Raw genomic sequence first — 113006 nt, 5'->3', positions numbered from 1 at the left:
TCACGATCGGCGAAACAAAAGGAAGAGTAGTATCGCAGGCAAGATACTGGTCCGGTAAAACTGCAGTCATCTGGCACTGTTGGATAGGCCAGCCTTGCCCTAAACGGAGGTGATGAACCTGCCACAGGAATAGGGGAAGTTGTCATGAGCAACGAAACTGCTCACGTGAACACGGAAATCGCGGGCGATGCGCCTGTCTACAAGACCTGGATGTGTGCGCTGTGCGGGCTCATTTACAACGAGCGAGACGGATGGCCTGACGAGGGCATTCCGCCCGGCACCCGCTGGGAGGACGTGCCCGCAGATTGGATCTGCCCAGATGACCGAGGTCTGAACCAAGCCTGTTGATGCTGCGCGACCTAAGGGTGCACAGCGTCCTGCAATAGCCAAGGAGTTGTCATGTACGTCCCTCCGCACTTCGTTGAGGCTCGCGCCGAGGTGCTTCACGATCTCATTGAAAATAATCCGCTCGGCATCCTCTTTACGAACGGGAAGAGTGGACTCGACGCGAATCATATTCCGTTCGAACTGCATGCGCACGAAGGTCAGCAGGGCGTGCTTCATTCGCATGTAGCTCGTGCGAACCCTGTTTGGCAGGATCTCGCCACCGGTGATGAGGTTCTGATCGTCTTCCGCGCCGCGGATGCCTACATCGCGCCGAACTGGTATCCGAGCAAGGTCGAGTTCAAGAAGCAGGTCCCGTCGTGGAACTACATGGTTGCGCATGTGTACGGACGTGTCACGATCCGCGATGATGAGCGTTACGTCCGCGGCATGGTCGCGCGCCTGACGCGCATTCATGAGGCGAAACAGGCCAATCCTTGGAAGATGACCGACAGCCCCAAGGACTACATCGACACGATGCTCAAGATGATCGTCGGCATCGAGATCGAGATCACACGCCTGGTCGGCAAGTCGAAGCTCAGCCAGAACAAAGAGGTCCGGGATATCGTCGGCGCCGGCAATACCCTGAAGGCACAGGGCAACATGATCGGCGACGCGATGCTGGCCGTTGCCGCCGTCAAGGCGGAGCAGGCCTCATAGCCAGAGATCCCCAAAAAAGAGCATCGCGGCGACGCCGATCGTCGATACCGCAACGATCTCCGATCGAAACACCTCGGTTGACCTGCTCATTTTGGCGGCCTTGCGCTCCAACTGCAAAGCAGAGTGCAGCTCTTAGCAGGCAATCAGTTAAGGGCTAGCGAATCTCTCAGCGGCCCTCGCATCGAATAGAGCGAGCGGAAGTGATCGGGTTGTCGACCCAGTTCGATATAGGTCTCCATGACACGCCGCAGCTGGGCCTCGCTGTTGGAATGTCGCGCGCGCAAGCCAGTCAATGGCGGGCTCTCCCTGAGTCGTCCTTTAGCTTCCGTGGTCATTCTCGCTGCAATTGTCTGCTCGTCCCTATCCTGCCGCAGCGGCCAGGGCGGCATTCGGTCGATTGGGCTACGGCCGTGTAGCTCAACTTCATACGGGAGGTCGCCTGTTCCCCGTTCTTGGACATCGGGCAGCGATCGCGTCACGAGCTGACCTGCTAATGCACGGCTTCTGACGGTTGCCCTGGCCAGACCGTCTATTCCGGCACGTCAGCTCTCGGCCGCGGATGCACCCTCGCGTCAACCAAGACCTCGGTGATAGCGTCGCGGAGGCCGTCGCGATCCAGGATGCGGTGCAGCCAATCGACCGTGGTCTGCGCGTCGTCCTCGCGTGTCAGGTAGTTGGCCAGTGCGTTCATGGCGTCGTCATAGCTCTGCTCGAGGCGGCGGCCAGGGGCGCCATGCTCACACAGCTCCGCGCAGTGGAAGTGCCAGTTGGACAGCAAACGGCCGGGTAGCATTCGCTTCGATGAAGGCGCGCAGGGCTGGCGTGATCTCGGCGTTGCCCGCGGCGCGCTCACCAAGCTCATCTGCGACCTCGCTGGTGGCGTCGCGCGACCAGCCATCAACGGCGTTGAAAGCCACGATCCGGACCGGATAGGCGTACTGGCCCGTGATGAGGTCGCGGATGATCGTCTCGAAGTCGGTGTCCTGCTCGTCGGTCTCGCGCCATGAGCAGCCGGCCCGGGCACCGAAATCCTCCAGGACGAGGTAGATGTCCCGGTCGAGCCGATCCAGCGGCACGATGGACGGCGCATGACGCATGACGCAACTCCTACTGCGAGAAAGGCAATCCTGCTGACGGTCGTTCGTTCCGGGATCGGCTCGGCCCTGAGGGTGGCATTGCTGCGAGTTGCAGCGTCAAGCCGACTATCTCGACTCGACCGCTGACGAGCAGCCGTTCGACAACCGCGTCGCTGATCACCTTGGTGCCGAAGCGCCAGCCACCGCGCGGGCGACGTTCAAATGGGCCATGTTTGCGCATTTCGCTGATGGTGAGCGGCGATTTCAGGCGATCGTGAGCAGCTGTTTCGCGCGATGGTGAGCAGCGGCTTTGACCGACATGGGTGATTGGTTCAGGGGTTTGAGTTGGCGTCAAGAGTTTGATTGCGGGCGTTCTGCTTTCGCATGCTTTCTCCGGAGAGTTGCAGACGGTGAGCGTTGTGAACGAGGCGATCCAGGATGGCGTCGCCGAGGGTTGGGTCGCCGATAACGTCGTGCCAATGTTCAACAGGGACCTGACTGGTGACGATGGTGGAGGCGCGACCGTGGCGATCATCGAGGATCTCCAGAAGGTCGCGCCGTTCGGGCGGATTTAGAACTGACAGGCCCCAATCATCGAGGATCAGAAGTTGAACGCGGCCGATGGTTTTGAGCAGCCGGCCATATCGGCCGTCGCCGCGAGCCAGGGCGAGCGCCTCGAACAGGCGCGGGACGCGGTGATACTGGACCGAACGATTGTCGCGGCAGGCCTTGTGGCCGAGGGCGCAGGCAATCCAGCTTTTGCCGAGCCCGGTTGCCCCTGTGATGAGCAGGTTCTCGTTGCGGTCGATCCAGTCGCCGCCGACGAGTCTGGCGAAGACGCTGCGGTCGATGCCGCGTGGCGTGCGCAAATCGACGTCTTCCACGCATGCGCTCTGGCGTAGCGCGGCGAACTTGAGACGGGTCGTGACACGTTTGGTGTCGCGCTCGGCGGCTTCGCGATCGACGAGAAGCCCGATGCGCTCCTCGAACGGCAGGGCGTCGAGGTCCGGTGATCGTCGCTGCTCCTCGAAGGCTTTGGCCATTCCGGTCAAGCCAAGCGTGATCAGCCGTTCATGGGTGGGGTGTGTCAGCATTGGAGTCTCCCTGGTTCAGTGGAAATAGCCCTGACCGCGGATGTTGCCGTGGCGCAGGGGCTGGTGGTCGGACGTCTCGTCGAGGAAAGCGCGATCGAGGCCGCTCTTGAGGATCGAACGGATCGAGGCGACGGAGCGAGCCTTGATCAGGATGCCGCGTCGGCAGGCGGCATCGACGCGCGCATGGTCGTAGCTCCTGGCCAGCGACAGAATACCGAGGCAGGTGCGAAAGCCTTGCTCGGGGTGCGGCCGGGCTTCGATGACGACCTGGAAGAACGCCGCCGTCGATGGACCGATCTTCTCGCCGGCGGCGATCAGCCCTCCCGGTGTCCATTTGCCGTAGCGGCGGTGGGCGCTGGGCATATGATCGGCAATCGTGGTGTGGCCGCGCCGGTTGGGCGCACGGGCGTGGCTGGCGATCCTCTGTCCCTTGTGGAAGACCTCGACGGTCTTGTCGGCGATACGGACATCGACGAGTTCACGGATCAGGCGGTAAGGGGTGGAATACCAATGGCCGTCGATCTCGACGTGATAATCTGGGGCGACACGGCAACGCTTCCAGCGCGCAAAGACGTAGGGCTGGTCCGGCAGTTCTCTCAACCTGGGGCGATCAATCTCGGCGAACAGTTCGGTCCGGCTGGAGCCGAAGCCGCGCATCTGGCGGGCGTTGAGTTCGACGACGAGCCCGCGGATGGCGGTATTGAGCTCCGCCAGGGAAAAGAAGCGCTGGTTGCGCAGGCGGGCCAGGATCCAGCGCTGGGCGATCTGGACTGCGACCTCAACCTTGGCCTTGTCCTTTGGTCGCCTCGGCCGGGCCGCCAGGATCGCGGTGCCGTAATGGCCGGCCATCTCAGCATAGGTGCGGTTGATCCCGGGATCGTAGCGATCGGGGTTGGTCACGGCGGCCTTGAGATTATCGCAGACCACGAACTTCGGCACGCCGCCGAGATACCTGAACAGGCTGGCATGCACGCCGATCCAGTCGGACAGGCTCTCGCTTGGGCAGGCCTCGGCATAGGTGTAGTTCGAGGCCCCCATCGCCGCGACGAACAGCTTCATGGCGCGCACTTCGCCGGTGATGGGATCGAAGATATCGATGGTGTCGCCGGCGAAATCGACGAATACCTTCTCCCCACCGGCGTGGGTCTGACGCATGCTTGGCCGGGCCCGCTGCTTCCAGGCCTCGAACGTCGTGCAAAACCAGGTATAGCCAAAGCCGTCCGGATTGGCGGCGCGATACTCTTCCCACAACAGCAGGCGCGTCACGCTGCGGCGGCGCAGCTCCTTCTCGACATAAGCCCAATCCGGTGTCGGGCGCCGGTCGCTTTGCGAGGCTGCCGTCGGCGCCGGAAACAGCAGCAGTTCAAGGTTCTCGTCGTCCAGGCCCTCCGGCAGCGGCCAGGTCAGCCCCGCAAGGCGGGCGCGACGCACATAACCGTGTACGACCCCATTGCTCACTCCCAACGTCCGCGCGATGACGCGCTCGGTCAGGCCCTGGTGCCTCAAACGTAGAACTTCTCGGATCCGGCGCATCGACAATCTCTCGGTAGGCATCAGGCTTCCTCATTGGTTGAATGAGAAATCCGTAGCCCGGTTGAGTTGTCGGTCGAAGCGTCCGGCACCGCCAAACGTTGCTCACGATCGCCTGAAATCGCTGCTCACGATCCTCTGAAATCGTTGCTCACGATGCGCTGAAATCCGTGCTCACGATCCCGCGAAACGCGCACCATGTTCAAGCAGACGCAGAAGATAGCGCAGGTTCGTCCGATCCATCATTGAGTAGCCTCGCCCCATTGCCGGCGGCGGGGATCGTCCTTTGACACGCGCCCAGAGTCAATCGTGGGCGGCACGATCATGGAGGTTGCAGCCGGAGTTTTGTCGCGGGCAGGCAAAACGTAGGTCTGCCATGTCACTGCGCGAACGGCCTCAAGAAGCCGCTTAACATTCAGGTGCTTGATCGGCATCAAGGTCAGCCCTGCCGATCCTGTACGGTGCGGCCTTGTAGCCGAACAACTCCTTTCCGGCTGCTCAGCGATCGGCCCGTCCTCCAGGGTACACCGGGCCCGTTCTTTAAGGCCACATGGAACCTCTGGTTCCTCTGGAACTTGTCCTACCCCGGACGCCTTACCGCCGATTATTGTCCGGGATGGAATGGCGGCCCCAGCCTGCAGCCCCCCGCTGGGGCCGTTTTGTTGCCCGCTGGGCGGGCGGAGGGCACCGCAAGCTCCACGAACGCCGTAAGAAAACGCCGCCCGCTTGAAATGAAGCGCAGGCGGCGTTCCAGCCCCGAGAGGGATTAGCAAAATCCCGGACATTCATTCGTCTGAACGGTCAGCGTAAAGGTTCAGGTGGCGGAGCGCTGGCCAGCGCGGGACCACAGCTAGGGCGGCAACGCCATTTGGCCGGCTCTTAGCAAGCTCCGGCTTGCTATCCTGGGCATGCCCATAGCTGCTCTTGTACTGGGCTCAGCCAGTCTTGCAGATTAGCAGCAGACACGGGCTGGAGGCCGCTGGGGCAATGAGACAGGCACGCTACCCCTGGTGAGACGGGCGGCTCGATGAACCCCGGGAAGGGCGCGTTGCCGCCGATGGTGTTCTCCTCGCGCGACGACTGGACAACTTCTCGCCGATCACTGCAGCAGCGCGGTGCGCGCACTCCGGCGACGCTCAATGGCTGGGCCTGCGCAGCTGCAGCACGTCGAGAGCGCAAGCGTACATATGGTGCGACGATCAAGGACGCGATGACGGCGCTGTGGGAGGCGTGGGATTGGGCGTGCGGCAAGCGGCTCAAGGCGATGATCCCGACCTTGCTGCCCGCGAGCAATATGGCCGAGCAGCTTGGCCAGGCGGACCGTGATCGTGTTCTGGCCATCAACGCCGCGACCGTCATCGCCTGCTCATCGAGGTGAAGATCGCGGCGAGCGGCGGCAGGCGGCGGCGTGCCCGACGCGTTCATTTCTTCAGCCTCAGATAGGTCTCGGTGTTGGACAGCCGAATGAAGCTGTGAGCCACATCCGGTTGCCCGATGAGGCCTGCGAGAACGGTCGCCAAGACCCTTTCGGCCCCGGGCCGCCCGGTAAGCGGAGGACGCCGAGCGGCCCTTTGGGCCGAGCCCGCGGCCGGCGAGCTTGGCGGGGCAAGCCTAATGCTTCGGTCTTGGCATTTGCAAGGTCGGTGCTGAGCGGGAGGAAGGCCCAGAATGCGGGTTCTCTTGCCAATTCGTTCTGGACAGCCGCATGGTCCGATGTAGGCTCATTATCATATTTTAATGATTTCGTTGCGGAGTGTGGCGTTGAGTTTTCAGCTCACTATCCTCAAGGTTCTGGACGGCCATCCCAGCGGCCGGGCGACGCTCGAAGAGCTGAAGCGCTATCTTGCCGTGCTCATGACCAGCGGGCCGGAATGGACGGCGCGGATGAAGCGCATGGAGACCCGTGCCGGCGGCAGCGTGGACATCTTCGGCAAGAAGCTGATTGTGCGCGAGCCTGGCGAGTGGCGCATAACCGACGCGGGCAGGGCCTTTCTCGCCGCGCTGGAGCGTCCACCAGCCGAGCACGAGCCGACACTTGATGACTTGATCGATGACGCGCCGTCGAGGGGTCCCCCGCCGCTTTCCAATACGCCGCAACGTCGCGTCAATGATCGCAAGGGGCGTCCCGGGAGGAGGGGGCGGACGCCACGAGAGCGCCGGTCGGCGTAGACCAGGAGGAGTGACGATGACCAACGTGCTTCCTTGGTACGCGGGACTTGTTGTCTGGATCATCATCATGGGCGTGGCAGTCGGTATTCTGGCAGGGGCCATGCATGATCGCCGTGTCAGGCGGTAAAAACGGAGACAGGGTTGACGCGATCGACGCAAACCACGGATCGTGTTGGGCGACATTGGCAAGGCTCGCCACGACGACGACCTGGCTGACAATTACCTCCGCGCCGGCGGCGTCGCGGCGATCTGGATCGACGGAGGCCGGGCCCATCGGCGCGGCGGACGATGCGACCGTCGACGACCAGCCGGCCGCATCGTCTATTGCTGCATCCGCGGCGATCACTTCCGCCTCAGCTATCACCTGTACGATTGGAAGCACTCCGTCCAGGCAAGCCCCTTGTCATCGCGCGTAAGCTCGAGGAGATGGTGGCCAGGCTCTCTAGAGGGCGCTCGCGCCGCGGTGGCGGCCTTCCACGCCGCCATCGAGAAGATGGAGGCCGTGCGGCGAACTATTCGACTTCAAGGCCGCGTTCAAGGCCGCCCGGAACGTGGACCCAACCATCCGCTACTAGGATTACCTGCGCGCCCGAAGGCGGCTATGCTGGATGGCCACCGAGGCGCAGCGGTAAGGCTGCCGTCAGGTTTTGCGCCTAATCACATACTAGGGTTCAGACTCAATTGATCCAATAAGCGACGAGAGCGGCGAGGTGGACGGCGGCCAAGAAGTTTCTGGCAAGTTTGTCGTAGCGAGTAGCAACACGCCTGAAATCCTTGAGCCGGCAGAAACAGCGCTCGATAACATTGCGCCCTTTATAGAGGCGCTTGCTGAAGCTGTGGAGGGTTACCCGGTTGGATTTGTTTGGAATGACGGGTTTCGCGCCGCGATTGACGATTTCGGCGCGAAAGCCGTCGCCATCATAGCCTTTGTCCCCAATGAGGGAAGACATGGGCGGCGCGAGCTTCAAAAGGGCCGGCCCTGCGGCAATGTCTGCGGCTTGTCCCGGAGTGAGATGAAATGCGCAAGGTTTGCAATCAGGGTCGCTCAGCGCGTGGATTTTCGTGGTCCGCCCACCGCGCGAGCGGCCGATCGCCTGCTCACACTCCCCCCTTTTCCGCCGCTCGCCGAGCGATGCGCTTTGATCGAGGTGGAGTCGATCGACAAAGCCACTCGGTCCTTGCCGCAGCGGGCGAGCGCTTCAAAGATCGCCTGCCAATGTCCGCGCTTAGCCCAGCGATTGAACCGATTGTAGATCGTCGTGTAAGGGCCATAGTCGGACGGGCAATCGCGCCAGCGTGCGCCGCACTGGAGCATGTGAATGATACCGCTGATAATGCGTCGATCGTCTTCGCGCGCCGGGCCGGTCTGGTTCGTTGGCAGATGCGGCTCTATCTGAGCCCACTGCTTGTCGTTGAGCCAGAACAGTCCTTTGCGCATCGAAGTCCCCCGTGCCGAATCAACTTGGCACCAGGGAATCAGAACTCGCTAATTAGGTACAGACCCTAGCATTACAGTTGCTTTTTTGATTTGAAGTGGGCGCGTTGAGCGGCAGCCTGGTGAGCTCTGCGCCAGAAGGACCATGCGATGATGTGTGCGGGTTGAATCCGCTTCCGCGCAAGTCTGATAGCAATGCGGCGGATTTCCTGGATTGACCAACGGATCAGTGGTGGGGTGGTTATGTTTTGGCTTTTGCCGGGGGGCGCCGTTTCGTTTTTTTGGGCGGTGGCGGATTAGCGCGATGTCGGATCGCGGCCATCATGGCGAAGGCGAGCATCACCAAGGACACATGACGGTGCCAGCCATGCCAGGATCTGCTCTCGTTGTGATCGAGCCCGAACTCGTTTTTCGCCGTTTCAAAGCTGTCCTCGATCGCCCATCGATGGCCTTCGACCGCGACCAGCGTTTCAATGGCTGTTCCCGCTGGGCACCAGGTGGTGAAGAAGGCGAGGTCATCATCGGCAATGCGACGACGGATCAGTAGACCGCGTGTCCACAAACCGTCATTTGCACTGTTGGACTGCTCGGCCTCGAGATCCGCCAATTCGAGATAACACCAATCGTGCAGCCGCGGTCCTTTGGTTCCGGCTCCCGCCGACAGGCGCTTCCAGTCGGATGAGCGCCGCGTCCGGGCGAGGTCTGCAGCCGTACCGGCGACCGGCGGTCGCTTGCCCCAGGATCGAAACACATGAGCGCTGCTGACCCCAAGCACGTAGCCTTTGCCTGCCCGACGTAGTTGCTGTTCGATGTTGCCAACACCGTAGACGGTATCACCGGCAACCCACTTGAATGGTACAGACCCGGCTATCGCGCGTGCGATCATTCTCGTCGCAAGCTTTGGTTTGGTCGCAAAGCCGACATCGGCAGGCACATATGTGGCTTCCAGACGATCTGGATCGTCGGTCCATTCCTTCGGAAGATACAACGCGCGATCGATGAACGCATGGCCATGACGCGAAACGTAGGCAGCGAAGACGCCGATCTGGCAGTTCGTGATCTTTCCTGCCGAACCAGTGTATTGCCGCGCCACTCCGCATGACGCTTTGCCCTGTTTGAGAAAACCGGTCTCGTCGATCACGAGCACCGCATCGTCATCCGCCAAATGCTCGATGACATAGTCGTGCACGATATCGCGCAGGGCATCAGCGTCCCAGTCTCCACGACCCAGAATCGCCTGCTGCCGCCATGGGCCGGGATCGCCAGCCGCCTCCGCGCGCATCCAACCGGTCTTGCGCTGCTCATCTCCGAGCAGACCTTCCAGGAACAGACCTGCATTCGTCGCAACACGCTCTTGCGTGAACAACGGACGTATCCGTTGCTTGATCTCTCGAAGCGACGCCGCCCACAACGCAAGCGTCGCCTCAACCGACGCGGCCCGCGCCCACGACATTCGAATCATGGTTGCCCATGGATTCAGAAGCCCGCAACAAAAGCAACTGTAATGCTAGCCGTCTTCTTCACCAAACCCCGTTGTGCCCATTCACTTTTCAGACGAAGCCCCTCTTGATCAAATTGAGTTGCCGTCCCGTCTTCGCAATGCGCTCGAGATCGAGGGCGTCAAGACTGTCGGCGAGGTCCGGAACATGGCCGATGCCGATCTGCTGAGCTTCCAGAACCTCGGCGCCGCCTCCGTTCGCCATCTGCGTCAACTATTCGGAGCTTCGCGAAGCGACCCACCTCGAAAAGGACGTGGCGGCGGCTGACCCGGGAGCGGCGCGCGAGGCGAACGCCGGGCCGCTCTTTCAGTGTCCTCGCCGAGAAGGCTGCGGCAGCCCACGCGCATATTGGCGCCTGGCCCTCGGGTTGCATGGCGGCGAGGGCGTCGAGCTCGGCTCCCTTGTCCGGCGACGTCCCGGCGACGCGGTCAAGGTCAGGCCCGAGTGCCTTGGCGCGGGTCGCGCCGCGAGCGAGGGCTGTCCGAGATCGTTCGCTTTTTGCGACGTATCGTCGAAAGGCTTTCGATTTCGAACACGAACTTGGGATTTAGATCGGCGGTCGCCACCCCTCTTTGTCTCCGAATGGATCTTTGTAAGCCGCCTTCCGTTCACGATCAGCTTCGCCCGCTGCTTGGGTGTCAGGTACCTTCGCCAAGATCATCCGCGCGCTGTTTCATCTCGGTCTTTGCCACCTCGAAGACGTGATCGGCGGCTTCCTTGACGCCGGTAATCGCATTCGAAGCCGTGGTCGACCGCGCCGGCATAGATGAACTCGTCGCCCTTCTGCCGGCCGACATAGATGCCGTCCCAGCGGCTGCCGTCCAGGGCGAACCCAGCGACCTTTCATGAACTCCTTCATCAGCATCTCCGAGGCCCAACGTCACCCTCCAACTTTCCGTCGGCGCGACCGTCAGCACCGTGGTCGCCGCGCATGCGCCCGTTGCTATCGTGGCCGCCAGCAGGCATCGCGACATCTTTCTCCATGCCCGAACTCCTCGATCGCCATTGTGCCCCCGAAGGGGAAAGACCGGCAAATGTTCCGAGCATGGAACGTCGCCGCTCGCTGCGCAGTTGAAGAATCAGGAGCTGCTCATGAGCCTTAAACGACGGGTCGAAAATCTTGGACCCTACCAATCGCTATTTCTGTTGGCGGTGCCGACGGCGACCGTAGAGCCGTTGAAATTGGTCGCGGTCGCCGTTGCCGGGGAAGGTCACTGGATCGCCGGGACGGCGATGATCGCAACGTGCTATCTTCTCAGTCTGGTCGTGGTCGAACGGCTCTTCGTCATCGTCAAGCCAAAACTGCTCACCATCCCGTGGTTTGCCAAGCTTTGGACTGCAATCCTCGCGGTGCGCACATGGTTCGTCGCGGCGTTCCGAAGGATGCGTGCAAGGATGAGTTGAGTTGCCGCTTCGTCGGTGCATGTCGATCTCGAGGTGCCCCAAGGCGGCGTCGGTCCGGGCGATCCGCAGGAGCGGAACGCTACGGAGGTGATTTTCACGTCAACGATCCGCCCATTCTGCTCGGGCACGTCCGGTACGCCTGGATCAACAAGGGCGATCCGGACCTGACAGGCCAATCAAGTTCGGAGGCTGGCGGCACTTCGCCTCGTCAGCGGCGGGCTCGAACTGCGTATCGTTTGCCGTCCTGCCAAACGGCGCGAGCCCCTGCTAATGTCGCGCGATCTCGGCAGCCGGGCGGCCTTCAAGCAGCAGATCGATCCCGTCCCGCAAACGATGACCGCGGGATCGCCAGGGTTGCCGGCGGCGGCGCCGACCGCAATGCTATCGATCTCTACGCCGGGCCTCGAGCTCGTCGGTTTGCGCGCTTACCATCCTGACGACAAGTTGCATCGCAGCCGGTACGCTCACGTCTCAAAGCGGGCGCAGGCACTCGATTTGGGCTATCGGGGAGCCCGGGTTGATCCAAATTGGCCGCGTGCGAAGCTTTGAACGACTTCCGGCCGCGCTCTATTAAATTAAAATTAAGGACGCCTGGACCGTTCAGCCCAATTTCCAATACACCGTCCATCCCGACGGCGGTGCCACGCTTCCGGGGCCGCTCGCTGTAAGGCCCTGAGGAACGGCTCGGCGTTCGGTCTCAGGACCACCTTGGATTTTTGAGACGACGGGAAACTGCGCTAAGTTGAGCCTCGCCGCTGCTGAAGAGCTTGCAGTTGCAAGCAAGCCATTAAGCCGCGGGATACCAAACGGCTTTACCCGTCGTTCGTCTCTCCCGCCTAAGTTCTGAAGGGGGTAGGACAATCTCGATGGATTTATTCGCGCGACTACGTGCCGCGTTCGCCGTGGGCGATACAACGGATCCGCTCGGTCGTTCGCTGGTCGTCGAGCAATTCCGGATTTTGCGAAAGCAGGTTCCAGTTCTCTACGCTGTGCTGCTGGTCGATAGTATCAGTGTAGGCCTGGTCCTCCCCCTAACTGTATCGGCCTGGCTCAGATTCGGCCTGCCAACCGCTCTCCTCGCGCTGTGCCTGCTCCGGTTGGTTCAGTGGCTCCGCTTGAAAACGGTCGATGTCACGCCGGAGCAGGCGCACCGTGAGCTCAGGCGAACTCGCGTTGTCGCGGTGCTACTCAATGCGGGCTTTGTTGTCTGGATTCTGGCCCTGTTCGCGACCGTAGATCCCGGCCTTCGCGCGCCGATCGCCTTGCTCGTCTTCATGGGGTGCATCGGCACGGCCTACTGCCTCGGCAGCTTTCCAGCGGCGTCCCTGCTGACCATGCTGATTGCCGGCACCCCAATCGCGACCGTGCTGCTCGCTTCGGGTGACGGGATCATGATCTCGCTCGGGATCAATTTGCTGTTGTTGCTCGTGCTGCTCGGCCGGATGATCAACACCAACTTTCGCTCGTTTGTCCAACTGATCCAAGCTCATAGCAGCCTGATCCAGGAAGGGGAGCGCGCAAGAGCCGCGGAGCAGACCGCGACCGCCCTGGCTGAACGGTTCGATCGGGCCCTTAACAACATGTCCCAGGGCCTATGCTTCTTCGACGATGATCAGCGTCTGATCGTCTGTAATCGGAGGTATCTGAAGATTTACGATCTGGATCCAGAAGTCGTGCGGCCCGGGATGAAGCTGAATGACATCGTCGATCTCAGGTACTCGGCCGGCAGCGCACCGAAGATCTCGAAGGAGGAGTATCTGGTCTGGCGCAATAGTGACCCGGTGATCGCCCAAGACTCAGATACGACCGTCGAGCTGACGAATGGACGGATTGTGCGCATCCGGCACCGCCCCATGGAGGGCAGAGGCTGGGTTGCCACGCACGAGGACATCACGGAGCGGCATCGAACCGAGATGGCTCTTGCCCAAGCCTCGGCTGCGGCCGAACAGGCCGAGGCTGCCGCCCGCGCCGCTCACACCCATCTCACCGAGGCGCTCGAGGTCGTTCCTGAAGGCCTCGCCGTCTTTGACAAGGATGATCGACTGGTCCTTTGGAATAGCCAATACGCGGAATTCTATGCTGCCAGCCACGAAGCGCTTGCGGCGGGCGCACCGTTCGAAAGCATCCTCCGGGCTGGACTGGCGCGGCAGCAATATCCGGAGGCGATTGGCCGAGAGGATGAATGGCTCACTGAACGCTTGGCACACCATGCTCTGCCAAGATACTCGCACGAGCAGCATCTGCCCGACGATCGCTGGATCCGAGTGGAGGAGCGACGCACGGCTGATGGAGGCAGCATCGGGGTCCGGATCGATATCACCGACCTGAAGCGTCGGGAGGCCTCGTTCCGGCTCCTTTTCGAGGAGAATCCACTGCCCATGTGGGTGGTCGATACAGCAACCCGGCAATTGCTCGCGGTGAACGCAGCGATGTGCCGGCACTACGGCTATCGGCGCGAGGATCTACTTCTGATGTCCGAGCAGCAGCTGGAGTGCGGAGCATCCGATGACCTTGTGGACTTTGAACTGCACAGAACCGCTGGCGGGGATCTCATACAGGTCGCGATCGAGTCTCGTCCGCTCCAGTACGAGGGACGTTTAGCCCATGTTTGCGTGGCGTTCGACATTACCGAGCGCAACCGCGCCCAGGAGAGGATCAGCTATCTGGCCTCCCATGATGTTCTCACCGAGCTGCCCAATCGGACAGCCTTAAATCAGCACCTCTCGGCTGCGCTCGAGCGGGCCGAGGTCACCGGATCCGGCTTCGCCGTGCTGTGTATCGACCTCGATCACTTCAAGGAGATCAACGACCTATTCGGGCATGCGGTCGGAGATGCCGTGCTGCGCGAAGCCTCACGGCGCCTTCAGGAAGCCGCGCAAGGCTGCTACGTAGCGCGGGTGGGCGGCGACGAGTTCATCGGCATTACGGAAGAAGAGCCGATGTCGGGAAGCGCGGAACTCCTCGCGACCAAGATGCGGGCTGCATTCGAGGATCCGATCGTAGTCGATGGTCATGGTCTGAAGCTGGACCTCTGCGTCGGCGCGGCGCTGTTTCCCAGAGATGCGGATAACGTCGTTTCTCTGCTCGCGAACGCAGATGCAGCGCTCTATCGCGCCAAGCACGAGGGCAGGGGCGCGATCCGGCTGTTCACGAGCGCGATGGACCAGCAGCTCCGCGAGCGCCGTGCGCTCGAGCATGACCTGCGGTTCGCCGTCGAACGCGGGGAGCTCTATTTGGATTATCAGCCTCAGCAACACCGCGATGGGCACACTACCGGCTACGAGGCCCTCGTTCGCTGGCGGCATCCCGATCGCGGAATCATCCCTCCCGGAGAATTCATCCCAGTCGCGGAGCGGAGTGGCTCGATTGCCCAGATCGACGACTGGGTGCTGATGGAGGCCTGCCGTGAGGCCGCATCGTGGGACCAGCCCTTCAGGATCGCGGTCAACGTCTCGGCCGCGCAGTTCCGCAGGGAAAACCTCGATGCACAGGTCCGCAGGGCGCTGCGTGAAAGCGGGCTCGCGCCTGCGCGCCTGGAGGTCGAGATCACCGAAGGCGTCCTGATCGAGGACGTCTCGCGCGCCAAGAGGACGATGCAATCGCTCAAGAGTCTGGGGATCCTGATCGCGCTCGACGACTTCGGGACCGGGTATTCCTCGCTGTCCTATGTTGAGGCATTCCCTCTCGACAGGATCAAGGTCGACCGCTCCTTCGTCGCCTCGTTGGGACAGAGCGAGCGATCATTGGCTATCGTTCGCGCGATCATCGGGCTCGCCCATGGGCTGGGTGTGCCGGTCCTGGCGGAAGGGATCGAAACAAAGGACCAGATGTCATTGCTCATTAAGGAGGGCTGCGACGAGTTGCAAGGCTACTTGATCGGACGCCCGCAACGATTTGCGGCCGAGAAAGCTCGTTCATGGCAGAACTCCAAGTCGCTCATTGTGTCGGCGTCATAGAACCTTGCGACATCGCTGCGGCGCCTTATCAAGCGACAATCTCGGTGCCGCTGCATTCGGTTTGCTTAGCGTGCCGGGATCGGCGCAGCGCTGCCCGACAGTTCAAACGTAAGGGCAGTTCAGCGGCCACCTACCGGATGACGGTGTGATCTGCGAGTCTGCGGTTCGGTTTCGGCCGTTAGACTTAGAATGGACGCAGTGCATACTGCCATCACGGAGCTGGTGCGGCGGCTTGAAGTCTTCACCGGAGCCGTCGGATTGTCGCCGCAGCAGCTGTTTGGCTGGCGAAGTCAGTTGCGAGAAGCAGCAGGCGGTCATTCCGAAGCTGACGAAGTACAGTTTGTGCCGGCGGCGGTGGACGCAGTGGTACCGACGCCAAGTGCTCACCGGTGCGAAGCGGCCCCCAACATTGCCCGCAGAATCAAAGTCAATCAGTTGGTTATGATGCCGATCCCGCACGGCCCAACGCCGATTCATGTAGATGTCCATCAATCGGGATGCGCTTAGCGCGCGCGATTAGCGTCGGCAGGTACTCGAAACCAGCGCGGCGAGACAGCCGAACAACAAGACAGCGCCCGCTGCCAACGGCGTATCAGGCATCAGCACTGCTAGCGTACCTGCAAGACTGACGACCGCCAGAATCGCGAGCGCGAGCGCCCCGTCGTCGACGAACAGCCCGGCCAGTTCCCGCAGCAGAATCATCATGACAAGGCCCCCGTTTTCGGCCGGCGGGCGAGCACGACGGCTGCGCTGCTGGCAGCCAGAAACATCGCCGCAAATCCGACGATCGCGAAATCGCCGCCGGGCCAAGCCACTCCGAGTCCCTCACCGGTCCAGAACACGCCGAACGCGGACAGCATAATGCCGACGGCGAATTTGAGCGTGTTTTCCGGAACCCGCGCCAGCGGCCGATGGACGGCAAGGCCGACAACCGCAACGCCGAGACACGCCGCACTAGCGCCGGCGCTCGCGGGAAGGACCATTCCGCGACCGGCACCCACTGCAATTACGATGAACACGACTTCAAGCCCTTCGAGGAGAACCGCCTTGAAGGTCGTGATGGCCGCGAGCCAATCGAGGCGCGCCTCGTTGCGGCGAGCCTGCTCGCGCAATTCTGCCGTCTCGGTCGCGAACGCCGCCGCTTCATCGTGGAACGGGATAACGCCAGCCGCGCGCAGGATGGCCTTTCGCAGCCAGCGCATGCCGAACAGCAGGAGCAGGACCCCGATCACGAACTGGAGCAGGTGCAGCGGAACATGATCCAGCAGCGGCCCGAGCGCCACGACAATGAGCGCCAGCACCGCAAGACCGGCGAGCGCGCCGAGCCCGGCCGGTCGCCAGCCGCGCACGGTCGCCACAGCCAGCACGATCGTCAGAGCTTCGACCGCCTCGACCAGCGAGGCCAGGAACGCCGCCGTCATGGCCGGCCAGATCAGTCCCCAATTGGCGATCATGCGAGTTCTCCAATTCGAACCGGCGAAGAAAGCGCGCGATCCCGTTCCTTTGACCGCGTCCCGCAATAGGCGACTGCTGTCATCAGCGATATTCCGATCACGCCAACGGCAATTTGTATCCACAACGCGTTCAGGCTCAGTTCGATCGCGGCATGGGCGCAAAACGACAGGACGATGCCAGTGCAAAAGACCTGGAGCGACTTTCGGCCACACTGGGCCAGCGGCGCCAACGCGCGCCACTGCAGGATTGGCGAATCCAGAGGCAGGAACCAGGTCACCACCACAGCGAGCGCGATGAAGTGAAGGACACGGTAAGGCGCGAGGTTGGTCTTATCGTTGGGATCGAATGGCTGCAGCATCCAATGCGGAACAAGGCCGCCGATATCTGGAGACCGAATGGCCGTCGTCACGACAAAAGCGAATAAAAGGTAGCCGATCGCGAGCCGGAACGCCGCCCCCGTTCCGAGGATCGACTGCAGGGCCCGGGCGCCGCCAAGGGCTGTCCATGCGCCCAGAACAAAAAGCAGTTGCCAGGCGAATGGGTTGAAATACCAGGAGCCCGACGGAGAAGCGGCCAGATTCCAGCCAAAATGCCTGCCGGCAAAATATATGACGATCGAGCCAGCCAATATCCAGTTCGGCTTGCGAACCATCAGCCACAGCGCCGGCGCGAACACGCTCAACAACAAAATATAAAGCGGAAGCACGTCGAGATTGACGGGTTTGTATCGCAATGCCAGCGCCTGGATGGATTCCCGGAACGGCATGTTCAGGAAAATAGCGACGTTGAACTGGTTCAGGTCGTCTGGATCAAGAAATTCGCGGGAGGCGCACGCAATCACCGCGATATAGATGGCGACCACCACGATGTGGGCGGCATAGAGTTCGAAAGCGCGCTTTGACAGCCGCGACGCTGCGGCCAGATAGCCGCGCTCGACCATGATTCGTCCAAACGCGAGGGCTGCCGTGTAGCCCGAGATGAATACAAAGAGATCGGCGGCATCGCTGAAGCCGTAATTCCTGCTCGTGGTCCAATTCAGCACTTCATGAGGAATGTGGTCCAGAAAGATCGCCCAGTTCGCCAGCCCGCGAAACAAATCCAGCCTGACGTCGCGCGTGCCGAAGGGGATAGCTGCATGAGTCCGCATGACATGCGCCTCATTGCTTGGACGATGGCGGCGGCGGTGCCGGAGCGGCGGCCTGCGATGTCGCTTGCGCCACCCGAACCGCGTCGCCCGCAGCCAGCGTCTCCGGCGGGTTGTTGATGATCCGATCGGCCGGCGACAATCCGGCCACCACCTCCACGCTGTCACCGAGATCGCGACCGAGTTGCACGCTTCTGAGGACGACCTTGTCATTGCTGTCGAGAGTCGCGATGTGCGTGCCCTGGTTGCCGGTGATCAGCGCGGTCGACGGAACCTTGACCAAATTGGCGTCGGTCGGAATCTCGAAATGCACGTTGCAATAGCTGCCACCGAAGAATTTGCCGGCGGCATTGTCGGCCTGCAGCTCGACCTGCATGCTGTGCGAGTTTTGATTTATCGACTTCGAGACATGCGACAGCGTCGCCTCGAATTGCGCGCCCGGGTATTGCGGCATTTCGAACGTTGCTTTCATGCCAACGGTCAGCCCTGCCGTGAACGATTGCGGCACCTGCACGTAGATGCGAACGCGATGCAGGTCGGACACCTCGAACAGCGGCTGTCCGGAGCCGCCCGAGTTGATCAGCATCCCGAGCTCGACGTTGCGGGCGGTCACGACGCCGTCGAATGGGGCGGCCAGGGTCTTGAACGATTGCATGGCCTCAAGTTGCCTGACATTGGCCTCGTTGGCGTCGACAACGGCCTCCTTCGCCTTGGCGTCGGCGTCGGTCTGGTCCGCCAGCTGTTGGGCGACGATCTGCTTTTGCAACAGAATGTTATTGCGGTTGGCGGTCAGCGATGCGATTTGATGATTGGCCCTGACGCTTGCCAGTGTCGCCTTGGCCTGGCCGAGCTGCTGATCGAGATCGGGCGCATCGATGGTGGCCAGCACCTGGCCTGCCCTGACCGGCGATCCGATATCGTGGTCCCAGTTCTTCACGTAACCGTTGACGCGCGCGAAGATCGCCGCCCGGTTGAACGGCTGGATGTTGCCCGGCAACGTGAGCGTCTGATGCGAGCTGCCGGGGATCAGTCCGGCGAGCGCAACGGTGGGGATCGCATGGGTGTTGGTCCAGTCCACCACCTCCTGCTTGCTCTGCGCGCGGCCGATGAAACCATAGCTGAGCACGATGCCGGCAATCAGGACCGCGGCAGCCGCAGCCGTCAAAAGGCTTTTCCGACCCGGCGCTTTGATGTCTTCCGAGGGCATTTTCACTTGTCTCCACTCAATGCGATTGTATCGTTGCGCCGTCTGGCTCACTTGCCGCGCGGGGCTTTCCGGCCATGCACCAGGCTGAAGATCGTGGGCACCAGAAACAGCGTCGCGCAGGTGGCAAAGATCAGCCCGCCGATCACGGCCCGCCCCAGCGGCTGGTTCTGTCCGGGCTCGATCGCCATCGGCAGCATGCCGATCACCATGGCGAGCGCCGTCATCAGCACCGGACGAAACCGCGAACCGCCCGCCTCGAACGCCGCTGCCATCGCTTTCGCACCGGCAGCCATCTGCTCGCGGGCAAAACTGATCACCAGAATGCTGTTGGCCGTCGCCACCCCCATGCACATGATGGCGCCGGTCAGCGCGGGAACCGAAAGCGTCGTGCCGGTGCCGAACAGCATCCAGACGATCCCGGCCAGTGCGGTCGGCAGCGCCATGACGATGACGAACGGATCGACCCAGGACTGGAAGTTGATGACGATCAGCAAATAGATCAGCACGATCGCCGCCGCGAGGCCGACGAACAGCTGCTGATAGGCGCTTGTCATCGTGCTCACCTGGCCACGCAGTGCGAAGCTTGCGCCCTTGGGGAGATCCTTTGCGGTGTCGTGGATGGCGGTCCGGATATCCGATGCCAGTGCGCCGAGATCGCGTCCCTGCGGCGTTGCATAGATGTCGATCACAGGCGCAACGTTGTAGTGCGACACCACCGCATTGCTGTTGGCGCGCTGGACCTGCGCCAGGCCGCCGAGCAGCTGGGTATTGGCGGCCGCGGCCGACGTCACCGGAATGTTTTGCAGGCCGGTCATGCTGTCGATATCCCGCTGCGGGGTCTGCACCGATACCGCGTACGACACGCCGTTGGCCGGATTGAGCCAATAGGTCGGAGCGGACTGCGAGCTTCCCGACAGCGTCGTCAGCATCGCGGTGGCGACGTCTTTTTCGGTCAGGCCCACCAGCGAGGTCAGCGAGCGGTCGACATTGACGTCCAGCGTCGGCTGCTGAAACGCCTGCTGGATGCGCGCATCCGCGATCCCCGGAATCGCCCTGATTTTCGTCAGCAGCGCATTGGCATATTTGCGATTGGCCGCAAGGTCGCTGCCGGCGACCTGCAGGTCGATCGGCGCCGGCACGCCGAAGTTGAGCACTTGGCTGACGATATCAGCCGGAAGGAAGGCGAAACTGGTACCCGGAAATTGCTGCGGCAGTTTTTCCCGCATGGTCTTGATGTAGTCGTCGGTCGGCGCATGGTTGGGCTTGAGGCTGATCAGGATGTCGGCGTCGCCGACGCCGATGGTGCCGGAATTGTTGTAGGCCATGTTGATGCCGGAGACCGAAAGCCCGATATTGCTCACGATGCCGCCGAGTTCGTTGGACGGAATGATGCCGTGAATGGCCGCGCCGATCCGATCGGTCAGGCTGGTCGTCTCTTCGATCCGCGTTCCCGTCGGGGCCCGGATATGCAGCTTGATCTGGCCGCCGTCGACGGTCGGGAAGAAGTCCTGGCCGAGTGAGGGTGCGAGGCCGAACGACAGGATGCTGAAAGCCATGAATCCGGCGATCACCTTGATCCGGTTCCCCAGGCAGAGCTGCAGCAGGCCGAGATAGACTTTTCGCACGTTTTCGAACATGTGCTCAAAACCGCGCTGGAAGCGCGCGAGCGGATTGCGGCTGGCCTTTGCGTGGGCAGCCTCATCGGACGAGCCGTGGACGTGTTGATTGCGCAACAGATAGTTCGCCAGCGTCGGGACCAGCGTGCGTGACAGGACGTAGGAAGCGGCCAGCGCCAGCATCACCGCTTCGGCAAGCGGCCGAAACAAATAACCGGCGACGCCGCCAAGCCCGAACATCGGCACGAAGGCGATGCAAATGCAAAGCAGCGAGACGGTCGCCGGCACCACGATCTGCTGGGCGCCATCGAGAATGGCGGGCTCGATCTCCTTGCCCTGCTCAAGATGCCAGTTGATGTTCTCGATGGTGACGGTGGCGTCGTCGACCAGAATACCGACCGCGAGCGCCAGGCCGCCGAGCGTCATGACGTTGATGGTTTCGCCCAACAGCGAAAGGCCGGTCAACGCCGCCAGGATCGCCAGCGGGATCGAGAGCGTGATGATCAACGTCGAGCGCCAGCTACCAAGGAACAGCAGGATCATCGCGCCCGTCAGTGCCGCCGCGATCACGCCTTCTCTGACCACGCTGGATACCGCATCGGTCACGAAAACCGACTGATCGCCCACCGCGGTCAACTTCAGGCTGCTTGGCAACGTCTGCGACACCGATGGCAGCAGGCGCTTGACGCCGTTGATGATGTCGAGCGTTGAGCTGGCGCCCGACTTCATGATCGTCAGCAGAACGGCGCTGGCACCGTTGACGTGAACGGCATTGGTCTGCGGCGGACTGCCATCATGCACATAGGCGACGTCCCGCATATAGATGACGGTGCCGTTGACGGTCTTGACCGGAAGGTCGTTGAAAGCCTGCACCGCCTTCGGCGAGTCGTTCAAATTGACGGTATATTCGTAGGAGCCGATTTTCTGCGTTCCCACCGGCGTGATCAGGTTCTGCAGCGAAAGCGCGTTGATCACATCGTTGGCGGAAACGCCGTACTGATGCAGCGCCTGCTGATTGAGATCGGCCTGGACCTGGCGCACCTTGCCGCCAAAGGGAAGCGGCAACGCGGCGCCTGGAACCGGCGCCAGCGCTGGGCGGATGAAATTGAGTGCCGAGTCGAAAATCTGGGTCTCCGACATCTTGTCGCTTGAAAGCGCGAGCTGCAGGATCGGCACGCTCGAGGCGTTGAAGCTCAGGATCAACGGCGGCGTAATGCCGGGCGGCATCTGCTTCAGCACGGTCTGCGACATGCCGTTGACCTGCGCCAGCGCGGCATTGATGTTTACGGTCGGCTGAAAGAAGATCTTGATGATCCCGTAGTTTACGATTGACTGGGATTCGATGTGCTCGATATCGTTGACGCTGTTGGGCAGCGACCGCTCGTAGAACGTGACGATGCGGCCGGCCATGTCGTCGGCAGGCAGGCCGGTATAGCTGAACACCACGCTGATGACGGGAATGTTGATGTTCGGAAAGATGTCGGTCGGGGTCCGCAGCGCCGACGCCGTACCAAAAATCAGGATCAGCACCGCCATGACGACGAATGTATAGGGCCGCCGCAAGGCGAGCCGAACGATTCCAATCATGAGCTTCTCCCGTGTAAAACGATGTGCCGCCGCTGTAGCGCCCGATCGTTCGGGCGGCCCGGCCCACCTGCCGTTTCTCAGCCTCGCCAAACGCAATTGTCCAATCGACAATCACGAATCTAGGGTTGAGTTTCGCATTCGCACAATGCATTCTCTTCATCTTCACATGCGCGCTTTGAATTGTGTTGGAGTTCCAGTCGCTTGAGCAAGACAGCGCCCAGGTTAGCAGCGCTTGATCTAAATCTACTGGTGGTGTTCGACGCCATCATGCGGGACCGATCCGTCACGCGGGCGGGGCAACGACTGGGACTGAGCCAGCCTGCGATGAGCCATGCCCTGACGAGATTGCGTCACATGCTGAAAGATGAGCTCTTTATCCGCAGTCCTAACGGAATGGTGCCGACCCCGCGGGCCGACGAACTCGCCACGCCCATCAGAATCGCACTCGATGGGCTGCAGCAATCGCTTGAACCGGTGCAGTTCGATGCGTCAACGGCGACGGCATCATTCCGCATTGCCGTCGACAATTATGCTGCGATCGTTCTGGTCGCACCGATCGCGGCGCATGTTGCCCGAATTGCTCCCGGGGTGAAGCTGGATTTTCGGCCAAGCGGTACGCTGGACGTTCTCGATCAGCTTGATCGAAGCGAACTGCATCTGGCGATGGGGCCATCCGCCGCGACGGGCGAGCGCTTCTCGCGCAGGCGATTGCTGCAGGATCAGTTCGTCGTGGTACATCGCAAGGGTCATCCGAGCGCAAGGGCGCAGGAACTATCGGCCGAGAAACTGGCCGCGCTCCCCCAGCTAGAAATCTCGTCGGCTCAATTCGGCACCGATCTCGTCGAGAACGGGCCTGGACGATTAAAGCCTGGCCCAAGACCTGCGATGCGTGCGCCATTTCTGTCTGCCGCGCAGATTCTGGCGATGTCGGATTTGGTGTCTGTCCTTCCGCTCAACGTCGCCAAGAACATGACAAGGTCTCACCCCCTTGTTTTCCGTCGGCTGTCGCGTTCGCCCAAGCCGATCGAAGCTGCGATGATTTGGCTGCGACGGCTCGATAACCAGCCGGCACATGCTTGGCTGCGAGATGTCATCAGCAGCGTGACGAGCGAGCTTCGGGGTTGATAGACATTTTCCGGCGGAAACCCGGTTGCCATAGCGCGCGTGCGAAGAATGGGTGGGCCCCGGTTCGGCGCGATGCCCGCCTCGCTCTGCCGAATGTCTGCTTTTGCGCGCCACGTCGTCAAGCCGGATGGCCCGAGCGCTGCGGCACGAGCACGATCAACAGAACCATGATGGCAGCCAGCGAGGCCGACGCGGTGTATCGGCTGAGCGCCAGACCGCCGTGGTCGAGCGGCTTGTCGAGGAAGTCGCCAACAGTAGCCCCAAGCGGCCGGGTGAGCACGAACGCGACCCAGAACAGAACGGTCCGCGAAATTTTGGTCCAGAAGTAGGTCCCGATTACGACTGCGAGCCCGGCGGCAAACAGCAGCGCGCCGCCAGCATAGCCGAGCCCGGTCGAGTCGGCCATCCAGTCGCCCAGCGCGGTGCCCAAAGTCTGCGAGAACAGGATCGTCACCCAGTAGTAGCTCTCGGCCGACTTGGAGTTGATCGACCCGATCGAAACAGTTCCCATCGATCGATGCCAGAGCGCAAGCCAAACGACAAGCAGCGCGGCCAGGAGTGAGGAGCCGCCGAGATAGCCGATTCCAAGCGAGCGATCGACGAAATCGGCGAGCGTGGTGCCGACGGTGGTGGTCGCGACGATCACCGTCCAGTAAAGCAGCGGGTGAAATCGCTTCGCGCTCATCTGTGCGGTGACACCGGCGGCGAAGACCGCCGCAAAGATCGCCGTTCCAGCCAAATAGCCGAGATTCATCGACATCGTCACGGCGTCGCCGCCGGTCTCGCCGAGCGTCGTCGCGAGTATCTTGATGATCCAAAATCCCAGGGTGACTTCTGGAACCTTGCTCGCTCGCTCAGTGTCGACTGCGCTTTTGTAGTATTGATCCATGCTTATTCACTTCCGCTGGATGTCGACGGCGGGCGCGTGGCGCCGCCGTCGGCCATCTTCGATACGTGTCAACAATGCAACGCGGCCGAGCGTCAGGATTTCCCGACTGAATCCATGATGGACAGCAACTCAGCAACGGATTGCTTGCATTTAGTGGCCTCGGGGGTGCTGGCGCGTAGCGCTTCGAGCGCACGGTCGACGGTGTGCCAGTCGGCGGCGGCGCGCGGCTTCAAGGCGGCCTCTGCCTCATCCCATTGGGTCTCGAGATCCTTGATCCGCGTCTTGGCTTCCGCGAGGTCGCCCTTGTCGACCAGCGCTGAGACGTCGACGACAATGGTGCGGAACGGCGTCAGGTCGCCGAGCTTCGATGACATTGCCGCTTCGGCATGCGGTACGAACGAAATGTGCCCGTTGGCGTGCACGTTCGGCTCGCTTGTCGACACCGTCAGAAGGCCGACGGCCAGCGCCAGAATTGTCTTGTTCATGCGTGCTCTCCTCTTGGTCTTGCCCGCACGCGGTTGCGCGGGTTTCTAATGGACACTGAGATTGGAATCACCGCACCGGATCGGTCTTGCCGGTTCGCTCGCCTTCAAAGCTCACCCAGGCGACCAGTGCGACGATGACGGTGAGAAACCCAATGCTGGTGTAGATGGTGCCGAGGCCGAGGCCGCCGTATGTTCTGGACTGCGAAAGCAGGTCACCGAGCGAAGCGCCCAGCGGACGCGTGAGGACGTAGCCCAGCCAGAAGGTGAGAACCGGGTTGGCTCCGAGATGATAGGTAAGGGCGATGACCGCGATCAGCGCGCCAAATGCGACGACGCCGAGCTGAAAGCCGAGGCCGAGGGCTTCGGTCGCCAGATCCCCGGCAGCTGTCCCCAGTGCAAATGTGAAGAGGATCGCCCCCCAGTAGAATAGCTCGCGCCGCCTGGTGACGATGGTGTGAATTGAAAGCGTCCGCTCGACGCCGTACCAGATCGCGAAAGTCGCGGCCAAAGTGGCTGCGAAGACGGCCGTGCTGAAATAGAGGCTGACTTCGAGCTTGTCGGTGAGCAGGTCGGTGATCTGCGTGCCGACGACGCTGACGAGAACCACCGTCAGCCAATAAATCCAGGGAACGTACCTTCGCGCGCGGAGCTGCACGGCCAGCGCCGCGACGAGAAAGCCGACCGTGATCACGGTCGTCGTGCTTGCCTCAAGGCCGACATGCACGGTGAGATAGTCGGCCCCGGTCTCGCCAACCGTCGTCGATAGAATCTTGATGGTCCAGAAGATCGCCGTAACTTCTGGGACCTTGTTAGGCAGCAGTGGCAGATGGGGGTTCACCGCGGCGGGCACGTGATCTCTCTTCTCCAAGGAATGCATGTTCTAAGCCGATGCGGCACGATGACGACGCCAACTTAGGAGCGACTTAGGAGGAGATTGTGGGCCGATCGGACGCGCGTGTTGACCGCGCAATGCAATTGACGAGGCCCACTCTAAGTCTCCGCTAAGTCGGGATGGGGAGAACGATACCGGTTCCAAGCCGGAGCATTTGGCCGTGCGCGACGAGAAGCACGGCATCCCAGGGTGCAATGTCCCATGAGGAAGTAACTGCGCATCAAAACAGAGGCGTCGAAATGCGGGTTTTGCTGATTGAGGACGACAAGATGGTAGGCGCGGCCGTTGAGCAGGCGCTTAGGGATGCTGCCTATGCGGTGGATTGGGTGACCGATGGCGAGACCGCCATCCACGTTGCGGAGAGTGAGGCTTACGAGGTAGCGCTGCTCGATCTAGGGCTCCCGCTGGCTGATGGCCGAGAGGTGCTGCGCCGGCTTCGCGCGCTCGGCCGCAAGCTTCCGGTCATCATTGTGACCGCGCGGGACGGCGTTGACGACCGCATCGATGGCCTCGATCTCGGCGCGGACGACTATCTGGTAAAGCCGTTCGAGATTCGCGAATTGCTGGCGCGCATGCGCGCGGTGCTTCGCCGCGAAGGCAGTGGTTCACCGGCGCTGCTCAGCAATGGCACGCTTCATTTGGATCCTGCGACGCGCGAAGCTTCGTTCCACGGCGAGGCATCGCTGCTTACCGCCCGCGAGTTCGCGCTGCTTTCGGCGCTGTTGGCGCGGCCGGGTACGATCCTGTCGCGCAGCGAGATAGAGCGGCAAATCTACGGCTGGAACGAGGAAGTCGAGAGCAATGCGATCGAATTCCTGATCCATACCATCCGTAAGAAACTGGGCGCCACAGTGATCCGCAACGTGCGCGGTGTCGGCTGGATGGTGGACCGCTCGTTATGACAAAGTCCCTGCGCGCTCGTCTTTTCGTCGGCTTGACGGCGGTTATCTTGCTTGCAGGGTGCATCGGTGGCGCGTTCACCTACCTCTGGGCGTTCGACGAGGCGATCGAGATGCAGGATTCGACCCTGATCCAGATCGGCAGCCTGTTGCAGAACGGCAGCGTCAAGAGCGACCAGTCACTCGGCGGCGTTGATGCGGACGCGGAGGTTGATGTCACAGAATTGGGGATGGCGCCGCATGGCTCGGCCGAGGAGCGGCTACTCTGGAGCCACCAGGACGGACTGCACGTGGTGTCGCGCATCGGTCAGTCGGTGCGGGTGCTACTGCGGACCCGGCCTGACGGAAGCCGATTTGCCGTGACACAGCTGACCGACGTCAGAGATGACATAGCGAGCAGCATGGCGATCCGCACGCTGCTCCCGATCGCCGCGTTGATTCCCTGCTTGCTGCTGGTCGCGGCGTTGGTCGTCGCGGGATCGCTGCGCCCGATGGTCCGATTGGCCGGTGATCTCGACTTAAGACATGCGGATGACATGACCCCGCTCCCGCTAGCGGACACGCCAAAGGAACTTCATCCGTTCATCGCATTCATCAATGGGCTATTGGAGCGAATGAAACTGATGATGGATCAGCAGCGGCGTTTTGTCGCCGATGCTGCGCATGAACTGCGGACGCCCATCACCGCGCTTAGTTTGCAGGCAGAGAATCTCGATCCGGCCGATCTTCCCGAGCAAGCGCGCGAACGCCTCGGCGCGCTCAAGCAGGGCATACGCCGCACCAAGCATCTTCTTGAGCAACTGCTCGCGCTGGCGCGACATGAGGCCGGCCCGAACGGTGAAGCCACCGTGGTCCCGCTAGACCGCACCGTGAAGGATTTGGTGGCGGATCTGGTGCCAGAGGCGGCGCGCAAGGGAATAGATCTTGGCTTCCAGTTGATTGAACCGATCGCGATCAAGGGCGAGCCCATGATGGTCGCGACGATGGTACGGAACCTGCTCGACAATGCCGTGCGCTTCACGCCGCAAGGCGGACGGGTCGACATTGGGGTCTACCGCGAGGGCAAGGAAGCGGTGGTGCAGATCGAAGATACCGGACCAGGTATCCCGTCCGGCGACATCGATCGGATATTCGAGCCGTTCTTCCGCGGCAGCCGACCGGCTGAAGATGGTATCGGGCTGGGCCTCTCGATCGTAAAACGCATCGTTGACCGCCTCGGGGGGATAATTGTGCTGGAGAATATTTCGGACGGCCGTCCGAAAGGTCTTCGAGCAACCGTCCGCCTCCCGGCCATGTACCGAAGTGATCCTAGGGAGGAAAGTCCCCTCTCTATATCGTAGCTAAGTCGTTCCACTTAAGGACTCTCCCGTCGCTTTTTCGAATGACGCCAAATCCAACGACGTCTAAAGACGGGAGAATCGCAATGATCATGCAGACAAACGTCGACCGAGTTCTTCGGCACGAAGCAGTGGTTGGAAATCCCGAGATCGGCTTCGAGACTTTTGTGCCCGTATTTATGATGTCGTCTATCGGGCTAACGCTTAGTCTCTTGATAGTAGCTCTGGTCGCGCGTTAGCCGGCGAAGTTCTCCGCGCCCCCAAAGCGTTATCAGCGACAGAGATTGAACGCTTGGGCCGTGCTGAGGGCGGCCTGGGTCGTTCGCGTCGGTTTTGGCATGTCCGCGACATGTCCGGTTGTTCGCGCTCCGTAATTCTTCGATTCGGCCTCGTCCTTTCCGCGACGCAGGTCCGAGATTGAACCAGACCACCGTTGGATACCGAGCACGAGAAATCAATCCACAAATTCAATCCACAAACGTCTTTCGATCGCCGCCGCCATCGCGAACTTCCACTTCAAGCTATGTTGTATTTTGTTCGAAAGGTCTCGTTTTCTTGCCTCAGCCCCTTGGCCCCAAATGGCAGGGAGCAGGCGCCTGGAGTGTGGTGCCTCAAGAGGTTGTCCTTGGTCAAACCGAGCCGTGGCTGGCGGGGTTTGGCTCGGCGATGAATGGGGCCTGGAGGAGCGATCACGCAACCCCTCCACACCTTCTGCGAGGAACCGCTTGACCCATTTGGCGACGGTCTTCGGCGTCTTGTTGAACTGGAAAGCGGCGTCGGCTTTGCTCAGCCCGCCCTCGACCACGCTTCGGACCAGTCCCGAAGCGCGGTCTGGATGAAGCGCTCGGCCTTGCCGTTTGTTCTGGGCGTGTAAGGCTTGGTGCGGATGTGCTTGATGCCTAGGTCACGGCAAGCGTCGCGGAAGGCGAAGGACTGGTAGCAACCGCCATTGTCGGTCATGACGCGCGTTACGGTGACGCCGAGGCTCTTGTAATAAGCCACAGCCGCCTTGAGAAAGGGAACAGCGCCGTCCGCCGTCTCGTCGGGCATGATCTCGGAGAAGGCCACGCGGGAATGGTCGTCAATGCGGACGTGGACGAAATCCCAATCAGCGCCACGGCTCTTGTTCGGGCCACTCGGATCGCCGGTGATGCGGTGGCCGACACGCTCGAACCGCCCAAGCGGTCGATGTGGAGCATCTCACCTGGGGTCTCGCGCTCGTAGCGCCGCTCCGGCTCGGCCGGCTCCAGGTCGCCTATCCGGTTTAATCCCAAACGGCGCAGGACGCGGCTGACGGTGGCCGTTGACACCTAGATCTCGGCTGCGATCTGCTTGCCGGTGTGGCGCTGCCGTCGCAACGTCTCGATGACTGTGCACGACCTTTGGACGTCAAAGGCGCATTCTTGTAGACGTTCATCTGGTCTTGGAACACTGAAGCTTCTCAGCCTCAGCTTCCTCGGTTCAGACCTCGCGGCCGGAGGCCGTCGAAACCGATCGACATACGCGAGGAATGAAGCTGCCTCATCACTCCGACCGCTCATGGCATTTACAGAGCTTCCCGAAGCGCAAAGAGGAAGGCCAAGGCCAGAGCCCATGGCTTCGCTGGACAAGCTTGAATCAGGCGGCGCTACCCCTTTCAGGCGTGTTGGCCGGACTGGCGCACCCTCTGAGATGCCATGACCGCGGACACGCGGTTCGTGGCGCCGCACTTGTGCATGATGCTGCTCATGTAGTGCTTGACGGTCTTTTCGCTGATCTTGAGTTTCTCGGCGACCATCCTGTTGGTGGCGCCGTTCTCGACCTCCGCGATGATCTGCAGTTCGCGATGGCTGAGACCCAGGTCGATCGACCCCACCTCCTTGTGCTGAACCGCCGAAAGCAGCCGCGCCGGAAACTCCGGCGAGACGAACGAGGACTCATTCTTGAAGACGGCCCAGATTGCGGCCTTCAATTCAATCGCGCTGACCCCCTTCAGGATGTAGCCGTGGGCGCCCGCGTTCAGGGCGGCGATGCCAGTCTGCGGATCGTCGCAGGCGGTAAGTATCACGCAGTGCGTTCCGGGGAATTCCACGCACAACTGCTTGAGCCTCTCCAGGCTGTCGCCGGGAATCCCGAGATCGAGAATCATGATGTTCGGGCGATGTGCCTTCGCTACATCCAGAGCGTCTGCGGATGAGACACCTTCGGCTACGACCTGGCGCGAGGTGCGTGAACGGGCGCGGGCGGACGCTTCCCACTCCGCGTCAGAAAGCTCCGAAATTCAAGTCGAAGCTGATGACAGCGACGAGTGAGAGCAGCAGCCCCAGGACGCAGAAGATCGCGACCGTCTTGAACTCTTGGCTGACCGTATTTGAGCCGGCCGCGCCAACTAGCGTTCTTGCCTCTGCGTCCATTGTTAGGGTCCTTCGACGAAATGGGAGATAAGATCATAGCAGACGCCCAATACGAGACGTGTGAACTGGTTCTCACGGGTCCGGTCGAGGGCAGAACGAACTCCTCGCAATCTACGCGATCGCAGGGGTACCCCTGCCGCGACGAAGATCGCTGGAATGAACTAAATGGATCAGGCGGAGGATACCTGCTGAACAAGGTAGATGGTGTGAATCGGCATCGACATAGCGAATGAGCTTGCAATCGCGCGGCTGCCGTGGTGATCGGATTGTGTTGTGCGATGTCGCTTTTTGGCCCGCGGGAGAAGGGACCAGGAAGCGGAATAGGTCGGCTGTATCGAATAGACCGGATGGGCGGCGCAGCCCTCGACCGACGCGGTTGACCCTGACCGGACATGGACGCCGCCCCTCGAAGCCACCCGTTGGGAAGGACAGTAACTTTGCTATATCGCGAAGTCGCAGCTCAGGCCGGTAGTTCTCTTGACCTAGCGTAAGTTGAGATGATCATATTGACGTGAGACGCCCGACCTTCGGAGCGAAACGCTCCTGTGGTCCCGCGCCTTCTGTTTATGGCCTCGAGTTGGCAGAACGGGGAGGTAGCAAATGGCTGTCGATTATACCTCAACCTCAATCGTGCTATCAGAAGCAGGCCCCCAGGGGCCTCGACGGCAGTTTTTCTGCGACGAGATTGGACGGCGAGAATTTGTCTGCAGCGGAGGCGCCAGTGTCTTAAGCGTGATACTTGCTACGCTCCTCGCTGGCTCGAAGTCGGTCCGGGCGCCGAGGCCGTCGCCGGACCGTTGCCTGAGCTCGACCGCATAGCTGTTCGGATAGTGATCGACAGCTATCAGTTCGCTGTCGCACCGAGCAGGAAGCTACCCAACCTTGACGTCCAGCACTTTGGCTGGAGTCTCAGCGACAAGCCGCCCCGCAGAACGTTGGTCAGCGAATTCGGCCTTGCGACGCATGTCGAGTCGACGCGGCAACGAGACGCGCAACGTCCTAGTTGATTTCGGTTTCACGCCGGAAGCCCTTCTCAACAACACGAGCTTGCTTGGTATTGACCCGGCGGCCATCGACGCACTTGTGCTCAGCCACGGACACCAGGACCACTTTGGCGGTCTCGTCGGTTTCTTGCAGGCGCATAGTGGCAAGCTAAAGCCCAAACTGCCGTTGTTTGTCGGCGGCGAAGGATGTTTCTGCGCGCGCGAGTGGGCTGCACCTCCGGTGCGGGGCAGCTTCGGCGTCATCGACCGCAAAGCACTCGAGGAGGTAGACCTCGCCGTAACAGTCGCAGCCAGACCTGCCCTGGTTGCGGATCACGCCGTCGCCACGGGGCAGATCAGTCAGAAGACCTTCGAGAAGGTACTGTCACCGAGCGCAATGACCATTGGTTTCGACCGCGGCATCGGCTGTTATCCCGAGCGCCTCAGCGAGGCGGAACGTACTGCGCCCGTCGTACCGGATCAGTTTCAGCACGAGATCGCGACGGCGTTTAATTTGAAAGGACGGGGGCTTGTCGTCCTAACTTCATGCAGCCATCGCGGCGTGGTCAACGCGATCAAGGAAGCTCAAGCCGCCTCCGGCGTGGAAAAAATTCATGCGGTGATAGGGGGCTTTCATCTCGCGCCCTATCAAGAGGACTACGTTCGAGATACGGTCAAGGCACTTCAGGAAATCGATCCGACTTACGTGATTCCGCTGCATTGTACGGGGAGCCATTTTACGAAGCCGCGCGGGCTGCGATGCCGACAAAGCTCTTAGGCGCGTACACGGGAACGCGATTGGTTTTCGAGCCGTGAGATCGGACCTGATAGGTCTAGCTGACGATGCCCCTAGTTGAGGGCAAAGCGGACTTTCCAGTTGCCACTCAGACTTTTGAGTTTGACCACAGGCGACGTCGCCCGGTTCTGCCAGACGGCAAGTGGCCCCTTTGAGACTTGCCCGCCTGTCCGGAGAATGTCCGTTCACCGGCAGGGGTAGACCGGAAGTCGCCGTAATCCGGTCAAACCTACGCGAATGACCCATCCCGGACCTCCGCGGTTGGCGGGCCGGCTTGCTCAATTGAATCGGAGCAATGTGTATCTTCCGTACCCATCGGGGGACGGGTATGAGACGGCGCGATTTCAAGACGTTGGTCAGCGGAGCGGCATTGGCATGCCCGCTGATGGCTGGCGTGCAACAGCAGAAGCAGGTCTTTCGGATCGGATTTCTTGAAACTGATGGCGGCACGCCATTTTCCAGAATTCGTCAGTCTCCTGAATTGGCTCCCTGAGTATTTCGTTCTACCTTCCTTAGAAATCACATCCGGCTGATCGTTGCTGTTCGAGCTCCTGGCATGTCCGATCCGCACGGGACGGGTACAAGCGATCCTCCTGTCTCGTGCCGTCCACGGCATCGCTGTATTAACTGCCTAGCGCGCCCAATTTGGCGAAATTCCGAGCTTGCATCAGTTCGTTCCAAATCCGGAACGCCATGACGCAAAATTCGCGGGCGTTGCAGATTTACAACCCGCACAGCCGTTCGAGATACTAAGCTCGTCCATTGAGACGACCAAACATATTTCATTCTTAGTTCAAGATGAGCAGCGGGGTCGAAAGGTGTTTGATGTCTATCGCAATGACAAGCGCGACTTGCTCGTTCTAAGTACGGGCTCTGGCGTACCCGTGCTTTACTCTGCACATAAGTGGCGCAAGAGCAGAAAAAGAGTTCTCAAGGTCAGCGACGAAATCAAGTCAGCCGTTCGGGCACAAGGCTACTATCTCCGCAGCCTGCGGGCCGCCAAGGAGCGAAGGATCGAGGTCGAGTAGGTCGGGGGCCGGTGATCTCCACCTGCAAGCCTTGTTGGCGTCGAGCGTCTTGAAGCTAAGCTTCTGTTCGGCGGCGAACGGCTTGGCTGCGATCTGATCGAGATTGTATGCCTGCCGGGTCAGGGCGATGTTGCGTTCGATATAGGGCCTTTCCAGCTCTAATTCGCTTGGCTTGACGAAGAACTGCAGGAACAGCAGGGGAATCACGCCCGACAGCACGAAAGACCCGATCACGACAAGCAGGAACGCGGCTGCAGGAAGCTGGCAGGTGCGCACCCGCACGTTTGCCCATGCGGCGAACGCCGCGACGACCGAAAGTCCGATCATCAACCACAAGACCGGTAGCCCCACGTGGACATCGGTGTAGCTTGCGCCGACGACCACGCCGTTATCGCCGTAGAGCAGCAGATAGCGATCGAGACCATAGGACCAGGCCTTCACCGCGAAGAGAAGACCGAGCAGCGCCGAGCCGTGGGCAATCACCGTCGATGGCATTGATCGGCGATGAGAGTCGTATTCGATATCGCCGTGCACCCAGTAGATCACCGCGGCGAAGAGCGCGCTCAGAACGAGCGCGAGCATCGTCCAGTTCTTGATGAGGATGTAGGCGGGCAGCGAGAATAGATAAAAGCCGATGTCCTTGTTGTAGAGCGGATCGTCTGCGCCATATGGCACCTGATAAACAAACCGCAGCAAGACGCCCCAATTGCCAACTTCTGCAGCGGCGACAAGCAGGGCGAGCAAAGCTGCCCGCCTGCGATCAACCGGGGCCACGGCAGTCGATCGCGTACAAGCGCAAGCAGATCTGGCGGCGCGTTGTCCGCGCGTTCCACGCCGGACCGGTGACAAGCTGTGTCGACTGTCGTCGGGCAAAGCAGTGCGAACCATCCGTTCAGCCAAAGTATGACAGCGGTTCCGGTCCAGACCGCAAGAAAGACGGCAGCTTTGGCGCCGATTGTTGTCCAGAAAACCTGCAGATAACCGATCGAGGAAAACCACAGCCAGTCGACCAAGAAGTCGCTCGCGAGCCAGAGCAGGAACAGGCAAACCCCAATGACGACGGCCGCAATGATGAGCCCGACCACGGCACTTTGCCTTGGTACCTTCCGTTCGGGTCCGGTAATCCCGATCGTCATGGTTTGATCGTAGCAGAAATGAGGGATGTCCGCCGTTTGATTCGTGGTGGGGATTGCGCCTCAAGGCGGGCGGCGCAAGCGCTCGAAACTGCGTCGCCGGGGCCCCGGAGCAGTGCAAAGTGGCAAATTGAAATGGCCCAGGCCGGCTGGCTGAGGCTAAAGGCCGGCCCCCGACACCAGCAGGAGGGCACCGATTGCCATAAGGATAATGCCTGGCCAGTTCGCTCCGACCCCCAGGAATCCCAGGCCGCGCCGTGTCGGCTCCAGAGTATCGCCAGCCGGCCGACTAAGCGATCCCCGCCAAATAGTAGCGCGTACCATGTACAAGAATCCGCCTAGAACGAGCAGAGCGCCAAGTCCCATCAGCACCATTCTCGCCTCCACAATTCATCGCTGCCATGCACAACGAGTCGGGATTCAAGCGCCGGGAGGTACAATTCGTTCCGGGTACCTAAAGGGTGTTTCGCCCCGTCGCAGCAACGATCCCTGCGATCGCAAGGCCGTTTCCGCGCATGGAAGCTTTGGCGAGCTTCAAGGGCGAGGACGATCCCGGGCACTTCGGCCTGAAGGTGTTCGCGGTGGAGAAAATCCACGTGCTGACCGATCAAGCGGAGGCAGAGCAAGAAACCGCAATGCTAGTGGGCAAGTTGGACGCACGCTGCGCGGGTGGGCGGACTACTTCAAGGTAGGCACCGTCAGCCGTCGAAGCGGATTAGCCGCGGAGCCTCTTTCATCCTCGATGCGATGATATCCTCTGGAGGATTTCCTCGATCGAATGTGGCGAAATGCCTAGGTCGGCAAATCCAGGCATCTCCGGTGATGGCACGGAGTCGATCCGCATCAGCTCCACCTGGTTACGCGTAAGGGGCAGGCCAGGGAGTATCTCGGAGGCCCAGGCCAGCGCGTGCCAAATGGCAAACGGCATTGGAATCAGGAGAGGCGCGAGGCCAGCTTGATGCGCGATCGCTCCGAGCAGTTGCTCGTAGGAGTAGGAGGTCGGGCCGCCGAATTCAAAGACCGACGGGCAAGTCTCCGTTCGCTCCATGATTCGGGCAACCGCCTCCGCAACATCTTCGACATAGGCCGGTTGCAATCTGGTCCGACCGCGGCCGAACATCGGATAGATCGGAAGCCGACGAAGAAGCTTGAGGATGGTGTTGAGAAACGCGTCGTCCGGTCCGAACATCACAGCGGGGCGGACGATAAATGCATCGGCGAATTCCGCGCTGACCGCGCGTTCACCTTCGCCGCGCTTTCGGATGTAGTGGGATAGCGAGGCGGCATCGGCACCGATCCCCGAAACGTGAACAAGCCGTTCGACTCCGGCCCGGCGAGCCTGGGCTGCTACAAGTTGAGCCGCCTCGACGTGAATGGAGTAAAAAGTCTCCCGTCCACGCTCGCGATAAAGGCTGACTGCGTTGACGGCGCCGTAGGCGCCAGCCAGCGCATTCGCGACGGATCGCTCGTCGTGAATGTTGGCCGCTATGGATTGAAGCTGCACGTCCGGATGCCGTGACGCGATCCGGACGGGAAATTCGTGATCGCACAAATGGCGAACGATGCGGTTGCCGAGAAACCCGGTTCCGCCGAACACAATGATGGTGCGCCCGTTCGTTGCTGCCTCCGGCTAGCGTTCGTGGCTCCATGGGAAGAGTGAGGCCGGGAAATCCGCCGCATAGCGGTGACCTATCGGCGGGCGCGGCTGTTCTTCGGGCGGATTCGGGTCAGGCTCGACCACCTTCCGATAAAGATGCCAGGTGGCATGACCGAGCACCGGCAGAACGACAGCGAGACCGACGAAGAACGGTAGCGAGCCGATCGCCAGCAATACCGCAACAACCAGACCCCATGCCGCCATCGGAACTGGATTTTCCCTCACGGCCCGCAGCGACGTCCGGATTGCGTCGATTGCAGTCGCATGCCGGTCGAGCATCAGCGGAAACGACACAACACTGACGCACAGGGCCACGACGGCGAACAGAAATCCGACGCCGCAGCCGACGATGATGAGCGACCATCCTTCCGGCGTCGTCAAAATACGCATCGCGAAGTCAGGGATGCGTGCAGCCGGAGCGTGGCCGAAGGTTGCAATGTAGATCGCGTCCGCGGCGGCGATCCAGACCCCGAACAGAACCAGCAGGAGGGTGCCGAGTTCGAGCATGGCGCCGAAAGACGGTGCGCGCAACACGTGCATGGCATCCCATGCTGCTGCTTCCTCTCCGCGCTCCCGGCGCCGGCTGAGTTCGTAGAGGCCGAGCGCGGCAAAAGGACCGATCAGGGTAAAGCCGGCGGCGAGCGGAAAGAGCAGCGGCAGCACCGAATAGCCGATCACAAGTCTGAACAGGACAATTCCGAGGACGGGATAAATCACGCACAGGACGACGGCGTGAGTTGGGATCGCCTTGAAGTCCTCCCAACCCAGGCGCAACGCGTTGCCCAAATCGGAAAGGCTGATCTTGCGAACGACAAAGGCGGTAGAGACGCCAAATACGTCTAGCTTGGATCTTGCGAATACTGTGGTCATGGCTCCGGGCTCCTTGCCTGTGGTCGCAGGGGAACGGAGCGCTCTCAAAACGCGCGCAACCGTCTCATCCGCGAAAATCGCGATCGAGCCCGGCAAATCAGGTTCAACGTGAAGGAGCCTTGCCGGACGACATCTGTCGCGACCGGTAAAGTGAAATTAGTCCGATATACGATAGAAGCAAGACATAGCGATCGCGGTTGGGTGATTTGTGCGTCTGCACACATCGATTATTGCGCTGCATCATCAAATGCCGGTGCCAATGGATTGCGCGTCAGACTCGCAAAGCAAGGGCGTGACAGGACCTTCCATTGAGCTATTGACGGTAGGCTCAACGGGGGCCATCTTAAAGTTCTGAACGCCACCAGCTCCCGTGAAATGAGCGGTCGTGACGTGCAGTTCGTGTCAACCCTTTACGTCGCGACCGGTCGAATGGGCGAGGCAATAGGCACGATGATGGCGCATATGAAATTCGCCATCGCGACAGACGTGAGCTCCGCCCTTTAACTCGTATCCGCAGCCCTCGGTGGCAAGGATGCATAAAGGATGGCTGTAGCGATCATACTGCTTTTGGTAGCGATCGCCTCGGTGCTGTTTCACATTTTCAGCCCGTGGTGGTGGACCCCGCTTGCCTCAAACTGGCGCTACATCGACGACACCATAACCCTGACATTCTGGATCACTGGGGCGGTTTTCTTCGCGGTCGTCGCATTCATGGCCTATTGCGTCTTCCGCTTTCGACACACGGAGGGAAGGCGGGCAGACTACAATCCCGAGAACAAGAAGCTCGAATGGTGGCTCAGCGTCGGGACTGCAATCGGCGTCGCAGCCATGCTGGCACCCGGCCTGGTTGTCTGGCACCAGTTCGTCACAGTTCCAGCCGATGCGACCGAGGTCGAGGTCATGGGACAGCAGTGGCAATGGAGCTATCGGCTTCCCGGAAAGGACGGCCGGCTCGGGACTTCCGATGCCCGCAATGTCAGTTCCGACAATCCCATGGGGTTGAGTCCCGACGATCCCGCCGGACAAGACGATGTCGTCATTCAAAATGACGAGTTGCACCTGCCGCTTGGGAAACCGGTGAAGCTATTGCTCCGCTCGATTGACGTCCTGCATGATTTCTATGTGCCGGAGTTTCGCGCGAAGATGGATATGATACCGGGCTCGGTCACATATTACTGGTTCACGCCCACGCGCACCGGAACATTCGAGGTTCTCTGCGCGGAACTCTGCGGTGCCGCGCACGCGCAGATGCGGAGCAAGGTCATCGTAGACGAAGAGAAAGACTATCACGCGTGGCTGGAGAAGCAGCGGACGTTCGCCGAGTTATCGCAACAGCGCAACGTCGCGAAAGCTGCCTACAAGCCAGGAAGCGAATGAAAATACCGACGAGGAGTGCCGCATAGCGAACGGCGAACTCTTCGTTGAAGAGAGAGACCAAGGAGGGAATTCCGATGGTCGATGTCCCGTTTGACACCGTGGCAGGCGTCCCGCCCGCCGAAGTGGGCGAGGTCGAGCTCTATCATCCGAGAAGCTGGTGGACGAGGTACGTCTTTTCGCAGGACGCCAAGGTCATCGCCGTCCAGTACTCGATCACGGCGATGTCCATTGGAATGGTTGCGCTGGTGCTGTCATGGCTGATGCGGCTGCAACTCGGATTCCCCGGCACGTTTTCGTTCATCGATCCGAACCAGTATCTCCAGTTTATCACCATGCACGGCATGATCATGGTGATCTATCTTCTCACCGCGCTGTTCCTCGGCGGCTTCGGCAACTACCTTATCCCGCTGATGGTCGGCGCCCGGGACATGGTGTTCCCCTATGTGAACATGCTGAGCTACTGGGTCTACCTGCTCGCGGTCGTGGTGCTGGCCTCGACCTTTTTCGTGCCCGGCGGGCCCACCGGCGCCGGCTGGACGCTGTACCCGCCGCAGGCGATTCTCTCCGGTACTCCCGGGCAGGATTGGGGCATCGTTCTCATGCTGGCCTCCCTGATCCTGTTCATCATCGGCTTCACCATGGGCGGGCTGAATTACGTGGTGACCGTGCTGCAGGCGCGCACGCGCGGCATGACGTTGATGCGTTTACCCTTGACGGTGTGGGGCATCTTCACGGCCACCGTCATGGCGCTGCTGGCCTTCCCGGCGCTGTTCGTCGCTTCGGTGATGTTGCTGCTCGACCGCCTGCTGGGAACCAGCTTCTTCATGCCGACGCTGGTCGAGATGGGCACGCTGACGAAATACGGGGGTGGCAGCCCGATCCTGTTCCAGCATCTGTTCTGGTTCTTCGGTCATCCCGAGGTCTACATCGTCGCCTTGCCGGCCTTCGGCATCATTTCCGATCTGATCAGCGTCCATGCCCGGAAGAACATCTTCGGCTATCGCATGATGGTCTGGGCGATCGTCGCGATCGGCGCGCTCAGCTTCGTCGTGTGGGCGCACCACATGTATGTGAGCGGCATGCACCCGTATTTCGGGTTCTTCTTCGCCACCACGACGCTCATCATCGCGATCCCGACCGCGATCAAGGTTTACAATTGGGTGCTGACCCTTTGGCGAGGCGACATTCATCTCACCATCCCGATGCTGTTCGCGCTGGCGTTCATCATCACCTTCGTAAACGGCGGCTTGACCGGCCTGTTTCTCGGCAACGTGGTCGTAGACGTTCCGTTGTCCGACACGATGTTCGTTGTCGCTCATTTTCACATGGTGATGGGTATTGCGCCGATCATGGCGGTGTTCGGCGGAATCTATCATTGGTACCCGAAAGTCACCGGACGAATGCTCAATGAGGCGCTTGGACGATTCCACTTCTGGGTCTCGTTCCTCGGCGCCTATGCGATTTTCTTCCCCATGCACTATCTGGGCCTGTTGGGTATGCCCCGCCGCTATCACGACATCGGCGAAACGGCCTTCGTTCCGGCATCCGCCCATGACCTCAATGCGTTCATGAGCGTCGCGGCCCTGATCGTCGGCTTCGCCCAGCTCGTGTTCCTGTTCAATCTGATCTGGAGCCTGTTCAAAGGAAAAGAGGCCGGCGGCAATCCCTGGGGCGCCGCGTCGCTGGAATGGCAAACGCCAGAGACCCCGCCGGGGCATGGCAACTGGGGCAAGGAGCTCCCGATCGTCCATCGCTGGGCCTACGATTACAGCGTCCCCGGCGCCGCCATGGATTTCGTGCCGCAAAATGAACCGCCGGCCGGATTGTCGGCGCAAGGGCCCCACGCATGAGCGCCATCATCCTGTTCATGGCTGGAATAGCCGCAATTGCGGGATGGTGGCTCTCGCAACAGCGGCTGGCAGCCAAGCCATGGCTGGAGGAAGGCGTGATGGTCGATCTTCGCGAGGAGAGTACCTCGTCCCTGCCGGCGGCGAAGCTCGGATTGGGCGTATTTCTCGCGGTCGTCGGCTCGCTATTCGCACTCTTCATCAGCGCCTACTCGATGCGCATGAACATGGTGGACTGGCGGACGCTGCCAGTGCCAGCGCTGTTGTGGTTCAACACCGGCGTCCTGGTCTTGAGCAGTGTGGCACTGCAATGGGCGTATATGGCCGCGCGCCGCGACGACATCGACGGCATAAGCATCGGCCTGTGCGCCGGTGGAGCGTCCGCCATTACATTCCTTGTCGGGCAACTGCTGGCGTGGCGCCAGCTGAGTGGCGCCGGGTACTTCCTGGCGTCCAATCCAGCCAATTCGTTCTTCTACCTGATCACCGCTGTGCACGGGCTGCATCTGATGGGCGGTCTGGTGGCGCTCGGTAGAACGACTGCCAAGGTATTGCGTGGCGCCGAGGCGAGCCAAATTCGTCTGAGCGTGGAACTCTGCACTATCTACTGGCACTTCCTGCTGTTGGTCTGGCTAGTCCTGGTCGGCCTGCTGACGGGCTGGACAGACAATTTCGTCGACATCTGTCGCCAGTTGCTGAGCTAGGGAGGCAAGGGACCAGATGGCAGAAACGGCGCTGATAAACAACGTAGAACCGCCGGCGCGGCCTGCAGGTTGGCGTGGCATCGCCGCCGATTGGTCCTCGGATCAGCGCGCCTTCAAGAACGTTTCCTGGGGGAAGGCCATGATGTGGATCTTCCTCCTCAGCGACACCTTCATCTTCAGTTGTTTCCTGTTGTCGTACATGACGGCGCGAATGTCCACGACCGTGCCGTGGCCCAATCCCAGCGAGGTCTTCGCCCTCACGATCGGGGAAAAGAAAATCCCGCTCATCCTGATTGCGATCATGACCTTCATCCTGATCAGCAGCAGCGGGACGATGGCGATGGCCGTCAACTTCGGTTATCGCCGCGACCGCGTGAAGACGGCGGCCTTGATGTTGGCCACAGCAGCATTCGGCGCAACGTTCGTCGGAATGCAAGCCTTTGAATGGACCAAGCTGATCATGGAAGGCGTCCGGCCCTGGGGCAATCCCTGGGGTGCGGCGCAGTTTGGTTCGAGCTTCTTCATGATCACTGGCTTCCACGGCACCCATGTAACGATCGGCGTGATTTTCCTGATCGCCATTGCGCGAAAGGTTTTGCGGGGAGACTTCGATGTCGAAAGGCGCGGCTTTTTCACAAGTCGGAAAGGGCATTACGAGATCGTCGAGATCACCGGTCTGTACTGGCACTTCGTCGATCTCGTGTGGGTGTTCATCTTTGCGCTTTTTTATCTCTGGTGAGGTCGCAGCATGACAAACGTTGGGGTACATCTGGAAGCGCAGCAACACTCGCTGCAAGCCCCCGTGCATGACGCATCTGCATCAGGAGCCACCCACACAAAGGGCCAGCAGCATCCGATCAAGCTTTATCTCGTGGTCTGGGGATGGTTGTTCGTTCTGAGCACCTGCTCCTATCTCGTCGACTATTTTGGCCTCCACGGCCATCTCCGATGGTCGCTCATCCTGCTATTCATGATGTTGAAGGCTGGCCTGATTGTTGCGGTCTTCATGCACATGGCCTGGGAGCGGCTGGCTTTGGCCTACGCGATCCTGCTGCCGCCGGTCCTAGTGTTGGTATTCGTGGCGATCATGGTGTTCGAATCCGACTACACGCATCTGCTCCGGGTCTTGTTTTTCGCCCCGACGGCGTAGCCTTGCTTTCGTGCCAGAAGGAGGACGGCAATGACCACCTATGTCATGCTTGCAAATTGGACCGAGCAAGGCATCCAGAAGGCGAAGGACTCGCCACGCCGTCTGGACGCTGCGAAGAAGGCTGTCAAGGATATGAGCGGCGAGATCAAATCATTCTACCTGACCATGGGTGACTTTGACATGGTCGTGATCCTCGAAGCTCCGGACGACGCTGTTGCGGCTCGCTTTAGCCTGCAACTGGGGATGCTGGGAAACGTCCGGACGCGCACGTTGAAGGCGTTTCCCGAAGCCGCCTATCGGGAAATCATCAACTCGCTGGGCTAGAGCATGATCCGAAAAGCTGCGAAGCGGCTTTCCGAAAAGATAATGCTCAAACAAGAAGCTGAAGCGCGATGATGATTCATCATCTCATCGCGCTTTAGTCGGCTCGGGACTAAGTCGGCCGGAAGAAAGTTCGCTAAACAGGCAGTGCACCGAAGCACTATGATCGTGCGACGAATGCACATGACCCCGCTTCCGCTAGCGGACACGCCAAAGGAACTTCATCCGTTCATCGCATTCATCAATGGGCTATTGGAGCGAATGAAACTGATGATGGATCAGCAGCGGCGTTTTGTCGCCGATGCTGCGCATGAACTGCGGACGCCCATCACCGCGCTTAGTTTGCAGGCAGACAATCTCGATCCGGCCGATCTTCCCGAGCAAGCGCGCGCGAACGCCTCGGCGCGCTCAAGCAGGGCATACGCCGCAGCAAGCATCTTCTTGAGCAACTGCTCGCGCTGGCGCGACATGAGGCCGGCCCGAACGGTTGTGTTTCGGCATGGAATAAGGGCTCTGACGCAATTTTGGTGCAGCACTGGTCATGTGGCACCGATTAGTCGAGCCTGCAGCAAGTCGAGCTTGGCGCGTCCGTACATTTGGCGCTTCACCAGTTTAAGCTTGGTGATCTGGCCCTCGGTCTGTCCGTTGGACCAGGACGTTGTGATCGCTGCGCTGACGGCGGCCTTGTCCTTGATGACGCCGTTGGCGAAAGACATGACGAGGCTTGCGCGTGCCCGTTCCAACCATGGTTCAAGCTCTATGGGAGCCTTCTTGCGGATCATCGCATGGAAAGCGGCTATGATCTCTCGAGCTTCCACCAGAAGAGGAACGCCTTGCTCGATCGCCGCAATGGTGACGGTCTCTGACCTTGATAGTGTATCGCGGCCATTGGTCATCAGGCGGGCGATAGTTCTCGCGGACGGTACGCGCTGCAGGCTCTGAGCATCGGGCATTTCGGCACGCCGACGGCGTGTCGCCCATTCGGTAACGACTCGCACCGAGCCTCTAAATCCCTGCGCCTTGAGGCAACGCCACAGGTCGGCGCCATTACAATGACCAGCGGCCCACTGAACATCGAGCCATGGCAGGTAGTGCTCGAGCGAGCTTTCGCGCACCCTGAACACGTCGGATCGCTGACCTCGCAATACCCTGCGGATGAGGCCCCGGCTATGGCCGGTGAGCCGTACGATCTCCTTTATGGAGACGCCCGTCTCAGCCTGTTTGAGGATTGCCGCGTTGGTGTCTTCTCGCCGAAGATAACCCTCATATTGAATGCGCTCGCCGGCGGTCAATAAGTTGGGATTTATGGTGGCGGAGCCGACCGCGATGCGGACCTGGCGCATGGATTTGCGAACCGCATCCAGGAAGGCGTGGCTGGCGTTCTCCATGAGGTGCCAACGGTCGGCGACCTGGGTGGCGTGCGGGAGTGCCTTGGCCGCAGCAAGGGCGTAACCGCCGCCGCGGTCGCGCGCGACCACAGCGATCTGTGGTTGCCCCGCGAGCCAGGCCTGCGCAGTGGCTGGCTCTCTGTCGGGTAAGAGAGTGATCGGTCGTCGCCGCTCGAGGTCGCAGATGATAGTTCCATACCGCTGATTGCGCCGCCAGGCCCAATCGTCGATGCCGATAACGCTCGGCGCAGCAAAGGGTGGACACCCGCGCCTTCTAACCACCCGAAGCAACGTGTCGTTGCTCACGGGCAGCATAAGTCGACGGGCAAAACTCGCCGCTGGGCGGCCACCCAAGGCGAGGCCAAGGTGATGGACGATCAGATCGAGCCGGGTCGTTCGCCGCGCCCACGGTGCTAGAGCGCCGTCATCGAAGCGCTCGGTGAAAATACGCCGACCGCAGAGAGCAGTAACGCAGCGGAAGCGGCGCGCCACGACCACCAAGCGAACCTGCCGCCCCGCAAGCGGCAGATCGGTTAGGCGCCGCTGATATCGGCTATGGATCCGCCCAGAACTGGTCCCGCATCCGGGACAGAGACTCGTCCCGCTCGTGGGACGCACGGTGATCACGGTCGTAGCGCCATCACAAAAGGCGCTTTCCACGTCAAACCCGTGAGGGACCAGAGCCGACGGACGTAGGGCTCGCTGCATCATATTGATTCCTTTGTGAAACCAACACGAGCCGGCGCTTGAACTTCATCAAAAGTGATGGTGTGGAACGGCCCTTCGAACCGGCATCAAAAGTGCCTAACGTGGTCGCGTAGAGAGGCGCCACAAAGGAAGGACCGTTCCATGGAGAAGATTATCACGGTGGGTTTGGATTTGGCCAAGTCGATCTTTCTTCACGGCATCGCCGAAAACGGGAAAGTCTTGGTTCGCCGCACATTGCGGCGATCGCAGATTCTGCCCTTCTTTCGGAGCCTTCCAGCTTGCATGGTAGGTATGGAGGCCTGTGCGAGTGCCCATCACTGGGCACGCGAGATCGCGGCGCTGGGCCACGCTGTCCGCATGATGCCGCCAGCCTACGTGAAGCCTTACGTCAAACGAAACAAGACCGACGTGGCGGATGCTGAAGCCATTTGTGAGGCGGTCACCCGCCCGACAATGCGGTTCGTACCGGTGAAGACTGCCGAACAACAAGCGGCCAGCATGATTTTGCGAACGCGAGAGCTGCTGATGAGGCAGCGCAGCCAGACTGCAAACGCCCTACGTGCTCATATGGCCGAATTGGGCATTATCGCCGGCACAGGCATGGCAAGCATCGCAAAACTCCTGGTGCTTCTCCGGGACGAAAAAGACAATAGGATCCCCGGCGCCGCCCGCTTTGCCCTGATCCTATTCGCTGAACAGATTGAGCTGCTTACAACCCGCATAGAGAAGCTCGACAGAGAGATTTTGGTTGCCGTCAGAAAGGACCCCGATGCAAGGATTCCGGGTGTCGGTCCTCTCATCGCCGCTACCGTTCGGACATCGGTTTTGGACGCTCGCAATTTTGCGACTGCACGAGATTTTGCGGCTTGGACGGGGCTCACACCGAGGGCACAGTCGAGCGGCGGAAAAGAAAGGCTCGGCGCGATATCAAAGCGTGGAAATCGGCAACTACGGACGCTTTGATCGTTGGTGCGACCTCTATCATCAAGCTTGCTAAACGAGGCTTGAAAGTCCCACTCTGGATTCGGACCATGCTGCAAAGACGACCGGTCAAGGTCGCATCGGTCGCGCTCGCCAATAAGATTGCGCGCACGATCTGGGCCTTGCTGGTCAGAGGCGGCATCTATCAGGCGCCGGCCGCAATGCTGAAATCCTAATCTTAAGAGCTCTCCGGCGGAAGAAGAAAGCTGCCGAGGAGGCAAGGTGCAAATCTGGATGAACCCCGAATGACGTCATTCCCGGTAGCAATCAGACCGCCTGACTCACTGCGCTTCGAGCGCGAGAAATTGATTGGGCGATTGCTTCCGCGGATATCATCGTGGCCAGCGGCCAGGCGCCGCGTTCACAGGCCGAACATATGACCGCACCGTCATCCCTTGTTCAACCAGAGAAAGATCTTGCAGCCCGGGCCGTTCCACATATGAGTCAGAGCCCTTATTCCATGCCGAAACACACCCCTCGCACTGGTTTGGGCGTGCTCGCCCGCGCTCTGCCTGAGTCCGACGACATTATCGCTAAGTTACGCGCCTCGCGCTACTCGCAGATCCAGGAGCTACCAGCCGGCAAGATCAAGACCTACAAGGCCGTCAAGGAGGGCACGGGGCCTCGCTAGTCGTCGACAGCACGGTCCACGTTGCAGACGTTGCGAGCTATTTAGACGGGCAGCCGAAGCCAAAGGTCGTTGCTGGACAACGTACCGGCCGGCGTGGCTATCTCGATATCGACGACGCGAAATGAGCCGGGCTGGTCATCATACAATTAGCGAAGATGCCAGACAGGGCCGAGTTCTGGTGTAATGGCGAAGTCATCTAAGGCAGTCGCGACGTATCGAACGGCATCGCGATGTGCTATCGGCGCGGAGAACATCGTTTCCATCAGCGTGGCAAGGCTCATACCTTCCTGGAGCAAGGTTCGCGCGACTTCGTCACCGTGGACGAGCCTGAGGGCGGATACGAGGGCCGCGATAGCGTCAGGGTTCTTTAGAGACACGGCACATTGGTTTCTTGCCAAAAGCCGGACTGTTGACGCAAGGGCGCGTGGGCGGCGGTTGCGTGTTTTCTCGGGGCAATGGACGTCTGCTACAACACCTCAGCACGAACCTGAGCCACGCCACGTTTCGTAATCCCCAAGCTGTGCGCAGCGGCCAGCGAGAGGTCGAGGACACGGCCACGGACCCAGGGTCCGCGGTCGGTGATACGAACCACCACCGACTTATTCGTCTCAAGATCAATGACGCGGACTCTCGTGCCGAACGGCAGACGGCGGTGCGCCGCGGTTAGTAGATTCCGATCAAATGATGAACCGCTCGCTGTCTTCCCTTTGGCATACGAATAGTACGAGGCTTTTCCGGAAATGGCTCGATTGAAAGATTGACCGCCTGAACGATCTTTCGAGGACTCTTCTCCGTTCGGAGGTTGCGTTTGCGGCTCATCCTTCTTTATCTGATCGAGCCCTTCAGGAGCGGGCTCCGCTTGAGCCTTTGGGATGATAGACCATCTGTCATTGAATGTTTGCCCGACAGCAGGGGTCGCGTGAAGCCCCGTCAAAGTCGAGACCGTTGCAATCACGATCATTCCAGAAAGCGGACGCATGATCGACCTCGCCACAACTCACAAAACAGAGAAACAATGCAAACTCGTAAGGCGCGTTCCGGGACATCCGGGATTCATATGCGGAGAGGTGATTTCATACCGATGTTTCTGCAATGTCTCGCACGGCGGAACCTAGACGCAGCGCAGCAAGCAGATAGCCAGCTAGAAGCGCGACCGGTAGCCGCTGATGATGCACCGCCGGAGGCTCAGGTCATGAAACAAGGGCCCGCCGGGTTAGCGCTATGTTGGCGACTCTGCTAACCCAATCCAGTGATCGGTGCCCGCCGATTGCCAACAATCTCAATTAAACTCCGCCGGCTGATAAGGTCGGCGGGTTTTTCTTTTTGCGCGCCAGCAACGCCGGTTCCCACTGGCGGGTGCAATTAGGTGACTGTGCGTGATGGCGTATCTACTGGGGCCTGCGCACTTCCCTCTGGGGCTGCGGGCGTAATCGGACCTGCCACTACGGTAGCAGGCGGCTTTTGTTTCCGTTGCCGAAGGGACCAACCATCCAGCTTCTTCTTCCATCGCTTGTTCAAGTCTGGCATCGAAATATAGGCGGAAAGGTCATCCGGATCAGTGCGACTGAAATCAATAATCTTGCTGGCGTCCTTACAATGCCCGACGAGAGCGCCGGACCAGTAATGGTAGGCAACCTTCTCGTCGAACACCTTGTTGGCGATTCCAACTGCAATGAGCTCATGAATGTTCAGGCACGCATGCACTGTCTTATATTCATCGCCCTTTACAACTTCCTTGAGAGCTTCCCCCCGTTGATCTGTTTGCTTACAGCTTCCACATGATCATCGAATGCTTGGAACAGTTTCACGATCGAGCTATCCGCCTCAGTCTTGAGAAAGAAGTCGATCGTAGCTCTCCTGCGTGCAATCGTCCTCGTGACATGTATCGAATAGAACGCTATGCCCCCAACAACGATGGCAACACATGGCGTGATCAGAGGCGCATACGGCAGAAGCTTGTTCGCTGCGAAGTGGGCAGTATCGTATATTGCCCAACCCCATGACGCGATGCCTTGACCGCTCATTGATAGCTGCGATCAGTAACGCGGTGTCCGATGACCGGTGGCGCCGGTGTAGGGATTCGCGTTTCCGCTGGTGCCGAAGTTGTCCCGCTGCGTGCCGTTCGGATTGGTGGCGACGTACGGAGCCACATAGGTGCCGATGCTACGGGTGTAGCCCGACGAAGTGTGCGTGCTCGGGTTCGAGCCAGTGCCGCTGAGATATTGCGCGTGTGCTGTGGTTGCGGCGAGCGTTACTGCGACGGTCAGAACGAGTCGTTTCATTCCCAGTCCCCCAAATGGTTTTATAAAGCGCCGCACGCAACCACAGCTAGACCGCGGCGTCGAGTCCCGACTAAGGAATGGGCCGGCTACTGTCGCCTTGGGAATTTACGGGGTCGCCGGCTCACGCTAGCGGGGCCCCAATCTTTCCGGGAAATCTTGGCAATGGCGCGGGCCCACTTGCATCCCAAAAGCCCCCCGACCGCCTTGGGGCTGAACTGATCGTGCGGAACAGAGCAGCGCCGACCGCAGGCGCCGCAGCGATGCGGAAGCCTGCGGATTCCCCCTTGAAACGCCCCGGGGCCTCCCTAGACCTCCTGGTATTGAACGCCGAGGTTCTCGCACGCGGTCTCAAAAGTCTTCTTTGCCTCCGAATCTTCAAAGCAAAAGCGCGCCCCAATGTCCGCGCGATCGATCCACCAGTCGATTTTTTGTCCTTCTGCAATGCGCGACGCTTCTCCGCGGAGCAGATCAAGTTGTCTCCCGGCGGCACGAACGATCAGGCAATTTTCCTTGGCCATCAAATGCTGTCCTCAAATGGTGATGCAGTATGGATAATTGATGCCGACAAAAGATGAAAATCATGTGGCCGAGGGCGGGAACAAGCGGCAATCGAGGCGGAATCCCCCGCGGAGATCATTGATCCCTTTTCAGCTTGCGCCGGTCCCAATGCGGTTCTTTCCCCTTCGGGTTGAACTCCGGGACATGTTGTCGCTTCAGTGCCCTCATGATCCCGATCCGGGCAAACATCGTCGGTCCGCCGCCTTCCGCTACCAGGATCAGCGCTTGCATCGCCGCTTGCCATTCCGGTGCCGCGTGCTCTTTCTTCGGCAAGGGGCAATGTACTCGCCGGCGTCGAGTTAGCGTCAGCAGAGAGCGATCGTCAATCCTGACCGGATCCTCGAAGGGGCGCCGCCAGCCTTTGGTCATTTCGTCTTTCGATAGCGGGCGAGCTCCGCTCTTGCGAGTGCCCGGGCCTGCTCAAGCGCTTCTGCCCCGGTCAACAGGTTCGGCGCGAGCCGCCGTCCCGGCATATCGTCCCAGTAGAAATAGACGCTCGCCCGACCATCGGCGAAGCAGACTTCGTAGCTGCCGGTCTGGGGCACAGCCTCGTGCTTGCGGATGCGGACGGGGGTGGGCGCCATCGGTCTAAGCAATTGCCTTTTCGGCCTCGGGTTCATCCTGAGGCCGCTTTTTAGGTCGGCGCCGGTTCACCGGGCCATTCTTCTTGGAAAGAAGCGACGATAAGCGCCTGGACAGCTTGGGCTCGCCCCCGGATGATGTAAGTTTCCGTGCAAATCCCTAACGATTGGGGGCTGCCGTGGGTACTTTCTTACTCCTGCTCGCGGCGTGCGTTGTTGGTGTTCTTCTCCTACAGGCCTTCCGCCGATAGGGCCGACTGCGGACGCAAGAGTTGCCATTAATCCTCAGCCCAGCGCCGAATTAAGCTTTTTGGCCGGTTGTTTTTGACTGTGCACGGTTGAGCGCGTTCAACTCCATCAGTGGAGACGAACGTGATCACTTGGCTGCTCGTAATCGTAATCGCGGTCAGCGTTGCAATCCTGATTGCCCACGCGATTGACGCGATACGTTCCTGAAGCTCAGCGCTGCGGCGCGCCCTTCTGCTTGTCGTGCGTGTGGCACGCTCGCGTCAGGCGGCCGGTTCACGCTGGCGGGCCCGCTGTTCTCCGGGCGAGAACAGATTGTGATTCTAATAAATCTTCGTTTGTTCCTTGCGCGTGTATTTATAAGCGGAACACCTAGAAGTAAGGCCGCCTCAGTTAGCGGCCTTCTTGCTGTAGTTCTCTGCGATCTCGTGCAGCGCGGCGCGCTCGAGGGGATCGGTCGTCGCCTGGGCCAGCTCGCGGCAGATAGCTTCCATATCCTACCGGTGTCTTCGCAAGCGACGCAGTTCATCGCTTAGCCTTCGCGGCTCCGTTCTCGGCCTCGGCTGCACCCGCGCGTCGACCAAAACCTCGGTGATCGCCTCGCGCAGGCTGTCCCGATCGAGGATGCGGATGAGCGGGTCGATGGTCTCGGCCGCGTCTCACTCGCGCGTGAGGTAGTCGGCGATACCATCATGGCGAGGTCGTAGCTCTGCTGATCCGCTTGGCGGGGGCGAGGCGCGCCATGCTCAAGCAGCTCCGGGTAATGGAAGCGCGAGTTGGACGGCAAAGGGCTTGGTAGCATTCGCTTCGATGAAGGCCCGCAAGGCGGGCGTGATCTCGGCGGCGGCGGCGCGTTCCGCCAGCTCATCTGCGACCTCGCTGGTCGCGTCGCGGGGCCACCCCTCAATGCGGCTGAAAGCCACGGTACTGGCCTAAGAGCGGGTCGCGGATGATCGTTCCGAACTCGGTGTGCTCCTCGTCGGTCTCGCGCCTACCGCAGCCCGCCCTGGCGCCGAGATCATCCAGGAAAGATTCCGGTTCACGCTGGCGGGCCCAAGCGGCGCGTTCCGGTGGACGCTAGCCTTAATTGCCCCGCATTGCTGGTCGAACGAGCCCCATGCGTGCCGCATATGGTTGGAAGAATTGCAGGTTGATTGCTGCGGTTGCCGCGTTGCTTGCATCCGGCGTCGGGCTAGGAGGGTGCGCCACTTCGAGTACCGGCTCTTCATTGATGGACGCACGAGCGCAGGCACCGGCCCAGGGTGAGAGCACTACAACTGCCAAGCCCTGAATGGTCCGCCACTGTTCCTACTGCGGTTGACGGTGGAGCGCCGGACTACGGGCGCCCGGAGGGCTCTGCGTTTCCACTACGCAAGATCGGAACCTTATGAGGTTCCGCCGACTTGGGGAACTTAAGTGGTTAATTTACATGACCTATTCCATTCCGATATTCACTGAGTGTTGCAGGCTAGCTACAGCAATAAGCAAGGGAAAAAGTAACGTCTGCGCGGCAGTGGGTGAACAAGTCGTGCTTTCAACTTCTTCCTGGGGAGACACTCGTGAGAAAACTTCTACTGACTGCGGCCGGGGCACTGGCTCTCGGCCTATCGGCTCCCGCCAGCGCGGCGGATATGGCAGCGCGTCCCTATACCAAGGCGCCTCCGATGGTCGCCGCTATTTACGACTGGAGCGGCTTCTACATCGGCGCCAACGGCGGTTGGGGCTCAAGCCGCAACAGCTGGGATTCGGTTGCGCCCTTCCTGGTTGGCCCCGAGGGTTCGCACGATGCAACCGGCGGTGTTGCGGGTGGTCAGGTTGGCTATCGCTGGCAGACCGGCACCTGGGTGTTCGGCCTGGAAGCGCAGGGCGACTGGGCGGACCTGCGCGGCAACAACCTGAGCACCCTGTTCGGACCGGGCTTCCGCAACGATTCACGGATCAATGCGTTTGGTCTGTTCACGGGTCAGCTCGGCTGGGCCACCAACAACGTCCTGTTCTACGTCAAGGGCGGTGCTGCCGTGACCGATAATCGCAACCGGATCTATTCGACTGCGACTGGCGCTGTGCTTGCCACCACCGGCGATGACACCCGTTGGGGCGGCACGGTTGGGGTGGGCCTGGAATACGGCTTTGCCCCCGGCTGGTCGGCTGGTGTCGAATACGATCATCTGTTCATGCAGGATCGTACCCTCACTTTCACGGGCCCCGCGGGCCTAGCATTCGGTGCGGATCGCATTCGTCAGGACGTCGATCTCGTCACGGTTCGCGTCAACTACAAGTTCGGCGGCCCTTCCATCGGACGGTACTAAACCGTTCAGCTCTCCCGTTCCAGTAAACTGGCCCGGCCGCAACAACGGTCGGGCTTTTTCTTGATAATCCGCTCTTTCTGATTGCGCCTGAGTTCTTGAACAGGCTGAACGGGACGGTGTGAGTACTCCCACGTCAAGCCGAGTTTGATTGTAAGGGGCTGCCTGGTTCAGCCTAAGTGCGCGGGCAGGGCCTTCCTCGCCGCCCTGGAGCATCCGCCAGCCGAGCACGAGCCGATGCTTGACGAGCTGATCGAGCACCCGTCGGCGAGCGTTCTCCCGCGCCTTGCCAACACGCCGCAACGTCGCATCAATGATCGCAAGGGGCGTCGCGGGAGTAGGGGACGGAGGGCGCGGGAGCGCTGGTCGGCGTAGACCAGGAGGAGTGACGATGACCGACGTGCTTCTTTGGGACGCGGGGCCTGGATCATCATCATGGTCGGAGCTGTCGGTATTCTGGCAGCGGCCATGCATGCTCGCCGCATTAGGCGGGAAAAAACGCCGAGGCGGGCTTGAAGCGATCGACGCAAATCACGGATCCTATTGCGCGACATGGGCAAGGCTCGCCACGACGACGATCTGGCTGACTATCACCTTCGCGCCGCCGGCGTCGCGGCGATCTGGATCGAGGGGCCGGGCATATCGGCGCGGCGACCGTCGCGACCGTCGAGGACCAGCCGGGCCGCATCGTCGATTGCTGCATCCGCGGCGTCACTTCCGCCGCAGCTATCACTGTACGATTGAAGCAGTCCGTCCAGGCAAGCCCGAAGCCATCCCGCGCAAGCTCGAGGATGGCGGCCGGGCTCTGCGTCGGCCTCACCAAGCACCACACGGACGTGGAGTGCGGCGCGGCAATCAGGATGGAAGTGCAGCGTCAATCAGGATGAGAGAGCTTCGCCGGGCTCGTGACGCAGGGAGGGCGTAGCCCGACCGGAGTTACGAGCCCGGCGACGGCGCGATCCGAGCGGACCGCGCCGTCTGGTGATCGCGGCTGGCCGGTGATGGATGGTTCTTCTCGCCAAAGAGGAATCACCCGTTGCCAGGCTGCCATGTCACCGATCACCAGATGAGGCTCTACATGAAGTTCCGTCAAACCAATTCGCCGCCAGAGGCGGCCGCGAAGGCGTCGTTCAGTTCGTCGACCGCTTATCGGCTCGAGAAGGATCTGCGCCTTCCGTCGCAAAAGAAGACACCGCGGCAAAGGCGGCGGCCGGATCCCTTGGCCAACGTCTTCGGCCTGGAGGTCGTGCCGATGCTGAAGGCGGCTCCCGGCGTGCGGCCCGTGGCCATCTTCGAGGAGATGCTCCGACGCCATCCTGAGCTGGGGGCTGGAATCCGCCGCACGCTCGAGCGCCGGATCCGCGCCTGGCGGGCGATCCACGGCGAGGAGCAGGAGGTCATCTTCCGCCAGACCCACGAAGTGGGCCAGGTCGGCCTGTCCGACTTCACCGATATGGGCGAGCTTGGGGTCGCCATCGCTGGCGTGCCGCTCGATCATCGCCTGTATCACTTCCGGTTGGCCTATTGCGGGTTTGAACACGCCGATGTCGTGCTCGGTGGCGAGAGCTTCGTCGCATTGGCCGAAGGGCTGCAGAATGCCCTGTGGTCGCTCGGTGGGGCACCGCGGGAGCATCGGACCGACAGCCTGTCGGCCGCCTTCTGCAATCTCGATCGCAATGCGAGGGACGATCTGACCAGGCGGTACGAGGACCTCTGCGCCCACTACGGCATGCGGCCTTCCCGCAACAATCGCGGCATCGCCCACGAGAACGGGGCGATCGAAAGCTCGCATGGCCATCTCAAGCGCACGATCGCCGATGCGCTGCTGTTGCGCGGCACTGCCGACTTCGATGATCTCGCCGCCTATCGCGGCTTCATCGACGAGATCGTCAGCCGCCGTAATGCCCGCAACTCCAAGCGGATCGACCACGAGCGCGCCACCCTGCAGGCGTTGCCAGATCGCCGCACCTCGGACTACGAGGAGGTGATTGTCCGCGTGACGTCAAGCGGCGGCTTCACCTTGCGCAAGGTGTTCTACACCGTGCCGTCGCGTTTGATCGGGCACCAACTGCGGGTGCGCCTTTACGACGATCGTCTCGACGTGTTCGTCGGCGGCACCCATCTCGTCACCCTGCCGCGTGGGCGGCCGCATTCCAACGGCAAGCACGACCAGGTCGTCGATTATCGGCACGTGATCCATTCCTTGCGGCGCAAGCCAATGGCGCTGCTCAATCTCGTCTACCGTGATCGGCTGTTCCCGCGCGATGCCTATTGCCGAACCTTCGATTGCTTGCGCGAACGGCTGCCGGACAGGAAAGCCTGCCGGATCATGGTCGATCTGCTCGCACTGGCCCATGAGCGCGGCTGCGAGGCCGAACTCGCCGATCAGCTCGCGACCGAGCTTGATGCCGGCCGACTGCCCGACCTCAACCGGCTGCGCGCTTACTTCTCTCCCGATCCGGCCTGCGTGCCGCACGTCGTGGTGCAGCTCGCACCGCTCGCCACCTATGAGTGCCTCATCGGTGCCGGCGAGATCGGAGGTGCCGCATGAGCACGGCCAATACCATTGACACCGCGCGCCTCAATCTATTGCTCAACGAGTTGCGGCTGCCAGCCATCAAGGTGCTGTGGCCGCAATTTGCCGAGCAGTCCGACAAGGAAGGCTGGCCGGCGGCCCGCTTCCTCGCCACCATTGCCGAGCACGAGATCGCCGAACGCGGCCGCCGCCGCGTCGAGCGCCATCTCGTCGAGGCGCGGCTGCCCGCTGGAAAGACCTTCGACAACTTCGACTTCGAGGCTGTGCCGATGATCTCCAAGGCACAGGTGACCGCGCTCGCCGCCGGCGATGGTTGGCTCGGCAAGGGCGCCAATCTGCTGCTGTTCGGCCCGCCCGGCGGCGGCAAGAGTCACTTGGCGGCAGCCATCGGCCTGGCCCTTATCGAGAACGGATGGCGCGTCCTCTTCACCCGCACCACCGATCTCGTCCAGAAGCTCCAGGTGGCGCGGCGCGAGCTCAATCTCGAGGCCGCCATTAACCGCCTCGACCGCTTCGACCTCCTGATCTGCGATGATCTTGCCTACGTCACCAAGGACCAGGCCGAGACCAGCGTGCTGTTCGAGCTCATCAGCGCTCGCTACGAGCGGCGTTCCATGCTGATCACCGCCAATCAGCCCTTTGGAGAGTGGAACAGGGTCTTCCCGGATCCTGCTATGACGCTCGCCGCCATCGATCGCCTCGTTCACCACGCCACCATCGTCGAGATGAACGTCGAAAGCTATCGCAGGCGCACCGCGCTCGAGCGGAAGCGTGGTCCAGGGCGACCATCCTCGCACGCGACACCAAAAACACTCGCTGATTGACGCTCCGCGACAATCAGAGCGAACAAAACTCTTGCGCGCGACAATCATTGCGGCAATCATCACCTCGCCGCGACACCGACTCGCCATCCTGATTGTCGCGCGCTTCCCATCCAGATTGTCGCGCTATAGTGGAGCGCCCTCGCGCCGCGGTCGCGGCCTTCAACGCGGCGATCGAGAAGATGGAGGCGGCGAACTATTCGAGTTCAACGCGGCCTTCAAGGCCGCCCGGAAGGTTCACCCAACCATCCGCTACCAGGATTACCTGCACGCCCGGAAGGCGGCTATGCTAGAGGCCACGCTAGTAGGTAACTCAACTTCGGGATATGGCAGAAACATCCAGTGGGGCAGGCGATGTCGTCGGCCCCTTTTCCGACAGAGCGCGCTGGTAGCGATTGCCGCGCCTCAAGATTTTGCCGAGGATCGTGCGGTCTCCCGTCGAGATCTGCGGGGGCACCAATCCGAGCCAGGCGCCGAAGTCGCGGCCTTTGGAGAAGACGTCTCCAGTGCCGATCGCAGCCACCATGGCGCTCGAAATGATCGGCCCGATGCCAGGCACCGCCATCGGGCGCGACATGCCTGATCTTGACGGCCAGGGCTTCGATCTCGCCGGATAGGCTATCGATACCTGATCCAGCCGGCGCCAGTCGCCTGCCAACTCCTCGATGACACGCAACATGCGTGGCGACAGGGCATCGGTGCGCGTCGCAAGGATGGTGGGCAGTTCCGTGCGCAGGAAGCCGATACCCTGGCGAACGGCGATCCCCCGTTCCAGCATGAAGGCCCGAAAATGGTTGATGATGCCGGTGCGTTGTGAAACCAGCGGTTCGCGCACCCGATGCAGCGCCTGCAGATCCAGTTGCTCTGCGGTCTTGGTCACCACGAACTTCATCGTCGGGCGCTGCACGGCTTCGGCAATCGCTTCGGCATCATTGAAGTCGTTCTTCTGTCCCTTGCTATAGGGACGAACATATTTGGCCGGCATCAACCTAGCATCATGACCAAGCGATGCGAGTTTGCGGCTCAGGTGATGTGCGCCGACGCCGATCAGGCAAGGCGGTATGTTGGCGAGCCGCACTTCCACTTGGCCACGCGACCACTTTTGCCGCAGCACGATGGCGCCGCGTGCATCGTGGCCCACGACCTGGAACGAGCTCTTGCCGATATCGGCGATCGCGGTATTGCGTATCTGGGACATGGCGTGCTCCTTGTCTTTGGCGTCCCTAGCCAGCTTATCGCTGGCGGGGCAGGAGCACGGCCGGACCATCCCATTCTGATGTCCCCAGTCAAGCACACAACGCACGGTTTCCCATCTCCACGAGGCTTATCGTGAAGTTCTTGCACCGATAGATCGTGCAGAGGAGAAGGCGGAACCCAAAGACGTCGGTGAACAGGCTCTGATGCGCGGGTTGGATACCGCATTTCCGTTTTTTCGTCTGGGGCTGTCCCTGGTCTAGCGTCAGGCGTCGATCGGATGATTGGCCACATAATGGGTTTCAGGATTTCCCCTGCCGTGGTCCCACCTTCACCTCTGCACGATTGATGTCTGCGACTACCCCTGATCCTGATTGCAATAAAGGGGGCTGTGGGCCGGTCGAGCGCACCTCACGACTCGAGCGGTCCACAGCCCGCAACGACGCTACGCCTGTCGAGGTGGCATGAGCTCGCGATTGATTGCCCAAATGAAGGCGGATAGCTCTCGGGCAATCGCCGTGACGATTGCGGTTCGCCGCTTGCCCTTCCGCTCAAGTGAGCGGAAGCGTCCGCACAATCTGGTTTGCGCTTTCCACGCAATCTCGCGCGCGCGTCTCGGTGCCGCCTCCACCTTTGGCTGCTTGTCTCGGCTCACGCGCGGCGGATACGGCTCGCTCGGCGTCGTCCTCGTGTGCCTTCGGATAGCCGAAGTAGATGAGCACGCCGTCGCCCATGTACTTTGCAACGAATCCTTCGAACCGGCGCACAGCACGGGCAACACACGTCTGATAGGCCGAAATGACTCACGCAGATCCTCTGGGTCCAAACGTGCGGAGAGCGACGTCGAATCGACAAGGTCCGAAAACATCACGGTGACCTGGCGGCGCTCGGCCGTATCCTTGGCAGCTTTGTCCCTTACCAGTGGAGTGTCGACTATTGTCGTTGGTGCTCCTCCCTCGGAGTGCAACCTCTCGATAGCGTTGAGCAGCTTACGGCGATGCCCTACAAGTCCGACCCCAAGGTCCTTTAAGTCCTCGGCCGTCAAGCTCGGCAGGACTGTTTCGTCAATCTGATTGTCGCGGAATGCCGCCTCATATTGTTCGAGGCCAAGCCTCCGCAGCCACCCTCCGACGTCCATGACGGCGCCCTATCACCTAACGTTACATGATCCCTCAAGCGAAACAGACTGTCTAGGTACCGCGTTCGAATGGTCTCGGGGAGGGCAGTTCTTGGCGAAACGCGGACATTCGCCTGATCGGCACATCCGCGAAGAGCCAAGATCTACGACGAGGTGAGGGTTCCGCAGCCATCCTCTCATACAGCCGCCACCTCTCTGCGCGAGTGCGGCAGATGAGCTAGATCTGCTGGGGTCATTTGGAGGCAACGCCCTCCTCGAGCAGCTCAACCTTGCCGCGCGTGTTGTCTGTTATCGCAAAAACCTCGTAAAAATCGATCTGCGGCTTCATGCCGTAGCGCTGGATGATGCCCTCGAGCCACGGCCCGGTGTAGAACGCCGTAGCGTCCTCGATACGCTCCCACTGGTACACGCCGCCCGCCCAGCCGCTTTCGGACCAGATGAAGTGCTTGCTGATCAGCCCCGTCACCTCGCGGAAGTTGGGTGCGATCTTGTGAAAGTGCTCGCAACACGCGGCGTAGTCGATCTGCGGCGGCAGCTTGTATCGTACAACGGCGGTAATCATGTGACCTCCTTGTAAGCATGCCCGGCACAACATTGATGGCAAACCCGCGATCAAGCAAACGAAGCGGGAAGCGACCTGGTCAAAGGCGCAAAGCTAACCGGTAGCTTCTGTTCTGCTGCGACAAGTCGACTATTCCAGAGCACGCTGGACTCAGCGTTAGAAGTCAGCCTTATCCTGCATGGTCTTTGGATAGGCGTCGCTCAATTCGCGTAACGCAGGCTCCATGCTGGCGCGTGTGTACGACCGAAATATCGATCATCCACTCGCGCCGATCGCGATCACATGCGACAGACGGTGCCGTGAGTAGGTCAATACGATTGACAAGAGCCTTAATTGCCGCGGCTATCTTCCTCCAGTGTCATCGGCAGGGCAGGGCGCGCTCGGCATCTGATGGAAAATGCGAGCGCGGCACGGGCTCAGATGATGCCCGAAGAGAGGCGAGCTAAGGGCCCGCAAAGCGCCACCCGGTGACCGAAGAAAACCAACCGCCGCTGCGGGGAAGAATCCGCGCGCGTCGCGCTGGCGCAGCCAGAACGTGGGGCTCAACACCTATTCGGCTTGTTTTCAGGCCCGCTGCGATCGCGATGCCGCGGTAAAACAACTCGAGAAGGCCGCCCGACGAAACGAGGTCACCCTGCTCGAGGCGCCGGCAGATGCCATCGTCCTCGATGTCGCGCAACGCTCCGTAGCGTCGATTATGAAAGAGGCGGAGCCGCTCTACACGCTCGTTTCCCCCTCGAAGCAAAGGTTCTGGTCGAGGGGCGCGACGTGGGAAAGGTCAAGACCGCATCTCTCACCCGCGTGAAACTGGAAGCGTGGCCGTTTCAGAAGCACGGCACCCTGGAGGGACAGGTCAGAACGCTCTCCGAGGACGTTTTTAGTCCAGATCCCAAGAAAGACGGGGAAGCACGGCCGCACTACAAGGCGCGCATCAAGCTCACCTCAGCCGAGTTGAGCAATGTGCCAAACCATTTCCGTCTTATTCCCGGGATGGCCGTAACCGCGGAAATCAAAGCGGGCGAGCGCAGCGTCATGTCGTATTTCCTCTACCCGCTCCTTCGGGGGCTCGACGAGAGCATTCGAGAGCCGTGATGAATGCGTCGAGTTCAGCGGCCCTCTTTTGAAGGTTGGGTTGTGGCCCTTCACGACTGTTGCGCCGCCTCACGTCATCGGTCGCTGAAGCGCCATAGCGGAAATGGACGGGCCGGCGTCTATCGCAGCAGACGACGCTCTTGACCCGAACCCGAACTCCCAGAATGTCCGATAACACGGAGTTAAACCGGAAGCGGCTTGCTCAAGTCCGCGGCCGAAAAGAGGACGTCGTTAACCGGTGATTAACGAACACCGCTCAATCTAAAACAAAGCAACCAAAAAACAGCGAGTCGGCACTCCTGGATTCCAAGGTGCGGCTGCAACGTCGGTTGGTTCGTCTCCGTGGCCGGTCCTACGTCACGTTCGTGTTTTCCCCGGTCATGCCAATCGTGAACTGGTTTGGGAATCGACGCAACGCTTGCCCCGTTCGCCCGGATTTTTTGTCGGGCGCGCCGGCAAAGGAGGTAAGGATGGCCAAAGTCTTGGTCGTAACGTCAGGTAAAGGCGGCGTTGGAAAAACCACTTCCACCGCCGCGCTCGGTGCCGCGCTCGCACAAAGCGGAGAAAAAGTCGTAGTTGTCGATTTCGACGTCGGCCTGCGCAATCTCGACCTCATCATGGGGGCGGAACGACGCGTTGTATTCGACCTCATCAACGTCGTGCACGGCGTTGCAAAGGTTTCGCAGGCGCTGATCCGCGACAAGCGGCTCGAGAATCTATGGTTGCTTCCTGCATCCCAGACCAGGGACAAGGATGCCCTGACCGATGAGGGGGTCGAGCGCGTCATCGCCGATCTGCGAACCAAGTTCGATTGGGTGCTCTGTGACAGCCCGGCGGGCATTGAGCGAGGTGCAACCCTTGCGATGCGCTATGCGGATGAAGCGGTTATCGTCACGAATCCCGAAGTCTCGTCCGTCCGTGATGCTGATCGCATTATCGGGATGCTCGATTCCAAGACTGCAAAGGCAGAGAAGGGCGAACAGGTGAAGAAACACGTGTTGATCACCCGGTATGACTCGGGCCGCGCAGCACGAGGCGAAATGCTCAGCATCGATGACATTCTCGAAATCCTCACCACTCCACTTCTGGGAATCATTCCCGAAAGCCAGGACGTCCTGCGGGCGTCAAACGTCGGCTCCCCGGTCACGCTGAACAACGCCGCAAGCGCGCCCGCCCGGGCCTATACCGATGCGGCGCGGCGCCTGAATGGCGAGATGATTACGATGATGGTGCCGGTCGAACGCAAGGGCTTTATGGAAAGGCTGCTTGGACGGAGGGCGGCATGAGCATGAACTTTTTGCGGTTACTCAGCCGCCGCCCCGGTTCCGCCCCGGTTGCCCGGGAGAGGCTGCAAATTCTTTTGGCGCACGAACGCGGCCTGCGCGGCCAGCCGAATTTACTTGGGATTCTGCGGGAAGAGATACTTGCCGTGGTCTCGCGACACGTCATGCTCGATCCGGAAAAGGTTATCGTTCGGATGGATAGAGGTGAAAGTGTCTCGACGCTTGAAGTCGATATCGAGCTGCCCAATGAATTCGAGAAACGGATCGCGGCCGCAGGCTGACGCAGGTCCTGCCCCTGAGGAAAGCACGGGGTCATTTACCCGGGAATACCGCGTGGCTTCTTTGGAAGCATCGGTGGCGACGGTCCCTATGACGGGCGTCATGCGAGCCTCTGCGTGTCTACGTGCGGAAGCTCGCCCATCTCGCGGGACCGGCCGGCGCCGTGGCGCTGTTTTCCGGCGACGGCCAATTCCGCGCCGCGACAACGGATCCACGCTCGTCGGGGCGAGGTGGTCGGATTTCCTCGGCACGGCGTGCTTGCTCTGACACATGCGCGGGGAGCCGCGGGGTGCGGTCGGCTGTCGTCCCGACGCAGACGAATCCTTGCGCTAGGTCTGACATCGCGTCTGCAGGTTCAATGCTTTGAAAAGCACATCGAAGGCACCTGACCGGCACGGCCTGGCCTCAGCGACTGGTTGGGCGCGACTGGCGCCAGCGCTTGCCTCGGAAGTTCCGTGCCGGGGCCGAGGTCTGGGCAGCATGATCGCGGATTTTCCGGTTGCGCTGCGCTCCTGCTGCTCGACGATCTTCGAATCTTCTTGCGCAACGATCGCAGTTTGGTCCGGCGGATGCATCATTTCGCTCGAGGAAAGCGGCTGCGGCGGCGCTTTGAATTGCCGAATTTCGAGCCCGTCTACCTTGGTCAGTGTATCCTGTGAGGGGCGCAATCCGACAGTCGCCTCAGCAGGCGGCTCGTTCACAGGCTCTGTCATGCGAGGCGGTGCCTCGAGCTCCATCACCGCGAGTGTCGCGAGGCCAACGAGGAAGAGAGCCACTCTCATCTGATTTCACGCTCTCCGAACGAGAAACCTCGCTCAGATCCTCTTAGAAGTGAGCTCCAGAAATCGGAGAACGATTGCAACGGTCCAATAAGGCCGCTTAGCGGCAGAGGTGAACCAGGGAGAACGGCTACGGGAGAAGATCAACGACAGGGTTAACGCGGGTCATGTGAACTGGCCCGCTGAAGCGGACAGTTAACTCGCCGACGATGTGGCGCTGACAGCTTCTCACTTTGAAAATGTCACCAAAACTCGCCGCTCGACGGCCATTTCGTCCTCACTAGGCTCAGGCAAATTGGCGGCTTCATCTTGAGGGGGAGACGTGCGTCTGTGAGCCAGCTGTCATTTTGTCTTCCGATATCTAGGTCGCGTCACCAAGGCCCGCATTCTGGAGGCTGTCAACGACGGTGTGAGCGGCGAGGCTGCCGAGCGGATGGCAGATATGAAGAAGGTCGATATGGCGGAAGCAGCCGAGCAGTTGCTCGCTGCGACCGACTGGCTGCCCGCTGTGCTGAGGACTGCCAAGCCGCAAGAGCAATCCGATGCGCCCAATGCTGGGCTAGGCGATGATGCCTATTCGGAGGCTGCCGAGTGAGTTCTCATCCGGGGCCGCGCGTGCGCGGCCCCGGCCAACCATCCAAAATTTCGGCCGCGCGCCTTGGCGCGCGGCCGATTTAATTGATGCAAAGGTAGCGATCACAGACGCATGCCGACACCTGGAGGACGGATACGGGTCCTTCCGATATTGCCGATCGTCGCGAACCGCTAGCCCGGGATGGTCGTCTGGCCCGCTTCATCAGCGGCGATGTGCTCTTGGCCGGGTCCTTGTTCAAACGAATGATGGCCGCCGTTCGGATCGTCTTTCGGCGGGAGTTCCTTCCCGCGGCGGTCCGATACGCCACGACAGCATGCGAAATTGGTCGCTCAGGCCCAGCGCATTGCTTATGATGTACAGCAGATCGACCGCGCGTTCTCGACCAATTATGCGCCGGCGACGCCAGGGATCGACGTCGTGACGTGCAAGAACAGACAAGACGCTCAATGTCATCTCATCTGTATCGCAAATGGAAGCGAACAAAAATGCATCGTACTGAGACTCTAGACGAGGAAGGTCGGTCATTTCATACTCCCGCTTCCGCTAGGCAAGACGCAGTGTTGACAATCGGTGCGGAGTCGCGGCTGCTGGAGTTGCTAAGCTGACGCCTCAGTTCACGGGTTTCTTCAAAGCGCCTCGTCACGTCACGGAGGATCGCTGCAGTTCCAGCGGGCCGTCTCCCGTCATCGCGCAACAAGACAATAGTGAATTCGACAGAAATGAGCCGTCCGTCCTTGGTCAATCCCGGCACTGACAAAAGGTCGCCTTGGCCGTAAGGGCTTTCTCCGGTTGCGCGCGGCCATCAGATCGCCGCGGTGGCCGTGGCCCGGAAGCTCACCGTGCTTTGATGGCATTTGTTGACGAAGGGCGAGGATTACCTGTGGGCGCGCCCGGCACTGGTCGCCATCAAGACCCGCGCGATGCAGCTTCAAGCCGGACATCCGCAACAGAAAGGCAGCCGGCGTGGGCCAGCGTATGCCTACAACATCAAGGTATTGCGCGACCGCGAGATGTTGATTGCCGCACAGGCGGAGCAAAGCTACGAGCGCTTGGTGAGGCAATGGAAACCATGGCGGCCAAAAACCGGCGCGCGGGCGCCTCAACTCGGCAAGACAAAATAGGGCAGCCTGGTGGCGCTTGCAGCCGATGCGCCACGCTTCGCCACGAGGTCGCCCGCGCCCACCCAGGATAATCCCGCCTGACGGCAAGTGCCAGCCAGGAATGCAGTCCCGTTCCACGCCAGCATGCCGCCGTGCTCGGGCCGGTCAAGGCCAAACCTTGCGGTGGCCGCAAACGCGGCCAGCCTTGACCGCCCCTGCGCGCGGCGGCTGCGAGATCGATGGCCGGGACGGAAGAATGGCCCGCGGCGCAGCCGAACAAAAGAATGGACGTACGCGATTTCTGCAATCGTCATCTCGGTCATGAAAAAAAATCGCTTGTCCATCTCATCCGTCGTCCGGCAAGTGTTTCCAGTGCTCGGCCGGGAAGTCGTAGAACGCCAGTAGCGTGTCTCGATCCTTGCTCAGGCAATCGGCGGCCTTCTCGTACTTCAGCGCGTAGCTCTCGATGAAGGCGTCGAACGCCAGCTCGGCGGCGAGCTTCGTTTCAATCATCCAGATCTCCTGCAACGCGCGTTTGGCCTTCGGCTGCTGGCTCTTCGGCAACTTGGCGAGCACGTTGGCGGTCTTGTGCACCCAGCAGCGCTGCTCGCGCGTTTTCGGCCAGACCTCGCCGGCCGCCTTCCAGAACCCGAGTGCGCCATCGGCGATGGTAAGCTGCGGCGCCACGTCGAGCCCGCGCCGCTTCAGATCGAGCAGCAGATCGCGCCAGTCCTGCGCGCTCTCGCGGGCGCCATCGGTGAAGCCGACCAGTTCCTTGCGGCCTTCCGGGGTCGCGCCGATCAGCACCAGGATGCACTGCTTTTCGTCTTCGAGGCGCGCTTGAAGATGGATGCCATCGGCCCAGATGTAGACGTAGCGCTTCGCCGACAGATCGCGCCTCTGCCACGCGGCGTGCTCGTCGAGCCAGCCATCCTTCAGGCGACCGATGGCGGATGCCGACAACCCGGCAGCATCCTTGCCGAGCAGCGCAGCCAGCGCCTCAGAGAAGTCGCCGGTCGAGATACGCTTCAGGTAAAGGATCGGCAGCAGCGTCTCGATCGACTTCGACCGGCGCATGTAGGGCGGCAGGATCGACGGCGAGAACCGGATGCGGCCAGGATCGGCGGCGTCCGCTTCGCGATCGCGTACACGCGGCTGGCGGACGGCGACCGGACCGATGCCGGTCATCACCTCGCGCTCCGCAGGTGACCGTGGCGGACGACGCGCTGGTGGCCGTCCCGGGTCTTCAAATGGGCATGCTGGCCTAGAAAGTCTGCGACCTCGGCCTCGACCGCCTGGGCCAGCAGGGCACGCGCTCCATTGCGCAAGACTTCTGTGAGTTGATCGTCGAAGATTCCTGGCTGAATCAGATGGATGACGTTATCGTTGGACACGCCATATCGCTCCTTCGGTGGAGAAGTGGAGGCGTCAAGCACCCCCACGATATGCCGCCTTTCCGATTCCCGCCGTCACCAACTTTGGGCGATAGCTCGGTCAACTTTCAATTCGAGGGTATTTATTAATGTCGGCAGCTAACCTCATCGTCGGCTCGGACGGGGCTCATCTCATTTCAGATGCACTCGTATGGAGCACAGCGGATCAGACGATCACAGCGATCTGTAACAAGGCGACCTTGCTTCCTCAATTTCGGGCTGCTGCAACGATCCGCGCCGAGCACTTTGTTGTTTTTCAGGCCGTGTCGCTTGCTCTGTCGACAATAGCGGCAAGCGGCTTTGACGAATTCCAGCAGGCGATCGGCCCCACGCTTAAGGAGCTGAATGACCGGATGGCCGCAATGGGCGCCGCGAGTCCATTCGAGGTGTCGGTCGCGGGAATCTCAGAACAGGGTGGCCCATCCGCTTTCCGGATGACGACGCTGCAGGCCGGCAGCGAGCACATCGAGCCGTGGCAAATCGTTGAGATGCCGCGGGGGTTTAGTCCATGCCCGTGCAACACCGAGTCGCAAGAGACGGAAATCAGGGTAGCAATAGAGAAGGCACCGGCAAGCCTTGATGGTCACGTCATCGCTGCGTTGAAAACACAGGGTGATATCGCTAGCCGGGACTTCACTGAGGGCCGGACTCCGTGTTGGGTGGGCGGTTTCGGGCAATTGACGACCATTGGCGCCAGCGGCATTTCCACGCGGATCATTCCCCGGTGGCCGAATGATGTTGTCGGGCAGAAGCTGGTCTCGCGCTGATGACTCGCGAGCCAACCATGAAAATGAATTTCGGCAACCTCCCGTCAGAACTCGCAGGCTCTTGCGCTTAGCACGCCTTTCCAACTCCGTTCCCACGAGGGAACAGTATGCCAATGTTCAAAAGCGAACAGAACCGACTGCTGAATCTTCCTAGGCTAGAGATGCTTGGCGATCCCATTCCGCCAAGTCGCCTCCAACGGTCCCGGCATGTAGGGGTGCCGGGACCGTTTTTTAGTGGACGCTCAGCATGGTCTCAAATGGAGAAGTTAAGTGGCTATAGGCACCGTCAAATGGTTCAACCCGACGAAGGGGTACGGGTTCATTCAACCGGATTCGGGCAGCAAGGATGTGTTCGTTCATATCTCCGCCGTTGAGAAGACTGGTTACACCTCGCTCGCAGAGGGAGCTAAGGTCAGCTTCGACGTCGTGAACAATCGCGGAAAAGACTCGGCGGAAAATCTACGGATAGGGTGATGCAGCCAAAATCCGGTCAAGCGGGTTTGCGGCGTTTTCCGGTCAGACAGGTCGGTGAACGACGCCTCGGCACAACGAGAGGCGCGTGGCTGACGATCAATCGTTGTCCACGCGCGATTTCCGAAACTCAACTGGGCCATCTATGAGTCGGCTCTTACGAGCCTTGACGTCAGCGGCGCTAGCATCTTTATCGCGCAAACCATCGATCGCGTCCGCCGCTAACTCGCCGGCCCGATCACTTTGTGTAGGATAGCCGTCGAGCCAATCCTGTTCTGTCGCTAAGGCGGACCAAGCCTGCGCCATCCGCTTGTAACGGAGTGCCGCCTGCGCATTGGTCGCCCCCTCGGCGAGCTGCAGGCAGTTCTCGGCATTTTCGCGAAATTTATCGGACGTTTTGACCATCGGACACAACGGCCTTCCGGTGGGATCGTTCCGACTGATTGCAGGCGGCCGTGGTACACGCAAGCGCGCGCGACCACCACTACCGCTGATGGCCCAGACCAATTCCCAGCACGATCGCCTTCTGACGTAGCGCTCCCTCGGTTCGCTTCGTCATCTTGGCTATTTTGACGACGGGCGTCCGTGCCTTGGAGTGCGCCTTCAGGTCCTTGATATCGTCACGCGTCCACTCGCGGCGGACAGTCTTTTTCTTTTTGGCCAACTCGGCTCTCCTTCATTGATAGGAGCGCGGTCTAACAAGATAGCGCAGTATGCGCAACCCGCGCGGACGTCATTAAGCGCGCCTCTGTGGTCCCAAAGAGATCGACACGTTCACGCGACGGCATTCGCCTGAAGGACGGCAGCGAGCTCGCCGCCGACATGGCGGACAGCGCCGTTAGCCCATTGCTGAGGATTCAGCCCATCGCGCGACGGCTGAACTACGCGCCTCATTTTCGGCTGAGGAGCGTCAGCGCGCAATCGTTAGTCGCTCGTTACTCAACTGCCACGTTTGAGGGCTCGCTGGAATAGTCCGCCGATCTCGGCGAGCGATGGCGCAGAAGGAACGAGACGCCGCAACGAGTTCCTTTTCTCCACACGACGCGGCACATAAAAATTGCGGAATGGCCGTTGAACGACAGCACAAATTCGTTCGCAAACACGTAGTAGGGTGTGGAGATGCAGGCCCCAAGGGCGTTGATATCGCGCACCATACATGGATGTGTCCCACGAATTCCACCAAATGACAGCTGCGCCGCCTGGTTGATCGGTATGCGCTCCATTGCACGACGTTCGATCATCGCGAGATGCTCCAAGATGAGGAGGTAACTTTCGAATCGAAGCGATCGCTGCGATTGCGATTCGCCCCTTACGAAGTCAGTTTTCCGGTCCCGCCGAAGCCCGCAAAACGGCCATACTCACACATTGAGCCGGTGGGGCCCGCTAACAAGCAGTGTTGTTGTCCAATTAGAATTGATCGGAACTAGTGGTTAATTCGGGTGCCCATCAGGGAGAGCGCTTGCGCACGACGCTACGCTGCCCACCCGCGTTGTTGCGGCGGTTAAGGACGCTGAGACGACGAGGTTGCTGGGACAGGGGCCGCTCTTCAGGGCTTTGGCAGCTTGTCTTGCTCGGCGCGGGCTAGTGCTTTCGCCTTGGCCTCTGCTGTAGCGCTGTCGAGCATCTCCGGCCGCATGCGCCGGCCAGGAATATCCTCGAAGAAAAATAGACGCTGGCGCGCCCGTCCGGAAAACGCACCTCGAAGCTGCCGGTCTGCGGCACGGCTTCGTGAGGGATAATGCGGATGTTCTTGCTTGCGGCCATACGGGGGGCTCAGAGGCTTAAATCCGTTCAGACGTCATCCGGAGGAGCTTTGCTATGAGATGTGGCCAGTTGCGCTCAATGATGCCGCGCAGCTCGGCGTCGACTTCCTGGATGCTGTCGAAGTTCTCAAGCTGGACGCGAAGCGCCTCCATCTGGTCGGGGTCGAGCACATGGCCACGATATATCTCTATGGGCATAGATCGCTTACTCCGCCCCGTTGTGCCTGAGTCCTGGCCAGGATGGGGCGCCCCTCATGGTCGAAAACTGATCCTAGGTCGCGCATATCGATCCAGCCACCGCAAGCCGGGCACTTGATGAAATGTTCGGCCTCATGTGCCGGGAGACCGCCGACACGCTCGCCTATAAACTTGCCTCTGGGTATCTTCATTGTGTCCGTCAGGACAGAGCACAAGAGACGGCCCCGGCTTGGGGGGCTGGAGTATTATGGGCCGGAGCCGCTCCGCCAGCTCGCACGAGCCAGCGAGAGACCAAACCGGGTAATCGGGGCACGGTTCCTAACGGGGCGACAACGTATCCTGCCCGGGCGCCAGCAGCCGGACGTAGGTCCCGCTCTCGAGCAGCTCGATCCAACCCTTTTCGACAGCGCACTTGACCTTCAGGCGCGTGGCAGGCACCGAGCAAGGAATTGCCGGCGCGCCTTCTTCTGATCGGTCGCCAATTTTATCTTCTCTCTTAAAAGAAGGATCTCTGAATATTCCCTCTCGATCTCGGGATCGATGCGAAGGGATTCAAGCTGTTGGGCGTGCAATTTGAATAGCGCAGCAATCTGCTCACTTTGGATGGGGCGCATGGCAATCAACCCCCGATTGGAAACGAATTCAGTCAGCGCAAATCGGGTAGAAAATTTTCCGAACGCACATCATAGAGCGAATTTCGGTGCGGCGTCTCGTAAAATAAACTGCCAACGTTACTGTCTTACTTTTGTAGCCCCTTGGGGCGCACGCCGACGAAGCCGTTGCCTTCTTGGCCTTCTTTTTCTTTGAAGGCATCAGTGTGACACTACGCTGGAGGCGCGCCGGTGTTCAGAAGCTGAGCGACGGCTGCTACGATCTGCGCTGGCGCAAATGGCTTGCTCAATAGGATGCTGTTGGGCACGCCGTGAGCGGACCACTGATCGGCCGCCGCACCAGTCATGTAAATAACAGGGATGTCAGGATTTAACTCTCTGGCGCGGTGGCCGACTTGCCAACCGTCAACAGTACCAAACAGATTGATGTCGGTGATGAGGGCTCGATACTTGGTGGCGTCGCTTAGAAGAAGTTTGACGGCATCCTCTCCACTGACGCTGACCTCGGTCGTAAAGCCGCCGTCGGACAATGCATCTGTCACCAGGTCTCGGACAAGCTGATCGTCCTCGACGACCAAGATTAGAACCGCGGCCCCTTGCATCCCTCTCTCCCTGTCGCCGGTCAGGTGTGTTCCGGGTCAGGAACTCATGAGAAGCGAGTTATGTTCCAAAGTGCGCATAGCGATGCCGTCCACTCCCTTCAAGGGAGCGCAGCGCAACAAAGATCGTAGGGCTTTAGTTGGGGATTGCTTGCTGTCGGCTCTAATGCCGCCCTATCGGGCCATCCCTGGTGAATAGCGCTGTTCGACGAACCTGTCCTTTTCGACAGGTACGCGCCGTCCCGAGGCGTGGGCATGATCGCCGCGCTAAAAAGACGAGGGCGGCGATGCGACGTTACTACTTTCCGATTCTCCACAAGGGAGAGACACAGGCGGAGTCGCCAGCAACCTGACTTATTTCGGGGTCCGCGCGCCCTACGGCTATCCCGGCTGGGCGGCGATCGCGCAATTCGAGTCGCTTGTAGAAGTCGCGGCCGTTCCAACGGAGCGCGCGGCGTTCGGTACCCGCGACAGCTTCATCGGCATGGAAAGTCCCTGGGGAACGATCAAGGCCGGCAAGGCCGATACACCGTACAAGAAGGCGACGTCGAAATACGATCCGTCCTCGGCAACGCTCGGCGACTACAATTCCATCATGGGCAACACCGGCGGCGATCTGCGCGCCGAGTTCGATTGGCGGGCGTCTCATGCCATCTGGTATGAATCGCCTATGTGGTATGGTTTCCAGGCCGCTGTCATGGTGTCGCCGGGACAGAACACGGCAAAGGACAACAGCGACTATGCCCTTGGCGACTCCAACTGCCCCGGCACTTCGGCGCGCGGCAGCGGCTCCGGCTTCCCACTGACTTCAGCCCCGGAAGGCTGCACCGACGGTTCCTACGGCAATCTCTACAGCGCCTCGCTGACCTACAATCAGGGCCCGTTTACGGCTGTTGCGGCCTATGAGCTGCATGAGAGCACCAATCGCATTGGTGACGAGGCGGTCACGCCGCTCAGCAATGGCGGTCTCCTTCTCGTACCGCCGGGCTCGGTTGGCGTCGCGAATGAATGGGCGGCCAAGTTCGGCGCCGGTTACAAGTTCAACGACATGATCGGGGCCCTGCAACTCTACGGCATCTACGAGATCATGCGCCGGGAGCATACCGATCCGGCCTTCAACGAACGCTCGCGGGATGGTTACTTCGTGAGCGCGACCCAGACGGTCGACAAATGGGATGTCAGCGCCTCCTGCGCGCACGCCAATTCGTCGCCAGGATCGCCCGGCACTGGCGTCCTCAACACCTACACCGTCGCGGCTCCTGCAGCCGCCGGCGCTGCGAATTTCGCGCTCAACACGCTGAACTCGAGCGCCGACCAATATGCGCTGGGCGTCAAGTATCACTTCAGTCCGTTCGTGAGCTGGTACCTGGTCGGCAGCTACTTACGCAACGGCCCGGGCGCGCATTACTGCCTGGGCGTCTCTGGTCACGGCTATGGCGTCTGCGGCCGCGATGCCAACAACAACGTGGTTTCCGGCAACAAGGCCGAAGCGGTCACGACCGGCATGACGTTCGACTTCTGAAGCCAAGGTCTACTACGTTCGTAATGGGGAGCCATGCCGGCTCCTCTTTCCGAAGGTGAGCAACATCGTGACGCAGGGCGGCGTTAAGGCACGCCGTTTTGCGGTGATACGATCCGCTGCCAGGTCTTCACGAACTGCTCGCGTTTGACCGCATCGAGATAGGTCAGCGCCGGGAGCCCTAGCGTCGGAAAATTTAGCAGGCCCGGTTTGTCAGCGAGATACCGCGCTTTCATCTGCTCGCGGTCAGTACCCAGACCGGCAATCGAAAGACCGAATGCATTTGACACGACAGCCTGGCCGGCTTCCGAGAGCGCATACTCGACGAATGATCGGGCAAGTGCCGCATGTTTCGCTTTGCGGGGGATCACGATCGTGCGGGATACGGCCACGACGTAATCTTCCGGCAGCACGATGCCCAGATTTCGTTGCGCCTCCGCCTGGCGCAGTGCATAGGAGCCCAGGACATCATAAGCGATGACGGCGTCGCCGCGGCTCAGCGAATTCAGCATATCCTGGGTACAGCAATACAGCCGTGCCTCGGCGAGGCCGAGCGCGTGCGCAAGGCGCCAGAAGTTGGCCGAAAGCATGGACTCGGTGGTTGCAAACAGGTACCCGACGCCGCTGACCTCGATGTCATAAGTCGCAATCTTGCGACGAAATCGCTCAGGCGAAATCTCCAGCAGCCGGATCAGATCCTGATGCGACTTCGGCACTTCAGTGCGCTCGATAGCATCCTTGTTGTAGACGATGACGGCGGGTTCAAGCGTGAACCCGAAGATCTCGTCGCGCCAAATGGCCCAGTCCGGCAACCCACGGACTGTGATCGACGCCTTCTGGACGTGCCCATCATTCGCAAGCTTGACCTGCAGGTCCATGGCCGAGCTGATCAGAAGGTCGGCGGCCGCCCTATCATCGCTCGGTGTCACGGCCTCCTGATAGAGCGGGACAGTCTCATAGAGGCGATAGCGAACTTCGGTTTCGGGATGCGCCTTTTGAAAGCCCTCAATGACCGGCCCCATCGCCACGACGTCTGCCGTTCCGTGAATGAGCAGCGTACCGGAGGCCGGCGAGGGCGCGGAAAAGACGATCAGCTCGTGCGTGGATTTTGACTGGTCGGCAAAGCACTGTGCATGGGCGAGCAGAAACACCGCGGCCAGTCCTAACGACCATGGGCTGGGCCGTAGGCCGCGTCCCGTACCACAAGTCATCATGATGTCCTCGGCAAGGTTACCTTGACAACGAGCCCGCCTCCCGGGCGGTCGAGCAGGCACAGATCGCCACCGGCCGCAGCGGCAGCACTCTTGGCGATGTTGAGCCCGAGGCCGGTCCCGGCGGCGCTCGCGCTGCTCGAGCCGCGGCGAAAGCGTTCGAGCACGATCGGCTTTTCGTCGTCGGGAATACCTGGACCACGGTCAGCCACTTCGAACTCGATGCTCGATCCATCGGGCGAAGTCCGCAGATCCACGTCGATCATGCCCACCGGCGCGTATTTCAACGCGTTGTCCAGCAGATTGTCGATCAACTCACGGAAGGCCAGTGGCGCCCCGCGAACCGGGAAGTCCTCGTGCGTGGTGGAAAGATCGGCCAGCCTGCAGCGCTGCATGCCGCCACTCGGAAGCCGCTCGACCGCCTGCAGGTAAAGCTCGAGGAAATCGCAACTTGGATTGGCCGAGGTTTCAATATGATGGGCGATGGCTGCTTCCGCCAGCAGCTGATTGACGATGCGCGTTGCATCGACCGCGTTGGCGTGGATGCGATCCACGTAGCTCTGGACGACCCTCCCGTCCTGCTCGGATGCGGCGACTTCGGCGAGGGCCCGGATCGATGCGAGGGGCGTACGTATCTCATGCGTCGTATCCACAGCAATCCGGCGCAACGTGGTGAGGACGCCGTCGAGCCGCTGCATGAAGATATTCAGGCTCGATACCATTGAGCTCACCTCTCGAGGCACCGACCTCTGGATCGGGTTGAGGTCGGTTGGCGATCGCCCGATCAGCTCGCGTTCGAGCGCGACCAACGGCGCCCACGCGCGGTTCAGCCCGGTCGAGATCAACAGGCAGATCAGGAGACCCGCGACCGCCACTGGCGCGAGTGAATTCTTCACGATGAGGGCGGCGAGCTGCGTGCGGGCTTCCCGCGTCTCCGCAACCGTTATGCTGACCCAGCCGGACTTCTCGCCGAAGTCGATGTAGCGCTGGACGATGCCGATCCTCACCGGATCGTCGGTATAGATGGAGTCCTCGAACTGCGGTTTGTGATCGTCTGTCGGTTTCGGCTCGGGCAGGTCCGGGTAGCCGGTGAGCAGCGAGTGATCGGGCGCCCGCACCGCATAGAACGCCCGCGTTTCGCGCGACGCACCCAGGATCTCCAGTGAGGCGAGCGGCAACTCGAGCGTGACATGCCCGTCATCAACCCGGATGTTATCCGCTATCGAAAGCGCGGCGGCCGCGAGCACGCGGTCGAATGCAGTGTCTGCCGCTTCGAGCGAGAAGCTGCGGATATAGAAGAACAGCCCAACGCCGAGAACGGCGAGCAGCGAGATCGCCCCGAAAATCATGTCGCGCTTAATTGACTGTTGACGGCTGCGCATCGTCGATCTTTGCGACATAGCCGGTGCCCCATACGGTCTGGATCCGCAGTGAGGACGCTTTCAACCGGCGCCGAATCCGCGAAATGTAGAGTTCGAGCGCATTCGGGTTGACGGCATTCTCGTAGCCGAACAACTGGTCCATCAGGCGTTCGCGCGGCACAACCTGTCCGACGTTCAGCGCAAGCAGCTCCAGCAATCGAAACTCGCGCCGCGTGAACTCGACATTGCGGCCGCCTGCGACGATTGTTTGCGCGGCGATGTCGATCGTGATGTCGCCGAGCTCGATCCGGCTGGTCGGGGTGCCGCTGTGTCGACGCACGACCGCCCGCATTCTTGCTTCGAGTTCGCGGAGGTCGAACGGCTTGACCAGATAATCGTCGGCGCCGATGTCAAGCAGGTCGATCTTGTCTCCGATCTCGCCGCGCGCGGTGATGACGAGCACCGGCGTATTGATCCGGCGCCCGCGCAATAGCTTGAGCACGTTCGCGCCATCCATACCGGGGAGCGTGAGATCCAGAATGATGAGATCGAACGGATCCTCCTGGACGCGCTGGGAAGCAAGCGCGCCGTCGGTCAGCCATTCGACGGCATGGCCCTGATCGCGGAGGCGGGCAGCGATCGCCGCGCCCAGATCGGCGGTGTCTTCGATCAGAAGCGCACGCATGAAATCCCGTGCATAGGCTGTATCCCCCAACGAAGCGCGTTTCCGAAATCGGCACGGGATGTGTCGCCTGCCGCCGATCATTCATATGGTCCGGGACTTCAATCGGCTTGCGTGCCGCTCTTGTCTTTGCCCTGGGGCGCCATTGCGGTTGGCGCTTGTTATTTGCTGCGACCAGTATTTCAGGATGAACGACGCGGTCAAGGGTTAGGCTTCGGAAGCCCGTATCGCTACGGGAGTTTCGCTTAACCCAAATCCGATTGTGCACATGCGAACGCGCGTACGGCCGGATTCATGTGACGAACTTGCAACGGTGAAGATCTGACGCAGAGGCGTTCTTCGTTTCGCGGAGGATGACAGGGTTTTGACAGCAGTCGCCGCCAGTTTTCCCCCGCGTAAATAATCTCCTTGGGGGGCGACATGAACTCGACGACGCAACTGCGCCAACACTGGCTGTCCGGCGGAGCCAGGCTGGATCACTACAAAATGCGGCTTGGCCCGGTTACTCGCTTTGCGCTGATCGGGGCCGCCATATCCACGATGGCTGGACTTGCGACGGTGCCCGCGAAAGCGGACGACCTCAGCGATTTGAAGGCCGAGATCCGGGCGCTGAACAAGCGACTGTCGGATATGGAAGAGCAAAAGACCAAGGTCAAGGCAATGAACGACCGGCTCAAGCAGGTCGAGAAGAAGGAGGAGGCGAGGGCGGAAGCGCCGCCGCCGGCGGCCGGGCCGATCCCGACCAAAGCCGGTCCCTGGGAGAGTTTCAAGACCGGCCAGCCCGTGCACATCATCGAGACCCAGAACACCGACGTGCTGCTCTACGGAGTCATCGAGCCGACGTTGGGCTACGTAACCAATGTCGATAAAGCCGGACGTTCGACGGTTGGCCTCAACACGTCGTGGTTCAGCGGCAACCGCTGGGGCATCTACGTGACCCAGAAGGTCTTTCCCGAATACGGTTTCAACCTGCTGGCGCGCATGGAAAGTGAGTTCGAGCTGCCCAGCGGCAACATGGATACGCCAGGCGTATTGTTCAATCGCGACGCCTGGGTTGGCTTTGAGAGCCCGACGCTCGGCAAGTTCAGCGTCGGCCGCCAGAACACGTTGCCGCGCGACGTCGCTAACATCTGGGGTGATCCCTACGGTGCCTCTGCACTCAGCACCAACGAAGGCGGCTTCACCAACGTCAACAACTTCAAGCAGCTCATCTTCTACACCAGCGGCGGCAATGGCGCGAATGGACAGGGCGACACAAGATACGACCAAGGCCTGGTCTGGAAGAAGGTGTTCGACAACGGCCTCTACCTCGGCGCGGCCTATAATTTCGGCGACGGCAACGGTCCCGGCGGCCCCAATGGCAGCGGTCCGATTCCCGGCGCAGGTCTCGACAAGGGCAGCAGCGGTGCCGTGGCGGCCGGCTACAATGCCGGACAGTTCCACGTGTCGGGCTTCTATACTGCCTCCAACGTGCTCGAGATCCCGACGATCGGCACAACCAATGTCGGTCACACCCACCAGTCATGGGGCGTCGGCGGTAACTGGGACGGCGGCCTGCTTCGCCTGAATGCGGGTTACATTCGCTACACCGCCGACCAGGGCGCGATCCTCGGCACCCGCAACGACGACGTCGTGACCGTATCGGCCAAGGTCACCCCCTCGAAATTGTACGACGTCGAAGTCGGTTGGCAGGACTTCTTTGCCCACAATGCCGCGATCAGCAGTGCCGGCTATACGCTGGTGCCGTTCAAGGACGCGACCGGTGCGGTCGCAACCGGGAGCGGCACCCGCATGACGACTTATGCCTCGTTCATGTACCACCCGATTCCGAATGTCGACGTCTACATTGCCGGCGATCACCTGAAGACGACGGGCGGATACAGCGCGAGTCAAGCGCACAAGCACGACACCGCCGACGAAGTCGTGACCGGCGTCCGCTACAAGTGGTAGGCGACTGAGCACCACCAAGCAGCGGACGGTCGAAGACTTCGGCCGTCCGCGATCGATGAGCCCAATACTGCCAGCGTATTCATGTGCGCCCCGTGCCGCAGAACATGCCAGGGAGATGCCCCTCTCGTGGTCATCTTGAGCCGTAATTGGCCGGCTCTTTCGGCTCGCGGCTGGGGACGCAGTACACAAAAGAATAGAGATCATGGAACGGGAGAACGCCATGTCGGACACCATTCAGACCAACGCCGCGAGCTTCCGCAAGCCCGCGATGGTGTCTGGTTCAACATCGTTCTGGCCAACCGGTTGGTGGCGTCTGATGGACTACAAGATCGGCATCATATCGCTCCCGATCTACGTCATTCTGGTCGCGCTCCTGGCCATCCTGACGCAGCAGGGTCAGATCAAGCCAGATGCGCCGACCATGATCGCAGTACTCGTTCTCGGCGGATTCTCCTGCGCCGAGCTTGGGAGGCGGTTGCCGGTTCTACGCAACATCGGGGCAGCGGCGATCTTTGCGACCTTCATTCCGTCTGCGCTGGTCTACTACAAGCTGATCCCGGCTCCGATCGAAAAGTCGATCATGGACTTCACCAAGTTCACGAACTTCCTCTACGTCTACATCGCGGCCATCATTGTCGGCAGCATTCTGGGCATGGACCGCAACGTTCTGATCAAGGGCTTTCTCAAGATCTTCGTGCCACTCAGCGTAGGCTCCGTCGCTGCTGCCGCGGTTGGCACCCTTGTCGGCACCATGCTCGGACTGGGTGCCTACAAGACGTTCTTCTTCATCGTGGTGCCGATCATGGCGGGCGGTGTCGGCGAAGGTGCGATCCCGCTCTCTATCGGCTATGCAGCTATTCTCGGTCAGCCGCAGGGCGACTTCTTCGCCCAGGTGCTTCCGCCCGTGATGCTGGGCAGCCTCACCGCGATCCTCTTCTCCGGCATGCTCAACTATGCCGGCAAGAAGTATCCGCACCTCACGGGCAACGGACGGCTCCAGCCACCGGGCGACGATGCTCTCGATTTGGCCGCAGTGGAGCAGCAGGAGGACATGGCATCCTCATCTGACATCACCGGGATTGCCGCTGCCGGACTGACCGCCATCGTGCTGTATCTCCTCGGGGTGATGCTGTTTCATCTGATCGGCCTGCCGGCACCGGTTGCGATGTTGTTCCTTGCGGTTGCCGCCAAGCTCGGCAGTGCCGTGTCGCCGCGACTGCAGTCTGGTGGGCTGGTCGTCTACCGGTTTGTCCGGATTGGCATGACCTATCCGCTGCTGTTCGCGATCGGTGTGTCGCTCACGCCTTGGGAAAAGCTGATGTCCGCCTTCACCGTCGCCAATGTGGTGACCATCATCGCGACTGTCTTTACCCTCATGGCAACAGGCGCTTTGATCGGCCGGCTCATGAACATGTATCCGATCGAGACCGCGATCGTCAACGCGTGTCATTCCGGCCAGGGTGGCACCGGCGACGTCGCCATTCTGTCGGCGGCGGAGCGTATGCAACTGATGCCGTTCGCCCAGATTGCCACTCGTATCGGAGGTGCGATCACCGTGACCGCCGTTCTGGTGTTATTACGGTGGATTGGCTGAGCCGGCGGTTACGACCGGGGCATGACCTTCGATTTTCGCAACTCGATGCTGCTGCAACGGTGCAGCAGCATTTAGCTCTGCGATCGCGGAAGCCTGACCCGCTCCGACCCTTTTGAGCTGCTGCCGGTTTGATGGACACCAAGATTGGGTGTTTTATCGAGCCAGAGGTGGGTCATGCAGAGACGGAAGTTCAGTCGAGAGTTCAAGATCGAGGCGGTCAAGCTCGTCAGGGAGCGCGGGGTATCTGTGGCGCAAGCTGGCCGAGACCTGGGCGTTCATGAGAACGTGCTGCGCAAATGGGTGAAGGAGTTCGGCTTCGACGCTGCGCAGTCCTTCCCCGGCCACGGGCAAATGAAGCCTGAGCAATTGGAGATCGAGCGGCTGCGGCGCGAGGTCAACAAGCTGAAGGCGGAGCGGGATATCCTAAAAAACTGTCCAGGGCCGTTGCGCGCCTGTGCGGGGTAGAAACAGCACTGTGTTATCCTCTGCGGCTGGGAGGGTAGCGGCCGTCAGCTTATTGGAGGCACTGTCCCCGTTAAAAAACGTGGTCCATGGGTGCATGCGGACTTGAGAGTGGTGACGCCCTCGGCTGCGATCCCGAATAGGAAGATGACGATTGGCATAACCCAGACCCTTCCGCTCATGAGTGAATGGAGGATTTGCGATGCCCCAGAGGACGACCGGTGACCGGCCGGAATTGAAGCCAGTCAACGTCAGCGCGGCCGCCATCGACATCGGATCAAAGATGCACATGGCTGCGGTGAACCCGGACTGCACTGACATTCCCGTGCGCGCGTTCGGCACATTTACACAAGATCTCCATGATCTGGCGGATTGGTTTAGCGCATGCGGCGTGACCAGTGTCGCGATGGAGTCCACCGGGGTCTATTGGATCCCAGCCTATGAAATCCTGGAGCAGCGTGGATTTGAGGTTATTCTGGTCAACGCCCGGTACGCCAAGAACGTGCCCGGACGCAAGACCGACGTCAGCGATGCCGCGTGGTTACGCCAGCTTCATTCCTATGGACTGCTACGAGGCAGCTTCCGACCCGATGCTGAGATCGCAACACTGCGCCCTATTTGCGGCAGCGCGAACGGCTTGTGGAATATGCCGCCGCCCATATCCAGCATATGCAAAAGGCCTTGATGGAGATGAACCTGCAGCTCCATCATGTCGTCTCGGACATCACGGGCGCCACTGGCATGCGGATTATCCGGGCCATTGTTGCAGGCGAGCGCAATCCTGATGTTTTGGCAACCTATCGGGACGTGCGATGCCATTCATCCACCGAGACCATTCGCGCGGCACTGGTAGGCAACGACCGGCACGAACATGTCTTCGCCCTGAGCCAATCGCTAGAACTCTACGACGTCTACCAGGCGAAGATGCTGGACTGTGACCGCAAGCTCGAAGTCCTGATCGCCGCGCCAGGAAATAAAGGGGCAAAGCCGGTCGGGAAGCTATCCAAGCCGCGCATCAAGACCAAACAGATCAACACGCCCACCTTTGACGTCAGGACCGCGCTGTACGGCGTGCTCGGCGTCGATCTGACTGAGATCCATGGACTGGGTCCGTCGCTCGCATTGAAGCTTATCGGCGAGTGCGGCACGGATCTGAGGGCATGGCCGAGCGCCAAGCACTTCACGTCCTGGCTCTGCCTTGCACCGGGCAACAAAATCTCCGGCGGCAAAGTGCTTTCTTCGCGCACCCGGAGATCTTCCAGCCGGGCTGCCGCACTGTTGCGGTTGGCGGCCACCACGGTGGGACGAAGCGATACGGCTCTCGGAGCATTCTATCGCCGCCTATCCTTACGTGCGGGTAAGTCAAAGGCGGTGACAGCGACCGCCCGCAAGATTGCGGTTCTATTTTACAACACCCTCCGGCACGGCATGAGCTACAGGGATCCAGGTGCCCACCAATATGAGCAACAATATCGCAGCCGCGTTCTCGCCAACCTTCAGCGCCGGGCCAAAATATCTGGGCTTCGTGTTGCAGGCCATTCCGACGGACGCCAATCCGGCTGTTTCTTAGGAAGGCCGCTGCCTACTTCGCGAAGGAAGCGACATGAAGTTCGGCTTCATCGCGAAGCACCGGGGCATCTGGCCGGTGGCATGGCTATGCGAAGCGATGGGCGTGTCGCGGTCGGGCTTTCATGCCTGGCTGAACCGATCGCCCAGCACCAGATCCCGAAGCGACGAGACCGTAGGCCAGCAGGTCAAGGTCAGCTTCCTTGCCAGTGACCGGACTTACGGCGCGCGGCGCGTCTGGCGAGACCTTCTGGCGGACGGCGTCGAATGCGGCCTGCACCGGGTCGAACGGCGGATGCGCCTGCAGGCCCTGCGGGCGCGGCCACGACGCCGGCGTCTGCCGAAGGACGCAGGCCATCGCCAGATTGCGAACGTGGCGTCGAACCTTCTGGATCGGCAGTTCGAGGCCGAGCGCCCGAACCAGAAGTGGGTCGCCGACTTCACCTACATCTGGACGGCTGAGGGCTGGCTCTATGTGTCGGCGGTGATCGAGGCTATCAGCCATCAAGCGCTGGAACTGCTCGCTGACGTACTGGCTGCCGCGATCGGAATGATGCATCAGGGCATCCGGCTTGCCGCGCCGCCAGACCGCCATCAACAGGGCGTCCGCAACCAACTGGGCGGTCATGCTGGCGCTCATCGACCAGCCGACCACCCGGCGCGAGTGACCAGAACCAGCAACTCTTCCACCCTTTCCCCCCTCGAACACCTGCCCCCAACATTACGCGCCAGGAGCTACTTTGGTCCCGAAATTGTGCAAAACCGAGCATGGGGCAGGCGGCCGCCGCTGTGAAGACGCGCCTTAAGCTTATTGTGGGTCGTCGAAACGCCATCGTGCATGAAGCCTCGCGCCGGCGCCACCAGGTTGGTCTTGGATTCGATGGTGAGAACCGCGGCTTCGTCCGGCATCAGCGAGAAGGCTGCTAACGCAGGCTGTATCGAGCGCAGTGGTGATGATCCCCGCGTGAACAAGACCGTGCTGTCGCGTGTAGGCGACGGAATAGGGCATCCTCAGTTCGATCTCGCCCGCCTTATGTCGGCGATTTCTATGCCCAGTGTCGCCGTCGCGGTTTGGCGCGCGAAGCTCGTCCGCACACGGATCTCGAGCTTGCATCCTGAGCATTGAATCTCGCCATCATGTCGTCTCCCAATCGTACTGGATCGCACTGTTCGCTAATGATTGAGGGCTAACACCGCAATGCCGGAGATGACGAAGGTTGACGCCGTGATGCGGCCGACGCCAAAAGCCTCACTGATAAAGGTCCCGATCAGGGCGCCGAAGATCGCGCTTGTCTCCCGCAGGGCGACTACCGGTCCGAGCGGAAGACATTTAGCTGCAGCGAGAAAGGCGAGATACCCGAAAACGGACATGGTGCCGGCAAAAAGGCCGATGGCGCCATGTGGTCGAGCGTGCGCCACAATGTTCCCACCCCGTGTGGCCAACGCGTAGGCCGTCATGCCGCCTCCGGTGACGATCTCCAGGCAGGCTTGGAAACCCAGGACCGTGCCGGCCGTCCGCGCGCCCAATCCTCCAAAGATGCTGTAGGCGGCAACAGCGACGCGCCCGTAGCCATCCGACAGCCGGTCCGGTGGTACCAGCCCCCAGCGACAGGAGCATAATGCCGAACGAGATCAACGCGACTGCGGAGAACTGGACGGGGCCGATGGTTTCACCCAACGCGACGAAAGCCGCGATCGTTGTCAGTATCGGCGCGATGCCGCGTGCGAGCGGATAGACCATGCTCAAATCACCGAGGCCGTAGGAACGAAGAAGCAGCGCATAGTAGCCGAACTGAACGCCAGCCGTGAGGAATAGCCGCTTCCAACTTTCCGGATATGGCCAATCCACGAACGGGAGGGCCGCAAGGCCCAGCACGAATCCGCTAAAGCGGATCATGACCATCGTGAGCGTGCGATCGCCGGCCGACTTCACCAGCGAATTCCAGATGGCGCGAGCCACCGCGGAGAACAGCACCAGTCCATAGAAAGCAGATGCGCTCATGAATCGGGCACTTCGAAATTACGGATCGTAGCCAAAGCCGTTGCGCAGAGCGTTTCATCTCCCTGGCACACCGCGTAGACGTCTGAGGCGGTGACGGACAGCGTCCGACCAGACCTCACCAACCGGCCCCGCGCGACGAGCTTCTCGCCGGACGCGGGCGCGACAAGCTTGATTGTATAGTCCACCGTGGAGGCGGCCCAACCGCGGGGTAGCATCGTCATTCCGGCGCAGGCGGCCGCCATGTCGGCCAGGGTTCCAACTGGACCTGCCTGAAAGATGCCTGGCTTGAACGAGAGTTCTTCGCGGAACGGCTGCGTAATTTCGAAGAGGCCGGGGCCGACGTCTGTGATCGCAAAGCCGAGATGCCGCGAGATGGGCATCTCCATCAAAAATCGCTTTGCCGTCTCGACATAGTCCGGGTTGGGGGGAGAGGGTTCTCGGCCGACCATTCATTCGATATACTCCCACTAGAAATAATCTACTAGAGGGTATATTCTAATAAATGCCAAAGCGCCTTTTTGAGGATGCCGACTTTGTCGAGGCTGCGCGTGATCTCGCTGCGGCGGGCGGACCCGCGTCGGTCACGGTGACGTCCGTCACCGAACGGCTGGGAGCGCCTATTGGTTCTTTCTATCACCGATTTGCCTCGCGAGACGTGCTGTTGGCAAACGTGTGGTTGGACACGGCATTGGCGTTTCAAACAGGCTTCTTGGCCGCGATCAAGGCAGGGGACGGGCTGGCCGCCGCGATGCACACGCCGATATGGGTCCGCGACCATTTCAATGAAGCACGCGCATTTCTCCTTTACCACCGGGATGACTTCGCACATGGCAATTGGCCCCAATTTCTCAAGGATCGTGTGGTGCGCCAGGGTCGGTTGGTTGATGCGGCTTACAAGCGGCTCGCGCGCGATACATTCGGCGGAGTGGGTGCGAACGAGCTTCGGCTCGCGCGCTTTGTAGTGGCCGAGGTTCCGAAAGCGGCCGTCAGTCCTTACTTGCGGCAGGGCGTCCCGCCACCCGTCATCGTAGATGACATGATCGAGACGACCTTCCGCGCCATCGTCGGGAAATTTGGGGCGACCGGCGGGCGGCAGTCCTACTGAATGCGGCGGTTTTACAGATCTGGGTTTGCACGCTTACGGGCGCTATTGTTGCGTGACTTCGTCGATCGCGATCTGTCGGAGGTGCCGCAATGGAATGAAGCAAATCGAGGTGACCACGGTTTGCATGTAGGGGTATAGGTGGATCGGGCCCGCGTGATCTACACGACAAATGCCCGGGTATTCGTTACGGACTTGTACTCGGCGCGAATGAGGGACTTAGCCGGGCTTTCAAAGTAGCGTGCCATCGTTGTAGAATAAATATTCTAGACGTTATCGACTAGATCTGGCAAGATTGGCTCTTCCGAGGAGGGCCTCATGCCAGACACGATGCCCGTGGCCCCTACCTTCAGCGAAGCTCAGATAGTTAAGTTTCTCGACGCCGCGCGCGAGACGATAGCTGCGGTGCCTGTTTGTTGGCTTGCCACACGGTCATTGGAGGGCGGCACAAGCACCCGGGCTGTCAGTTCCTCGGCAGGGCCGCCACGGTCCGATGAGTGGACCCGGCGATTCCTCGTCCGCAAAAGTTCGCGCAAAGTTGCGGAGGTGCAAGCGGCCCCTTTGGTGACCCTCGCATTTCAACATCCTTCGGGCGAGCGTTATATCGCGCTCGGCGGTCGCGCAACGATCATCGACGATGTCGCGGAAATGCGAACCATGTGGCCGAGCGATTTGGACGCGCACTTTCCGCCCGGCTTCGCGGACGCCAATATGATCATCATTCAGGTGGACGTCGACCGGATTGAAGTACATGTCCGCGGCCTCACGCCCGAACCATGGGGTGCCGGCCGAACGCTGTTGGAGCGACAATCGACGGGATCCTGGCGGTTCATCCCGGCCTGGTAGGCCGGGACATTGCCGTGGGCAATGGATTGCCTATGCTTCCTTCTTGCGACGTCGAGCAGGCGAACCGTTTTTTCGCGCCCGTAATCCGCCACGACGGCCCGGTACGTTGCGCGGATGATGCGGTCGATCAGTTCCGGTGGCTTTTCGCCGCGCAAGAGGTGTTGGCGTACGGCCGCGACCGGAAGCTCGGAAACCAAGAATTGCGCGAGGCGTACCTCTTCACGTCCTTCTTTCCCGAAGATTATCCGCGCCCATTTGTGTGATCCGCCCTCCATGCGCTGAGTCATTTCGGCTACGCGTTCGCAATGAACCCCTAGGCGATCCCAGGCGCTCACTGACGGACGCGACCGTTACTCCCGCCGCGCCACGGTCTGCTACGATTTCCAGAGCCGCTTCAAAAAATTTCTCTTGGCTGAACTTCGGATGGCCCATGCCATCAGAATTCGTTTTCTAGACGATGAAGTCAATATCTCGTCCCCTCGGAAACGTCACTCTCAGGAACGACCATGCGTGATTTCAATCCCGCGCGCTTGCTGTCGATGTCGCCGATCTTGAGCGGTTCGTTTCGGGGGCAGTGACTGCTCGTCCGTCTGGCTGATCCCAGGACGACCGAGGTCGAGAGCCTGACGCGAGAGGTGAACTCTCGCACGTATTTGGGCTCGTCTGTTATTGGGCACATAGCCAACCTGGCAAGCGCTGTTCGTCGATGGCCACGTCTGGGCGCAAACCGGACACATTGAGCTTTCTAAAGCCGCATCACTCGCTCATACTCGGGTTGTCGGGACATGGGCGTGCTTTTGGCTTCGCGTTGCTTCTGCCCCTTTTCTTGACGGCGCGGCCCTTTGTCAATTTCTGAAGTTTTTCCCATCGGGCTTATCGCGATTTCGTTTAAGCCCCTTAGTCGCGTGATTGGTGCCGGTGCAGCAATTTCATAGTGGAGGCTTCCATAAAACGTCGTGAATTTCTGGCGCGATCCGCAACTGCCGTATCCGCGAGTCTCCTTCTGGGGAGCGTTCGGTCCGACGGTTATCGCTTCGTCGGTTCAGCGCTTGCCGCTGGCGCGGGAGATCGGCAAAGCGACGCTTGAGCAGAAGGCGGATTTGGTCGGCTCCGCACTCCTGGTCGCCGATCGAATGGGAACATCGCGTTCGCGATTAGAGATAAGGGAACGAAAAGCCCCTGGCAGGCTTTAAGCAAACATGAGACCGTCGCTCGCCGGTACTAACACGGCGCATGTCGCGGATAGCCAATGGTCGCTGCCTGCGACCCGCTGCTCTGAATACAAGCGCTCGCGCAGATAGCCAAAAGCGGCGGTCTCCAGTTTCCTTTCAAAGCGTCAGCTGTTGTTTCAGCGACGCGCGTAGCCTCTCCCCGATCTCTCGAACGATGGCCCGGCTGTGTAGGTACCGCCCGATGTCGCCCTGTTGACCCGTGCGAGACTAGCGTCGGACAATGTCTATTGCGCGGCGCGTTCCTTGCCCAAAGGCAGAGAACAGACTGACGATCCGCGAATCTCTTTGATGTAACGTTGTTCCGTAGCTGCGCCGTACGGTGTTTACATGCAGGGGTGTCGGTGCTCAGTCGGCGGCTGTCCATAGCGCAAATCGGTCAATGCGATTGGCTGTTCGCGTTGAGTTGAGGTGGTCGCCTTTCGAGTGGTGGGGCTTGCCCGAATGGGCGTGCGGGTATCCGTTGGACGCGGCGTCCCGACATGTCGGCTCAAGAGCGGAGACCGGAAGTTTGCAGCCGGGCGCCAGTTCGGCGGCTTGCGACCCACAACAGAAGCGGTTCTTTTATATTGAGCAGTGCTCGCTCTCCACCCGCAGAGAGGCCGGTGATTAGCCGTTCACTAGCATTTGGCAGATTGTTGATTTTGCCGCGATTTATACGATTCCCGAATCAATTTTTCAATGATTCATGGGTGGTCGGCTCTTGGAGGGCTGACCATGCCGGGATGGGAAGACGAAATCGAACGCTGGCTGATGCCGTTCTTGGACCGGCTGGGTCATAAGACCCGACAGCGGATGGTATATGTTGCGGGATTGATCGGTCCTGGCGATCGCAAGAGCGTTCAGCCGATGGCGGAACGCCTTGCCACGAGCAACTACGACCAGTTGCACCATTTCATTGCGGACGGCGTCTGGAACGCGACGCCGCTAGAGACAGAGCTGCTCAACCAGGCGGACCGACTTGTCGGCGGCAGGGATGCGGTGCTGGTTATTGATGACACCTCACTGCCGAAAAAGGGTGAGCGATCGGTCGGTGTTGCGGCTCAATACGCGTCGGCTCTCGGTAAAACTGCAAATTGCCAAACGCTGGTGTCTTTAACGCTTGCGCGCGGGGAAGTGCCCGTGATGGTCGCGTTACGTCTCTTTCTGCCTGACAGCTGGACAAGCGACATGCCTCGCTTGAAGCGCGCTCGCGTGCCAGTCGAACACCGAACGCCGCGGTCCAAGCCGGAGATCGCTTTGGCCGAGATTGACCGCGCGATGGCAGCCAACATACGCTTTGGATGTGTGCTGGCGGATGCAGGATACGGCCTCAGCGCGCCGTTTCGACAAGGGCTAACAGAGCGCGGGCTGGCCTGGGCGGTCGGTATCCCTCGGCACCAGAAAGTGTATCCGGTCGATGTGAAGCTCATTTGGCCGATTACTAAAGTTCGCGGGAAACCACGAAAGCACCACGTGCCCGATATCTTATCGATTGCGGCAGAACAAATGCTGGCCAGCGCCAAATGGAAAACCGTGAGTTGGCGCAGCGGGACGAAAGGTCGGCTAAAAGCCCGATTTGCTGCTCTCCGTGTCCGCACCGCCGACGGCCCTCCGCAGCGGATATGGGATAAAGGTCAGCAGCATCTCCCAGGCGACGAAGCCTGGCTCATTGGCGAGCAACGTGCCTCCGGGGAGAAGAAATACTATCTCGCCAATCTTCCGGCGACGACGGATCTGCGCACGCTGGCCGCCACCATCAAGGCACGGTGGATTTGTGAGCAGGCGCATCAACAGTTGAAGGAGGAACTTGGACTTGATCACTTCGAAGGGCGATCATGGCAAGGTCCGGCGCGCGAGAAGAACGCAGGAGAATGATCCACCGTCTCATCAGCTCCGATGGCCTGACGCCGGGTCTCAGCTTCCAAGCGGCAACGATCAGCGACAAGCCTGGACGGCTACGCCCGAGACCTGGGGCAAGTTGACCGCAAAACTGGCTGTCGCGCGCAAAGATCAGGATCACGCCGATCGACAACGCCGCGGACGCGGACGAGCAGGGTAGGATCGATCTCTAGTTCCTAGTTATGGAATCTTTTATGCCTACCCATTGAAAGAGCTGGTGTATTTCGGTTCGCATAACATAGATTATGGAATATTTCGACGGATCCCGCACGTTCGGATTTCAGATTTGAAGCCCACAGGTGGAAATCCCATGTGGACACGCACATTCCGCTCTGGCGCCGACACACCAATACGGTTCAATCGCGACTCAGCGACGAATGAGATCAACGCGATGAGCTTCAAAGCGGCAGCCACGAATGGCGCATACGAGCCTACCTTACACTGTCCGAACTGCAATCACGAAATTCGACTGACGGAATCGCTTGCCGCGCCGCTGCTCGAGCAAACCCGCCGGCGCTTCCAGGAACAGCTCGCGGGAAAAGATGCTGAAGTCGCGCGCAAGACTGAGGCGCTCCGTCTGGAACGCGAACAGCTCACCAAGGACCGCGAGGCGGTCGAAGACCAGGTCGCGAAACGATTGACGGCCGAACGCGAGCGGATTGTCGCTTCTGAAGCCAAGAAGGCGCGCGAAGCCTCTGCCACGGAACTATCAGCGAAAATTAATGAGGCTGCCGAGCTCCGTCAGCTTCTGGAGGCGAATAACCGCAAGCTGGCCGAAGCCCAGCAGGCTCAGGCTGAACTTATTCGCAAGCAGCGCGCGCTGGACGATGAGAAGCGTGAGTTGGACTTGACCATCGAAAAGCGCGTTCAAGCCTCCGTTGCAACGGTTCAGACCAAGGCGAGGCAGGAAGCCGACGACGCTGCCAGGCTTCGCGTTGCCGAAAAGGATCAAACGATCGAGTCGATGGCACGTACGATCGAGGAACTCAAGCGCAAGGCGGAGCAAGGTTCGCAACAGGCCCAAGGCGAAGTCCTCGAACTGGAACTCGAGGAGCTTTTGCGCAGCCGTTTCCCAACCGATATCATAGAACCGGTCGGCAAAGGCGAGCTTGGCGCCGACGTCATCCAGCAGGTCAACGGCGCCGTCGGGCAGCCGGCAGGCATAATCCTATGGGAGACGAAACGTACCAAATCGTGGAGCGACGGTTGGCTGGCGAAGCTCAGGGATGACCAACGGCGGTCGGGCGCCGACGTATCGCTCATCATCTCGCACGCGCTACCCAAACATATCGAACAATTCGATCTGATGGATGGCGTGTGGGTCGCTCATCCTCGGTGCGCCCTCCCCGTTGCGGTAGCGCTGCGTCAAGCGCTGCTCGACGTATGCGGCGCACGACTCGTGCAACAAGGCCAGCAGACAAAGATGGAGCAGGTCTATGACTATCTGACCGGCACCAGATTCCGGCAACGTGTCGAAGCGGTCATCGAGAAATTTAATGACATGAGAGACGACCTGGACAAGGAACGCAAGTTTATGGGTCGCCAATGGGCTAAACGCGAAACACAGATTGTATCTGTGATAGATTCGACCGTCGGGATGGTCGGCGACCTCCAAGCGATAGCCGGCAAGTCAATGCCTGAAATTCCCAGTTTGGCGCCTCCCCTGCTAGAAGCCGGTGATCCGCCCGAACGCAAGGCGAGCTAGTTTTCACAAGACGATCGCCTCCCTTCCCTTCCGCGTCAGCATGACGATTGGGAACGGGCCTGTAGCTCAATGGTTAGAGCCGGCCGCTCATAACGGTCTGGTTGCAGGTTCGAGTCCTGCCGGGCCCACCAGCCTTTTCAAGACGTTGGGAGGTTTTCAGAGCGGGCGCGTTTCGTTCAACCAACCGATCGACCAATGCTACGTTCTTGTTTGGTGTCCGCCGCTTACCAATGGCGTTCGCGGCACCCCTTAGGAAGTCGGGGTGATGGTGACCGTAAGTTTCACGAAGTGTTTTCTCGCTCATTCCAAGAAAGCCAGCGGCTTCCCACATGGGCGCTGCGGCTTGCATCAGCCAAGTTGCTGCGGTGTGCCGGAGCGTGTGAGGCGTAACATTTCCCAACGTCACGTCGAGTTTGGCTAGGCGCACTCCCGACGCAAATCCCGTTTTCACTGAAAGCACGGATTTGCCGTTCCATTCAACGAAATGGTTTTGGGCGATTCCCAAGCGGGACCAGCGGCGCAGATGGGCTAATAACCTCGACGGCAACGGCACCGGCGATTGTCTTTTTGCGGTAGCGCGTCGGCCGATCGCAAGCCGATAGAAGATGCCGCGTTCGAGGTCGATATAAGACTTGCCCTCGGCGCGGTGCGGCGACGCGCTAGCAATGGCTCCCGCGCGCGTGCCGGTGTACAGACCGATTAGCGCAAAGCGTGCGATATGCCGTAACGGTCGCCTGTCTGTTTCTATCTTCTTACCTTTAAGTGGGCCGACATGAATGGTCTGTGTTTCGCGGATAGCGCCAGCACGCCCACAAGAACCTTGCCGCTTCGACACGATCTAGCCACCGCTCACGCGGCAAGCCTTTCTCTGGCAACACCACGCGAACTACTCCACGATGGAAACCCTCCTTCGAGTGATGGTTGATCGCAGCTCGCAAGTCTTCAAGATCACGACGAGCGCCGCCATTGCTTCCACGCGACCGCGTGTATGCGCGGCAAGGCATGACGATCAAAACGCTGATTGACGCGCGCGAGGCGATCAGGGGCACTACTGCACTCGTCGATGGCATGCGGATGGCTTACGCTTTGTGGTCTGTTGAAGAGGACGAAGGACGCAAGGTCTGCAAAGAACTTCATACTGTGTATGCACCAAACAGCGTGGTGCGCGGTGGTGTGGTGACGGTGAACGGCCCAGCTTCGCGGCTCATCGCCACTTATGTTCGCGATCGCAATACGGGACTGCTCATCGATTGCTCTGCCCAATTGCGCTTGAGTTCACCGCCGCAACTTGAGCTGCTTCCAATGCTGCGTTTGGCTATTGAGGACGCGGCGCTGGATGGCCAACCGTTCACGAAGACCGGGCAAAATGGTGTGTTCACTCGTAAAGCGCGCATGCCGCAGGAGCTTCGCATTTCACGCGGTAAGCTTGAGGGCATGGTCGAAGAGCTTCTGGACAGAGGTGAAGTCGTTGCCTGTCTGGCTCCGAAGAGCACTACCATCAAATGGCTAGACGTGCCGGGTGGGCCGTTCGCGGAAGGTCGCGGCGAATTCCGTGAAGGTACGCACTCAAAGTAAGCGCTGTTCAGCGGCCACCTACCGGATGACGGTGTGATCTGCGAGTCTGCGGTTCGGGTTCGACCGTTAGGCTTAGAATGGACACAGTGCATACTGCTATCACGGAGCCGGTGCGGCGGCTCGAGGTCTTCACCGGAGCCGGTCGTCGGCGGAAGTGGAGCGACGAGGACAAGGTGCGGATCGTCGCGGAGATCGTGGCGAGTGGCGACTCGGTGTGTTCCGTGGCTCGACGGCATGGATTGTCGCCGCAGCAGCTGTTTGGCTGGCGACGTCAGTTGCGAGAAGCAGCAGGCGGTCATTCCGAAGCTGACGAAGTACAGTTTGTGCCGGCGGTGGTGGACGCAGTGGTACCGGCGCCAAGTGCTCACCGGGAGCGCAAAACGGTGCGCAAGGCAGATAGCGGGATCATCGAGATTGAAGTGGACGGCATCACGATCCGAGCCGGTCGTGGAGCGGATACGGCGATGATTGCGTCGATTGTCCAGGCGCTGAAGGTGAGCCGGTGATCGGTCCGTCAGGTGCGGTCCGGGTGATGGTGGCGACCAAGCCGGTAGACTTCCGCAAGGGCATGGAGGGTCTTGCGACCCTGGTGCGCGAGAGCATGGGTGCAGATCCATTCTCGGGAGCTGTCTATGTGTTCCGGGCCAAGCGGGCGGACCGGATCAAGCTGGTGTTCTGGGATGGAACGGGCCTGTGCCTGTTCGCCAAGAGGCTTGAGGATGGGACCTTCCGCTGGCCGAAGATCGAGGACGGTGTGATGCGCCTGTCGGCAGCGCAATTGTCGGCGCTGCTGGAAGGACTCGACTGGCGGCTTGTGCACGAGGCACGGGGGACGCCGGCGCCAGCGCAGCCCGGGTAGTTGTTGGCAGCGCTGCGGCGAAGTGAATCAGGACCGTCGGATGCGTCGCCAGATGGCGGCGAATATGCTCTGATTTGGCTGTGAGCGACGTCCTGCCTGACGATCCGGAGACGCTGAAAGCGATGCTGCTCGCCGAGCGGTGCGAGAGCGAGCGGCTGCGTCAGATCATCAAGGAATTGCAGCGGCATCGGTTTGGCCGACGGGCAGAGACGCTGCCTGAAGACCAGATGCTGCTGGGCCTGGAAGACGTCGAGCAAGTCGCAGCGTACGGCGAGACGGCACAGGACATCATTGCACCTGAAGGCCGTGATGCGCGAGCTCGCAAGCGCCGGGGCAACCGTGGCGCCTTGCCGGCGCACCTGCCGCGGATCGAGGTCATCGTCGACATCGAGGACAGGACCTGTCCCTGCTGCCAAGGCGAGTTACATCGGGTCGGCGAGGATAGAAGCGAGCGGCTGGACCTGGTCCCGGCGCAGTTCCGGATCCTCGTGACCCGGCGGCCCAAATACGCCTGCCGGGTTTGCGAGGATGGCGTCATGCAGGCGCCAGCTCCGGCTCGGCTGATCGAGGGCGGACTGCCAACGGAAGCAACCGTCGCACAGGTTCTGGTGTCAAAATATGCCGATCACCTGCCGCTCTATCGGCAAGCGCAGATCTATGCCCGCCAGGGCATTGAGCTCGATCGTTCAACGTTGGCGGACTGGGTGGGGCAGGCAGCCTTCCATCTGCGTCCGTTGCATGAGCGCCTCCTAGGCAAGCTTAAGCAACGGCCAAAGCTGTTCGCCGACGAGACGACGATGCCGGTGCTCGATCCCGGCCGTGGGCGCACCAAGACCGGTCAGCTCTGGACCTATGCTGCGGACGACCGGCCGTGGGGCGGCGCAGATCCGCCCGGCGTCGCCTATGTCTATGCCCCCGATCGCAAAGCCGATCGACCGATCGCTCATCTGGCAGGCTTCAAGGGGATTCTGCAGGTCGACGGCTATGCCGGCTATGGCAAGCTCGCCGAGCGTGGCGATGTTCGGCTCGCATTCTGCTGGTCGCACATGCGGCGTAACTTCTACGAGCTTGCCACACCCGGTCCGGCGCCCATTGCGAGCGAGGCGCTCAAGCAAATCGCCGAGCTCTATGCCGTCGAGAAGGGCATCCGTGGCCGCAGCGCCGAGGGGCGCCGTCTCGTTCGGCAACAGAAAAGCCGACCGCTGGCGGAAGCGTTCGAACGGTGGCTCCGCGCCAAGCTTGCGCTGATCAGTCAAAAGGGCAAATTGGCAGACGCAATCCGCTATGCGCTCTCACGCTGGGAGGGCCTGACGCGCTTCATCGATGATGGCCGTATCGAGCTCGACAACAACGCCGTCGAGCGCTCGATCCGTCCGATCGCACTCAACCGGAAAAATGCACTGTTCGCTGGCTCCGACGGCGGCGCCGAGCACTGGGCCATCATCGCATCCCTGGTAGAAACTTGTAAGCTGAACGACGTCGATCCCCTTGCCTTCCTGACTGACGCGCTCACCAGGATCGTCAACGGTCACCCAAACAGCGAAATCGATCAGCTGCTTCCCTGGGCCTATCGCGCGCAATCCCTCAAAGCCGTGGCCTGAGAACGACGCTTACCACTCAAATACGAGCTACGCAGAAGCTGCGTAACGTGACCAGTTAAGTGGGAACGCAGGCATGACCGGTAATGCCGAAAGGGTAACCTGTTGAAATATCGGGATTCCGCCTTCCGGCATTCGGCGTTCCCACATTTTTTGGGCTTGAGCTAACCCTATGACATGATGGAGATTACTGCCCGACTAGAATCTACCCCCTAAAGGGGGGAAGTGCGCTGGGCACGCACTTCCCTTCTCGGAGGATCGAGCAATCGATACAGCCTCACAATAGGCCGCGAGGCGATCGAGACACGATGCAGCAACTCCGATGCCCCTCGTCAAAATAACGCGCCAGCAAGCCCCCCTGTGGCAGCAAACGGCCTCCTACAGTGCCTGCTCCAAAACCTCCTACGGGCGCTCTGTCTCAATTCGATCAGTCTAACATGAGGCATCTAGGTCCAACGAACCTACAACTGCGCGCGCTGAATACAGAAGCGCCATCTTCACTGCGTGCCGGTCCTGCGTTACACTCAACAAGAGGTGCCCAATCTACCATATTTTCATCGACGACAATTATCACTACCAGGACGAATCCGAACGCGTCACCCATGGCGCGTTCGAGAACGCCCAAGATGCGGTGGCTGCCTGTCGCAAGGTCGTCGATGAATGGCTTGCCAGTGCATTCAAGCCCGGCATGACCGCAGAGGAGCTGTGGCAGTCTTACATCCATTTTGGGGACGATCCCTTCATTGTGCCCATCGATCCCAAAGCCGCACCAGCTACCGACTTCGATGCTTGGGAGCATGCTCGGCAGCGGTGCGAGGAATTAGCCAAATAGTTCATTCTTCGATAGGCTACTGCGTAATGGCGGGGGCTCAGATGAACGATCATCAGACAGACGATCCATCAAATCGTTTTCAAGTCGAAGCGATCAATCCAAGAGTTCCGCATCGATTTCTTTCTCGAAGAGGAGTTTCTTGTCGATCCCGCCTTCGGCCGTGCATTCCTAAGCGCCTGCCGGTCGCACGACAGGTTGGAATCCGTCGAGGCGGTTTATCATCAGCCCGCCGACAAGCATTGCATCGCCGACCTGATCGTTATTGCCAAGGTAGTCGGGCCGGGTAGCGACCCTGCACGGTTGGCGTTGCTCATCGAAAACAAGATCACCGCCGCCGCTCAACCGCAGCAAGCCGAACGGTATCGGAAGCGAGGCGCGACCGGCGTTAGTCAGGGTCTGTGGGACAGATATCTGACCGTGCTCGTTGCCCCCGCGTCTTATATCGCCGCAGGGCACGGATACGACAACGCAGTTACACTCGAAGCCATTAGGAAATGGATACCCACTTCTGACCAGAAGCGAAGAGCGATCAAACACGCTATCCTTGATGCGGCTATCGCCAAAAAGAACGCCACCGGCATACAGATTGTCGATCCGGTAATGACGAACTTTCGAAGGCTTTACTTCGAATATGTTCAAGACTTCAACCGGCGAACCGGTTCAGACTTTTTAATGAGTCCGCCGCGTCCTGCCTGGTTTGACGATACTTGGTTCAAATTCCGCGAACCCTCCATGCCATTGCTTGCAGAGTTTCGGCATTTAAGTCGGACGGGCAATATCGGCTTGGATTTGAAAGGCGTTCAACTGGGTTCACTGGGTTTATTACAACCGTTGCTGGAAGACGGCATGTATCTGGAGCCGGTCGGGAGGAAGAAACAGAACGCTTCGATCAAAAAGATGGTTGGTGCTATTCGATCATTTGAAGACTTTGAAGCTGAGAAAGACAAAGTGGAAGCCGCACTCGTTTTCGCTCAGCGCATCACCCGCATCTGGATTGAGAATCGTCCTGCTTTTGACGAGGTACTATCGGGCGCCGCTTCTGAGTTGCCGATATGATGACATTCCGGCATGCACTGCGGTAAAATGCCTACTGGTCCGCTCATTGGTTGAAGAGGCTAAACATGGCAAGATCAAAACTTGGCCCGATTCCCGATGATCATTTCGAAAATGATCCTTCGCCAACTGCACAGAACCAAACGCCGCTATCGCAAGACACGCTTGAATGGCTAGCGGCGTTGAAACAAAAGTCTGAGGCGGCCGCTAAATCCCGAAAGCCGTAACCCTTCAGCGCTCGCCGGAAATGCGATGGGCTTCAGGCGCGCGCTCTACGCTAATCAATAATGCTGCGCGCCGACAAGCTTACGCGCGTTATCGCGAAAAGCCGTGGTGGACGGGTCCATTGAGCAGTCTCGGCGCCTCGGCGGGTCACGTGGTGATCCCGGTTTCACGAAGTAGGCGAGAAATCTATTCTAAATCCCGGATAGGTATCCTTCAGCAAATTCATAGCTCTGTGCCAATTCTTACCGCCCCACATCTTAGAGAACGCGTATGTCTTGCCATTCGATTGGAACAGTTCTTCGGACTCACAGAACCACCTGCGAGCGTCAAAAGTCGGCCCGCCTTCGGCCTCTTTCTGCTTTGCAAGCCGCTCAAACTCAGGACCATCAACCATACCATCAACGAAGTACCAAGCGTTATTCCTCCAGGTAAACAGAGCTCCGATTTCGGAAGGGGCAACGCCGCTTTCGCACAAGCGCTTGCAAACTAAGTAGAGCGCGTTTCGCTTCCAAATAGATTTGTGGAGTTCATCATTTATACGAACGTCAAATCTGGTGAAATCAACGCCGCTCGTTTTTACGGCTCGGTCCTGCTTAGCTTTCTCGCGAACCTGAATCTGGTATGTAGCGGCTTCAGGTAATGGAATGATCTGCTGCACGTCAACTAAGACGCGATTGTCAAGTCGGTAGGGCTTTAGCCGCACACACTGAATGTCGATTCCATGATCAATAAGCCACAAAACAGATGTGGTTAGCTCCTTCGAGAACTCCGCCGACGCAAGAACAATGCGCACATCTTGGGCGAACAGCGTTTCATTCGACTCTTCCCAATCAAGGAAGTCGAGGATCAACTCCTTTGGGTCCTCCGTCTCTCTGCCTATTCTCTTGAGGTAGCGCCCAAATACGTTGGCCGCTTGATCGAGCGTCATGGTAGACACCATTGAAGCGTACCGAATGCATTGTAGCTCCATATAGCCACCGTCTTCTGTGCGCTTCAGTTCAATAGCAACAAGATTTGCTTCTTTATCGATTCCCAACAAGTCGATCCGTCGCTTGGCGTCTTCCCATTCGTCAAACTCCTCAGAGATTACGAGAGTGTCCGGCGAAATTACCTCTACATGGTCGCGAAGCAGTCGCTGCAAGTCGCGTCGCTCCTGAATTCCTGCTAAGTTGAAGTTTGTTTCTTCAACGGCGACAATCTCATTTGGTCTTAATTCATAGATTGGCATCGCGCATCTTCGCTTTGACGAAACTGTGGTTCGATACAACTATCTTGTCGTGACCGGCCCGTCTAGCTGAGCTTGGAGCGGCGCTCGCGGCGTCCGGACGTTGAGCGCAGGATGTGGTGGCGGGCCTCGGCCCGTCACGATCAACAAGTAAATGCCTTTCCGTTGGTAATTGCGATCGGCCGGGCTTCTTGGAACGAAGCGCGGCGATGGGAATGCGCTAAAAAAAGCTAGTATGTGTTCCCTCATGAGCTGGAAGCCACCACCCCCGGTCGGAAGACCGGCGGCGGTTACTAGTCCGTTGGTCATTGCCTTCAATTGCGCGTTAAAATTCAGCCTTGAATCGTCACGCATAGGAGGGGTGCTTCATGGCGCGCTTTTGGGAAGTTCTTACTTTGATTGGCTTCTTGTTGATGTCCGGCGAGTTGGTCATTCAAGATAAAGCTAAGCTCAACAATCGATGGCATGGGATTATGACTGGCGTCATGAGTCGCTTTCCCTTCAACCGGGTTGGCGGACCGTGGCGACGTTGGGCAAGGGATAACTCGCTTACGACCGTGTTTATGGCGGTTGGTTTATCTGGTTGCCCCTTGTCTTCGGATACCTCTGGAATAGTGCCCTTCAAGATCTTCGCTGGGAGAATGCAACCGCCGTTGACCTTGTGCTGATCATAGCGGTGTTTGTCATCTTGACCAACGCGCTGTTCGCGTTCTTCGCACTTCAGGGCATCGCTCTTCTCATCTTTCACTTTTCCGAGCGAGCGCTGAACACGGGTAACGCGACATATTTTGGCCTACAGTTAGGGGCCTACATAACCGTCGTGGCTCAGATCAAGAAAGCGGTCTTCCCCTGACATCACCTTAGATTGCAATAAGCAACCGGTCTTCCTCCCAAGAGGAGAGGACATCTGAAGCCGTTCTATCTACTTTAAGGTGTGGCCAATGATCACTATCGCTTAGAAGTTTATTAGCGCCGCTTGCTGTCTATTGCCGACACCCCTGACAAGCCCAACAATGAAGCGGGGTATTGTCATGAATGCATTTGCAAACTGTGCTTCTCCGCAAGCTGCGTCCTCTTAGGCGCATGTGGCGCCGTCGTTCCAGAAATGAACGAATTCTACGAAAGACCGGAGCAACAGCGGCACAACGAACGACGCATCATCGGCCAGATTCAGTGTGAGTTGAGAGAGGGCGTCCGCAGTGCGATCAAGGCACAACGTAATAAGCTTGGTGGCCCAAATGTTGATTGGCTGTTCGACTGGGGAGCCAAGGTCAACCTCAACATCGTCGCAGACGAGAAGGGAAGCTTGCTGCCAGGCGCGTCCCTCACCCAAATGTACGGACTGAATAAATTCACATTCGGAGGAGGATTCGACCTGTCGTCCAATGCGACACGCGACGAAACTGTCGAATTTACTTACGCTTTTGCGGAACTGTTAGCTCAGAAAGAAGAGTCGTGCACGCCCGAAGACGCCATTCTCATCAAGAGCAATCTAAAGATTGGCGATTTTATCAATAACAAGGCTGACTTAGCCGGCGCGCCAGGCGTAGCAAGATTGCCGTTCAGCGTCTTTAGCTGGAAGGTCAGCTTTATAGTCGTCTACGGCGCAAGTGCCACTCCAACGTTCGAATTCATAGATGTGACCGCAGGCACGGGCAGTCCCTTTCTAAACGTGTCTCGTACAAAAACACATACAGCAACGATCACGATTGCGCCGCTCGAACGGCCGTCGCGTTACCGACAGCGCGCCATAGTCCGTCTGAGCGACGAAGGAGAAAGCATTCACGCGGCCGCCGTATTCGGGCAGGCAACCGCCAACGCCATCCGTAGCCAGCAACGAAGATAAGGAACGCGCAATGAGTGATCCAGCCATTCCACAAAGTGTCGAAGAAGCGGAAAAGCTCGGTCTAAAGTAAGCGCGAAGCCGATACCCTTGCTTCAGAATTCGAATGAACGTGCGAAAGAAGCCTCCGGCTTGGACGGAGGTTTCGGATGGGATTGGACAGCAAAAAGGACGTCCATTTGGACGGCTCAACGAGGGGATCGGTGAGCCGGCTGGAGGTTCTTGAAGGACCATCGGGGCGCCGCGTACGTTCGGAAGCTGAGAGAGCTCGGATCGTCGCCGAGAGTCTGTTACCCGGTGCCCAGGTGTCCGAGGTGGCGCGCAAGCACGGAGCGACGCGCTGGCAAATCTACGATTGGCGGCGGCGGTTTCGACAGCGAGGCATGTTGTCGCCGCGCGAGGTATCGCAGCCGACATTCGCGCCGCTAGTCGTGGAAGGTGCGTTGGAGGAGCGTCAGGTTCCGGCGATCAAGCTTGAGATCGCGATCGGCGATGTCGTGCTGCGGACGGACACAGCCATAGATGGCGAGCAGCTGTCCCGTGTGATCCGCGCGATGCGAGCGTCACGATGATCGCGGCCGGTGCCGATCTGAAGATTTACATCGCGACGCGGCCGATCGACTTCCGCTGTGGCCACGATGGGCTTGCGGCGAAGGTGCAGGAGATGCTTCGTCTCGACCCGTTCAGCGGCGCAGCCTTCGTGTTCCGATCGAAACGAGCGGACCGGATCAAGATTTTGGTCTGGGATCGAACGGGTCTGGTGTTGGTGCACAAGCGTCTTGAAGGTTGCAAGTTCGTTTGGCCAACGATCGCAGACGGCGTGATACGGATATCGCCGGCGATGTTCGCAGCCCTGTTCGAGGGGCTGGATTGAAGGTTGGTCCGCCCGGAAGAAGCGCGGCGTCCCCAGGCGGCTGGATAACTGCGGCAGAATGACTCGGAAGCTATTTTGAATGTGGCACGCGCGGCGGCGATGTGCTCGAAATAGCGCATGAGCATCGCGGCGCTGCGCGACGAAAATGAACAATTGAAAGCGCTTTTGGCGCAAACGCAGGCGGCCTTGAGCGAACATCAGGCGGCGCTGGCGACGTCGGAAGAGGCGCGGCGTCGGTTGGAGGTCATTCTCGGCGAATTGCGACGCGAGAAGTTCGGCGCGACGTCCGAGAAGCTGCGGCCAGATCAGTATCACTTGCCGCTGGAAGACGTGGAGATCGCGCAAGGCATCCTGGACGCGGCGCAGGAGAGAGCCGAGGCTGTGATCAAGGGCCGATCGCGGAGCGCGCCGGATCAAGGTTCTCATCGCAACCGCGGCTGCCTGCCTGCCCATTTGCCGCGGGTGGAACGGATCATCGAGCCTGCGAGTACGCTTTGCCCGTGCGGTTGCGGCGCCATGACGAAGATCGGCGAGGACGTCAGCCAGCGCCTCGACGTGATCCCGGCGCAATGGCGCGTGCTGATCACACGCCGCCCAAAATACATCTGTCGCCGCTGCTCCGGCCCCGTCGTGCAGGCGCACGCACCGGAGCACGTCGTGCCCGGCGGGCTGCCGACCGAAGCGGCCATCGCGCATGTGATCGTCTCCAAATTTGGCGACCATACGCCATTTTACCGTCAGGCCGAGATCTATGCGCGCCAGGGCATCCGGCTTGATCGGGCGACACTGGGCAACTGGTCCGGCCGCGCCTGCTTCCATCTTCAGCCCATCGCGGAACACATGCGCCACCACCTGGCCATGGCGGATCGGCTGTTCATGGACGAGACCAAGGCGCCGGTACTCGATCCGGGGCGCGGCCAAACGAAGAAAGGCTACTTCTGGGCGATTGCCTCAGACGACCGCGGCCACAGCGGCCCAAGTCCGCCGATCGTGCTGTTCCGATATGCCCCCAGTCGCAGCGGTGCCTTCGCTGAGCAGTTCCTAGATGGCTTTGGCGGACGCTTCCTGCAATGCGATGCCTATGACGGTTATGATCGACTGACCGAAGTCGCTCGACTGCAAGGGCCTTGGACGCTCGTGCATTGCTGGAGCCACTTGCGCCGACGCTTCGTCAAATTGGCCCGCAATAGCAAATCGCCGATCGCCGAGGCCGCCATTCGGCACATCGCACAGCTTTACGCCATCGAAGCCATGGTGCGCGGTGCATCGCCGGACATCCGGCTCGCCGCACGAAAGGAGCATTCGTTGGCTCTCGTCGCCGCTTTGAAAATGTGGTTCGAGAAGCAGCTGTCGATGATCTCCAGCGGTTCGACGCTCGCCGAGGACATCCGCTACGCGCTCAATCACTGGCAAGGTCTGACCCGCTTCCTCGAAGACGGGCGCCTCGAGCTCGACACCAACCCTGTCGAGAACGCCATCCGGCCAGTCTGCCTGACCAGAAAAAATGCGCTCTTCGCCGGTCATGAGGTCGGAGCCGAAAACTGGGCCTTGCTCGCCTCGATCGTCGCCACCTGCAAGCTCAACGACGTCAACCCGGCCGCCTACATCGCCGAAACACTCGAGACGATCATCGACGGCCATCCCCATAGCCGCATCGAAGACCTCATGCCGTGGCGATTCCGCAAAACGTCAAGCCAGCCTCAATAGGGTTGCGGCTAAGCGCTTACGGTCTAAAGCGCGCTTCTGCCGAAGAGATTGCTACTCGCAGGGGTACAGACTTCCCAATGGATTTGCTCGGCAACACTCATCGACGAAATCGCGATCCTCGGATTGTAGATTGTGCGGGCGATGATACGAACGGCAAACCCTGCCAGATCGGCGCCTGTATCAACGGCGTCCGACTAATATATTATTGCAGAGGACATGTTTGCGACGATTTAGCCTACGCTCAAGAGTGCTGACCAAGATTTTGCCAATCAGCCGTAGAGGCTCGGTGATGAGCGCGCGTTTTTCGTCTTCTATCACAAGCCATTGCTTTCGCTCAATCTAGATCCTTTGTCGCGATCCGCAGGCAGGGAAGGCACCGATACGCATACACGGCCGGAAGACTTACGATGCCAGGAAGCATCACAAGAAAATCCATCGGCTTCCTGCATTTCTCACCAGAATCGGCTCATTCTCTTTTGCATCTCGCGAGTCTTCCACGCCCCACTGGCTGGATGGCAGAGTGCAGTTCGAGCGCGCAAATTACATACGGGTACTGGTACAGAGTAATGACTGTCGTCGGGGAAGCTAATAAACCGTGAGGGTGTGGCTCGCGTCGAAGCGGCTTAGGCTTCCGAGTACCCCGGAGTAGGCTCGGGTCGCTTTGTTATGGGGTTAGTTTTTGGCTCCCGGCTTTGAGGGGCTGGCCTGCAGCGTCACAACAGCACCGTGGTTGTGAGGCACACAAGCGCCGACGTCACTCAGCAACGGCTTGGCGCTTTCGAATAGTCGCCGCACCGCTCGATGTTCATCCGGTGCCTACGCCCCATCTGGGAGGTCTTAGTGAGAGGGGTACGGGGGGACTTGAATCCCTACAGCCTTAAGGGCTTCGACCGGCCCATAGGAACATTTACACGTCCGCAAAATGGGAGAAGCGCACCTCCGGACGCATGGTCTGGCCCAAAAGCTCAGGCAGGTAATCGGATGGACGGCCACGCTTTGACACGCCTTATTGTACACGCAGCATTGGGAAAGCTGGCAACAGCTCAATAGATGGCCAGCCCATCTTCCGTGAGGTGAACGCCATGCGTCGCTGCCAACAACAGGATCAGTTCGCCTATTCCATTGAACTCTTCGAAGCTCTTCCACTCTCCGTAATTGCTCCAAATACCCTCAAGGATCTCGTCCAGCTCGATGAGGTACCGCGCAAGCCAATTGCCGGACTGCACGAACTCCTTGAACTTCGGCGCGCGGTCTACATCGCCATCCAACCCATTCAGGTGGCCAATCAGATACGAGGTGAATGTGAGAAAGCGGCCGTACTCCCCTGTTACGGCTCTGAAGCACTTCCAACCGTCACCATCTTCTCGGAACGCATCCATCGCGACATCAACGCGCTCGTCGAGGCCATCAAGTGCGGCGAAGAAGGTCTCTTCGAATTGGACGACCTGTTCAGGATAGAATGAAGCGCTCAACCTCGTCGCGGCATACTCACACCAGCTATCCCAACCCAAGCTAAACTTGATGCGGGCCAGCTCACTACCAAAGTCATAAGGGCGCTGCAGGAGACCCGGTATGGCGACATCGAATGCCGTGCGGTCGTGGACGTGGCCGCATTCGTGCGCAAGCTGGTAGTACACTTGCGAAAAATACTCGCCCTCCGGATCCATAAGATGGCTTAGAATACCAGCGTTGAATGCTAAGTAGGTTTTCAACACCCCGTCGCGGAATACGCCGGGTGCCATTGCGACACCGTGCGCGATCTCCGTTGAAGGCGTCAGGACGTGTTGGGTTTCATACCCGCGGTCGATCTCAGTCAGGGCCTTGGCGTAGTCGAACGCCATGGTCACGCCAGCCAGATCCTCCAAATTCAACCGACTGCCGATGTACCTGATGTAGGTTGCTGTCTTATCGGCCAGGGCCTTCGCCGTCTGTTCGTCAGCGAAACCCTTCAACTCAAATGGGATGTTTGCCGGCGCCGTCGACGTGGCCAGCAATTCCTCGATTGTTTGTTCTGGAGCATCGCTCACGGTGCAGCCCTAACGAATCAATGCCTTCAACCATATGAAACCTGCTCCTAGCCGTCCCGGCTCTAATCTCACCCATCCCCGATTTTCGAAAGCATTGCGCAACACTGAAAAATACTTCCATCCAAAGTTGAGCTTGCGCTTGCCCCGTATACCCGTCACCAGTAGTTCTTTTATAGAGCAAATTTCAGTCGAGATACCCCCAATGCCGCACCCAAAAGGCCGCCATCCAGGGACGGTCTGGCACCGGACTGACCTTCAATGCCACACCCCGCGGGACCGGAATTGGATGGGTATGTCCGTCCTGCCTGGAGGTACCTTGGAGCATGAGCAAGCCCGCAAGGACTGGGCGGCTAATTTCGTGGCTGCTTGCGTTGCGAAAGGCATTTCGGTCGTCGGGATAACCGACCACCATGACGCCGCCTTTGTCCCCTATATTCAGGAGGCGGCGGAGTCGAGCGAAACGTCGGTCCTCGTCTATCCGGGCGTAGAGATCACCTGCGCCGACGATGCCCAGGCCCTCGTTATCGTAGACCCAAGCCAGATCGATCTTCTCAAGAAGCTCCTGTTAATGCTGCCGGGTGTGATGCCTGCGCATGACCACGATGAGAGCACCTGTGAGATCCAGCCCACAAATTGGACCGTGGCGGAGCTGCACGCGGCGGTCAGCGAAGACCCGCTGCTGCAGGAAGCTTGTCTGTTCTTCCCCCATTTCGGCAACGAGGGCGAGCACAAGACGCTCAACAAGGCCGGGCACCAGACCCGCTTCGCCGGCCTCCTGACGGACGGTGTATATACAGAAACCCCGTACGACCAGCTTGCCCCCGAGGCGCTCGATAAAGCCTTCGGCAAGATAGAGGAATGGGGTGATCGGCGCCGGGCTATCCTGGTTACTGGCGACAGCAGGTCCGAGACCTTCGAGCGGCTTGGCCACCATAAGTGCTGGATCAAGCTCGGCGAGAACTCTCTGGAAGCCCTTCGACAGGCACTTCTCGCCGACGAGGCTCGCATTGCCTACCGTGACAGCAGAGTAGACTAGATAAAGCGCAGCGCTGCGAGCTTTGGGGTGCGCATTTCGCTGATGGTGAGCGGCGATTTCAGGCGATCGTGAGCAGCTGTTTCGCGCGATGGTGAGCAGCGGCTTTGACCGACATGGGTGATTGGTTCAGGGGTTTGAGTTGGCGTCAAGAGTTTGATTGCGGGCGTTCTGCTTTCGCATGCTTTCTCCGGAGAGTTGCAGACGGTGAGCGTTGTGAACGAGGCGATCCAGGATGGCGTCGCCGAGGGTTGGGTCGCCGATAACGTCGTGCCAATGTTCAACAGGGACCTGACTGGTGACGATGGTGGAGGCGCGACCGTGGCGATCATCGAGGATCTCCAGAAGGTCGCGCCGTTCGGGCGGATTTAGAACTGACAGGCCCCAATCATCGAGGATCAGAAGTTGAACGCGGCCGATGGTTTTGAGCAGCCGGCCATATCGGCCGTCGCCGCGAGCCAGGGCGAGCGCCTCGAACAGGCGCGGGACGCGGTGATACTGGACCGAACGATTGTCGCGGCAGGCCTTGTGGCCGAGGGCGCAGGCAATCCAGCTTTTGCCGAGCCCGGTTGCCCCTGTGATGAGCAGGTTCTCGTTGCGGTCGATCCAGTCGCCGCCGACGAGTCTGGCGAAGACGCTGCGGTCGATGCCGCGTGGCGTGCGCAAATCGACGTCTTCCACGCATGCGCTCTGGCGTAGCGCGGCGAACTTGAGACGGGTCGTGACACGTTTGGTGTCGCGCTCGGCGGCTTCGCGATCGACGAGAAGCCCGATGCGCTCCTCGAACGGCAGGGCGTCGAGGTCCGGTGATCGTCGCTGCTCCTCGAAGGCTTTGGCCATTCCGGTCAAGCCAAGCGTGATCAGCCGTTCATGGGTGGGGTGTGTCAGCATTGGAGTCTCCCTGGTTCAGTGGAAATAGCCCTGACCGCGGATGTTGCCGTGGCGCAGGGGCTGGTGGTCGGACGTCTCGTCGAGGAAAGCGCGATCGAGGCCGCTCTTGAGGATCGAACGGATCGAGGCGACGGAGCGAGCCTTGATCAGGATGCCGCGTCGGCAGGCGGCATCGACGCGCGCATGGTCGTAGCTCCTGGCCAGCGACAGAATACCGAGGCAGGTGCGAAAGCCTTGCTCGGGGTGCGGCCGGGCTTCGATGACGACCTGGAAGAACGCCGCCGTCGATGGACCGATCTTCTCGCCGGCGGCGATCAGCCCTCCCGGTGTCCATTTGCCGTAGCGGCGGTGGGCGCTGGGCATATGATCGGCAATCGTGGTGTGGCCGCGCCGGTTGGGCGCACGGGCGTGGCTGGCGATCCTCTGTCCCTTGTGGAAGACCTCGACGGTCTTGTCGGCGATACGGACATCGACGAGTTCACGGATCAGGCGGTAAGGGGTGGAATACCAATGGCCGTCGATCTCGACGTGATAATCTGGGGCGACACGGCAACGCTTCCAGCGCGCAAAGACGTAGGGCTGGTCCGGCAGTTCTCTCAACCTGGGGCGATCAATCTCGGCGAACAGTTCGGTCCGGCTGGAGCCGAAGCCGCGCATCTGGCGGGCGTTGAGTTCGACGACGAGCCCGCGGATGGCGGTATTGAGCTCCGCCAGGGAAAAGAAGCGCTGGTTGCGCAGGCGGGCCAGGATCCAGCGCTGGGCGATCTGGACTGCGACCTCAACCTTGGCCTTGTCCTTTGGTCGCCTCGGCCGGGCCGCCAGGATCGCGGTGCCGTAATGGCCGGCCATCTCAGCATAGGTGCGGTTGATCCCGGGATCGTAGCGATCGGGGTTGGTCACGGCGGCCTTGAGATTATCGCAGACCACGAACTTCGGCACGCCGCCGAGATACCTGAACAGGCTGGCATGCACGCCGATCCAGTCGGACAGGCTCTCGCTTGGGCAGGCCTCGGCATAGGTGTAGTTCGAGGCCCCCATCGCCGCGACGAACAGCTTCATGGCGCGCACTTCGCCGGTGATGGGATCGAAGATATCGATGGTGTCGCCGGCGAAATCGACGAATACCTTCTCCCCACCGGCGTGGGTCTGACGCATGCTTGGCCGGGCCCGCTGCTTCCAGGCCTCGAACGTCGTGCAAAACCAGGTATAGCCAAAGCCGTCCGGATTGGCGGCGCGATACTCTTCCCACAACAGCAGGCGCGTCACGCTGCGGCGGCGCAGCTCCTTCTCGACATAAGCCCAATCCGGTGTCGGGCGCCGGTCGCTTTGCGAGGCTGCCGTCGGCGCCGGAAACAGCAGCAGTTCAAGGTTCTCGTCGTCCAGGCCCTCCGGCAGCGGCCAGGTCAGCCCCGCAAGGCGGGCGCGACGCACATAACCGTGTACGACCCCATTGCTCACTCCCAACGTCCGCGCGATGACGCGCTCGGTCAGGCCCTGGTGCCTCAAACGTAGAACTTCTCGGATCCGGCGCATCGACAATCTCTCGGTAGGCATCAGGCTTCCTCATTGGTTGAATGAGAAATCCGTAGCCCGGTTGAGTTGTCGGTCGAAGCGTCCGGCACCGCCAAACGTTGCTCACGATCGCCTGAAATCGCTGCTCACGATCCTCTGAAATCGTTGCTCACGATGCGCTGAAATCCGTGCTCACGATCCCGCGAAACGCGCACTTTGGGGTTTGGAACGGCCACTCCCGCTTTCGCTGGCTTCTCATCATCTACGGCATCCCGGGCGCCATCACCTTAGAGGATGTCCGGTCTTTCGAAAGGCTTGAGAAATGATGGACGTTGGTGATGTCTGGTCGCTGTCGTCGCAGCGGACCAGCTCACGCAGCGGCCCGCGCTTCATCCGACCGTATGCGATCTTCGCTTGGGCAAAGACTGGCGCTACCCACCAGAACTGACGACCGGGCTTGCCGAGGAACAGCGCCTGCTCGAACAGCCAGGCCATGCACGAGACGGTCTTACCGCTCTTGGTGCTGCCCTCAATCCACGAGTAACGGGCGTCATTGAAGAAGGCAGCCTGCTGCTTCGGGTAAAGCTTCGGGCGGGCGTAGACGTGCTCCAATCACCCATTGTCGATCTTCCGGGTGAATGTGTGCTGGATCGGCGCGTCGCCGCCCTCCCAGCTTATCCGGCACCTTCCCCCAGCCACGCTCCACGATGAACTGCGCCCAGGCCTTACCGCTATGAAGACGGCGTCGATCGCCTTCTTGTCCTCGCCGCACTGAGCGCGAATGACGTTGGCGATGGGCTCGGGGAGCTGGGCCTCACCGTCCAGCAGGGCACGGACGCGGGCTTCCAAGTTGGGAATGCCGGGCGGCCTACCCTCTGGATTACCCGAAACTCCAGGTTGAAAAGGCTTACCGACCGGCATACCGTCCGGTCGCTTCTTCGCCGCTACTTTTCCGCTGTCCACCCCCTGATTATGCACACACGCGCCGCTGGGTTGGCAAGACATGCCGCTGTTCCTCAAAACCGACTGTCCCCCAGACATGCCCGACAACCTCTTGTCGCTCACCAATCAGGCGATCGAACGCTTACAGGCGAAGTTACTCGATCACGTTGTGATACGAGATGCGCCAAAGGGGCTGTACGCGCCAGCCTTGGCGCAGTGTTTTATTCAAGCCCACTTGCGCCGCATGCTTATGTTTGTCGAGGGAGGCTACGCAGAGTTTCGCGCTGGGCGCCCTCTGATGACTGAGATGGCGACCAGGGCGATATATGAAAACATCGCTGTCTTTTGTGATTATTCGACCAAGCTTCAGGCTCTCTGCGAAGCTGGGGACTACGCTGGATTGTCCGACCTTACGAACAAGTACACTTTTGCCACTCGATTTCCTCCCTTGTTGGAGAGCGGCGGCTCCAATTCGAAGGCGACCCAGATTCTCAATCAAATCGATAAGATGGATAAGAGGGTGGAGACCTACAGAGAGGCGTATGAACACCTATCCGACATTGTTCATCCCAACGGCCTCGGAGCGGTCATCTACTTCGGTAAGCACGACGACAAGGTCATGACGTTTCACCCGCAAGGCGCGATGCCTGAGAGGGCGATGCAGGCGTTAACTACCGCCGCCACCTTGCTTCTCACCGTTTACAGCGAACTGGACGCGATGGAAAAGAGTCTCGACGCCCTCACCGAGTCGAGCGAGCTTGGCTGACATGGCGAGGACAGGCCGGCGCGTTCAACAATGGCAGCCCATGTTCGCGTTGCCGAACATCAGGCTCGACGAAGCCATAGAAGTGGATGGGTTCGCCCTCGCCCCGGTCACCGACGACCGCGTTCAGGAGATGGCTCGAAATGAACGCTTCCGCAGCTTCCTTGGACGGTTCACAACGGAATTCGGCGTCCCAGTAGAACCGGCCATCATTATTTGGCGAAACGACAAGCCCGACACCTACCGGACCATTGCGGCTATCTCTGGCTTCCGCGACGCCATTGCAATGTGTGTCATCCCGATGGCTTGGGCGCTTACCCTTCGCTATCAGCGCAACATGGGGCCACTGTACGGAGACTACTTGTCCTTCTATCCGTGGATGATCGACAATCAGAACGACCATCTCATTACACGCACGCCGCTTATGTTCGGCATCCATGAGGTCAAAAAGCTCAGGGCTGTCACGACACCCGCGGTATCACCGCAAACCATCTCCGCGCGCGAGCTGGATACGCCGTTGTTGAAAGAGTTGTTGGCGCGATGGGAGCGTTGCTTTGCGACCGACTCGCCGAGCGAAGAAGATGAACGGCTGTTTCGCTCCCTGAATATGTCCCACGCTGCTTCTCTCATGCCGGCGGGTGTGGACAACAAGCTTTATGACGTTCTGCGCTCGGTTGCTCTTTGGGCCTCCGCGTTTGAAATATTGCGGCCTTCACGACGCGAGGCCTACCGCCAGATATATGACCTATTGGAGGGCATCACTTGGAATCTGACTGACTGCAATCAGGATCTCTACACGGTTTTTGGAGACCCCCAGGGCACGTTGCGTAAGTTACCAGTCTGGATTTACGGTGAGATCACGCGCCTCCGCAACGACACCTTGCACGGAAATCCGCTTAGACCCGAACGCCTGATTGTGCCGCCCGGGAAGCAATCGATGGTGATGTACGCTTCCCCGCTCTATCGGATGGTCCTCGCAGCCATACTTAACCTCACTTACACTCCCGAGCCGCCCCGGGAGGAGCAGACACAGTACGAGGCATACATTCGCGAAAGATTTGAGTTTGGTCGCTTCCAGAGGGATATCGAGCCTGCGTTGGCTACTATGCTCTATACGTAAGCGCGATTTTCTCCGCACGATGACGCCCGCGCTTTTGACGGATGGCCTTCGTATCGAGGGCGGCATCTGACCCGTTCAGGCAGCGGCGGTTTTGGGGAAGTTGAAGGGCAGCAGGTCGGTGATATCGGCGTCGTCGGCGCGCTGAGGCAATTCGGTGAGCACGTGGCGCAACCAGGCTAACGGCTCGACGCGTGAGGCGCGGCAGGTCAGCATCAGACTGTAGACGACGGCACTGGCCCTGGCTCCCTCGACGGTGTCGCTGAACAGCCAGCTCTTTCTGCCAGTGGCAAAGATTCTGATATCGCGCTCCAGGAGATTGTTGTCGATCGGCATCCTGCCGTCTTGCGTGTAGCGCGTCAGATATGACCATTGGTTCAGAGTGTAGGATACGGCATCGCCAAGCTTGCTGTCGGGCAAGACCTTCGGGGCGATTTGATCGAGCCATTCCTTGAGGGCGTTCAGGACGGGAATGCTGTGTTGCTGGCGGAAGCGGCGAATGCATTGATCTGGCGTTTCGCCTCTGTCTGGTTTTTCGTCCCGCGCCTGCCTTTCAACCCGGTAAAGCTGTTCGAAGAACCGCAGCGCCTGCTCTGGCGGGCCGCCGCCCTTCTTCCTCGCCTTGAGGGCATCGACAAAGCGCCGTCGGGAGTGGGCCATGCATCCAATGTGGGTGGTCCCTTCCAGCGTGCGCCATGCGGTATAGCCGTCACTCATCACGATGCCACGGTAATCGCCGAGGAAGGCCTGCGGGTGGATCTGGCCGCGGCCCGGCTGATAATCCAGAAGAACGATGGGCTCGTGACTGCCCTGGCCGCTGCGATAAGCCCACATGTACGATGTGCTGGTGGCTTTTTTGTCCTTCTCCTTGAGGACCTGAACCGTCGTCTCGTCGCCATGGATGAGAGGTTGCAGTCTGAGCCGCAGCTTCAGGGCGTCTGAGATGCGATGCAGATGCTTCTCGCTCGAGCCGATCACCCAGTGACCCAAAGCGCCGCGGCTGACAGGAACACCTGCGCGTTCGAAGGCCTGCGCCAGACGGTAGAGCGGCGTGCCATCGACATATTTGTGAACCAGCGCGAACGCCAGCGTTGAGGCCGTGGCAACGCTGCCCGGCAAGGGCTGCGTCGGCATCGGCGCGGTCACGACAGGGGCATTGATCCCGGTGCGATCGCAATGGCGGCACCCATATTTGAAGCGCACATTCTGTAAAACCTTCGCCTTCACCTCGATATGAAGTTGCTCGGTGACAGTCTCGCCCATGCGATGCATCTGGCCACGGCAGCAAGGACACGCCTTCTGATCGTCGGGCAGGTCATACTCGACCCGCTCACGCGGCAGGTTCGCCGGCAGCGGTCTGCGGCCGCGCTTCTTTCCCGTTGTGCTTTCGACGGGTGGCAAGCCCGTGTCCGGAAGTTCGGCGATATTGTCCGTTTCGCTGCCGGCATCATCCTCGTCGGCGGCCTGCTCGGCTTCATTGAACAGACGGTCGACGTGCTTTTCGCTGCGCGGCGCAAAACGATGCAGGCGTGCCAGCGCCAGTTCTTCCTCGAGCCTGACGACGCGCTCCGTGAGCTGACGATTCTCCACCTGCAGCGCAGCAATGCGCGCCAACAGCGCTTCGACACTCGGTTCGCCGGTTCGATTCATCGGATTCTTGAATCTGAACCGTACCGACGCGTCAACCGCTCAAGTCGAGAGCTCAGCCGGCAACCTGATATTGCCGCACCGGATGGCGGACCATCGCATCGATATCGATGCCGTCAAGGATCCAGTGCAATTGCTCGGTCGTCAGCGTGACGACCGCCTCCTGGCGGCGCGGCCATCGGAACTTGTCCTCGGTCAGCCGCTTCAGGACCAGCACAAAGCCGGACCGGTCGAAGAACAGCAACTTCATCCGGTCGCAACGGCGATTGCAGAACGCAAAAACCGCCGGAGCGAACGGATCGAGCGCCATCGTCTCCTGGACCAGAACCGCAAGGCTGTTGATGCCAGCCCGGAAGTCGATCGGCTCACGGTGCAGATAGACCTGCAGGTCACCGCCCAGTCTGAACATGGCCCAGGGCTCCGATGATCGCCGTCAATGCATCCACATCGCCGCATTCCAGCGCGACCTTCACGCCGTTCGGCAGCGACGCGCTCACTTTGGCCGGAGAACAAAAAGCTGTAGTCCCCTTGGGTTCCGACCCGCGCACTTCATCGCAAGCCGCCGGCAAACCCACCATCGCCACGCTGCTCCCCCGCGACAGGGCGCGATCGGAAGCCCCCTCAAGTTGAACCGGGATGAACGCCGATGGGGGAGACCGCGGGACAGACCTGGTCGCGGTGTGCTTCTTGATCCATTTCCGAAGCAGGTTCGCGTTGACCCCGTGTTCGAGCGCAAGTCTCGATACCGAAACGCCAGGCTCAAGACAACTCGCGACAAGACGCTCCTTCGATGCCGCCTCGTAGCGCCGGCGACCGTTCCGACCAACAAGCCTGACCCGCAGTTTCTGATCATCGTCTGCCATCACAAGGTGTCCACCTATTTTGGTGGACACCTCATGCATCAGAGCACTCAAAAGCAAAAGGTGCAGGGAAATTCGCGCTTACCTCTATACCGACGAGGAGCAGGACGAGCGGCGACGCATTAGACCGCGTCGAAGCGCGGGGCCACCACTGGACGCTACCTAATACCCTCCATAGTTGGCGATGTACTCCCGGTACATTTCGGCCCTTTCGTCATCGAGCCCAAATCGGTTGATCTGCACCTTGCCCCTCATCCGGTCATCGCCATGCATGATGCAACTCAGGTCGGTCGCCTGCTCATGCCGGGCTACGATGGTCTTTGCTACTTCAAGAGGAAGCTCCTCACTGAAGGTTGGATTGCGACCGAAATTGTTCTGCGCATGATAGACGGCCCTCTCGTAATCCTTGAGGACCTCCCTCATGTAGACCATGGCAAGGTCGTCAATCTCTCTTGGAGCTTCCTTGCTTCCGAGGATCAACACAGAAACAAGCCGGGCGACCTTCCAAGTCTCGCGCTCCCATCCTTGGGTCAAACGCTCTTTCAAAAGGCCAAGGAAGTCTGGCTTGATGTACTCGAATGGCACGTGCGGCCACCCGTCGAGCAGGTACATATCGTACAGGCCACGAGCGAAGAGGCTTCGAACAGTATCATCCTCTAGCCAACGGGTAATCTCTGTGCTGCTGACGGCCCCAACCCGGTGAGCCATGTACGCGAACATGATGTCGGTAATCTGCTTAAGTGAATAGATGCCCTGTGACGCCTCCCCCAAGATCGAGGTAAGCATCGGGAATTCGGCCTTGGTCGCGTAGAGCTCAAGCCACCTAGAAGAGGCTCGCCTCAAACGGACGTCGATCGGGTGCGGCGGCTGCGTCAGCTTTCGCGCGTTCTCCAATGCTACGCGGTATCTGGAGACCCAGTAACGAGTCCGGCTTGGCTCCTCCAAGAACACGTCGTTGTAGGAGGCCTCGATCTCCTGAGCGAACCACTCCTCTTGTTGCGCCCTAACCTTTCCACTACGCGCGTCATCAAGCATCTCGCCCAAATCGCGGAGCACTGGGTGAGTGAGCGCATCCAGGCCAAACATGAGCTTCAGTCTGGCCCTCTCCGCATCCCCCTCGATGATGTAGGGCGCTTGCTTGTGCCAGAAAATGATCGGCGCGGGATCTCCTACGCGAAACAGCCTGTCCCTATAAGTATCAGGGACATAGCGCGTCACATCGTAGTGATCCACATTCTCATAAAGGAGGAAGGAGCTGATGTTGTAGTCAGCGTCCATTTCCGGAACGTACATCGCGTTTCCGGCCTCAAATATAGGCACGCCGATAGAGTCGGCTGGAGAGAGCCGAAGAGCAGCGGTTACTCTCAGCCCATCAGGTATCAAATGTTCACCCCGGCCTTCTTGTAAATGCGCTCAACGGCGTCATAGATCGACGAATAGTGCTGGCTGAGACTGAGCGGCAGCAACCGGTAGGTCTCGATGTATTTCGTGAGCTTGAGCAACGACTCACGCACACCGTCGGTGCGCATGTACTCCTCGGGAATCACAACGCCGAGCAGATCTTCCTTACGAAGAGGAATATCCTCGCCGACCTGCACTTCGATGGCCGCTGCACGGTCGTCGCAGTTCTTCGTCGAACCCTCCCGGTACAGCTTTCCTAGCGCCAAGATTTCAGCGTGGCTCATGTCGAGAACGTGCTCGTCCTTGATCTTTTCCTCGTCAACCGATTTGCGATCCACGTACCTGCGTGGGGTGTCAAAATATAGGGAAATGAGCCTGCCGATCAAACCGTCGTCGGCACCAAGCTCGAAGTTCTTCATGTCGAAGGCAGTTAGATATGATGGCATTCGATTGCGGTCGAAGGCGCCGGTATCGAAGGGGTAGATTCGCTTGATCGGCGGCGGTGTAGCAAATCGCATGACGAACACAGACGGAAGCTGCCAGGCCTCCGGGTTCAAAGAGCCCCGTCCCTTGTATGCGGCGCGGCCGACGAACAGGTAGCAGAGCTTTTCGCCCTTGAAGACATCACACCTCATCGCAAGCAGCTTCTCGTCTTGGATGATTTTGAAGAGCTTGCTGGATGGCGCGCTATGGACCCATGGCGGACTTTTCGGACTGGCTATATTCGAGTTATTGAGAAATTCCCGTAAACGCACTTCCCGAGGTTTCATGGTCTGACCCTAGAGGCTGCGGCAAATCACTTCCCTCAATCTATCAAAATCGGTTGAGGCAGGTGGGTTCACAACCCTTAATCCCCACTACTCAACCGAAATGTCTGACGATGCCATGGGCAAGCATAAGAACCGTAC

Annotated in this window: 105 protein-coding genes, 1 tRNA gene and 15 pseudogenes; 61 read left to right on the top strand and 60 right to left on the bottom strand. The window is 60.1% G+C overall.

The genetic code is table 11. The features are described from left to right. Positions 1 to 144 precede the first annotated feature (144 nt). Positions 145 to 348 carry a rubredoxin gene (locus IVA93_RS38520; RefSeq protein WP_247789953.1) on the top strand — a complete coding sequence of 68 codons (204 nt, stop codon included), beginning with the start codon at positions 145 to 147 and terminating at the stop codon, positions 346 to 348. A 51-nt stretch (positions 349 to 399) separates the two neighbouring features. Further along, positions 400 to 1044, top strand: coding sequence for an FMN-binding negative transcriptional regulator (locus IVA93_RS38515; RefSeq protein ID WP_247789952.1), 645 nt, complete (start codon positions 400 to 402; stop codon positions 1042 to 1044). A 529-nt stretch (positions 1045 to 1573) separates the two neighbouring features. On the opposite strand, the gene IVA93_RS38510 is transcribed toward IVA93_RS38515, so the two are convergent. The 4 genes from IVA93_RS38510 to istA (IVA93_RS38495) all read right to left on the bottom strand — a co-directional run bounded on the left by IVA93_RS38510 (position 1574) and on the right by istA (IVA93_RS38495) (position 4768). Then, the gene (locus IVA93_RS38510; RefSeq protein WP_247360206.1) at positions 1574 to 1735 is read right to left on the bottom strand and encodes a hypothetical protein; all 162 of its coding nucleotides are present in this window, start codon (positions 1733 to 1735) and stop codon (positions 1574 to 1576) included. A gap of 46 nt (positions 1736 to 1781) precedes the next feature. Next, a complete protein-coding gene (locus IVA93_RS38505) occupies positions 1782 to 2141 on the bottom strand; it encodes a hypothetical protein (protein ID WP_018456539.1) in 360 nt (119 codons plus the stop codon). 311 nt (positions 2142 to 2452) lie between these two features. Then, positions 2453 to 3214 (bottom strand): IS21-like element helper ATPase IstB, encoded by a 762-nt coding sequence (istB, locus tag IVA93_RS38500; RefSeq protein ID WP_247365695.1) that lies wholly within the window; start codon positions 3212 to 3214, stop codon positions 2453 to 2455. A gap of 15 nt (positions 3215 to 3229) precedes the next feature. Continuing rightward, entirely contained in the window at positions 3230 to 4768 is a 1539-nt protein-coding gene (gene istA / locus IVA93_RS38495; protein WP_247789951.1) for an IS21 family transposase, read from the bottom strand. A 1024-nt stretch (positions 4769 to 5792) separates the two neighbouring features. Here istA (IVA93_RS38495) and IVA93_RS38490 point away from each other — a divergent pair. Both IVA93_RS38490 and IVA93_RS38485 read left to right on the top strand, forming a co-directional pair. Continuing rightward, positions 5793 to 6122 carry a hypothetical protein gene (locus IVA93_RS38490; protein ID WP_247789950.1) on the top strand — a complete coding sequence of 110 codons (330 nt, stop codon included), beginning with the start codon at positions 5793 to 5795 and terminating at the stop codon, positions 6120 to 6122. 377 nt (positions 6123 to 6499) lie between these two features. Continuing rightward, positions 6500 to 6913: a hypothetical protein gene (locus IVA93_RS38485; RefSeq protein ID WP_245288443.1), complete on the top strand. Its 414-nt coding sequence runs from the start codon at positions 6500 to 6502 to the stop codon at positions 6911 to 6913. Positions 6914 to 7590: 677 nt separating this feature from the next. Here the strand turns inward: IVA93_RS38485 and IVA93_RS38480 are convergent. Together IVA93_RS38480 and IVA93_RS38475 are read right to left on the bottom strand one after the other, a co-directional pair. Then, positions 7591 to 8351, bottom strand: a pseudogene (locus IVA93_RS38480) (IS5 family transposase). A gap of 238 nt (positions 8352 to 8589) precedes the next feature. After that, positions 8590 to 9810: an IS701 family transposase gene (locus tag IVA93_RS38475; RefSeq protein WP_247285483.1), complete on the bottom strand. Its 1221-nt coding sequence runs from the start codon at positions 9808 to 9810 to the stop codon at positions 8590 to 8592. A gap of 73 nt (positions 9811 to 9883) precedes the next feature. Between IVA93_RS38475 and IVA93_RS41450 the strand changes: the two genes are divergently transcribed. After that, a complete protein-coding gene (locus IVA93_RS41450) occupies positions 9884 to 10114 on the top strand; it encodes a DNA-directed RNA polymerase subunit alpha C-terminal domain-containing protein (protein WP_354264545.1) in 231 nt (76 codons plus the stop codon). A gap of 371 nt (positions 10115 to 10485) precedes the next feature. Here IVA93_RS41450 and IVA93_RS40840 read toward each other — a convergent pair whose 3' ends face one another. Then, positions 10486 to 10611 carry a hypothetical protein gene (locus IVA93_RS40840; protein ID WP_256469940.1) on the bottom strand — a complete coding sequence of 42 codons (126 nt, stop codon included), beginning with the start codon at positions 10609 to 10611 and terminating at the stop codon, positions 10486 to 10488. Between the two features lie 307 nt (positions 10612 to 10918). Here IVA93_RS40840 and IVA93_RS38460 point away from each other — a divergent pair, with 307 nt between their 5' ends. From IVA93_RS38460 to IVA93_RS38445, 5 genes are all read left to right on the top strand, one after another. Beyond that, positions 10919 to 11251: a hypothetical protein gene (locus tag IVA93_RS38460; protein WP_247282248.1), complete on the top strand. Its 333-nt coding sequence runs from the start codon at positions 10919 to 10921 to the stop codon at positions 11249 to 11251. Positions 11252 to 11521: 270 nt separating this feature from the next. Then, complete coding sequence (locus IVA93_RS38455) at positions 11522 to 11800, top strand: hypothetical protein (protein ID WP_247790089.1); 279 nt, start codon at positions 11522 to 11524, stop codon at positions 11798 to 11800. A gap of 25 nt (positions 11801 to 11825) precedes the next feature. Next, positions 11826 to 11927, top strand: coding sequence for a hypothetical protein (locus IVA93_RS41445; RefSeq protein ID WP_524536889.1), 102 nt, complete (start codon positions 11826 to 11828; stop codon positions 11925 to 11927). A gap of 190 nt (positions 11928 to 12117) precedes the next feature. Further along, a complete protein-coding gene (locus IVA93_RS38450) occupies positions 12118 to 15207 on the top strand; it encodes an EAL domain-containing protein (RefSeq protein ID WP_247790088.1) in 3090 nt (1029 codons plus the stop codon). Positions 15208 to 15396: 189 nt separating this feature from the next. Continuing rightward, a complete protein-coding gene (locus tag IVA93_RS38445) occupies positions 15397 to 15714 on the top strand; it encodes a hypothetical protein (protein ID WP_247532218.1) in 318 nt (105 codons plus the stop codon). A gap of 9 nt (positions 15715 to 15723) precedes the next feature. Here the strand turns inward: IVA93_RS38445 and IVA93_RS38440 are convergent, their stop codons facing one another. From IVA93_RS38440 to IVA93_RS38420, 5 genes are all read right to left on the bottom strand, one after another. Then, complete coding sequence (locus tag IVA93_RS38440; protein ID WP_247369999.1) at positions 15724 to 15912, bottom strand: hypothetical protein; 189 nt, start codon at positions 15910 to 15912, stop codon at positions 15724 to 15726. Continuing rightward, the gene (locus tag IVA93_RS38435; protein ID WP_247471542.1) at positions 15909 to 16661 is read right to left on the bottom strand and encodes a COG4280 domain-containing protein; all 753 of its coding nucleotides are present in this window, start codon (positions 16659 to 16661) and stop codon (positions 15909 to 15911) included. Before IVA93_RS38435 ends, IVA93_RS38440 begins: the two co-directional genes overlap by 4 nt. After that, on the bottom strand, positions 16658 to 17809 hold the full coding sequence (locus IVA93_RS38430) for an OpgC domain-containing protein (RefSeq protein ID WP_247790087.1): 1152 nt from the start codon (positions 17807 to 17809) through the stop codon (positions 16658 to 16660). The genes IVA93_RS38435 and IVA93_RS38430 overlap by 4 nt, the downstream gene beginning before the upstream one ends. A 10-nt stretch (positions 17810 to 17819) precedes the next feature. Continuing rightward, positions 17820 to 18971: an efflux RND transporter periplasmic adaptor subunit gene (locus IVA93_RS38425; protein WP_247790086.1), complete on the bottom strand. Its 1152-nt coding sequence runs from the start codon at positions 18969 to 18971 to the stop codon at positions 17820 to 17822. 89 nt (positions 18972 to 19060) lie between these two features. Next, positions 19061 to 22216, bottom strand: a complete 3156-nt coding sequence (locus IVA93_RS38420; protein ID WP_247790085.1) for an efflux RND transporter permease subunit — start codon at positions 22214 to 22216, stop codon at positions 19061 to 19063. 201 nt (positions 22217 to 22417) lie between these two features. Between IVA93_RS38420 and IVA93_RS38415 the strand changes: the two genes are divergently transcribed. Continuing rightward, positions 22418 to 23341: a LysR family transcriptional regulator gene (locus tag IVA93_RS38415; RefSeq protein WP_247452583.1), complete on the top strand. Its 924-nt coding sequence runs from the start codon at positions 22418 to 22420 to the stop codon at positions 23339 to 23341. A 118-nt stretch (positions 23342 to 23459) separates the two neighbouring features. Here the strand turns inward: IVA93_RS38415 and IVA93_RS38410 are convergent, their stop codons facing one another. The 3 genes from IVA93_RS38410 to IVA93_RS38400 all read right to left on the bottom strand — a co-directional run bounded on the left by IVA93_RS38410 (position 23460) and on the right by IVA93_RS38400 (position 25565). Next, on the bottom strand, positions 23460 to 24230 hold the full coding sequence (locus tag IVA93_RS38410; RefSeq protein WP_247790084.1) for a COG4705 family protein: 771 nt from the start codon (positions 24228 to 24230) through the stop codon (positions 23460 to 23462). Between the two features lie 92 nt (positions 24231 to 24322). Then, the gene (locus IVA93_RS38405; RefSeq protein WP_247790083.1) at positions 24323 to 24715 is read right to left on the bottom strand and encodes a hypothetical protein; all 393 of its coding nucleotides are present in this window, start codon (positions 24713 to 24715) and stop codon (positions 24323 to 24325) included. 67 nt (positions 24716 to 24782) lie between these two features. Beyond that, positions 24783 to 25565: a COG4705 family protein gene (locus tag IVA93_RS38400; RefSeq protein WP_524536885.1), complete on the bottom strand. Its 783-nt coding sequence runs from the start codon at positions 25563 to 25565 to the stop codon at positions 24783 to 24785. Between the two features lie 281 nt (positions 25566 to 25846). Here IVA93_RS38400 and IVA93_RS38395 point away from each other — a divergent pair, with 281 nt between their 5' ends. After that, positions 25847 to 26509 (top strand): response regulator transcription factor, encoded by a 663-nt coding sequence (locus IVA93_RS38395; RefSeq protein ID WP_247790081.1) that lies wholly within the window; start codon positions 25847 to 25849, stop codon positions 26507 to 26509. After that, positions 26506 to 27846 carry a sensor histidine kinase gene (locus tag IVA93_RS38390; protein WP_247790080.1) on the top strand — a complete coding sequence of 447 codons (1341 nt, stop codon included), beginning with the start codon at positions 26506 to 26508 and terminating at the stop codon, positions 27844 to 27846. The genes IVA93_RS38395 and IVA93_RS38390 overlap by 4 nt, the downstream gene beginning before the upstream one ends. A gap of 451 nt (positions 27847 to 28297) precedes the next feature. Here the strand turns inward: IVA93_RS38390 and IVA93_RS41440 are convergent, their stop codons facing one another. The 4 genes and pseudogenes from IVA93_RS41440 to IVA93_RS38370 all read right to left on the bottom strand — a co-directional run bounded on the left by IVA93_RS41440 (position 28298) and on the right by IVA93_RS38370 (position 30236). Beyond that, positions 28298 to 28660: a helix-turn-helix domain-containing protein gene (locus tag IVA93_RS41440; RefSeq protein WP_524536888.1), complete on the bottom strand. Its 363-nt coding sequence runs from the start codon at positions 28658 to 28660 to the stop codon at positions 28298 to 28300. After that, positions 28648 to 29201 (bottom strand): annotated as a pseudogene (locus IVA93_RS38380) (DDE-type integrase/transposase/recombinase); the annotation flags it as partial. The pseudogene IVA93_RS38380 and the gene IVA93_RS41440, both read right to left, overlap by 13 nt. Positions 29202 to 29479: 278 nt before the next feature. Then, entirely contained in the window at positions 29480 to 30004 is a 525-nt protein-coding gene (locus tag IVA93_RS38375; protein WP_247790098.1) for a LuxR C-terminal-related transcriptional regulator, read from the bottom strand. An 82-nt stretch (positions 30005 to 30086) separates the two neighbouring features. Then, the gene (locus IVA93_RS38370; protein WP_247452578.1) at positions 30087 to 30236 is read right to left on the bottom strand and encodes a hypothetical protein; all 150 of its coding nucleotides are present in this window, start codon (positions 30234 to 30236) and stop codon (positions 30087 to 30089) included. 963 nt (positions 30237 to 31199) lie between these two features. On the opposite strand from IVA93_RS38370, the gene IVA93_RS38365 reads away from it, so the two are divergent. From IVA93_RS38365 to IVA93_RS38355, 3 genes are all read left to right on the top strand, one after another. After that, a complete protein-coding gene (locus tag IVA93_RS38365) occupies positions 31200 to 31997 on the top strand; it encodes an MBL fold metallo-hydrolase (protein WP_247790097.1) in 798 nt (265 codons plus the stop codon). Positions 31998 to 32343: 346 nt separating this feature from the next. After that, the gene (locus IVA93_RS38360; protein ID WP_247372112.1) at positions 32344 to 32508 is read left to right on the top strand and encodes a hypothetical protein; all 165 of its coding nucleotides are present in this window, start codon (positions 32344 to 32346) and stop codon (positions 32506 to 32508) included. A gap of 325 nt (positions 32509 to 32833) precedes the next feature. Then, complete coding sequence (locus tag IVA93_RS38355; RefSeq protein ID WP_247370064.1) at positions 32834 to 33043, top strand: hypothetical protein; 210 nt, start codon at positions 32834 to 32836, stop codon at positions 33041 to 33043. Here IVA93_RS38355 and IVA93_RS38350 read toward each other — a convergent pair. The 4 genes and pseudogenes from IVA93_RS38350 to IVA93_RS38340 form a co-directional block, all read right to left on the bottom strand. After that, positions 32969 to 33787 (bottom strand): UPF0182 family protein, encoded by an 819-nt coding sequence (locus IVA93_RS38350; RefSeq protein WP_253075723.1) that lies wholly within the window; start codon positions 33785 to 33787, stop codon positions 32969 to 32971. The genes IVA93_RS38355 and IVA93_RS38350 overlap by 75 nt on opposite strands. Positions 33788 to 33978: 191 nt before the next feature. Then, a pseudogene (locus tag IVA93_RS40705) lies at positions 33979 to 34179 on the bottom strand (UPF0182 family protein); the annotation flags it as partial. A gap of 730 nt (positions 34180 to 34909) precedes the next feature. After that, complete coding sequence (locus IVA93_RS38345; RefSeq protein ID WP_247372114.1) at positions 34910 to 35773, bottom strand: complex I NDUFA9 subunit family protein; 864 nt, start codon at positions 35771 to 35773, stop codon at positions 34910 to 34912. A gap of 33 nt (positions 35774 to 35806) precedes the next feature. Next, positions 35807 to 36703 (bottom strand): DUF2189 domain-containing protein, encoded by an 897-nt coding sequence (locus tag IVA93_RS38340; protein WP_247790079.1) that lies wholly within the window; start codon positions 36701 to 36703, stop codon positions 35807 to 35809. A 543-nt stretch (positions 36704 to 37246) separates the two neighbouring features. Here IVA93_RS38340 and coxB point away from each other — a divergent pair. From coxB to IVA93_RS38310, 6 genes are all read left to right on the top strand, one after another. Beyond that, positions 37247 to 38080 carry a cytochrome c oxidase subunit II gene (gene coxB / locus IVA93_RS38335; protein ID WP_247370042.1) on the top strand — a complete coding sequence of 278 codons (834 nt, stop codon included), beginning with the start codon at positions 37247 to 37249 and terminating at the stop codon, positions 38078 to 38080. A 74-nt stretch (positions 38081 to 38154) separates the two neighbouring features. Then, positions 38155 to 39930 carry a cytochrome c oxidase subunit I gene (ctaD, locus tag IVA93_RS38330; protein ID WP_247370044.1) on the top strand — a complete coding sequence of 592 codons (1776 nt, stop codon included), beginning with the start codon at positions 38155 to 38157 and terminating at the stop codon, positions 39928 to 39930. Continuing rightward, entirely contained in the window at positions 39927 to 40631 is a 705-nt protein-coding gene (locus tag IVA93_RS38325) for a cytochrome c oxidase subunit 3 (RefSeq protein ID WP_247370046.1), read from the top strand. Before ctaD ends, IVA93_RS38325 begins: the two co-directional genes overlap by 4 nt. Positions 40632 to 40647: 16 nt before the next feature. Beyond that, the gene (locus IVA93_RS38320; RefSeq protein ID WP_247370047.1) at positions 40648 to 41370 is read left to right on the top strand and encodes a heme-copper oxidase subunit III family protein; all 723 of its coding nucleotides are present in this window, start codon (positions 40648 to 40650) and stop codon (positions 41368 to 41370) included. A 9-nt stretch (positions 41371 to 41379) separates the two neighbouring features. Then, the gene (locus tag IVA93_RS38315) at positions 41380 to 41781 is read left to right on the top strand and encodes a cytochrome C oxidase subunit IV family protein (protein WP_247370048.1); all 402 of its coding nucleotides are present in this window, start codon (positions 41380 to 41382) and stop codon (positions 41779 to 41781) included. Positions 41782 to 41811: 30 nt separating this feature from the next. Continuing rightward, entirely contained in the window at positions 41812 to 42105 is a 294-nt protein-coding gene (locus IVA93_RS38310; protein ID WP_247790078.1) for a GYD domain-containing protein, read from the top strand. A gap of 246 nt (positions 42106 to 42351) precedes the next feature. Here IVA93_RS38310 and IVA93_RS41435 read toward each other — a convergent pair whose 3' ends face one another. After that, a complete protein-coding gene (locus tag IVA93_RS41435) occupies positions 42352 to 42486 on the bottom strand; it encodes a hypothetical protein (RefSeq protein WP_256468824.1) in 135 nt (44 codons plus the stop codon). 155 nt (positions 42487 to 42641) lie between these two features. After that, positions 42642 to 44198, bottom strand: a complete 1557-nt coding sequence (locus IVA93_RS38300; protein ID WP_247790096.1) for an ISL3 family transposase — start codon at positions 44196 to 44198, stop codon at positions 42642 to 42644. A gap of 141 nt (positions 44199 to 44339) precedes the next feature. Here IVA93_RS38300 and IVA93_RS38295 point away from each other — a divergent pair. Continuing rightward, positions 44340 to 45355 (top strand): annotated as a pseudogene (locus IVA93_RS38295) (IS110 family RNA-guided transposase). A 161-nt stretch (positions 45356 to 45516) separates the two neighbouring features. Further along, the gene (locus IVA93_RS38290) at positions 45517 to 45810 is read left to right on the top strand and encodes a hypothetical protein (RefSeq protein ID WP_247790077.1); all 294 of its coding nucleotides are present in this window, start codon (positions 45517 to 45519) and stop codon (positions 45808 to 45810) included. Between the two features lie 466 nt (positions 45811 to 46276). Here IVA93_RS38290 and IVA93_RS38285 read toward each other — a convergent pair whose 3' ends face one another. The 7 genes from IVA93_RS38285 to IVA93_RS38265 form a co-directional block, all read right to left on the bottom strand. Further along, a complete protein-coding gene (locus IVA93_RS38285) occupies positions 46277 to 46789 on the bottom strand; it encodes a septal ring lytic transglycosylase RlpA family protein (protein WP_247790076.1) in 513 nt (170 codons plus the stop codon). 383 nt (positions 46790 to 47172) lie between these two features. Next, positions 47173 to 47514 carry a DUF4760 domain-containing protein gene (locus tag IVA93_RS41430; protein WP_524536884.1) on the bottom strand — a complete coding sequence of 114 codons (342 nt, stop codon included), beginning with the start codon at positions 47512 to 47514 and terminating at the stop codon, positions 47173 to 47175. 20 nt (positions 47515 to 47534) lie between these two features. Next, positions 47535 to 47834, bottom strand: a complete 300-nt coding sequence (locus tag IVA93_RS41425; RefSeq protein WP_502917327.1) for a DUF4760 domain-containing protein — start codon at positions 47832 to 47834, stop codon at positions 47535 to 47537. Positions 47835 to 47846: 12 nt separating this feature from the next. Then, positions 47847 to 48092, bottom strand: a complete 246-nt coding sequence (locus tag IVA93_RS38280) for a hypothetical protein (protein ID WP_247470409.1) — start codon at positions 48090 to 48092, stop codon at positions 47847 to 47849. Between the two features lie 305 nt (positions 48093 to 48397). After that, positions 48398 to 48610, bottom strand: coding sequence for a hypothetical protein (locus tag IVA93_RS38275; protein ID WP_247470410.1), 213 nt, complete (start codon positions 48608 to 48610; stop codon positions 48398 to 48400). A gap of 115 nt (positions 48611 to 48725) precedes the next feature. Beyond that, positions 48726 to 49019 (bottom strand): hypothetical protein, encoded by a 294-nt coding sequence (locus tag IVA93_RS38270; RefSeq protein ID WP_247470411.1) that lies wholly within the window; start codon positions 49017 to 49019, stop codon positions 48726 to 48728. Then, on the bottom strand, positions 49016 to 49234 hold the full coding sequence (locus IVA93_RS38265; RefSeq protein WP_247470412.1) for a hypothetical protein: 219 nt from the start codon (positions 49232 to 49234) through the stop codon (positions 49016 to 49018). Before IVA93_RS38265 ends, IVA93_RS38270 begins: the two co-directional genes overlap by 4 nt. A gap of 1802 nt (positions 49235 to 51036) precedes the next feature. Between IVA93_RS38265 and IVA93_RS38255 the strand changes: the two genes are divergently transcribed. From IVA93_RS38255 to istB (IVA93_RS38245), 3 genes are all read left to right on the top strand, one after another. Continuing rightward, positions 51037 to 51786 (top strand): outer membrane protein, encoded by a 750-nt coding sequence (locus IVA93_RS38255; protein ID WP_247369731.1) that lies wholly within the window; start codon positions 51037 to 51039, stop codon positions 51784 to 51786. A gap of 1033 nt (positions 51787 to 52819) precedes the next feature. Further along, positions 52820 to 54334, top strand: a complete 1515-nt coding sequence (istA, locus tag IVA93_RS38250; protein ID WP_524536836.1) for an IS21 family transposase — start codon at positions 52820 to 52822, stop codon at positions 54332 to 54334. After that, positions 54331 to 55143: an IS21-like element ISBj11 family helper ATPase IstB gene (istB, locus tag IVA93_RS38245; protein WP_247300139.1), complete on the top strand. Its 813-nt coding sequence runs from the start codon at positions 54331 to 54333 to the stop codon at positions 55141 to 55143. The genes istA (IVA93_RS38250) and istB (IVA93_RS38245) overlap by 4 nt, the downstream gene beginning before the upstream one ends. Before the next feature lie 310 nt (positions 55144 to 55453). On the opposite strand, the gene IVA93_RS38240 is transcribed toward istB (IVA93_RS38245), so the two are convergent. The 3 genes and pseudogenes from IVA93_RS38240 to IVA93_RS38230 form a co-directional block, all read right to left on the bottom strand. Continuing rightward, a complete protein-coding gene (locus IVA93_RS38240) occupies positions 55454 to 56407 on the bottom strand; it encodes an IS110 family RNA-guided transposase (protein ID WP_247790075.1) in 954 nt (317 codons plus the stop codon). A 586-nt stretch (positions 56408 to 56993) separates the two neighbouring features. Next, a pseudogene (locus IVA93_RS38235) lies at positions 56994 to 57472 on the bottom strand (adenylate/guanylate cyclase domain-containing protein); the annotation flags it as partial. A 232-nt stretch (positions 57473 to 57704) separates the two neighbouring features. After that, positions 57705 to 58034: a hypothetical protein gene (locus tag IVA93_RS38230; protein ID WP_247369723.1), complete on the bottom strand. Its 330-nt coding sequence runs from the start codon at positions 58032 to 58034 to the stop codon at positions 57705 to 57707. Between the two features lie 768 nt (positions 58035 to 58802). Here IVA93_RS38230 and IVA93_RS38225 point away from each other — a divergent pair. The 6 genes and pseudogenes from IVA93_RS38225 to IVA93_RS38195 all read left to right on the top strand — a co-directional run bounded on the left by IVA93_RS38225 (position 58803) and on the right by IVA93_RS38195 (position 63183). Further along, positions 58803 to 59126 carry a beta-barrel domain-containing protein gene (locus tag IVA93_RS38225; RefSeq protein ID WP_247790074.1) on the top strand — a complete coding sequence of 108 codons (324 nt, stop codon included), beginning with the start codon at positions 58803 to 58805 and terminating at the stop codon, positions 59124 to 59126. A gap of 470 nt (positions 59127 to 59596) precedes the next feature. Further along, positions 59597 to 60412 (top strand): septum site-determining protein MinD, encoded by an 816-nt coding sequence (minD, locus tag IVA93_RS38220; RefSeq protein WP_247369717.1) that lies wholly within the window; start codon positions 59597 to 59599, stop codon positions 60410 to 60412. Beyond that, on the top strand, positions 60409 to 60690 hold the full coding sequence (gene minE, locus IVA93_RS38215) for a cell division topological specificity factor MinE (protein WP_371827279.1): 282 nt from the start codon (positions 60409 to 60411) through the stop codon (positions 60688 to 60690). Before minD ends, minE begins: the two co-directional genes overlap by 4 nt. Positions 60691 to 61825: 1135 nt before the next feature. Continuing rightward, positions 61826 to 62062 (top strand): annotated as a pseudogene (locus IVA93_RS38210) (chromosome partitioning protein ParB); the annotation flags it as partial. A 321-nt stretch (positions 62063 to 62383) separates the two neighbouring features. Further along, a pseudogene (locus IVA93_RS41420) lies at positions 62384 to 62464 on the top strand (P-type conjugative transfer protein TrbJ); the annotation flags it as partial. A 455-nt stretch (positions 62465 to 62919) separates the two neighbouring features. Beyond that, positions 62920 to 63183, top strand: coding sequence for a hypothetical protein (locus tag IVA93_RS38195; RefSeq protein WP_247378238.1), 264 nt, complete (start codon positions 62920 to 62922; stop codon positions 63181 to 63183). 284 nt (positions 63184 to 63467) lie between these two features. Here the strand turns inward: IVA93_RS38195 and IVA93_RS38185 are convergent. Further along, positions 63468 to 64556 (bottom strand): annotated as a pseudogene (locus IVA93_RS38185) (IS256 family transposase); the annotation flags it as partial. Positions 64557 to 64684: 128 nt separating this feature from the next. Here IVA93_RS38185 and IVA93_RS38180 point away from each other — a divergent pair. Both IVA93_RS38180 and IVA93_RS38175 read left to right on the top strand, forming a co-directional pair. Continuing rightward, positions 64685 to 65362, top strand: coding sequence for a hypothetical protein (locus IVA93_RS38180; RefSeq protein WP_247368136.1), 678 nt, complete (start codon positions 64685 to 64687; stop codon positions 65360 to 65362). 270 nt (positions 65363 to 65632) lie between these two features. Beyond that, positions 65633 to 65836: a cold-shock protein gene (locus IVA93_RS38175; protein ID WP_247368137.1), complete on the top strand. Its 204-nt coding sequence runs from the start codon at positions 65633 to 65635 to the stop codon at positions 65834 to 65836. Positions 65837 to 65932: 96 nt separating this feature from the next. On the opposite strand, the gene IVA93_RS38170 is transcribed toward IVA93_RS38175, so the two are convergent. The 6 genes from IVA93_RS38170 to IVA93_RS38145 all read right to left on the bottom strand — a co-directional run bounded on the left by IVA93_RS38170 (position 65933) and on the right by IVA93_RS38145 (position 69007). Beyond that, positions 65933 to 66238, bottom strand: coding sequence for a hypothetical protein (locus IVA93_RS38170; protein ID WP_247378299.1), 306 nt, complete (start codon positions 66236 to 66238; stop codon positions 65933 to 65935). 79 nt (positions 66239 to 66317) lie between these two features. Next, positions 66318 to 66497 carry a hypothetical protein gene (locus tag IVA93_RS38165; protein WP_247368139.1) on the bottom strand — a complete coding sequence of 60 codons (180 nt, stop codon included), beginning with the start codon at positions 66495 to 66497 and terminating at the stop codon, positions 66318 to 66320. Between the two features lie 271 nt (positions 66498 to 66768). Then, positions 66769 to 67074 carry a PilZ domain-containing protein gene (locus tag IVA93_RS38160; protein ID WP_247368140.1) on the bottom strand — a complete coding sequence of 102 codons (306 nt, stop codon included), beginning with the start codon at positions 67072 to 67074 and terminating at the stop codon, positions 66769 to 66771. Positions 67075 to 67614: 540 nt separating this feature from the next. Further along, a complete protein-coding gene (locus IVA93_RS38155; RefSeq protein WP_247378242.1) occupies positions 67615 to 67794 on the bottom strand; it encodes a hypothetical protein in 180 nt (59 codons plus the stop codon). Between the two features lie 419 nt (positions 67795 to 68213). After that, positions 68214 to 68408, bottom strand: a complete 195-nt coding sequence (locus IVA93_RS38150; protein ID WP_247368145.1) for a hypothetical protein — start codon at positions 68406 to 68408, stop codon at positions 68214 to 68216. A gap of 209 nt (positions 68409 to 68617) precedes the next feature. Continuing rightward, positions 68618 to 69007, bottom strand: coding sequence for a response regulator (locus tag IVA93_RS38145; protein WP_247368151.1), 390 nt, complete (start codon positions 69005 to 69007; stop codon positions 68618 to 68620). A gap of 346 nt (positions 69008 to 69353) precedes the next feature. Here IVA93_RS38145 and IVA93_RS38140 point away from each other — a divergent pair, with 346 nt between their 5' ends. Next, complete coding sequence (locus IVA93_RS38140) at positions 69354 to 70526, top strand: porin (RefSeq protein WP_346771688.1); 1173 nt, start codon at positions 69354 to 69356, stop codon at positions 70524 to 70526. 83 nt (positions 70527 to 70609) lie between these two features. On the opposite strand, the gene IVA93_RS38135 is transcribed toward IVA93_RS38140, so the two are convergent. From IVA93_RS38135 to IVA93_RS38125, 3 genes are read right to left on the bottom strand one after another with little or no spacing between them, the layout of a single operon-like run. Continuing rightward, complete coding sequence (locus IVA93_RS38135; RefSeq protein WP_247531055.1) at positions 70610 to 71674, bottom strand: ABC transporter substrate-binding protein; 1065 nt, start codon at positions 71672 to 71674, stop codon at positions 70610 to 70612. A gap of 59 nt (positions 71675 to 71733) precedes the next feature. Continuing rightward, the gene (locus tag IVA93_RS38130; RefSeq protein ID WP_247790095.1) at positions 71734 to 73083 is read right to left on the bottom strand and encodes a sensor histidine kinase; all 1350 of its coding nucleotides are present in this window, start codon (positions 73081 to 73083) and stop codon (positions 71734 to 71736) included. Positions 73084 to 73090: 7 nt separating this feature from the next. Further along, positions 73091 to 73780 (bottom strand): response regulator transcription factor, encoded by a 690-nt coding sequence (locus tag IVA93_RS38125; RefSeq protein WP_247531057.1) that lies wholly within the window; start codon positions 73778 to 73780, stop codon positions 73091 to 73093. A 417-nt stretch (positions 73781 to 74197) separates the two neighbouring features. Between IVA93_RS38125 and IVA93_RS38120 the strand changes: the two genes are divergently transcribed. From IVA93_RS38120 to IVA93_RS38100, 5 genes and pseudogenes are all read left to right on the top strand, one after another. Then, the gene (locus IVA93_RS38120) at positions 74198 to 75727 is read left to right on the top strand and encodes a porin (protein ID WP_247531058.1); all 1530 of its coding nucleotides are present in this window, start codon (positions 74198 to 74200) and stop codon (positions 75725 to 75727) included. 220 nt (positions 75728 to 75947) lie between these two features. Beyond that, entirely contained in the window at positions 75948 to 77321 is a 1374-nt protein-coding gene (locus IVA93_RS38115) for a 2-hydroxycarboxylate transporter family protein (protein ID WP_524536883.1), read from the top strand. Between the two features lie 174 nt (positions 77322 to 77495). Next, positions 77496 to 77771: pseudogene (locus IVA93_RS38110) on the top strand (transposase); the annotation flags it as partial. Between the two features lie 214 nt (positions 77772 to 77985). After that, positions 77986 to 79353 (top strand): annotated as a pseudogene (locus IVA93_RS38105) (IS110 family RNA-guided transposase). Further along, a pseudogene (locus tag IVA93_RS38100) lies at positions 79354 to 79896 on the top strand (IS3 family transposase); the annotation flags it as partial. Here IVA93_RS38100 and IVA93_RS41415 read toward each other — a convergent pair. The 4 genes and pseudogenes from IVA93_RS41415 to IVA93_RS38085 all read right to left on the bottom strand — a co-directional run. Continuing rightward, positions 79846 to 80013: pseudogene (locus IVA93_RS41415) on the bottom strand (DDE-type integrase/transposase/recombinase); the annotation flags it as partial. The pseudogenes IVA93_RS38100 and IVA93_RS41415 overlap by 51 nt on opposite strands. A 179-nt stretch (positions 80014 to 80192) precedes the next feature. Further along, positions 80193 to 80393, bottom strand: a pseudogene (locus tag IVA93_RS38095) (PaaI family thioesterase); the annotation flags it as partial. A 129-nt stretch (positions 80394 to 80522) separates the two neighbouring features. Continuing rightward, positions 80523 to 80807, bottom strand: a complete 285-nt coding sequence (locus tag IVA93_RS38090) for a hypothetical protein (RefSeq protein ID WP_247564529.1) — start codon at positions 80805 to 80807, stop codon at positions 80523 to 80525. A gap of 540 nt (positions 80808 to 81347) precedes the next feature. After that, entirely contained in the window at positions 81348 to 81800 is a 453-nt protein-coding gene (locus IVA93_RS38085; protein WP_247790072.1) for a PaaI family thioesterase, read from the bottom strand. Between the two features lie 53 nt (positions 81801 to 81853). On the opposite strand from IVA93_RS38085, the gene IVA93_RS38080 reads away from it, so the two are divergent. From IVA93_RS38080 to IVA93_RS38055, 6 genes and pseudogenes are all read left to right on the top strand, one after another. Continuing rightward, positions 81854 to 82456 (top strand): TetR/AcrR family transcriptional regulator, encoded by a 603-nt coding sequence (locus IVA93_RS38080; RefSeq protein ID WP_247531062.1) that lies wholly within the window; start codon positions 81854 to 81856, stop codon positions 82454 to 82456. 315 nt (positions 82457 to 82771) lie between these two features. After that, on the top strand, positions 82772 to 83299 hold the full coding sequence (locus IVA93_RS38075; protein WP_247790071.1) for a pyridoxamine 5'-phosphate oxidase family protein: 528 nt from the start codon (positions 82772 to 82774) through the stop codon (positions 83297 to 83299). 14 nt (positions 83300 to 83313) lie between these two features. Continuing rightward, positions 83314 to 83562 (top strand): hypothetical protein, encoded by a 249-nt coding sequence (locus IVA93_RS38070; RefSeq protein WP_247790070.1) that lies wholly within the window; start codon positions 83314 to 83316, stop codon positions 83560 to 83562. A 1647-nt stretch (positions 83563 to 85209) separates the two neighbouring features. Continuing rightward, positions 85210 to 86355, top strand: a pseudogene (locus IVA93_RS38065) (IS701 family transposase); the annotation flags it as partial. A gap of 445 nt (positions 86356 to 86800) precedes the next feature. Further along, complete coding sequence (locus IVA93_RS38060; RefSeq protein ID WP_247387174.1) at positions 86801 to 88114, top strand: DUF2130 domain-containing protein; 1314 nt, start codon at positions 86801 to 86803, stop codon at positions 88112 to 88114. Between the two features lie 55 nt (positions 88115 to 88169). Next, positions 88170 to 88245, top strand: a tRNA-Ile gene (locus IVA93_RS38055). A gap of 194 nt (positions 88246 to 88439) precedes the next feature. Here IVA93_RS38055 and IVA93_RS38050 read toward each other — a convergent pair. Next, positions 88440 to 88949, bottom strand: a pseudogene (locus IVA93_RS38050) (site-specific integrase); the annotation flags it as partial. Positions 88950 to 89116: 167 nt separating this feature from the next. Between IVA93_RS38050 and IVA93_RS38045 the strand changes: the two are divergent. From IVA93_RS38045 to IVA93_RS38025, 5 genes are all read left to right on the top strand, one after another. Then, positions 89117 to 89689 (top strand): hypothetical protein, encoded by a 573-nt coding sequence (locus tag IVA93_RS38045; RefSeq protein ID WP_247790069.1) that lies wholly within the window; start codon positions 89117 to 89119, stop codon positions 89687 to 89689. Between the two features lie 77 nt (positions 89690 to 89766). Then, positions 89767 to 90195 carry an IS66-like element accessory protein TnpA gene (tnpA, locus tag IVA93_RS38040; protein ID WP_247789533.1) on the top strand — a complete coding sequence of 143 codons (429 nt, stop codon included), beginning with the start codon at positions 89767 to 89769 and terminating at the stop codon, positions 90193 to 90195. Then, on the top strand, positions 90192 to 90548 hold the full coding sequence (gene tnpB / locus IVA93_RS38035; protein ID WP_247295361.1) for an IS66 family insertion sequence element accessory protein TnpB: 357 nt from the start codon (positions 90192 to 90194) through the stop codon (positions 90546 to 90548). The genes tnpA (IVA93_RS38040) and tnpB (IVA93_RS38035) overlap by 4 nt, the downstream gene beginning before the upstream one ends. A gap of 122 nt (positions 90549 to 90670) precedes the next feature. After that, positions 90671 to 92149 (top strand): IS66 family transposase, encoded by a 1479-nt coding sequence (gene tnpC, locus IVA93_RS38030; protein ID WP_247790093.1) that lies wholly within the window; start codon positions 90671 to 90673, stop codon positions 92147 to 92149. Between the two features lie 1024 nt (positions 92150 to 93173). Beyond that, positions 93174 to 94034, top strand: coding sequence for a hypothetical protein (locus IVA93_RS38025; RefSeq protein WP_247790068.1), 861 nt, complete (start codon positions 93174 to 93176; stop codon positions 94032 to 94034). A 388-nt stretch (positions 94035 to 94422) separates the two neighbouring features. Here IVA93_RS38025 and IVA93_RS38020 read toward each other — a convergent pair whose 3' ends face one another. Further along, complete coding sequence (locus tag IVA93_RS38020; RefSeq protein ID WP_247790067.1) at positions 94423 to 95484, bottom strand: PDDEXK family nuclease; 1062 nt, start codon at positions 95482 to 95484, stop codon at positions 94423 to 94425. Positions 95485 to 95849: 365 nt separating this feature from the next. Between IVA93_RS38020 and IVA93_RS38015 the strand changes: the two genes are divergently transcribed. The 6 genes from IVA93_RS38015 (at position 95850) to tnpC (IVA93_RS37990) (ending at position 99905) form a co-directional block, all read left to right on the top strand. Beyond that, on the top strand, positions 95850 to 96149 hold the full coding sequence (locus IVA93_RS38015) for a hypothetical protein (RefSeq protein WP_247790066.1): 300 nt from the start codon (positions 95850 to 95852) through the stop codon (positions 96147 to 96149). Between the two features lie 20 nt (positions 96150 to 96169). Continuing rightward, complete coding sequence (locus IVA93_RS38010; RefSeq protein ID WP_247790065.1) at positions 96170 to 96334, top strand: hypothetical protein; 165 nt, start codon at positions 96170 to 96172, stop codon at positions 96332 to 96334. A gap of 252 nt (positions 96335 to 96586) precedes the next feature. Further along, positions 96587 to 97327: a hypothetical protein gene (locus IVA93_RS38005; protein WP_247790064.1), complete on the top strand. Its 741-nt coding sequence runs from the start codon at positions 96587 to 96589 to the stop codon at positions 97325 to 97327. Positions 97328 to 97473: 146 nt separating this feature from the next. Beyond that, complete coding sequence (tnpA, locus tag IVA93_RS38000) at positions 97474 to 97896, top strand: IS66-like element accessory protein TnpA (RefSeq protein WP_247483179.1); 423 nt, start codon at positions 97474 to 97476, stop codon at positions 97894 to 97896. After that, complete coding sequence (tnpB, locus tag IVA93_RS37995; protein ID WP_247790063.1) at positions 97893 to 98198, top strand: IS66 family insertion sequence element accessory protein TnpB; 306 nt, start codon at positions 97893 to 97895, stop codon at positions 98196 to 98198. Before tnpA (IVA93_RS38000) ends, tnpB (IVA93_RS37995) begins: the two co-directional genes overlap by 4 nt. 117 nt (positions 98199 to 98315) lie before the next feature. Then, positions 98316 to 99905: an IS66 family transposase gene (gene tnpC, locus IVA93_RS37990; protein ID WP_247369577.1), complete on the top strand. Its 1590-nt coding sequence runs from the start codon at positions 98316 to 98318 to the stop codon at positions 99903 to 99905. 1043 nt (positions 99906 to 100948) lie between these two features. On the opposite strand, the gene IVA93_RS37985 is transcribed toward tnpC (IVA93_RS37990), so the two are convergent. Beyond that, positions 100949 to 101932, bottom strand: coding sequence for a hypothetical protein (locus IVA93_RS37985; protein ID WP_247790062.1), 984 nt, complete (start codon positions 101930 to 101932; stop codon positions 100949 to 100951). A 316-nt stretch (positions 101933 to 102248) separates the two neighbouring features. On the opposite strand from IVA93_RS37985, the gene IVA93_RS37980 reads away from it, so the two are divergent. Beyond that, positions 102249 to 102968, top strand: coding sequence for a PHP domain-containing protein (locus IVA93_RS37980; protein ID WP_247790061.1), 720 nt, complete (start codon positions 102249 to 102251; stop codon positions 102966 to 102968). A gap of 126 nt (positions 102969 to 103094) precedes the next feature. Here the strand turns inward: IVA93_RS37980 and istB (IVA93_RS37975) are convergent, their stop codons facing one another. The 3 genes from istB (IVA93_RS37975) to IVA93_RS37965 all read right to left on the bottom strand — a co-directional run bounded on the left by istB (IVA93_RS37975) (position 103095) and on the right by IVA93_RS37965 (position 105980). Continuing rightward, entirely contained in the window at positions 103095 to 103856 is a 762-nt protein-coding gene (gene istB, locus IVA93_RS37975; RefSeq protein ID WP_247365695.1) for an IS21-like element helper ATPase IstB, read from the bottom strand. A 15-nt stretch (positions 103857 to 103871) separates the two neighbouring features. Further along, positions 103872 to 105410: an IS21 family transposase gene (gene istA / locus IVA93_RS37970; RefSeq protein ID WP_247789951.1), complete on the bottom strand. Its 1539-nt coding sequence runs from the start codon at positions 105408 to 105410 to the stop codon at positions 103872 to 103874. A 240-nt stretch (positions 105411 to 105650) separates the two neighbouring features. Further along, positions 105651 to 105980, bottom strand: a complete 330-nt coding sequence (locus IVA93_RS37965) for a hypothetical protein (RefSeq protein WP_247790060.1) — start codon at positions 105978 to 105980, stop codon at positions 105651 to 105653. A gap of 391 nt (positions 105981 to 106371) precedes the next feature. On the opposite strand from IVA93_RS37965, the gene IVA93_RS37960 reads away from it, so the two are divergent. Together IVA93_RS37960 and IVA93_RS37955 are read left to right on the top strand one after the other, a co-directional pair. Then, positions 106372 to 107076, top strand: coding sequence for a hypothetical protein (locus IVA93_RS37960; RefSeq protein ID WP_247790059.1), 705 nt, complete (start codon positions 106372 to 106374; stop codon positions 107074 to 107076). Continuing rightward, positions 107069 to 108193 carry a hypothetical protein gene (locus IVA93_RS37955; RefSeq protein WP_247790058.1) on the top strand — a complete coding sequence of 375 codons (1125 nt, stop codon included), beginning with the start codon at positions 107069 to 107071 and terminating at the stop codon, positions 108191 to 108193. Before IVA93_RS37960 ends, IVA93_RS37955 begins: the two co-directional genes overlap by 8 nt. A 75-nt stretch (positions 108194 to 108268) precedes the next feature. Here IVA93_RS37955 and tnpC (IVA93_RS37950) read toward each other — a convergent pair whose 3' ends face one another. The 5 genes from tnpC (IVA93_RS37950) to IVA93_RS37930 all read right to left on the bottom strand — a co-directional run bounded on the left by tnpC (IVA93_RS37950) (position 108269) and on the right by IVA93_RS37930 (position 112868). Beyond that, positions 108269 to 109840: an IS66 family transposase gene (gene tnpC / locus IVA93_RS37950; RefSeq protein ID WP_247384585.1), complete on the bottom strand. Its 1572-nt coding sequence runs from the start codon at positions 109838 to 109840 to the stop codon at positions 108269 to 108271. Between the two features lie 52 nt (positions 109841 to 109892). Next, positions 109893 to 110246 carry an IS66 family insertion sequence element accessory protein TnpB gene (gene tnpB / locus IVA93_RS37945; protein WP_148750250.1) on the bottom strand — a complete coding sequence of 118 codons (354 nt, stop codon included), beginning with the start codon at positions 110244 to 110246 and terminating at the stop codon, positions 109893 to 109895. Next, positions 110227 to 110700: an IS66-like element accessory protein TnpA gene (gene tnpA, locus IVA93_RS37940; RefSeq protein ID WP_247790022.1), complete on the bottom strand. Its 474-nt coding sequence runs from the start codon at positions 110698 to 110700 to the stop codon at positions 110227 to 110229. Before tnpA (IVA93_RS37940) ends, tnpB (IVA93_RS37945) begins: the two co-directional genes overlap by 20 nt. A 159-nt stretch (positions 110701 to 110859) precedes the next feature. After that, positions 110860 to 111990 (bottom strand): hypothetical protein, encoded by a 1131-nt coding sequence (locus tag IVA93_RS37935; RefSeq protein WP_247790057.1) that lies wholly within the window; start codon positions 111988 to 111990, stop codon positions 110860 to 110862. Between the two features lie 86 nt (positions 111991 to 112076). Beyond that, positions 112077 to 112868 carry a hypothetical protein gene (locus IVA93_RS37930; protein WP_247790056.1) on the bottom strand — a complete coding sequence of 264 codons (792 nt, stop codon included), beginning with the start codon at positions 112866 to 112868 and terminating at the stop codon, positions 112077 to 112079. Between the last annotated feature and the right edge of the window lie 138 nt (positions 112869 to 113006).

It is taken from the genome of Bradyrhizobium sp. 155, assembly GCF_023101105.1.
Taxonomy (GTDB): Bacteria; Pseudomonadota; Alphaproteobacteria; order Rhizobiales; family Xanthobacteraceae; genus Bradyrhizobium; species Bradyrhizobium canariense_D.
The sequence above is the reverse complement of the archived record's forward strand: the minus strand, read 5'-3'. Positions and strand labels throughout refer to the sequence as shown.

Excerpts from the sequence above, each read along its gene's own strand:
- IVA93_RS38520 (WP_247789953.1), top strand. The coding sequence starts at position 145 with ATGAGCAACGAAACTGCTCACGTGAACACGGAAATCGCGGGCGATGCG.
- IVA93_RS38515 (WP_247789952.1), top strand. The coding sequence starts at position 400 with ATGTACGTCCCTCCGCACTTCGTTGAGGCTCGCGCCGAGGTGCTTCAC.
- IVA93_RS38510 (WP_247360206.1), bottom strand. The coding sequence starts at position 1,735 with ATGAACGCACTGGCCAACTACCTGACACGCGAGGACGACGCGCAGACC.
- IVA93_RS38505 (WP_018456539.1), bottom strand. The coding sequence starts at position 2,141 with ATGCGTCATGCGCCGTCCATCGTGCCGCTGGATCGGCTCGACCGGGAC.
- istB (WP_247365695.1), bottom strand. The coding sequence starts at position 3,214 with ATGCTGACACACCCCACCCATGAACGGCTGATCACGCTTGGCTTGACC.
- istA (WP_247789951.1), bottom strand. The coding sequence starts at position 4,768 with ATGCCTACCGAGAGATTGTCGATGCGCCGGATCCGAGAAGTTCTACGT.
- IVA93_RS38475 (WP_247285483.1), bottom strand. The coding sequence starts at position 9,810 with ATGATTCGAATGTCGTGGGCGCGGGCCGCGTCGGTTGAGGCGACGCTT.
- IVA93_RS40840 (WP_256469940.1), bottom strand. The coding sequence starts at position 10,611 with ATGCCGGCGCGGTCGACCACGGCTTCGAATGCGATTACCGGCGTCAAG.
- IVA93_RS38455 (WP_247790089.1), top strand. The coding sequence starts at position 11,522 with ATGTCGCGCGATCTCGGCAGCCGGGCGGCCTTCAAGCAGCAGATCGAT.
- IVA93_RS38450 (WP_247790088.1), top strand. The coding sequence starts at position 12,118 with ATGGATTTATTCGCGCGACTACGTGCCGCGTTCGCCGTGGGCGATACA.
- IVA93_RS38445 (WP_247532218.1), top strand. The coding sequence starts at position 15,397 with ATGGACGCAGTGCATACTGCCATCACGGAGCTGGTGCGGCGGCTTGAA.
- IVA93_RS38440 (WP_247369999.1), bottom strand. The coding sequence starts at position 15,912 with ATGATGATTCTGCTGCGGGAACTGGCCGGGCTGTTCGTCGACGACGGG.
- IVA93_RS38435 (WP_247471542.1), bottom strand. The coding sequence starts at position 16,661 with ATGATCGCCAATTGGGGACTGATCTGGCCGGCCATGACGGCGGCGTTC.
- IVA93_RS38430 (WP_247790087.1), bottom strand. The coding sequence starts at position 17,809 with ATGCGGACTCATGCAGCTATCCCCTTCGGCACGCGCGACGTCAGGCTG.
- IVA93_RS38420 (WP_247790085.1), bottom strand. The coding sequence starts at position 22,216 with ATGATTGGAATCGTTCGGCTCGCCTTGCGGCGGCCCTATACATTCGTC.
- IVA93_RS38410 (WP_247790084.1), bottom strand. The coding sequence starts at position 24,230 with ATGGATCAATACTACAAAAGCGCAGTCGACACTGAGCGAGCGAGCAAG.
- IVA93_RS38405 (WP_247790083.1), bottom strand. The coding sequence starts at position 24,715 with ATGAACAAGACAATTCTGGCGCTGGCCGTCGGCCTTCTGACGGTGTCG.
- IVA93_RS38395 (WP_247790081.1), top strand. The coding sequence starts at position 25,847 with ATGCGGGTTTTGCTGATTGAGGACGACAAGATGGTAGGCGCGGCCGTT.
- IVA93_RS38390 (WP_247790080.1), top strand. The coding sequence starts at position 26,506 with ATGACAAAGTCCCTGCGCGCTCGTCTTTTCGTCGGCTTGACGGCGGTT.
- IVA93_RS38370 (WP_247452578.1), bottom strand. The coding sequence starts at position 30,236 with ATGGACGCAGAGGCAAGAACGCTAGTTGGCGCGGCCGGCTCAAATACG.
- IVA93_RS38365 (WP_247790097.1), top strand. The coding sequence starts at position 31,200 with ATGTCGAGTCGACGCGGCAACGAGACGCGCAACGTCCTAGTTGATTTC.
- IVA93_RS38360 (WP_247372112.1), top strand. The coding sequence starts at position 32,344 with ATGAGACGGCGCGATTTCAAGACGTTGGTCAGCGGAGCGGCATTGGCA.
- IVA93_RS38340 (WP_247790079.1), bottom strand. The coding sequence starts at position 36,703 with ATGACCACAGTATTCGCAAGATCCAAGCTAGACGTATTTGGCGTCTCT.
- coxB (WP_247370042.1), top strand. The coding sequence starts at position 37,247 with ATGGCTGTAGCGATCATACTGCTTTTGGTAGCGATCGCCTCGGTGCTG.
- ctaD (WP_247370044.1), top strand. The coding sequence starts at position 38,155 with ATGGTCGATGTCCCGTTTGACACCGTGGCAGGCGTCCCGCCCGCCGAA.
- IVA93_RS38325 (WP_247370046.1), top strand. The coding sequence starts at position 39,927 with ATGAGCGCCATCATCCTGTTCATGGCTGGAATAGCCGCAATTGCGGGA.
- IVA93_RS38320 (WP_247370047.1), top strand. The coding sequence starts at position 40,648 with ATGGCAGAAACGGCGCTGATAAACAACGTAGAACCGCCGGCGCGGCCT.
- IVA93_RS38315 (WP_247370048.1), top strand. The coding sequence starts at position 41,380 with ATGACAAACGTTGGGGTACATCTGGAAGCGCAGCAACACTCGCTGCAA.
- IVA93_RS38310 (WP_247790078.1), top strand. The coding sequence starts at position 41,812 with ATGACCACCTATGTCATGCTTGCAAATTGGACCGAGCAAGGCATCCAG.
- IVA93_RS38300 (WP_247790096.1), bottom strand. The coding sequence starts at position 44,198 with ATGCAGCGAGCCCTACGTCCGTCGGCTCTGGTCCCTCACGGGTTTGAC.
- IVA93_RS38285 (WP_247790076.1), bottom strand. The coding sequence starts at position 46,789 with ATGCGTCCGCTTTCTGGAATGATCGTGATTGCAACGGTCTCGACTTTG.
- IVA93_RS41425 (WP_502917327.1), bottom strand. The coding sequence starts at position 47,834 with ATGAGCGGTCAAGGCATCGCGTCATGGGGTTGGGCAATATACGATACT.
- IVA93_RS38280 (WP_247470409.1), bottom strand. The coding sequence starts at position 48,092 with ATGAAACGACTCGTTCTGACCGTCGCAGTAACGCTCGCCGCAACCACA.
- IVA93_RS38275 (WP_247470410.1), bottom strand. The coding sequence starts at position 48,610 with ATGGCCAAGGAAAATTGCCTGATCGTTCGTGCCGCCGGGAGACAACTT.
- IVA93_RS38270 (WP_247470411.1), bottom strand. The coding sequence starts at position 49,019 with ATGACCAAAGGCTGGCGGCGCCCCTTCGAGGATCCGGTCAGGATTGAC.
- IVA93_RS38265 (WP_247470412.1), bottom strand. The coding sequence starts at position 49,234 with ATGGCGCCCACCCCCGTCCGCATCCGCAAGCACGAGGCTGTGCCCCAG.
- istB (WP_247300139.1), top strand. The coding sequence starts at position 54,331 with ATGAGCACGGCCAATACCATTGACACCGCGCGCCTCAATCTATTGCTC.
- IVA93_RS38240 (WP_247790075.1), bottom strand. The coding sequence starts at position 56,407 with ATGGTCCGGCCGTGCTCCTGCCCCGCCAGCGATAAGCTGGCTAGGGAC.
- IVA93_RS38230 (WP_247369723.1), bottom strand. The coding sequence starts at position 58,034 with ATGATTACCGCCGTTGTACGATACAAGCTGCCGCCGCAGATCGACTAC.
- minD (WP_247369717.1), top strand. The coding sequence starts at position 59,597 with ATGGCCAAAGTCTTGGTCGTAACGTCAGGTAAAGGCGGCGTTGGAAAA.
- minE (WP_371827279.1), top strand. The coding sequence starts at position 60,409 with ATGAGCATGAACTTTTTGCGGTTACTCAGCCGCCGCCCCGGTTCCGCC.
- IVA93_RS38180 (WP_247368136.1), top strand. The coding sequence starts at position 64,685 with ATGTCGGCAGCTAACCTCATCGTCGGCTCGGACGGGGCTCATCTCATT.
- IVA93_RS38170 (WP_247378299.1), bottom strand. The coding sequence starts at position 66,238 with ATGGTCAAAACGTCCGATAAATTTCGCGAAAATGCCGAGAACTGCCTG.
- IVA93_RS38160 (WP_247368140.1), bottom strand. The coding sequence starts at position 67,074 with ATGATCGAACGTCGTGCAATGGAGCGCATACCGATCAACCAGGCGGCG.
- IVA93_RS38155 (WP_247378242.1), bottom strand. The coding sequence starts at position 67,794 with ATGCCCATAGAGATATATCGTGGCCATGTGCTCGACCCCGACCAGATG.
- IVA93_RS38150 (WP_247368145.1), bottom strand. The coding sequence starts at position 68,408 with ATGCGCCCCATCCAAAGTGAGCAGATTGCTGCGCTATTCAAATTGCAC.
- IVA93_RS38145 (WP_247368151.1), bottom strand. The coding sequence starts at position 69,007 with ATGCAAGGGGCCGCGGTTCTAATCTTGGTCGTCGAGGACGATCAGCTT.
- IVA93_RS38130 (WP_247790095.1), bottom strand. The coding sequence starts at position 73,083 with ATGATTTTCGGGGCGATCTCGCTGCTCGCCGTTCTCGGCGTTGGGCTG.
- IVA93_RS38125 (WP_247531057.1), bottom strand. The coding sequence starts at position 73,780 with ATGCGTGCGCTTCTGATCGAAGACACCGCCGATCTGGGCGCGGCGATC.
- IVA93_RS38120 (WP_247531058.1), top strand. The coding sequence starts at position 74,198 with ATGAACTCGACGACGCAACTGCGCCAACACTGGCTGTCCGGCGGAGCC.
- IVA93_RS38115 (WP_524536883.1), top strand. The coding sequence starts at position 75,948 with ATGTCGGACACCATTCAGACCAACGCCGCGAGCTTCCGCAAGCCCGCG.
- IVA93_RS38090 (WP_247564529.1), bottom strand. The coding sequence starts at position 80,807 with ATGACGGCCTACGCGTTGGCCACACGGGGTGGGAACATTGTGGCGCAC.
- IVA93_RS38085 (WP_247790072.1), bottom strand. The coding sequence starts at position 81,800 with ATGGTCGGCCGAGAACCCTCTCCCCCCAACCCGGACTATGTCGAGACG.
- IVA93_RS38080 (WP_247531062.1), top strand. The coding sequence starts at position 81,854 with ATGCCAAAGCGCCTTTTTGAGGATGCCGACTTTGTCGAGGCTGCGCGT.
- IVA93_RS38075 (WP_247790071.1), top strand. The coding sequence starts at position 82,772 with ATGCCAGACACGATGCCCGTGGCCCCTACCTTCAGCGAAGCTCAGATA.
- IVA93_RS38060 (WP_247387174.1), top strand. The coding sequence starts at position 86,801 with ATGAGCTTCAAAGCGGCAGCCACGAATGGCGCATACGAGCCTACCTTA.
- IVA93_RS38045 (WP_247790069.1), top strand. The coding sequence starts at position 89,117 with ATGACGATCAAAACGCTGATTGACGCGCGCGAGGCGATCAGGGGCACT.
- tnpA (WP_247789533.1), top strand. The coding sequence starts at position 89,767 with ATGGACACAGTGCATACTGCTATCACGGAGCCGGTGCGGCGGCTCGAG.
- tnpC (WP_247790093.1), top strand. The coding sequence starts at position 90,671 with ATGCTGCTCGCCGAGCGGTGCGAGAGCGAGCGGCTGCGTCAGATCATC.
- IVA93_RS38020 (WP_247790067.1), bottom strand. The coding sequence starts at position 95,484 with ATGCCAATCTATGAATTAAGACCAAATGAGATTGTCGCCGTTGAAGAA.
- IVA93_RS38015 (WP_247790066.1), top strand. The coding sequence starts at position 95,850 with ATGGCGCGCTTTTGGGAAGTTCTTACTTTGATTGGCTTCTTGTTGATG.
- IVA93_RS38005 (WP_247790064.1), top strand. The coding sequence starts at position 96,587 with ATGAACGAATTCTACGAAAGACCGGAGCAACAGCGGCACAACGAACGA.
- tnpA (WP_247483179.1), top strand. The coding sequence starts at position 97,474 with ATGGGATTGGACAGCAAAAAGGACGTCCATTTGGACGGCTCAACGAGG.
- tnpB (WP_247790063.1), top strand. The coding sequence starts at position 97,893 with ATGATCGCGGCCGGTGCCGATCTGAAGATTTACATCGCGACGCGGCCG.
- tnpC (WP_247369577.1), top strand. The coding sequence starts at position 98,316 with ATGAGCATCGCGGCGCTGCGCGACGAAAATGAACAATTGAAAGCGCTT.
- istB (WP_247365695.1), bottom strand. The coding sequence starts at position 103,856 with ATGCTGACACACCCCACCCATGAACGGCTGATCACGCTTGGCTTGACC.
- istA (WP_247789951.1), bottom strand. The coding sequence starts at position 105,410 with ATGCCTACCGAGAGATTGTCGATGCGCCGGATCCGAGAAGTTCTACGT.
- IVA93_RS37960 (WP_247790059.1), top strand. The coding sequence starts at position 106,372 with ATGCCGCTGTTCCTCAAAACCGACTGTCCCCCAGACATGCCCGACAAC.
- tnpC (WP_247384585.1), bottom strand. The coding sequence starts at position 109,840 with ATGAATCGAACCGGCGAACCGAGTGTCGAAGCGCTGTTGGCGCGCATT.
- tnpB (WP_148750250.1), bottom strand. The coding sequence starts at position 110,246 with ATGTTCAGACTGGGCGGTGACCTGCAGGTCTATCTGCACCGTGAGCCG.
- tnpA (WP_247790022.1), bottom strand. The coding sequence starts at position 110,700 with ATGGCAGACGATGATCAGAAACTGCGGGTCAGGCTTGTTGGTCGGAAC.
- IVA93_RS37935 (WP_247790057.1), bottom strand. The coding sequence starts at position 111,990 with ATGTACGTTCCGGAAATGGACGCTGACTACAACATCAGCTCCTTCCTC.
- IVA93_RS37930 (WP_247790056.1), bottom strand. The coding sequence starts at position 112,868 with ATGAAACCTCGGGAAGTGCGTTTACGGGAATTTCTCAATAACTCGAAT.